The following is a 114,332-nucleotide window of genomic DNA, read 5'->3' on the forward strand; positions in this document are numbered from 1 at the left end:
GGGAACGGCGCGCCGAGATCACGGCGAACTCGGCGCCGACGAAGAAGGCGTTGGCGATCAGCAGCACCACGAGCCAGACGATTCCCGCCCAGTCGCTCATCGCTCACCCCTCTCGTTCTGCCCGCGCGCACGCAGCAGCCGCTGCGGCCCCGTCTCGGCGGGGGGTTCGAGCCCGGTGTCCTCCGGGGGTCGCGGGACGTAGCGCACCCGATCGACCCGCCTACCGTCCATGCGCAGCACGGAGAGCGCTCCGTCCTCGAGCTCGATCTCGTCCCCCGCGACGGGGATCCTCTGCAGGCGGCTCATGATGAGACCCCCCACGGTGTCGTAGACCTCGCCCTCCGGCACCCGGATGCCGGTGCGGTCGAGCAGCTCGTCGGGACGCCAGGCTCCGGGGAACGTCAGGGAGTCCTTGCCCCGCACGAGTCCCGTGCGGCTGCGATCGTGTTCGTCCGAGACCTCGCCGACGATCTCCTCGACGAGATCCTCGAGCGTCACGACGCCGGCGGTGCCGCCGTACTCGTCGACCACGATCGCCAGCTGGTAGCCCCGCGCCCGCAGCTCCGCGATGAGCGCGTCGAGCCGCACCGTCTCCGGCACGCGCAGGGGCTCGCTCGCGAGCGCGGCGGCCGGGACGTCGGCGCGCCTGTCGCGGGGAACGCTCACGGCGGCCTTCAGGTGGACGACGCCGACGATGTCATCGAGCGACTCGCCGAACACGGGAAACCGGCTGTGACCGGTCCGCCGGGCCAGCTGGATGACATCGTCCGCGGAGTCGTCGCGGGCGACGCAGTGCATGCTGGGCCGCGGGGTCATCACATCCGCCGCGCTCAGCCGCGAGAACGTCAGGGTGCGGTTCAGCAGCGACGCGGTGTCCTGCTCCAGGAGGCCGGCGCTCGCGGAGCGCCGCACGAGGGACGACAGCTCATCGGCTGTGCGCGCCCCGGAGAGCTCCTCCTTGGGCTCGACGCCGAGCGAGCGCAGGACGGCGTTGGCCGACCCGTTCAGCACCACGATCGCGGGCCGGAAGACCGTCGTGAAGGCGACCTGGAAGGGCATCACGAGCTTCGCGGTCTGGCGCGGCAGCGCGAGCGCGAAGTTCTTGGGGACGAGCTCGCCGATGATCATCGACAGCATCGTCGCGACGGTGATGGAGACGACAACGGCCAGCGGCGAGACCAGTCCGCCGGGCAGACCCCAGCCGGTCAGCACCGGCCGGAGCAGGTTCGAGAGGGCCGGCTCCATCGTGTAGCCGGTCAGCAGCGTCGTCAGCGTGATGCCGAGCTGGGCGCTGGAGAGGTGCGTCGACGTGATCCGCAGCGCGCCGATCGTCAGCGACAGCCTCGACTCGCCCTTCTCGCGGCGTGCCTCGAGATCGGCACGATCGAGATTGACGAGCGCGAACTCGCTGGCGACGAAGAGTCCGGTGCCGACGATGAGCAGGAGCCCCACGCCCAGCATGAGGTACTCGTACGTCATGCGTCACACCCTCGTTCGAGGGGGTGCGGGCGGTGGGGCGAGGGTCTGCGACTAGGAGGGTCGTCCATTGTGCCGCTCAGTCTATCGGCGGTCTCCCCCGCGCCGCGCGCGTCACCAGCTGACGGGCAGGGCCTTGCCCTCCTCGTACCCCGCCGCGGACTGCAGCCCCACGAGCGCCCTCTCGTGGAACTCCGGCACGTCCGACGCCCCGGCGTAGGTGAAGGAGGAGCGCACGCCGGAGGTGATCATGTCCAGGAGGTCCTCCAGGCCCGGCCGGAGCGGGTCGAGGTAGATCCGCGACGAGGAGATCCCCTCGGCGAAGAGCTCCTTGCGGGCACGCTCATAGGCATCCAGCCGCCCGAACCGCTCCTGCACCGCCTTCGTGGAGGCCATCCCCCACGACTCCTTGTAGGGCCGGCCGTCGGCATCGGTGAGCAGCTCGCCGGGCGCCTCGATCGTGCCGGCGAACCACGACCCGATCATGACGGATGCCGCACCCGCGGCCAGCGCGAGGGCGACGTCTCGCGGGTATCGCACCCCGCCGTCCGCCCACACATGGGCGCCCATCGCGCGGGCCGCCTCCGCCGTCTCCAGGACCGCGGAGAACTGCGGCCGGCCCACGGCCGTCATCATGCGGGTCGTGCACATCGCGCCGGGCCCCACACCGACCTTGAGGATCGTGGCGCCGGCGGTGACGAGGTCGTACACGCCCTCGGCCGTGACGACGTTCCCCGCGACGAGGGGGATGCGCAGGCCGAGGTCGGCGACGGCTCGGAGGGCCTCGAGCATGCCCTCCTGGTGCCCGTGAGCGGTGTCCACGACGAGCACGTCGACTCCGGCGGCGGCCAGCGCGCTCGCCTTGCCCGCCGGATCCCCGTTGATGCCGATCGCGGCGGCCACCGCGAGGCGTCCCGAGCGATCCAGCGAGGGACGGTACAGCGTGCCGCGCAGCGCACTCCGGCGGCTGAGCGTGCCGACGAGATGGCCGTGCTCGGTGACGCACATGATCTCGGCGCCGGCGGCCTCGATCACGTCGAAGGCCGCACGCGGGTCGGACACGTCCTCCGCGTCGAGCGCGGGGACATCGTTGCGTGCCAGGTCGCCCAGGCGCGCATCCGGCAGCGCCGTCGCGAGACGCGACGCGGGGACGACGCCCCGGATGCCGGCCGCGTCGATCCGATCCGCCGGATCCGCGACGACGATGCCGTGACCCGACGTCGGCGGGAGCAGGCGCAGGGCATCCGCGACCGTCGCCTCCGGCGGCAGGACGAGCGGCGTGTCCCATGCGACTGGCTGACGCTTGACCCACCGGATCGCCGCATCGAGCTCCTGCAGCGGCATGTCCTGCGGCAGCACGCCGATCCCGCCGCGCCGCGCCAGCGTCGCAGCCAGCCGCGCGCCGGTCACCGAGTTCATGTTGGCGGAGACCAGCGGGAGGGTCGCGGGGGTGCCGTCCCGGGGGGCGAGGTCGACCTGGAGCCTGCTCGTCACCGCGGAGCGGCGCGGGACGAGGAAGACGTCGGAGTAGGTCAGATCGACCTGCGGGGCAGGTCCGTGAAAGTCCATGTCGTTAACGTATCCGTCGCCCTCCGCGCTCACGCCGACCCGCCGGGCAAACTGGGTTAGGCTTGACAGTCGTGCACGGGCGCCACCGGATGCCCGCGCGAACCAATCTGCACCGATGAAAGTGGGCGATCGAGCCGTGTCGAGCCAGGTGACGGGCGTCGGGACTTCGAGCGAGGGTGAATTCGGGGCCAACGAATGGCTCGTCGACGAACTCTACGAGCAGTTCAAAGCAGACAAGAACTCCGTCGACAAGGCATGGTGGCCGGTCCTCGAGGCCTATCACCCCGTCGACCAGCACGCGGACCCGGCGCCTTCGACGCCCGCGCGTTCCGAGCAGGTCTCGGAGGCTGCGCCGCCCAAGGCGGATGCCCCGGCCGCCGCACGAGGCGAAGGCTTCGGCGAGCCGCGCCCCGTCACCGCCCCCGTGCCCGTGATCGGCGCGCAGCCGGTCGCGCGCACGACGGCGCGGCCCGCGTCGCCGCAGCCGATCCCCGCGCAGGCGCCCGTCTCCACAGCGGGCGGCTCGGACGAGGCGCTCGAGGACGACAAGGTCACGCCCCTGCGGGGAATGCCGAAGACCCTCGCCGCGAACATGGACGAGTCGCTGACCGTCCCCACCGCGACCAGCGTGCGCACCATCCCCGCGAAGCTGATGATCGACAACCGCATCGTCATCAACAACCACATGTCGCGCACGCGGGGCGGCAAGATCAGCTTCACCCACCTCATCGGCTGGGCCATCATCCAGACGCTCAAGGCGTTCCCCAGCCAGAACGTCTTCTACGCCGAGATCGACGGCAAGCCCTCCGTCGTCGCTCCCGCGCACATCAACCTCGGCATCGCGATCGACCTGCCCAAGCCGGACGGCACGCGTGCGCTAATGGTCCCGAGCATCAAGCGCGCCGACACGATGACGTTCGGCGAGTACCTCGCCTCCTACGAGGACCTCGTCGGCCGCGCCCGCGCCGGCAAGCTCTCCGCGGCCGACTTCCAGGGCACGACCATCTCGCTCACCAACCCCGGCGGCATCGGGACGGTGCACTCCGTTCCCCGCCTCATGAAGGGCCAGGGCTGCATCGTCGGCGCCGGTGCCCTGGAGTACCCCGCCGAGTTCCAGGGCGCGAGCGAGAAGACGCTCAGCGAGCTCGCGATCGGCAAGACGATCACGCTCACGAGCACCTACGACCACCGCGTCATCCAGGGTGCCGGGTCGGGCGAGTTCCTCAAGAAGATCCACGAGCTGCTCACGGGGCACCACGGGTTCTACAACGACATCTTCGCGGCCCTGCGCATCCCCTACGCCCCGATCCACTGGGCGAGCGACATCAACGTCGACGTCGCCGAACGGATCGACAAGACGGCTCGCGTGCAGGAGCTCATCAACTCGTTCCGCGTCCGCGGGCACCTCATGGCCGACATCGACCCGCTCGAGTACGTCCAGCGCACCCACCCCGATCTCGAGATCGAGAACCACGGGCTGACGTTCTGGGACCTCGACCGCGAGTTCGTCACGGGCGGCTTCGGCGGCAAGCGCGTCATGAAGCTCCGCGACATCCTCGGCGTCCTGCGGGACTCGTACTGCCGCACCATCGGCCTCGAGTACATGCACATCCAGGACCCGGGTCAGCGCCGCTGGTTCCAGGAGAAGGTCGAGGTGAAGTACACCAAGCCCGGCCACGACGAGCAGCTGCGCATCCTGTCCAAGCTCAACGAGGCCGAGGCGTTCGAGACCTTCCTGCAGACGAAGTACGTCGGGCAGAAGCGGTTCAGCCTCGAGGGCGGCGAAGCGCTCATCCCGCTGCTCGACGAGATCCTCCAGGGCGCCGCCGAGGCCCGGCTCGACGGCGCGGCCATCGGCATGGCGCACCGCGGTCGCCTCAACGTGCTGACGAACATCGCCGGCAAGACGTACGGCCAGGTCTTCCGCGAGTTCGAGGGAAGCGTCGCCCTCGGCAACAAGCGCGGGTCCGGCGACGTGAAGTACCACCTCGGCACCGAGGGGACGTTCGTCGATGACCGCGGCACCGAGCTTCCCGTGTACCTCGCAGCGAACCCCTCCCACCTGGAGACCGTGAACGGCGTGCTCGAGGGCATCGTCCGCGCCAAGCAGGACCGCCGCCCGATCGGGTCGTTCTCGTGGCTGCCGATCCTCGTCCACGGCGACGCGGCCTTCGCCGGTCAGGGCGTCGTCGTCGAGACGCTGCAGATGTCGCAGCTGCGCGCCTACCGCACCGGCGGCACCATCCACGTCGTGGTGAACAACCAGGTGGGCTTCACGACCCTCCCGCAGGACGGCCGCAGTTCGGTGTACGCCACGGATGTCGCGAAGACGATCCAGGCGCCGATCTTCCACGTCAACGGCGATGACCCCGAGGCCGTCGTCCGGGTCGCCCAGCTCGCCTTCGCCTACCGCGAGGAGTTCCACCGCGACGTCGTGATCGACGTGGTGTGCTACCGCCGACGCGGACACAACGAGGGCGACGACCCCTCGATGACGCAGCCGCTGATGACGAATCTCATCGAGGCCAAGCGCTCGGTGCGGCGCCTCTACACCGAGTCGTTGGTGGGTCGCGGCGACATCACCGAGGAGGAGTACGAAAGCGCCAAGCGCGATTTCCAGGACCGCCTCGAGGTCGCGTTCGCCGAGACCCACGCCGCCGAGACGGGCTCGCACGACATCGTCACCGACGGCACCGTGGACGGCGCCGAGGAGGAGCTGAACTGGGGCGAGCTCGAGACGACCGGCGTCTCCGGCGACGTCGTGCGCCTGATCGGCGACGCGTTCGTCAACAAGCCCGAGGGCTTCACGGTGCACCCGAAGATCCAGCAGTTGCTCGACAAGCGCCTCGACATGAGCCGCAAGGGCGGCATCGACTGGGCGTTCGGAGAGCTCCTGGCGTTCGGCTCCCTGCTGCTGGAGGGCACGAACGTCCGCCTGGCGGGACAGGACTCCCGTCGAGGCACGTTCGTGCAGCGCCACTCGGTGCTCCACGATCGCGCCAACGGGCAGGAGTGGATCCCCCTCGCCAACCTCAGCGATCGTCAGGGCCGCTTCTGGGTCTACGACTCCCTGCTGAGCGAGTACGCCGCGATGGCGTTCGAGTACGGCTATTCCGTGGAGCGTCCCGACTCGCTCGTGCTGTGGGAGGCGCAGTTCGGCGACTTCGCCAACGGCGCCCAGTCGGTCATCGACGAGTTCATCTCCTCCGCCGACCAGAAATGGGGCCAGCAGTCGAGCGTCACGCTGCTGCTCCCCCACGGCTACGAGGGTCAGGGCCCCGACCACTCCTCCGCCCGCATCGAGCGCTACCTGCAGATGTGCGCCCAGGACAACATGATCGTCGCCCGGCCGTCCACTCCCGCGTCGTACTTCCATCTGCTGCGTCGTCAGGCCTACGCGCGGCCCCGGCGCCCCCTGGTGGTCTTCACCCCGAAGGCGATGCTGCGGCTGCGCGGCGCGACCAGTCCGGTGGAGGACTTCACGCAGGGACGCTTCGAGCCCGTGCTGGACGACAACCGCCATCCCGACGCTTCGACGGTGAAGAAGGTGCTCCTGCACGCGGGGAAGATCCATTGGGATCTGCGCGGCGAGCTCGACAAGAACCCCGACCCCGCCATCGCCCTGGTGCGCGTGGAGCAGTTCTATCCGGCACCGATCGACGAGCTGAAGGCCGTCATCGACCGCTACCCGAACGCACAGCTCTGCTGGGTGCAGGACGAGCCCGAGAATCAGGGCGCCTGGCCGTTCATCGCGCTCGAGATCGTCCGCCATCTGGGTGGCCGTACGATCCGGCCCATCACGCGCGCCGCGGCCGCCTCGCCCGCCACCGGCTCGCCGAAGGTGCACGCACAGGAGCACGCCGAGCTGATGAAGAAGGCGCTCGCTCCGGCCGAGTGAGCCGGCATGCGAAGAGGGGGGATGCCGCGGCATCCCCCCTCTTCGCTTTCGTCCTCGTCGTCAGTACCAGATGCCCAGCGAGGGAGCGACGGGAGAAGCGAAGGCGCGGTCGAGGGCGGCGACGGTCTCCGGGGAGCCGCCGACCATACCGGCCCACCGCAGCGTCGACAGCCGCACGCCACCGAGGTAGACGGCGCCCAGCGCCCGGACGCTCAGCGTCGCCTGCGGGCTCTCGTCGGTCGGGGTGAGCGTCGCCGATCCCGAGTCGTCGACCGAGAGCCGCCACACGCCGTCGGCGAAGCCGAGCGGGTCCTCCACCGCGATCACCACATCGACGGGCGCGGAGAACGAACGGGCCTGCAGCGCCGTCGGCACATCGAGGATGCGCACCCAGCCGTGATCGCGCACCGTCGCCTCCAGGCCGCGTTCGTCGCGCATCAGCCAGGGCAGCGGCTCATCCACCGACCGAAGACGCGCCCGCACGCGATGGACGAGGTCGTGCTCGACGACGAAGCGCCAGAGCGCCGCGTAGGCCTCACGGGTCTCGGCGAGCAGCACCCGGACGTCCAGGGTGTTGCGTGCGAAGTCGGAGTCGTCCTCCGTGATGCGGTACACCAGGACGCCGCGGTGCTCGCCCTGCGCATCGCTGTAGGCCACGATGCGGATGCGTCCGGCGTGCTCGGTCCCCCGCGCCACGCCCGCGAACTGGCGCCAGCGGCCCTCCCAGCCGTCGACCTCTCCGGGGGTTGCGCGTCGCACCCGCTCGTGGACCTCTCCGAGCACCGCCACGGCGCTCTCGCGGTCGACGTGGTCCAATCGACCGGTCGTCTCCGGCCCGGCCCACCCGGCGCGCCGGGTGTCGATCTCCCAGTTCGCGACCCGGACGGCCGGCGCGAAACCGTAGCGACCGTAGATCGTGGCCTCCGAGACGGTCAGACCGGCCACGGGGATGCCGGCGGCCGCCGCCGTGCGCAGCTCGCCCTCCAGCATCGCTCGGGCGATCCCCTTTCGGCGACGGGTGCCGGAGACGGTGACGCCGCTGATGGCCCAGAACGGGACGGTGCGTGCGCCGGGCACGCTCATCTCGCCGACCCAGGAGTTGATCGTCGCCACGGGCGTCGCGCCCGCGCTCGCCGGGGCGTCGAACACCCCCGTCCACCGTCGGTAGCCGAGCGCCTCGCGGAACTCGGCGATCTCCTCCTCGGTGTTCTCGCCGCCGAGGAAGCCGCGGCTCTCGGCCTCGGTGTACGCGCGGGCGGACGCGGGATCGGTGGAGTCCACGAGCCGGTACTCGAATCCGCGACGCTCGAGCGCGGCGAGCGATTCGGCGTCAAGGGGCAATGTGCGTGCGTCGGGCTGAGGCATCGTTCCAGGCTATCGGGCCGACACCGCCGCCCCCCGCGGCCCCCGAGACCGTGTGATCAGTGGTGCGCCTGCGCGGTGCGCAGACGAGCGAGCACCTGGTCGCGGAGCTGCTCCGGCGCGGTCTCGCGGCACGCCCGCGCCACGACCTCCGTGAGCGTCTTCGCGACGAGCGCCTCGTCGCGGCACGCGGGGCATTTCGCCAGATGCTCGGCGATGTCCGTGTGCTCGGTCTTGCACACCTCGTCGCGCAGGTACTCCTCGAGGTCGCGACGTGCCTTCTCACATCCGCAGTCCGTCATTTTCCGCTCCTGGGGCCGGCGGGGGCGATGCCCCGTTCCTTCGCATAATCGGCGAGCAGGTCACGCAGCATGCGCCTGCCACGATGCAGGCGACTCATGACCGTGCCGATCGGGGTCTTCATGATGTCGGCGATCTCCTGGTAGGCGAACCCCTCGACGTCCGCGAGGTACACCGCGAGGCGGAAGTCCTCGGGGATCGCCTGCAGGGCGTCCTTCACGGCCGACGAGGGCATATGGTCGATCGCCTCCGCCTCCGCCGAGCGGCTGCTCGTCGCGGTGGTCGATTCGGCACCGCCGAGCTGCCAGTCCTCGAGATCGTCGATCGTGCCCTGGTAGGGCTCGCGCTGCTTCTTCCGATACGTGTTGATGTACGTGTTGGTGAGGATGCGGTAGAGCCACGCCTTCAGGTTCGTGCCCTGCTGGAAACTCGCCCACGATCCGAACGCCTTCACGAACGTCTCCTGGACGAGGTCCGCGGCGTCGGCCGGGTTACGCGTCATCCGCATGGCGGCCCCGTAGAGCTGGTCCATGAAGGGAAGCGCCTGCGACTCGAATTGATCGCGGGCGGTGGCGCCCGTCGCGGCGTCCTCGCGGGGCTCGTCGTCCATGACCACCCAGTCTAGGCTGGCGACGTCCTCGCGGCCGCGCTCCAGTGTCTGGATCATGTCGTCCTCTCGTGTGCTCGATAAGGTAGAACCTGATGACACACGACGGATATTCCCCGCACCCCGACCCCGGTGCCGTGGTCGCGCGGGATGCCATCGCCTGGCGTGCGCCGCAGGCGGATGGACCGTTGAGGGCAGAGTTGACGCTTCCCGGCTCGAAGTCGCTGACGGGGCGCGAGCTCGTCCTCGCCGCGCTCGCCGACGGGACGAGCACCCTTGTCGCTCCCCTGCACTCCCAGGACTCCGCGCGGATGATCGACGCGCTCCGCACCCTCGGCGTGACGATCGAGGAGAGCGAGCACACCGGTCCCTACGGGCCGGACCTCGTCGTGACCCCGCCGGCGTCGTTCCGCGGCGGTGCCGAGGTCGACTGCGGGCAGGCGGGCACCGTGATGCGCTTCGTCGCCCCGCTCGCCGGGTTCGCGCGCGGCGACGTGCGGATGACCGCCCACGAGACCGCCCTCCACCGCCCGATGGGCGAGATGATCCACGCGCTGCGCGAGGTCGGAGTGGACGTGGACGACGGCGGCAACTGGTCCCTGCCGTTCACCGTGCGGGGGCACGGACACGTGCGGGGCGGCGAAGTGCATCTCGACGCCTCCCGCTCCAGCCAGTTCGTGTCGGGCCTGCTGCTGTCGGCGGCGCGCTTCGACGTCGGCCTTCACCTGATCCACACGGGTCGGCGCCTGCCGAGCATCCCGCACATCGACATGACGATCGAGTGCCTCGCCCACCGGGGCGTGCGCGTCGAGCGCCCGGCCCCGAACGAATGGGTGGTCGCCGCGGGCCCCCTGCGAGCGAAGGACGTCGCGATCGAGCCCGATCTCTCCAACGCCGCGCCGTTCCTGGCGGCGGCGATGATCGCCGGCGGCACCGTGTCGGTGACGGGGTGGCCGGCCCACTCCACTCAGCCGGGTGCCATGCTCACCGAGATCCTCCACGACGCTGGTGCGCGCCTGCATCGGCGCGGCGGGGTGCTGACGCTCACGGGCTCCGGCGTCCGCGCTTTCGACGTGGACCTCTCCGCCGCCGGCGAGCTCGCGCCGACCATCGTCGGCCTGGCAGCGCTTGCCGACGGCGTCTCGACGATCACGGGAATCGGGCACATCCGCCTGCACGAGACCGATCGCATCCGTGCCCTGGTGGACGGCATCAACGCCCTCGGCGGCGATGCGCAGGAGCTTCCGGACGGCATCCGGGTGACCCCGCGTCCCCTGCACGGCGGCGTGTGGCGCTCTCATCACGACCACCGCATGGCCACGACCGGCGCGCTCATCGGGCTCGCCGTCCCCGACGTCGTCATCGACGACATCGGGGTGACCGCGAAGACCCTTCCCCAGTTCGCACAGCTGTGGCGGCAGATGCTCTCGGAGGGCGCGACCGCATGACCGGGACGGTGCGGGTTCGCGCATGACCGGCGCCGCCTGGTGGGACGACGACGCGGACGACGACGAGCCCGAATACGACGAGGCGGATGTCCGGGTCCGGCCCAATCCGAAGGGCAACCGGCCGCGCACCAAACGACGCCCGAGCCACGACGACGCGGTCATCGGCCGAGTCCTGGGGGTCGATCGCGGGCGCTACGCCGTCCTCCTGCACGAGGACACCGCCGACGAGCGCGAAGTGATCGCCACGCGGGCCCGCGAACTGCGCAAGCAGCCGATCGTCACGGGGGACGCCGCGCGAGTCGTGGGAGACACGACGGGCGACGAGGGCACCCTCGCCCGCATCATCGGGATCGAGGAGCGCAGGACCCTGCTGCGGCGCTCGGCCGACGACACCGACCAGGTCGAACGGGTCATCGTCGCCAACGCCGATCAGATGCTGGTGGTGGTGGCCGCGGCCGACCCCGAACCGCGGGCGCGCCTCGTGGACAGATACCTGGTCGCCGCGCTCGACGCCGGCATCCGGCCGCTCCTCGTCGTCACGAAGACCGACCTCGCCGACCCGACCGACTTCCTGTCCCACTTCGAGGGGCTCGACCTCGAAGTCATCACGAGCGCCCGCGGCGAGATGCCTCTCGAGCGCATCGGTGCCGAGCTCGTGGGTCACTCGACCGTCTTCGTCGGGCACTCGGGCGTCGGCAAGTCCACCCTCGTCAACGCCCTCGTGCCCTCTGCACTGCGGGCCACGGGCCATGTCAACCAGGTGACGGGACGCGGACGCCACACCTCGTCCTCGACGGTGTCCCTGCGCTACACCTCCCCCGCCGGCAACGGCTGGGTCATCGACACCCCGGGCGTGCGCTCGTTCGGGCTCGGCCACATCGACCCGGCGAACATCCTGCGCGCGTTCACAGACCTCGCAGAGCTCGCCGAGCAGTGCCCCCGCGGCTGCACCCACCTCCCCGACGCGCCCGACTGCGCGCTCGTGGAGGCCCTGCACGCCGGCCGTCTGGGGCCGACGGCGGCCGCCCGTCTGGATTCGCTCCAGCGCCTGCTGACGACGTTCGGCACATCGGTCTGAACCGGTCCGTCGCTCGCTAGGCTGACGGGGTGAACAGCGCCAGACTCGAAGCCGGTACGACCGCACCCGATTTCACCCTGATCGACCAGGACGAACGCGAGGTCGCCCTGTCGAGTCTTCGCGGACGCCGCGTCATCCTCTACTTCTATCCCGCCGCGATGACGCCCGGATGCACGACGCAGGCCTGCGACTTCCGCGACAGCCTCTCCTCCCTTCAGGGCGCGGGCTACACGGTGCTCGGCATCTCGCGGGACACACCCGCGAAGCTGCGCGAGTTCCGCGACAACGACGCGCTCACGTTCGATCTCCTGAGCGACCCCGACCACGCCGTCCATGACGCGTACGGCGCCTGGGGCGAGAAGACCAACTACGGCAAGACCGTCGAGGGAGTACTGCGCTCGACGTTCGTCGTCGACGAGGAGGGGACGCTCACGCACGTCCTCTACAACGTCAAGGCCACCGGCCACGTGGCGCGGCTGCGGGCGACGCTCGGCCTGGACGACTGAACGTCACGGGCTGCCGCACCGCCCGCCGTCACTCCTGTGCCGCGTCACCCGATCGCGGGCGGGCGGCGGCACGAGCCGCGGCGATCACGAGGGCGAGCGCGAGGATCGCGGGCGCCGCGAGAACCACCGCCGTGGCGAGGCTGCCGTAGGCCCCCGTCGCGGCCCCGAGTGCGACGGCGAGGATGAGGAGTTGCGCAACGATCGCGCCCGAGCGCGCCCACCCGTGCCGCCCGAGGATCGCGACCGCGAACGCGACGAGCGCCGCCGATCCGGCGGCGGTCATCAGGATCAGTGCCAAGGCGCTGGGGCCGTCCCCCGCGCCCCCGGCCACGAGCGCGGCGATCATCCACACGGCCGTCGCCGCGAGTGCGATGCCCTCGACGGCCACGACGACCGCTGCTGCGACGGTGACGGGGTCCTTGCGCATAGATCGGCTTCCCTCCCACTCACCGGGGAGCAGGTTGTAGGATTCCTCCAGCGCTGACCGGGAACACGCAGCATCCTGCACACAATGGTGACGTCGAACTCTTGATCCCACCGCCGCGCTTGTGGGACGATAGAGGAAGCCATGTGCTCCCACAGCGCCGTGGGGCGAGCAGTCGCTCGCACCTCACCAGGGTACCGGACCCGAATCGAACTCTGAGCACTCGCTCATTCCCCCCACTGCAACAAGGAGCATCTGCATGGATTGGCGCGACAAGGCCGCCTGCCTCACGGTCGACCCGGAACTGTTCTTCCCCGTCGGAAATACCGGACCTGCGGTCGACCAGATCGAAAAGGCGAAGGCCGTCTGCGCCCGATGCACCGTGACCGAGATCTGCCTGCAGTACGCTCTCGAGTCCGGTCAGGACTCGGGCGTGTGGGGCGGACTCTCCGAAGACGAGCGCCGCGCCCTCAAGCGCCGCGCCGCCCGCGCCCGCCGCGCGTCCTGACCTCTCCCGCGCCCCGTCGCCTCAGTGACCCAGAGGCACGGGGCGTGTGTCTGCCCGCGAGCGGTCGATCCACCGGAGTGGGATGTCGATCGTGACCTCGGTTCCGCTGCCGACCAGCGTGTGCCAGTCGATCGTCCCTCCCAGCTCGCCCTGGATGAGGGTGCGCACGATCTGCGTGCCCAGACCGCGACCCACCTGACCCTCGGGAAGGCCCGAGCCGGTGTCCCGGACGCTCACCTTGAGGCGTGACGTGCTGCGCATCGCCTCGATCTCGACCTGACCCTCGCGCCCCGCGAGTCCGTGCTCCACGGCGTTCGTGACGAGCTCGGTCAGGGCGAGGGCCAGCGGCGTCGCATACTCGCTGGGCAGCTCGCCGAACGTGCCGATCGAGCGCGTCTGCGCCCTGGTGCCGGCACCCGCGGCAACCTCGGCCACGAGCTTGAGGACCCGAGCGAACACCTCGTCGAAGTCGACGGACTGGGCGAGCCCCTCGGAGAGGGTGTCGTGCACGACGGCGATCGCGGAGACGCGCCGCATGGCCTGCGTGAGAGCGTCACGCGCCTCCTCGGAATGCGTCCGACGCGCCTGGATCCGCAGCAGCGAGGCCACCGTCTGCAGATTGTTCTTGACGCGGTGGTGGATCTCGCGGATCGTCGCGTCCTTGGTGATCAGCTCCTGCTCCTGGTGCCGGATCTCCGTCACATCGCGGCAGAGGATGATGGCGCCGATCCGCTCGCCGCGGGCCCGCAGCGGGATCGCCCGCAGCGACACGGCCACTCCCCGCGCCTCGATGTCGGAGCGCCACGGGGCGCGGCCGGACACCACGAGCGGGAGCGACTCGTCGATCGTCTGCTTCGTCGGCAGGACCTTCGCGGTCACCTCGCTGAGCGATTCGCCTTCGAGCTCGTCGTCGAATCCCAGGCGCCCCCACGCCGAGAGCGCGTTCGGGCTCGCGAAGGTGGTGATGCCGTTGACGTCGAGGCGGATGAGTCCGTCGGACGCGCGCGGGGCGCCGCGCCGCGGTCCGGTCGGCGCCGAGAGATCGGGGAAGTCCCCCGAGGCGATCATCCCGAAGAGGTCGTCTGCGCAGTCGTTGAACGTGATCTGCTGACGGCTCGGCGCCCGCGCCTCCCCGAGGTTCGTGTGGCGGGTGAGCACCCCCACCACGGTCGGCTCGCTCCCCTCGCGGCGGTCGTCGCGCACGATCGGCACGGCGCGCACCCGCGTGGGGGTCTCCTCGAACCAGTCGGGCGACGCCGAGTCGACGATCGCGGCGGTGCGGAATGCCTCACGCACCTGGGTCGCCCACTGGGGCCGCACCCGGTCGCCGACGATGTCGCGGTAGAAGAGCGTGGCGGCGCCGGACGGTCGGGTGTGGGCGACGGCGACGAACGAGTCGTCGGGCGTAGGGACCCAGACGACGATGTCGGCGAAAGCGAGGTCGGCCAGCAGCTGGCCGTCGCCCGCAAGGCGGTGCAGCCATTCCACGTCGGCATCGCTGGAGAGCGCCTGGGCGTAGACGAGATCGGTGAGCGTCGACACTCCCCCAGCCTAATGGGGGTGCATCGCGTGGCCCGGGGGGCCAGTGTGGTGTCCGAGTCCACCAGCGAGTGAGCACTCCTCCAGCCTGACGCCGTCATGAGGTCTAGGCCTAGATCGTGCCCTCGCTGGTTGGTGAGGAGGCCGTGATGGCTGCTGGGATGACGTGCTTCGAGCACTGAACCATTAGGACGCTGCGAGCTTTCTCCGGGACGAGCAATGATCAGGTTCGCGAAGGGAGCGGGGACGATGTTGTTCCTCGGTGATGACTGGGCGGAAGCCCACCACGACATCGAACTGCAGGACGAGCAGGGCGCAGTGCTGGTTCGGCGTCGACTGCCGGAGGGGGTGACGGGGTTGGCGCGGTTGCACGCGCTGATCGCGGATCATCTCGACGACGCCGACGATCCGAGCGTGGTGTTCGTGGGGATCGAGACGGATCGGGGCGGGTGGGTGCAGGCTCTGATCGCGGCCGGGTACTCGGTGTATCCGATCAACCCGCAGCAGTCGGCCCGGTACCGTCAGCGGCACTCGACGTCGGGCGCGAAGAGCGACCCCGGGGATGCGCACGTGCTCGCGGAGATCGTCCGCACCGACCGTGATCATCACCGGCCCGCGACCGGCGACAGCGACCTCGCCGAGGCCGTGAAGGTGCTGGCGCGGACCCATCAGACGATGATCTGGTCGAAGCAGCGGCAGGCCAATCAGCTGCGGTCGATGCTGCGAGAGTTCTACCCTGCCGCGTTGACCGCGTTCAGCGACGACCTCGCCGGACGAGACGCCCTCGCCGTCCTCGCCGCCGCGCCGACCCCGGCCGCCGGACGGGCACTGACCCGGACCCGGCTGGTCTCAGTGCTGCGCCGGGCGGGACGGCGACGCAACCTCGAACACCGCGCGATCGAGATCCTCACCGCTCTCCGGTCCGAGCAGCTCGAACTGTCCGGACCAGTCGCGGCCGCCTACGGCGCCGGGGTCACCGCGATCGGCGCGAGGGTGCTCGCCGAGTTCGGAGACGACCCCGACCGCTTCGCCGACGCGAAAGCGCGCCGGAACTACGCCGGCACCAGCCCCATCACCCGCGCGTCCGGCACCCGACGGGTCGTGCTCGCCCGCTACGCCCGCAACAGACGCCTCGCAGACACCATGCACCAACAGGCGTTCTGCGCACTCAGCACGTCACCCGGCGCTCGAGCGTTCTACGACGCCCACCGCGCCGCGGGAAACACCCACCACGCTGCGCTACGAGCCCTCTCGAACCGGCTCGTCGGGATCCTCGACGGCTGCCTCCGCCACCACACCCGCTACGACGAAACCATCGCCTGGGCACACCGCCACACCCTCGCCGCTTGACAACCTACGACCCTGGGATATCTAGGCGCACCCGGAGACCGCATCCGCTGCCGCACGGGGCGGCGCCGCTCCCCTACGCCGTGCGCCGGCGGACGCGCCGTGGACCGCGTCCGCTCGCGTGCTCGTCGCGCACGCCCGCCGCGGGCTCGCCGCCGATCTCGGCCATCACGCCCTCGCCGACCAGCCGCCGGACGCCCGTGACGAGCGGGGAGCGCGGCGCGACCTCGGCGAGCGGGCGCGCCTGCAGCACCGCCGCGTCCGTCGCGCGCGGATCCTCGGGAAGGAACCAGACCCGGTCCACCCCCGCGAACCTCGCGAGCGCGCGCCGGACCTGTCCTCGCCCGTCGAAGCCGAGTCCGCCCGGGCGCAGGCGGTTCACGGCGATCAGCACGGGCACGGGTCCCACGACCTGACGCAGGTCCGCGTGTGCGCGCAGGAAACGGGCCACGCCCACCGGTTCGGCGGCGCACACGGCCACGACGACATCGGCCGCGCGCAGCGCCGCCAGCGTCGCGGCGTTGCGGCGGGGTCCCTCGAGGTCCGAGGTGATCTCGTCGTCCTCCTCCAGCGAGGGCGCGACATCCACGACGGTGAACCGCGCCCAGCGCCGGCACTCCTCGAGCGCCGCCGCGACCCGCGAGGCCGACAGCTCCGGCCAGCGAGCGGGCCGATTGATGCCGCACAGCACATCGACCTGCGCGTCGCGGTGCTGCACGGGGATGCTGATGCGTAGAAGCTCTCCCGCATCCAGATCGCCCGCCTCTGCGTGGCGGCAGGCTGCGGCGAAGCCGGGTCCCTCGTCGGGCAGCCCGAGCGCGAGCGCCTGCGAGGGCGCCCGCGTGTCGGCGTCGACGAGCGCCGTCACCCCGGCGCCGCGCGCGAGCTCGAACGAGAGCGCGGCAGCGAGCGTTGAGCGCCCCGGGGCGCCCTCGGGCCCCCACACGACGATCACGGAACCCCGAGGGTCTGAAACGTCGCGCCCCAGGGCGGTCACCGGAGCGAAGAGGGGGTCGGGCGCGAAGCGGCGCACCGCCTGGACGACCGCGTCGGCGTCGCCCGGATCCACCGGCTCGTCGAGCCCGAACGCCGCCGCGAGCCGATCGGCGTCGGCACCGGAGCCGACCGCGACGATCCGGGCTCCGCCCCGATCGCAAAGGGTCACCAGCTCCCGCGTGAGCACGGACCGATGAGCCCACACGATGACGGTGTCGGCGCCCTGAAGCAGCGCCGGGGCGGCCGCACCGCGCGGATCGCCCGGCCCGACGACGGCCCCCGCGGACAGCGCGAGCGGATCGAGCATCGCGACGGCCTCGAGGCCCGCGCGGTGAAGGGCCTCGGCGAGCACGCCGTCGTGCGGTGCGCCGACGGCCACCGCGACGCGAGCGCTCATCCGGGCACGCCCGAGGGCACGACCGACAGCGCAGCGCCGGACGAGACCGCCGCGAGCACGGCCGCGACGTCGGCTCGCGGGATGACCAGTTCGGTGCTGGCGCCCGCAGACGCGAGCACGCCCTGGTCGGCGTCGACCCGCACGACCGTCGCGTCCGGCACGAGGATGGCGGGCGTGCCGAATCCGCCGTCCTCGAGCGGCGGTGCGGACCACAGCTCGACGACGCCGCCCGCACCGACGGATGCGGGCACCTTCGTCGATGTCGTGACGACGACCGAGGCGGTGGCGGATGCCGCGGCATCCGTCACCGCCTCGGTCGCGATCAGCTCGCCCCGCGGAATGGTCCTCGCCGCCACCGCGCCGGGCCCCAGCTCGCCACCCGCGAGGTAGCGGTCCGAAGCGACGCCGAGCGAGACGTCAACGACCCGCAGGTCCGCCTCTGCGATCCGCTCGCCGGCGACGATCGTCCGTGACGCGGCCAGCACCGGAGTCGTCGTCCGCGCCGCGGCGATCGTGGCCCACACCCCCGCCACCGACAGGACCACAAGACCCAGCCCGACGAAGAATCGGGCGTCCGACCAGAAGACGCGTGGCCGGGCGCGCACCGAGTGTTCGGCATCCATTGGCTCCCCCAGAAGCGGTCTCGGGAACCTCTCCCCGCGACCTCCCGCCCCATCGTGGACCATCGCGCGGGAGATCGTTCTGGATTATCCACAGCAAAGCGCGCCCGAGCGTCGTCGGCGGGGGCCATAATGTCAGCATGTCCGAAAGCCCCCCCTTCGGCGTGCGTTACCTCGCCCCCTCCCAGGTGGCCGAGCTCCTCAGCATCTCCGTCGACGAGGTGCTCGACCTCGTCCACGAAGGTCGGCTTCGCGGCGCCCGCCTCGGCTCACCCGCGAAGTGGCGCATCGAGGAGGAGAGCCTGCGGGGGTACATCGACGACCAGGTCGAAGAGGCCCGGCAGATGCATCTGTGGCAGCAGTCGCAGGCCGCGAGCTTCCCCGAGGTGTGGAACCCGGGCGGATCCACCCGCCCCGAGTAGCAGCCGCACCCTCACAGCATGCTCGGAGTGTGCATTCCGCTCCACCGCACGCACGCGACCGACGCGAACGGAAGTACCCGTACGCCCCTCACCTCGCTGGGACGCCGAGGTATCCCGGCATCGTGCAACGCGATGTCCAGATGATCGGCACCGACCCGATCGATCGTTCCGGTCACGACCGTCCCCGCGGCGGTGTCGATGCTCACGCCCAGGCGCCGGCGCGACACGTCGCGCAGCACGAAGCCGAGCGTCAGGCGCTCGGCGACCGGTGAGGGGGCCGGCGATCCAGCTCCCGCTCGCATCGTCTCCACCGGCATCGTCACGGATCGGACCGCCGGCACCGGGATGAGCGCGAAGACACGGGATCCGTCGACGCGGAGAGCGATGAAATCCGCTCCCACCGCGCGGATCTCCCCGCGCACGGTGGTGTCCTCCGTAACCTCGACCGCGACGGACGCCGCCTCGCCGCCGGCCATCGCCCGCAGCCGCTCGCGCAGCGTCAGGCGAGCGACCCGTAGTCGCTCGGCCTCCGCGTCGAGAGCGACGCGCTCGGCCTCCGCGTCCGCGGCGAGCTGGTCCTCGAGGTCCTCGAACAGGCGATCCCAGCGCACACCGCGACTCTAAGGCAGAATCATCGGCCACTCCCGAGTTATCCACAGCAATGACTCGGCCCTCCCGCGGCGGGGCGCCCTATGTTCTACTCGACTCCACCCGGTCCCTTGACAGATTGGCCAGCATGGTCGCGTCCGCTTCCGGCACAGCAGCCGAACCCCGCCACGCCCACATCGCCGACGACTACTTCTCGCGGCAGCGCACGCCCAGCTCGGCGCTGCCGGATCCGGAACCGCTCCTGCTCAATCTCGCCCGCGGCGTGCTGGAGGTGCTCGCCGGGGCGCGGGAAGCGGATCAGTTCGCCCGGTGGCTCGCCGAGGACGCATACCGAAAGCTCGTGATCCGCAGCAACCTCGCCGCCCGCGCCCGCAGCGCGCGGGGTGTGCGCGCTGCGCGGCCGCATCACACGATCCTCGCGCTACGCCAGATGAGTCCCGCCGACGGCGTCGTCGAGGCGGTCGTCGTCATCGCGGGACCGCATCGGACGCGGGCCATCGCCATCCGCCTGGAAGGCATGGACGGCCGCTGGCGCGCCGCCTCGCTCGCGCTGCTCTGACGCGGCACCGCGCCCGCGCGCCTCAGGGGCGGTAGGACGCGAGGAAGTTGCCCAGCCGTTCGATGGCGTCGGCGAGCACGCGGGACTCCGGCAGCGTGACGATGCGCAGGTGATCGGTGGTCGGCCAGTTGAAGCCCGTCCCCTGCACGAGCAGCACACGCTCCGCGACGAGGAAATCGTAGACGAACTTCGCGTCGTCGGGTATCTCGTACACGTCGGGATCCAGTCGCGGGAACGCGTAGAGCGCACCGCGCGGCTTGACGCAGGACACCCCGGGAATCGCCTCCAGGCCCTCCCAGGCGACGTCGCGCTGCTCGTGCAGCCGCCCCGTGGGCGCGATGAGGGAATCGATCGACTGCACACCGGACAGGGCCGCCTGCACGGCGTGCTGCGCGGGGACGTTCGGGCACAGCCGGGTCGACGCGAGCAGATTGATGCCCTCCAGGAAGCCCGCGGCATGCCGCTTCGGGCCCGTGATGACGAGCCACCCGGAACGGTATCCGGCCACACGATAGGTCTTCGACAACCCGTTGAACGTCAGGCACAGCAGATCGGGCGCGACGCTCGCGAGCGGGATGTGCTGGGCGTCGTCGAACAGGATGCGGTCGTAGATCTCATCGGACAGAAGCAGCAGCGAGTGCTCGCGCGCGATCTGGACGATGCCCTCCAGCACCTCACGGGAGTAGACGGCGCCCGTCGGGTTGTTGGGGTTGATCACGACGATCGCTTTCGTGCGCGGGGTGATCTTCGCCCGGATGTCCTCGAGGTCGGGTTGCCACTCGTGCAACTCGTCGCACACGTAGTGGACGGGCGTACCGCCGGCGAGGCTCGTCATGGCGGTCCACAGCGGATAGTCCGGCGCGGGGATCAGCACCTCGTCGCCCTCGTCGAGAAGCGCCTGCATCGTCATCGTGATCAGCTCGGAGACGCCGTTGCCGAGGAAGACGTCGTCGGGGTCGACGCGCGGGAAGCCCGCCTCCTCCTCGTACCGATAGACGACGGCGCGCCGCGCCGACAGGATGCCGCGGCTCTCGCTGTAGCCGTGCGCGGTGGGGATCGCGGCGATCATGTCGCGGACGATCTGGTACGGCGCCTCGAACCCGAAGGTCGCCGGGTTGCCGGTGTTGAGCTTGAGCACCGTGTGCCCCTCGGCCTCGAGCCGTGCGGCCTCGACGAGGGCGTTGCCGCGGATCTCGTAGAGGACGTTCTTCAGCTTCGAGGACTGATCGAGGGGACGGAGGCTGCTCATCGGCTCAGGATACCGGCGGCTGCATGAGTCCACCCGCCGCCGGCTGGCCTGCGCTGTGTCGCCGCTCTACTTCTTCTTCGACGCCGCGCGGCGCTCGGCGCGGTTGCCCGGCGCGGCCCCCGCGCCATCCGTGGGCTGACCGAACGCGCCCCGCGCGGCGGCCGCGGGCGCCGGGGCGTCCTGGCCCTGAGCCCGCGCCGCCGCGGCGCGCTGCAGCTTGGCGGTGGCCGCCTGCTGCACCTGTCCGCGCTCGTTGCGCACCTCGATCTCGCCGGCGTCGTTCGGCGCGGAGAACTCGAGCTTCTGATCGCCGGGGCCCTCGGACAGGCCCTTCGCCTCGACCTCGGCGTGCGCCTGCTCGCCCTCGCCGGCACGACGCACCTCGACCTCGAGGTTGAAGAGGTAGCCGACCGACTCCTCCTTGATCTGCCCCATCATCGACTGGAACATCTGGAAGCCCTCGCGCTGGTACTCGATGAGCGGGTCGCGCTGGGCCATCGCCCGCAGGCCGATGCCGTCCTTCAGGTAGTCCATCTCGTAGAGGTGGTCGCGCCAGCGGCGGTCCAGCACCTGGAGCACGACGCGTCGCTCCAGTTCGCGCATCGCCTCGGCGCCCAGGGTCTCCTCACGGGCGGCGTAGGCGATCTTCGCGTCGGAGACGAGCTCGCGGGTGAGCCCGTCCGTCGTGATGCGGCCCTTGGCACCCGCCTCGGCGACGACCTCCTCGATCGTGACGCCGACGGGGTACATCGTCTTCAGCTCGGTCCACAGCGCGTCGAAATCCCAGCCCTCGCTGTGACCCGACCCCGTGTGCTCCGCGATGACCGCCGTGACGGCGTCCTCGATGAAGTGCTGCACGCGATCGGCGATGTCATCCCCCGCGAGGATGTGGCGCCGGTCGGAGTAGATCGCCTCGCGCTGCCGGTTGAGCACATCGTCGTACTTCAGGACGTTCTTGCGCGTCTCGGCGTTGCGGGACTCGACCTGGGACTGGGCGCTCTTGATCGCGCGGCTCACCATCGAGGACTCGATCGCGACATCGTCGGGGAAATTCGCCCGCGCGAGGATCGCCTCGGCCGCGCCCGACTGGAACAGGCGCATGAGGTCGTCGGTGAGGGACAGGTAGAAGCGGCTCTCGCCGGGATCGCCCTGACGGCCGGATCGGCCGCGGAGCTGGTTGTCGATCCGTCGGGACTCGTGCCGCTCGGTGCCCAGGACGTACAGGCCCCCGACCGCGACGACCTTCTCGGCCTCCTCGGCGACCGTCGCCCGGGTGCCCTCGAACACCTCGTCCCAGGCGGCCTCGTACTCCTCCGGCGTCTCCACGGGGTCGAGTCCGCGCGCCTTCATCTCCTGCACCGCAAGGAACTCGGCGTTTCCGCCCAGCATGATGTCGGTGCCGCGTCCCGCCATGTTCGTCGCCACGGTGACGGCGCCGAGCCGACCGGCGCGGGCGACGATCTCGGCCTCACGGGCGTGGTTCTTGGCGTTGAGTACCTCGTGCTTGATGCCCTTCTTGGCGAGCATGCGGGAGAGGTACTCGCTCTTCTCCACGCTCACCGTCCCGACGAGGACCGGCTGTCCCTCCTCGTGGCGGCGCGCGATGTCCTCCACGACCTGCACGAACTTGGCCTGCTCGTTCTTGTAGACGAGGTCCGGCTGATCCTTGCGCACCATCGGCCGGTTGGTGGGGATCGGGACGACGCCGAGCTTGTAGGTCGACATGAACTCGGCGGCCTCGGTCTCCGCGGTTCCCGTCATGCCCGAGAGCTTGTCGTAGAGGCGGAAGTAGTTCTGCAGCGTGACGGTGGCGAGGGTCTGGTTCTCCGCCTTGACCGGAACCCCCTCCTTCGCCTCGATCGCCTGGTGGATGCCCTCGTTGTAGCGACGCCCGGCGAGGATGCGACCGGTGTGCTCGTCGACGATCATGACCTCGTCGTTGATGACGACGTAGTCGGCGTCGCGCTTGAACAGCGCCGTCGCCTTGATCGAGTTGTTGAGGAACGAGATCAGGGGCGTGTTGGCGGATTCGTACAGATTGTCGATGCCGAGGTAGTCCTCGATCTTCTCGATGCCGGGCTCCAGGACGCCGATCGTGCGCTTCTTCTCATCGACCTCGTAGTCGACTCCGACCTCGAGCGTGCGGGCGATCTTCGCGAATTCGGTGAACCAGCGGTTGGCCTCGCCGGAGGAGGGACCCGAGATGATGAGCGGCGTGCGCGCCTCGTCGATGAGGATCGAGTCGACCTCGTCGACGATCGCGAAGAAGTGTCCGCGCTGGACGAGGTCCTCCTTGCGCCAGGCCATGTTGTCGCGCAGGTAGTCGAAGCCGAACTCGTTGTTCGTGCCGTAGGTGATGTCGGCGGCGTACTGCTCGCGGCGCTGCGCGGGGGTCTGCCCCGCGACGATGACGCCCGTGGTCATGCCGAGCGCACGGAAGACGCGCCCCATCAGCTCGGACTGATACGTCGCGAGGAAGTCGTTGACGGTGATGACGTGCACGCCCTCGCCGGCGATCGCATTCAGATACGCGGGAAGGGTCGCCACGAGGGTCTTGCCCTCACCGGTCTTCATCTCGGCGATGTTGCCGAGATGAAGGGCCGCACCGCCCATGATCTGCACGTCGTACGGGCGCATCCCGAGCGTGCGCTTGGCCGCCTCGCGCACCGCGGCGAAGGCCTCGGGCATCAGCTGATCGAGCGTCTCCCCCGCCGCGTACCGGGCGCGCAGCTCCGCGGTCTCCCCGCGCAGTTCCTCGTCGGTCAGCTGCGCATAGTCCTCCTCGAGGGCGGCCACGGCTTTGACGACCTGCTGGAGCCTCTTGAGCACACGGCCCTCACCGGCACGCAGCAGTTTCTCGAGGGGATTGGCCACGGGGAGATCTCCATCCGTTCGGGCGTCGGCACGGCGAGCCGCCGTGCGACTGGCACATCCCTCTCATGTTACCGACCCGTGACCTGGGATCGCCCTGGATGACGCGGGGGATCTCCGCGGGGTCCGCAACACGCGCGACACGGGGGAGGACGTACAATTCTCTGCGGTCTCGATGAAGGTCATCGGAGCGGGACGGGGCTTGAATGGCGCAGACAGGTCTGCCGACGACGGGCATCACGACGGTATCGGACCGGGGCGTGGCGGATGCCGCGCCGACGACGCTGGTGGGAGGCATCCCCCATCTGGTCGCCGAGACGACACCGGAGCAGGCCCAGACGGACGATCTGCTGCGCGTGGCCGAGATCCTCGATCTCGCCGGAGTGACCCACTGGCTCCTCCGCCGTGCGAACGGCCGGCCCGGCCTCGCGATCGATCGACGCGATCGTGCGCGGGCGTTCGAGGCGCTGACCGCCGCCGCCGCCGCCGAGCCCTGGGCCGCACGGCGCCGAGGGGGCGTCGAACTCCCCCTCCAGGGAGATGCCCGCCGCGCGTTCGGGCACAGGGATGCCGCGACCCTCTACCGCCCGCGGGTGCACCCCAACGGCACCTTCACGCTCGGGCACACCACCGGCATCCGCCTCGAGCTGTGGCGCACGCAGGGCGGGGTGATCACGGCACCGCACGCCAACGCACTCACCCGCCGCATCATCGCGGTCGACGACGTGACCGTGACGAGCGTGCGCCGGTACGGGCGCACCTGGCGCACCCTCGAGGGGATGTTCACCCCCGGTGCGGGTGAGTTCACGGAGGACGTGGACCTCGTCTTCTCCTGGGTCGACGGCTCCTCCAGCGAGTTCCAGCGCGAGCGCGCACGGCGCATGAGCCGCTACGTCGTCGGCGACGGCGACGACCACGCGGCGCGATACCGGCACGTCGACGAGATCCGCTACGCCCTGCGCAGCGTCCACATGTACGCGCCCTGGATCCGCCGCATCTTCATCGCGACCGACAGCCCCGCTCCCTGGTGGCTCGCGGAGCACCCGAAGGTGACGATCGTGCGCAGCGAGGAGTTCTTCAAGGACCCCGGCGCGCTGCCCACGCACAACTCGCACGCCGTCGAGGCGCAGCTGCACCGCATCGAGGGCCTCGCGGAGCACTTCCTCTATGCCAACGACGACATGTTCTTCGGTCGGGCGGTGCGCCCCGAGCTGTTCTTCACGCCGGGCGGCGTGTCCCGCTTCGTCGAGTCCGGCGTGCGCATCGGCGTCGGCGGTCCGGCCCCCCACCGCAGCGGCCACGACAACGCGGCGCGGGTCAACCGCGCCCTACTCGAGGAGCGGTTCGGGCGCACGATCACCCGCGACCTGGAGCACTGTGCCGCGCCGCTTCGGCGCAGCGTCATGTACGAGATGGAGGAGACGTTCGCGGACGACTTCTCCCGCACGGCCGCGGCCACGTTCCGCTCCGCCACGGACATCTCGGTGACGAACTCGCTGTACCACTACTACGCGCTCTGCACGGGCCGGGCGATCGCGACGACGGAGCCGCGCACCAGGTACATCCAGACGACCCTGCAGCCCGGCCTCATCCAGATGCAGAAGCTGCTCGCCCGGCGCGACGTCGACATGTTCTGCCTCAATGACGGGAGCACTCCCGAGGTCGACGAGGATGTCCGCGAGCGGGTGCTCCGCGAGACGCTGGAGGCATACTTCCCGGTGCGCGCGCCGTGGGAGCGTGCCGAGCCCGTCAGCGGACGAGGCGGAGAGGCATCGTCGGGGGCTGCGCCTCTCGCGGTTCCCGGTGCGCTGATTCCGGGATGACGACGCCCGCATCCGCCAGGCGCCGCTCGGTCTCGGTCGCGTCCACGTAGGCCAGCGCGGGGGATTCCGCCACGGGGACGACCGAGTGCACGATCGTCTCGTCGTAGACGTGGACGAGGTTGAAGGACTGCGCGGCATCCCACGGCCGCGTGCCGCCGGCCGGCACGCCGAGATCCTGCGTGTAGCACGTCGCGGAGGCGACGGAGACGGGGATGCCCGCGAAGCTCGCCGAGGTCGAATAGTGCAGGTGGCCGGCGAGGATCGTGCGCACATCACTCCCCCGGAGCACGTGCGCCAGCCGTGGCTGCGCGCGCAACTCGACCGTCACGGCGAGGTCGAGCACGCACGGCACCGGCGGGTGGTGCATCACGAGAACGGTGCCGTGGGGCGCGGGAACGACCAGTTCGAGCGCGAGCCACTCGAGCTGCTCGTCCCGCAGCTCCCCGTGATGGTGCCCGGGCACGGTCGTGTCGAGCACGATGACCCGCAGCCCGTCGATCTCGTGCACCGTGTCGACCGGGGCCGTCGCCGCGGCACCGTCGTCGCAGAGCCTCGCGCGGAACGTCGCGCGGTCGTCATGGTTGCCCATGGCCCAGATGACGGGCGCCTGCAGACGAGCGGCCACGGGCTCGACGATCGCGCGGAGATCGTCGTAGGCGGCCGCCTGGCCGTAGTCGGCGAGGTCGCCGGTGAAGATCAGCGCGTCGGGGCGGGCATCGGATGCCTCGAGCTGCGCGAGCGCCCGCGCGAGCCTGTCCCCGGCATCGATCGTGCCGTAGAGACGGTCGCCGTCGGCGCGGAGATGGGTGTCACTGAGATGCACCAGGCGGTGGCTCGGGCGACCGTATTCCGCGATTCGGATATTGCCGATCGGGTTCGACATGCCCGGAATGTTACCGGCATGTTTCCTACTGCTGGGTAACGACGCGTGAACATTCCCGTCATATTCAGCGACGGGCCGGCGAACTCCCCCGTGGTCAGCGGCCGTTCGCGGGCGCCGCGGAGACGTCGAGCCGCGGGTGCGGGCCCCTCGACGACCAGGCGCTCGCGACGCCCCGCGCCGCATGCTCGGACGCCCGGACGGCGCGTTCGTCCGCCCACGCGTGCCCCGTCGGTCGCGACGATGTAAGGGGCGGCGGTCACTCCCCGAGGTTACGCGCTTGTGCGCATGCTCCTAGAATCGAAGTGCATACCCGGAATCGTTTTTCCGGCACCGACCCGGGAGGCCCGCGCATGTCCGTCAGGCAGAGCCTGCTCGCCATCCTCGACCAGGGCCCCTGCTACGGCTATCAGCTCCGCGCCGAATTCGAGCGCCGCACGGGGTCGGGCCCAGCCCTGAACGTGGGTCAGGTGTACACGACGCTCGAGCGCCTCGAGCGCGACGGGCTCGTCGTCAAGGGCGGCGCCGACGAGCACGGGCACGTCCACTACGAGATCACCCCCGACGGGCGCGAGCAGGCGCGCGCCTGGCTGCGCAGTGCCGACTCCCCGGGGTCCGGCGCCCGCGACGACCTCGCCACTCAGGTCACGCTCGCCGCCACCCTGCCCGGCGCGGACGTGGACACGCTGATCCGCCGCCACCGTGCGCGGCTGATGCGCGACCTCGAGCGGATCGAGCGAGGACTCACCGATGCCGACGACGCCGCAGACATCCCCTCACGACTGTCTGCCTCCCGGCGCGATTCGCGTGCGCGGGCGGATCTGGCGTGGCTCGACAGCGTCGAGGCGCAGCTGACGAAGGGCCCGTATGCGGCCTTCCCCCTGTCCGGCGCATCCGACCGTCCCCGCCGCGGACGTCCCCCCAAGGCTCTGTCCGACGCGGCGAATTAGGATCGAGGGTATGGCCGGATTCTGGGGCAAGAGGAAGCGCGAGCAGCAGGCCGAGCAGGACGCCGCAGACGCGGACCTGGCCCGCCGGGCGGGTGCCGCCCTGGTCGCCGCCGACGAGCGGGTGCGATTGACCGCCGACGAGTTGGACTTCGCGCGCGCCGAGCTCGGCGAAGGCGCCACCGGCGACCTCCGCGCCGCACTCGAGGCGGTGCGCACGCACCTGAGCGAGGCGTTCCACCTGCACCAGCTGAACCACGACGAGATCCCCGACACCCCCGACGAGGTGCGCATGCGCAGCGCACGGATCATCCAGCTGAGCGAGTGGGCCGAGGAGCTGTTGGAGGAGCGCCTGGGCGCACTGTCGGAGACGATCGAGAAGGTGCGGCGCGCTCCCGAGATCCTCGAGCGGGTGCGCCGCGACGCGCGCCGGCTGCGCGAGCGGGTCGAGCCCGCGCGGGACGCCGTCGTCCGGCTCTCGGCTCGCTACTCCGACGCCGCCCTGCGTCAGATCTCCGCGAACCCCGGCGAGGCCGACCAGCTCCTGGCCTTCGCCGAGCACAGCGCCGACGTGTCCACGAGGCGTCGCGAGGCGGGGCAGCGCGAACAGGCGCACGTCGCGCTCGAGGCCGCAACCGAGGCCGTGCGCCGGGCGGAGACGCTGCTGGATGCCGTGGACGGGTGGGAGATCGAGGCGCTGCGCGCCGAGTCCACCCTGGCCGAGGTGATCGACGACTCGCGGGGGGACATCGTCGCCGCGCGCACCGCGCCCCAGACGCCCGCCGTGCAGGCGGCGGTCGGCGCGCTCGAGCGCGCCCTCGGCGCGCTGCCCGCGAGCGGCGCGAAGACCGACCCTTTCGACGACCTCTCCCGGCTGCGGGAAGCGAACGCGGCGCTCGACGCCGCTGTCGACAAGGCACGCGAACGGGCGGCGCGGCCGCTGCCGGACATCGCCCACGTCCGTCACGCGATCGACGACTCCGACAGGCAACTCTCGGTCGCGCGCAGCGTCATCGCGGGCCACCGCGGGTGGATCGGCGCCGACGCCCGCACGCGTCTGGCGGAGGCGGAACGGGTGCGCGCCGACATCGACCGGCTCCCGGACGAAGAGGACTCCCGCGAACCGGCGCTCGCGATGGCGCGCCGCGCCGGTGCGCTCGCGAGCGAGGCGCTCCACCTCGCGCAGCGCGACATCGACTCCTCCCGTCCGGACGGCATGAACGGTCCCGGGGGCTGGGGCGGGGGCCGAGGCGGACGCGGCGGCGGCATGGGGGACATGATGGGCGGCGTGCTGGGCGGACTCGTCATCGGCGGGCTCCTGGGCGACATCTTCGACGGTTGACAGGCCCCCGCCAGCGGCGAACCAGGCGCGCATACGCAGGATGCCGGGGAGCCGACCCGGTCGGCGTCCCCGGCATCCTGCGTGCTCCGGTGTCAGGAGGCGAGGGCCTCCTGCGGGGGCGCGGCGGCCTCGAGGGAGATCACTCCGTAGTCCCAGCCCTTGCGGCGGTAGACGACGCTCGGATGATCCGTGCGCGCATCGATGAAGAGGAAGAAGTCGTGGCCGACGAGCTCCATGCGATCGACGGCCTCCTCGACGGTCATCCATTCTGCGCCGAACTTCTTCACCCGGATGACGACCGGGGTGTAGTCCTCCTCCGGCTCGCCGTCGCCCACGACGGGAACCTCGCCGGTGGCGACGGCGCGGATCATCTCGACCGAGGCGGGCTGCACGTCGATGCCCTCGAGCGACCCGCTCCCCTTCTCGAAGTGGGCGCCGCGCGGGTGGTTGCGCGCGTCGACGCGCTTGTCCTTCGCACGTCGCAGCTGCTCGCAGAGCTTGTCGATCGCGAGATCGAGGGCGACGAACTTGTCGCCGTCGGTGGCCTCGGCGCGGACCACGGGGCCCTTGCCGACGAGCGTGAGTTCGACCGTGTCATCGGGAATGCGCCCATTGCGGTACGCACGGTGCGTCACCTTGACGTCGAGGGACTGCGCACGGGGAGCGAGGTGCTCGATCCGTGCCACCTTCTCCTCGACCACCGACCGGAAACGGTCGCTGACGCCCACACCCACGCCGACGATGTTGGTGTCCATCTTCAGACCTCCTTGCTCGGGGCGATCAGCCCAGACAAGGGCTGACCGCCGGTCGCCGTTGTGCCCACAACCGTAGCCGCACGCTCCACCCGTGTCACGCACGGAATGAGCGCGTGTCGCCCCGATCGGCGCGTCGCCGGGGCGTGGCCGCGATGGTCGCCGCCGCGACCACCTCGCCGCCGGCGGCCGCGACGGCCCGGGCCGCCTCGCGCAGCGTCGCCCCCGTCGTGATCACGTCGTCCACGACGATCACGCGCCGGCCCGCCACGCCCGCGGCCCGCATGCTCAGCGCCTGATTGACGGCGCGCTCGCGGCGGTCGAGGCCGCGCTGGTCGGCGGTCTGACGGGTCAGGCGCAGCAGGCGACGGGGTCTCACGCCCGCCGCGCGCATCACCCGTTCGACGACGCGGTACCCGCGTGTGCGCAGGCTCCGTGCGCGCTCCGGGACGGGGACGGCGACCAGCGCGACGGACCCCTCCCTCTCGCGCGCACAGGCAGACAGTGCGGCGGCCAGCGCCGGTGCCACGATGCGCGCGAGGGCGGGACTGCCGTCCTTGAGGGCGCGGATCACCCGCGCCGCCTCACCGGAGTACTCCAGACCGCTCCAGACGGTCAGGCCGCCCACGTGCGTCGAGCGGGGTGCCGCTGCAAGGCGCGGAGCGCACCCGCCGCACAGGGGGCCGCCGTCGCCCCCGCACCCGGCGCACGCCACGGGGGCAAGGAGGTCGGCGAGGTCGGCCGCCGCGCGTCGGAAGCTGCGCACCGCCTCGTCGAGAGCCCCCATGGGGACAGCGTCGCAGGCGTCGGCCGTCGGGGCCGTCGACCGCAGGCAGCGTCGTGCACGGCGCGACCGGCACCCGCCCGGGGAGGAGCGTCAGCCCGAGCCCATCTGCGACGCCAGCACGGCGACGTCGCCCGTGACGATCTGCCACGCGCTTCCGCGCCGCACATACAGCTCGCCCGAGGCCGTGAGCAGCCGGGCGGAGGTGGAGGTGGCCCCCGCCGCCACCGCGATCGGGTCGCTCGGCGCTGCGAGCACGGTGCCCACACTCCCGACCGTGTGCGAGACGATGGCCGATGTCTGCCCCGCGCCGACGACCACGCCCACCGTCTGCTCATCGAGCCAGGCGATGTCGATCCCGGACGCCTCCAGACGCGTGACCCGGCGGGTCTCGCCGAGCGAGACCGGCCGGCCCTCCGCGTCGCGGACGATGCCGGCCACCACGATCGCGTCGCGGCCGCCCTGGGTCACGATCGCGGCCATCCGTGTGCCGTCCCGCGAGACCTGCAGCGCCTCCACGCGCGTGACGCCGGGGAAGGCCCCGGTGATCTCGACCGGGTCGCCCTCCGCGGGAGCCGCACGCAGGGCCGAGGGCTGATCGCGGGGAACCGTCCAGATGGTGCCCGCCGGATCGATGACGGGGTCGGCCAGCCCCGCGCGCGTGTCGACCGTGGTGATCTCCGCCGCGGCATCCACGCGCACGACCCCGCCCGTCGCCACCGCCACCGCGGCGACGTCCTCGCCGCGGCCCACCGAGATCGCCGTCGCCCCGAGCCCCTCTATCGCGTCGCTGAGCCCGGGGATCGGCTCGAGCTCGTCGTCGGTCACGAATCCGAAACCCGAGGCCGTGAGGGCGAGCGCGCGGGAATCGATCGCCGTGCTCTGCGCCTGGGCGGGCTCGACGGCCAGGGGTGCGCCGTCCACCGCCAGCTCCACCCCCGCGACCCCCGTGCCCATGAGGCTCGCCTGCAGCTGCCGGAGCAGTCGGCCGAGGGTCACGGGGTCGGCCTCGACGGCGTTGCCCGTGAGGTCCACCTGGGCGACGCCCTGCTCGCTCGTGACGCGCGCGATGCCCACCCCCTCGGGCACGGCGGAGACCACCGAGGACGCCAGCCACGGGCTCGGCGAGCCCTCGATGATCGCCTGCGCGATGCGGGTCGCGATGTTGGTGCGAGCCGGGTACCAGCGCACGTCCGGCGCCAGGAAGCTCCAGGTCGGGTCGAAGTACATCACCGAGTAGGGACGGTAGACGGTCTCGAAGGCGTCGGCATCGAGCACGATGCCATCCGGTGCCGCGGTGATGCGCCACTCGCCGTCCTCCTGCTCGGCCAGCTCGTACGACAGGGCCGCCTCGCCCTGCTCGGCCGAATAGTAGGCGCCGCTCGCGTCGACATCCGCCGTCGTGGTGGTCTCCATCTGGATGACGCCGTCGGTCACCACGCTGAAACGGCGGGAGCCCGGCACGTCGACGATGACGCCGGCCTCGGGAGCCCACTCGGTACGGAACTCCGGAGCGAGGAAGAGGCTCGCGGTCGCCCATTCACCCGCGGGGCTGGTGGCGGCCGCGACGAATCCCTCCACGATCTGCTCGGGGCTCGCGCCCGGTTGGGGGCGGTCGGGCTGGAACGAGAAGTCGGGGATCTCGGGGGCGTCACCCGCCACGAGCCCCGGGTACACCGGACCGCTCGTCGGCAGGCCCGAGCACGCCGACAGCACGATCGCACCCACCGCCAGGAGCGCCGCCAGGACGGCCCGCCGTGCGCGGATCATGTGCGCCCCCCTTCCGCGACGTCGATCGGCTGCGTCACTCCGAGGGTGTCGAACGCCGTGCCGTCGTCTTCTCCGTCGAGGCGCAGCGGCGATGCCTCGATCGGAGCGCCCTCCTGGCGGGGAAGCGTGAGCACGAAGTGGGACCCGCGTCCGAGCGAGCTCCAGACCGCGAGGGAGCCGCCGTGAAGGCGCGCGTCGCCGAGCGCGATCGACAGGCCGAGGCCGGTTCCGCCGATCGAGCGCTTGCGGGATGGATCGGCACGCCAGAACCGGTCGAATACGCGCTCCACGTCGGCCGGCGACATCCCCAGCCCGAAGTCCCGCACGCCGATCGCGACCGCCGAGGAGTTGCTGTCGACGGTCACGACGATCGGTCGCCCCTCCCCGTGCTCGATCGCGTTGCCGAGCAGGTTCCGCACGATGCGGCGCACACGGCGGGCATCCATCTCCACCGGGGAGTATCCGCCGGGCGCCACGAGGCGGACGTCGCTGCCGTGCTGGTCGGCGAGCTGCTGCATCGACGCGATGACGTCCTCCGCGAGGTGCGCGAGGCTCGTCGGCTCCCACTCCAGCTGCACCGAGCCCGCGTCGTAGCGGCTGATCTCGAGCAGGTCGGTGAGGAGCGTCTCGAATCGCTGCACCTGGGCGTGCAGCAGTTCCGCTGCGCGGGCCGTCGCGGGGTCGAACGCGTCGCGCTGGTCGTTGATCATGTCGGACGCGAGGCGGATCGTCGTCAGCGGCGTACGCAGCTCGTGCGAGACGTCGGAGACGAAGCGCTGCTGCACGAGGGAGAGATCGGCGAGCTCCCGGATCTGCGTCTGGATGCTGTCGGCCATCGCGTTGAAGGAGCGCCCGAGCGTGGCGAGCTCGTCCTCGCCCCGCACCGGCACGCGCACCGCGAGGTCGCCGGCGGCCAGGCGCGCGCTCGTGTCGGCGGCCTCCGTGATGGGCGTCGACACCGAGCGCAGGACGAACCAGGCGATCGCCCCGATCAGGACGACGAGCCCGAGCCCCACGATCCAGAGCGTCCCCTGCACGAACCCGAGCGTCTGCGAGGCGGCGGCGAGATCGTACGCGAGGTAGAGCTCGTACGCGCCCACGTCGGGGAAGTCGATCTGCTGGCCGACGACGATTCCCGGCACGGTGCGGCCCGCGGCATCCGTCAACGGCACCGACTGCCACCACTGAGTCGTCTCCCCCGCCTGGACGCGCTCGCGCAGGCCCGCCGAGATGAGGGCGGCGGTCAGCCCTCCCGAGCTGACGTTCTGCGGCGCGATCGACGAGGGCGCGGTGTCCACGCGGATGAGCGCGATGCGATCGCTCGCCGACTGCTGCGCGATCTCCCGGAGGCTCTGGGTCATGAGGTTCTGCAGGCGCACCCGATCGCCCTGCGGGACGGCGGCATCGAGCGTCTCCTGGGCGACGGCGCTCGCTCGCTGCGAGCTCGAGAGCACCTGGTTCAGGCGCGACTGGAAGAGGTCGTTCTGGATGGCCAGCGCCATCCACACGCACGCCACCATGATGACCAGCGCCGTCAGCGCGAGGGTGATCAGCAGCGTGCGGAACCGCAGGGACGTGCGCCACAGCGACGTGCTGCCCTCGAGCCACGTGGCGGGATGTCGCCACGAGAACGCGACCGCCGTCCGGGCGGTCCCCGTCGCGGGCGCGGGGTCGGCTCCGCGCTCGCGCACCGACATGGCGTGCCTCAGTCGACGGCGCCGGCGCGGTAGCCCACGCCGCGCACCGTCGTGACGATCCGGGGGTTGTCGGGATCCTGCTCGATCTTCGCCCGCAGCCGCTGCACGTGCACGTTCACGAGGCGGGTGTCGGCCTTGTAGTGGTAGCCCCACACCTGCTCGAGGAGCATCTCGCGCGAGAAGACCTGCTGCGGCTTTGCCGCAAGGGCCACGAGCAGCTCGAACTCCAGCGGGGTCAGGGCGATGATCTCGTCCCCCCGGCGCACCTCGTGCGCGGTGACGTCGACGGTGAGGTCCCCGATGCGCAGCGCCGCCGAGGCGACTTCGGGCGCCGGGCGCAGACGGGTGCGGATGCGGGCGACGAGCTCCTTCGGGTTGAACGGCTTCACGATGTAGTCGTCGGCACCCGATTCCAGGCCGCGCACCACGTCGGCGGTGTCGGTGCGCGCCGTGAGCATGATGATCGGGACCCCCGACTCGGCGCGCACGCGCGTGCAGACCTCGATGCCGTCCATTCCCGGCAGCATGAGGTCGAGCAGGATGAGGTCGGGGCGCTCAGCGCGGAAGGTGTCCACAGCGGCCGCCCCGTCGGCGCAGAAGGCCGGCTCGAAGCCCTCCGTGCGCAGCACGATGCCGATCATCTCGGCCAGAGCGGTGTCATCGTCGACGACCAGGATGCGTGATGTCATGGAACGGCGTTTCGTCCTTCTGCGACCGGGTTGCGCGCACGGGCATGCGTGCGACCAGGTACTCAGAGTAGTCGAGGCCGCCGCGGACGGCTCGAAGCGGTGCGCGCGTCCGGTGGATGCGCTCCGGCCCCACCGCGGTCCCCGCAACGACCTGTGACACGATGGACTCGCGCGCCCGCCCGGGACGGCGGCCGCGCACCCGCGGGGGCGGATGAAGCGGACGGAGGACCCGGTGAGCACGAATCCTACGTGGACGCCCGCCCCCCGGCCCGGCATCATCCCGCTGCACCCGCTCACGTTCGGAGCCATCCTCGGCCGTTCGTTCGCGGCGCTGCGCCACAATCCGCGCGTGCTGCTCGGGTTCGCCCTCGGCGTGCAGGGCCTGGTCTACCTGCTCCTCATCGTCGGGGTCGCCGGCATCGCCTTCCTGAGCTTCTCGCGCCTGGACACGTTGCAGCCGGGCTCCGACGACTTCGACGCCGTGGCGGCGGGCTCCACACTCATGACGGCGCTGTCGGGCCTCGTGCTGGGGCTGCTCGCGATGGCGATGCAGATCGTCGTCCAGGCGGTCGTCGTGAGCGAGGTCGCTCATGCGGTGCTCGCCGAGAAGCTCACGCTCGGCGCGCTGTGGCGTCGCGTGCGCCCCGCGCTCGGGCGGCTGATCGGCTACGCGGCCCTCGTGTTCGTCGCCATCGCACTCTTCGTCACGGCCGTGGGCGCCGCGATCGTCTTCGTCGGCACCGTCGTCGCGCCGGCGCTCGCGGTCGTGCTCACGATCCTCGCGTTCCTTGCCGCCATCCCGCTCTACCTCTGGCTCTCGACGAAGCTGCTCCTCGTTCCGAGCACGCTCATCCTGGAGGGGGCGCGGATCGGCGGCGCCGTCGCCCGATCGTGGCGGCTCGTGCGCGGCCGGTTCTGGCCGGCGCTCGGCATCATCGTCGTCATCGGGCTGCTCTTCGGCACGATCAGCCAGGTCGTCAGCGTCCCGTTCTCGCTCCTCGGCGGCGGGCTCACGACCGTCTTCTCCCCCACGGGCGAGCCGACCACGGGAGCGATCGTGGGCCTGGTCATCACCCTCGGACTCACGTACGTGGTCACGCTGCTGATCCAGGCGGTCGCGGTCGTCGTGCAGGCCACGGCATCCGTGCTCATCTATATCGACTGCCGCATGCGACACGAGGGGCTCGACATCGATCTGCTGGGCTACGTCGAGGCGCGCGATGCCGGCGCGACGCACCTGCCCGACCCCTGGACCGCGCACGTGGGCAGGCCCGCCCCGCCCCGCGCCGCGGCGCCCACGGTTCCCGGCCAGCCCTCGCTCGCATACGCCGGGCCGCCGGCCCCTCCCGCGGTGCCCGCGCCGCCTCGCCCGCCGATGCCGCCCGCCCCGTCCCCGGGTCCCGTCGAACGCCCCGCCCGCTCCGCCACGGACTGGGCGGCACCGGGCGCCGAGGTGGACGGAGCGGACCGGTCGCCGTGACGATGCTGCCCTTCGAGCCGCCGCTGACCCCCGACGGCGACGAGGCCAGGCGCCTCGCCGAGAGCGAGCTCGCCGATCCGGTGTATGCCGCGGCGCAGCCGACGCCGCTCGACCGCATCGCCCAGGCGGCCGGCGATCTCCTCGACTCGCTGTTCGGCTCGGCGGCGCCCCCCGGACTCGGTCCCGCCCTCCTCGTCGCCGCCGCGGTCGTCATCGTCGGACTCGTCGTCGTCGCCTTCGTCGTGTGGGGACGACCACGATCGATCCGCCGCGAGAGCGCCCCGCCCGGTCTGCTGTTCGACGACGACGACGGCAGGGATGCCGCGGCGCTGCGTCGGGATGCCGCGGCGGCCGCCGCCCGCGCGGAGCACGGATCCGCCAGCATCCTCCGCTTCCGCGCCATCGCCCGCGGCCTGCAGGAGCGGGGCGTCGTCGACCTGCCCCCCGGCGCGACCGTGCACGCGTTCGCTCGAGGCGCCGCCACCGCCTTCCCCGCGCACGGCGAGCGCCTCGACGCAGCCGCCGACGAGTTCGACGCCGTCCGCTATCTCGGATCCCCCGGGTCGGCCGAGGGGTACGAGCGGATCGCGGCGCTCGACGACGACCTCGCTGCCGCGCGGCCGGCACGTGCAGAGGGAGCGGGGGCTCGGTGAGCGTCTCTCCCGCGACGGCGACCGCGGCAGCGGCATCCGCCCCGGCGGCGCCCCGGCGGCGCGCATGGGGCTGGGCTGCCATCGCCGGCTTCCTCGTCGTCGTCGGGGCGGCGGGAGCGGCGCTCTCCGGCATCGGCGACTGGGCCCAGCGCGACGCGCTCGACCCCGACGGCGCGGGCCCCGAGGGCACCCGAGCCCTCGCGGAGCTGCTGCGGGAGGGCGGGGTGGAGGTCGCGGTCGTGCGAGAGCGCGCCGCTGCCCTCGACGCGCTGGATGCCCGGCCGTCGACGCTCGTCACCGCCGACTCCCCCCTGCTCTCGGACGACTCGCTCACCGAGCTCTTCTCCGAAGCCACCGACGTCGTGCTGATCGATCCGCGGGCGCGTGCCGTCGACCTCCTGCTCCCCGGCGCGACCGCCGGCGGCTATGGGACCGGCGAACCCGTGGAGCCGGGATGCGCCCTCGGGGATGCGCAACGCTCCGGGGCCGTCGTCCCCGGGCGCCTCCTCACGCCCCCCGCCGGCTCGACGGCGGACGCCTGCTACCCCGACGGCGACGGGTACGGGCTGCTCTCCTCGGCGCGGGGCTCCGGACGCGTCTCGATCCTCGACGCCCGCGGAGTGCTCACGAACGAGGTCCTCGCCGAGGACGGCAATGCAGCGCTCGGCATGAATCTGCTCGGGCGTCTCCCTCACGTCGTCTGGTACGTGCCGGGCGACGGCGACGCGGACTTCTCCCCCGATGCGACACTCGGTGAACTGACCCCGGGATGGGTGACGCCCGTCCTCGCGCTGCTCGCCCTCACGGCGGCGGCCGCGGCCCTCGCCCGCCGGCGGCTGGGCCCCCTCGTCGTCGAGCGGCTGCCGGTCACGGTCCGGCTCACCGAGACGATGGAGGGCCGCGCGCGCCTCTACGCACGGGGACGCGACCACGGCCACGCCGCCGATGCCCTGCGCATGGGCGCGACGACACGCTGGGCGCGCCTGCTCGGCCTGGGCACGGCGGCGGGCGCGCACGACGTCGCGGACGCGGTCGCCGGCATCCTCGGGTTGCCGCGGGAGGGCGTCCGCGGCGTCCTCGTGGACCGCACCCCGCAGACGGATGCCGAGCTCATGCAGATCAGCGACGCGCTGCGCGACATCGAGGCGGCGCTGGAGGCGGCCACCCGCAGCAACGGACACGACACGTGACGAGCGCCCGCACCGGGCAGGAGAAGGAGAACGGGATGACGGACGACGCGCTTCGCGAGGCGATGAACCGGGTTCGCGGCGAGGTCGGCAAGGCAGTCGTGGGCCAGGACGGCGCCGTGACGGGCCTGCTGATCGCCCTGCTGGCCCGGGGGCACGTGCTGCTGGAGGGCGTCCCCGGTGTCGCCAAGACCCTGCTCGTGCGCTCGTTCAGCCAGGCCCTGGGCCTTCGGACGGCGCGCATCCAGTTCACGCCCGACCTGATGCCCGGCGACGTGTCCGGCTCCCTCGTGTACGACGCGCGCTCCGGCGAGTTCGAGTTCCGGGAGGGACCGGTCTTCACGCAGGTGCTGCTGGCCGACGAGATCAACCGGACTCCCCCGAAGACGCAGTCCGCACTGCTCGAGGCGATGGAGGAGCGGCAGGTCTCGGCGGACGGCGTCACGCGACCGCTTCCGGACCCCTTCCTCGTGGCCGCGACGCAGAACCCGATCGAGCACGAGGGCACCTACTCCCTTCCCGAGGCGCAGCTGGACCGCTTCCTCCTCAAGCTCGTCATCGACGTGCCCGGCCGCGATGCCGAGGTCGACGTGCTCCGCCGCCACGCCGGCGGCTTCTCGCCGCGCGATCTCGCCGGGGCGGGCCTCGAGTCCGCCGTGGGGGTCGAGGAGATCCACGCCGCCCAGCGCGCCGCGGCATCCGTCGACGTGTCGGACGACCTGCTCGCCTACGTGGTCGACCTCGCCCGCGCGACGCGCTCCGCACCCTCGGTCCAGCTCGGCGTGAGCCCGCGGGCGTCGACGGCTCTGCTCGCCGCCGCGAAGGCGTGGGGGTGGCTCGGCGGGTACCGCGCGATCACGCCCGACCACGTCCAGACGATGCTCGTGCCGGTGTGGCGTCATCGCTTGCGCCTGCGACCGGAGGCGGAGATCGAGGGCGTCTCGGCGGATGCCGTGCTGCGGTCCGTGCTCGCGCAGACGCGCGTTCCGATCTGACGCGGCGACGATCATGGTGATCACGGGCAGGCTCGCGATGCTGACGGCGCTCGGCGTCGTCCCGATCGTGCTGCTCTCGAGTGCGGCCGGCGGCTCGGCGCCCGTGGCGTGGGCGACGGGCGCCGGATGGCTCGGGCTGTGCGCGGTGCTGGCGGTCGTCGACCGCGTCGCCGCCGCCGACCCGCGGCGCGTCGACGTCGAGCGGGACGTGCCCGCGCGCGCCCGCCTGGGCGAGGCGGTCCCGACGACGCTCCGCCTGCGCAACCGCGGCACGCGACCCCTGCGGGGGGCGCTCCGCGACGCCTGGGAGCCGACCGCGGGCGCCCAACCGACGCGCGCGGGCGTCGAGGTGCCCGCCGGGGAGTCGCGGCGGGTCGCGATCACGCTCATCCCGCGGCGCCGCGGCGAGCGTCGCAGCGACTTCGTCGCCCTCCGCACGCTCGGCCCGCTCGGGCTCGCGGGGCGGCAGCGCGTGCTGCCCGCCCCCGCCCGCATCAGGGTTCTTCCACCTTTCCATTCCCGCCGCCACCTCCCCTCCCGGCTGGCGCGCCTCCGGGAGCTCGATGGGAGCACGAGCGTTCAGGTGCGCGGTCGTGGCACGGAGTTCGACTCGCTGCGCGAGTACGTGCGCGGCGACGACGTGCGCTCGATCGACTGGCGAGCGAGCGCACGCGCGCGCACCACGATGCTCCGCACGTGGCGCCCGGAGAGGGACCGCCACATCGTCATCGTCATCGACACCGGGCGCACCTCCGCCGCCCGGGTCGGCGACGGGACACGCCTGGATGCCGCGATGGAGGCGGCGCTCCTCCTCTCCGCCCTGGCCGATCGCGCCGGAGACCACGTGCACGTCCTGATGTTCGACCGGGTCGTACGCGGGCGGGTGACCGGCAGCCGCGGCGCGGCCCTGCTTCCCGCGCTCGTCGACGCGATGTCCGCCGTGGAGCCGCAGCTGATCGACACCGATTGGGACCAGGTACTCGTACAGGCGGCTCGGCTGACGAACCGGCCCTCGCTCGTCGTGCTGCTCACCGCCGCGGACGCCCCGGCATCCGCTCGCTCGCTGCTGGGCGCCGTGCCGTCGTGGACGGTACGCACCCGTGTGATGATCGGGTCGGTGACGGACGAGAGCCTCGCCGACGTCGCCCGGGACCGCTCTTCCAGCGAGTCGGTGTGGCGTGCGGCCGCCGCGGAGCGGACCCTGCTCGATGCGCGACGGATCGCGGACGCCTTCGCCCGGCTCGGCGCGGACGCCATCGCCGAGGGCCCCGACCGCCTGCCGCCCGCGATCGCTGATCGCTATCTCGAGCTGAAGGCCGCCGGCCGGCTCTGAGTCGCCACGGCGACCCGCTCATTGTTGCGAATCATTCAGATGTAGCTAGACTGACGGGGTGACCATGACACCCCTCGACGACGCCGCGGGCATGCCCGCGGCATTCGAGGCCGCGCCCGAGCTGCGGGCCGCGGGGCTGCGCGTCACGGCCCAGCGCGCCGCGGTGCTCGAGGCCCTGCACGCCTCCCCGCACGCCGCGGTCGATCTGCTGCACGCAGCCGTGCGAGAAAGGGTCCCCGGCATCGCCCTGCAGACCGTGCACGGCGTGGTCAACGACCTTACCGATGCCGGCCTCATCCGGCGCGTGAGCCTGCCCGGCGCGCCGAGCGCCCTGTACGAGCTGCACCACGTCGACGACAACCACCACCACGTGCAGTGCATCTCCTGCGGGCGCGTCGAGGACGTCGAGTGCGCCGTCGGCGCCGCCCCCTGCCTTCACCCCTCCCATGACCACGGCATGCGCGTCCTCGAGGCGAACGTGACGTTCCGAGCCATCTGTGCCGAGTGCGAAAGGAATCAGCAATGACCGATCCGAACTACACCACGAAGGACAACGGCGCCCCCGTCGCGTCCGATGAGTTCTCGCGCACCGTGGGGTCCGACGGACCCACCGTCCTGCACGACCACTACCTCGTCGAGAAGCTCGCGCAGTTCAACCGCGAGCGCGTGCCCGAGCGGGTCGTCCACGCCAAGGGCGGCGGTGCCTTCGGCACCATGACGATCACCGAGGATGTCTCGGAGTTCACCCGCGCCGCGCTCTTCCAGCCCGGCGCCCAGACGCCTCTGCTGCTGCGCTTCTCGTCGGTCGCCGGCGAGCTCGGCTCGCCCGATACGTGGCGGGACGTGCGCGGATTCGCGCTGAAGTTCTACACCTCCGAGGGCAACTACGACCTCGTCGGCAACAACACGCCGATCTTCTTCATCCGCGACGGCATCAAGTTCCCGGACTTCATCCGCTCGCAGAAGCGCCTTCCTCACACGCACCTGCGCGATGCGGACATGCAGTGGGACTTCTGGACGCTCTCCCCCGAGTCGGCGCACCAGGTGACCTACCTGATGGGCGACCGCGGACTTCCCACCTCGTGGCGCCACGTCAACGGGTACGGCTCGCACACCTTCCAATGGATCAACGCCGCGGGTGAGACGTTCTGGGTGAAGTATCACTTCCACTCCCAGCAGGGCGTGCACAACATCACCGCAGAGCAGGCGCAGCAGATCGTCGGCGAGGACACCGACTACTACCTGCGCGACCTCTACGACGCCATCGAGCGGGGCGAGTACCCCAAGTGGGACGTCGCGGTGCAGATCATGACGAACGAGGAGGCGAAGACCTATCGATTCAACCCGTTCGACCTGACGAAGATCTGGCCGCACAAGGACTTCCCGCTGCGCAAGATCGGCGAGTTCGAGCTGAACCGCAACCCGGTGAACTACTTCGCCGAGATCGAGCAGGCGGCCTTCGCGCCGTCGAACTTCGTGCCGGGCATCGACGCCAGCCCCGACAAGATGCTGCTTGCGCGCATCTTCTCCTACGCCGACGCCCACCGCTACCGCATCGGCACGAACTACAACGAGCTGCCGGTCAACCGCCCTCACGCCGAGGTGCACTCGTACGCCAAGGAGGGCGCGATGCGCCACTTCTACTCCGGCGGCGAGCGTCCGGTGTACGCGCCGAACTCCCTCGGAGGACCGCGCGCCGACGCCGTGCGAGCGGGCGAAGGCGGCTGGCAGAACGACGGCGACCTCGTGCGCACGGCCTACACGCTGCGCGCCGAGGACGACGACTTCGGCCAGGCCGGCACGCTGGTGCGCGAGGTCTTCGACGACGAGCAGAAGGCGCGCTTCGTCGAGACCCTCGTCGGTCAGTACGAGTCGCTCACCCGCCCCGAGGTGAAGGAGCGCTTCCTCTGGTACTGGGGTCAGGTCGACCAGGCGACGGCCGACAAGGTCCGCGCACAGGTCGAGGCCAACGCCTCCGCCGACTCCCCCGGCGCCCCCTACAGCAAGGCGCCCGAGGCGGAGCCCGTGAACGCCTGACGTCGATCGACGTCGCGAGGGGCGGTCGGGGTGTTCTCATCCCGACCGCCCCTCGGCGTTTCCGCTTCCGGGCCCCACCCTCTCCTGCGATGATTCGGGAGGCGGGCCGAAGCCGGGCCGGCCGGACGTAAGGAGAGGGCGATGTCCCCTGCGCGCAACGACGACCCGTATCCCGACGCCCCGATCGACCCGACCGAGCTGGCGCACACGCCGGAGGTGGAGCCGGAGGGTCCCTCGACCGGCGCGAAGCTTGCCGCCGAGGGCTTCGGCACGTTCCTCCTCGTCTTCGGCCTGATCGGCACCGCACTCTTCGGCTCGCATCTCGCGAACGAGTCGGGCGCGTTCGTCCCGGGGATCGTCTACGTTGCGGCATCCGTCGCCGTCGGGCTCGCCGTCGTCATGGGCGCCTACGCGTTCGGGCCCATCTCGGGCGGCCACTTCAACCCGGCGGTCACGCTCGGCCTGGCCGCCGCGGGCCGCTTCCCGTGGCGGGAGACCGGACCCTACATCGCGGCGCAGGCGGTCGGCGGCTCGGCCGCCACGACCGCCATCGTGCTCGTGGGCCTGTTCGGCCCGGAGGGGTGGCTCGCCGCCGCCCAGGACGGCGGCTTCGCGAGCAACGGCTGGGGCGTGCTCTCGCCCGGCGGCTTCGGCATGGCCGCGGCCATGGTGATCGAGGTCATCCTGACCTTCCTCTTCCTCCTCGTCATCCTGGGCGTGACGCACTCGACGCGGGGCACGGCCTTCGCGGGAGTGGCGATCGGCCTCTCCCTCACCCTGATCCACCTCGTGAGCATCCCCGTCGACAACACGTCGGTGAACCCCGCGCGTTCGCTCGCGACGGCGATCTACGGCGGCGCCGACGCGCTCGCACAGCTGTGGGTCTTCATCGTGTTCCCGATCGCGGGCGCGCTGCTGGCCGGGTGGTCCTACCGCGCGCTGTTCGACGGCGCGCAGAAGCCGAGGGCGTAGCGCGTCGGGGCTCAGCCCGCCACGAGAGTCGTGGCGCCGCGATCGGCCTCGGCGAGGTCGCCGGTCTCGCCCGCACGGGCCGCCCGGCCGCCGACCCGGATCATGTAGAAGAGGAACGCGCCCAGGGCCGCCGCTCCGATGCCGATCTTGATCGGCCAGGGCCACGGCTGACCCGTGACGAAGCCCTCGATGAGCGCCGAGACCAGCAGCACGAGCACGAGCCCCATCGCCACGGTCGCGAGCGAGCGCCCCGCGTGGGCCAGTGCCTGGCCGCGCGTCCTCGCTCCGGGCACGATCCACGCCCAGAAGATGTGCAGGCCCGCGGCGCCCGCGACGAAGATGCACGTCAGCTCGAGCATCCCGTGCGGCAGGATGTAGAGGACGAACACGTCGCCGCGGTCGAAGGAGAAGAGCACCGCTGCCGCGGTCCCCACCCCGATCGCGTTCTGCATCAGCACCATGACGGGCCAGATGCCGGTGATCCCGAAGAGCACGCACTGCGCGGCGATCCAGGCGTTGTTCGTCCACACCGTGCCAGCGAAGGATGCCGCGGGGTTGTAATACTCGACGAACTCGTTCTCCGCGTAGCGCTCCAGCCCGGCCTCGTCCCCGAGCGTCGCGACGAGCACGGGATCGCCCGAGATCCAGGCGGCCACGAGGGCGACGATGGCCACGAACGCGGCGGCGATGACCAGCGTCGTCCAGCGCAGCCGGTACAGCGCGGCCGGCAGCTGGAGGACGAAGAAGCGGGGAACGGCACGCAGCGGGTTCTCGGCCCCGCGCGTGAGCCGCAGGCGGGCGCCCGCGATGAGGGTGGAGATCACATCCGCCTGGGGCGTGCGGCCCGCCGCGGTCTTCGCCTCGGCGAGATCGGCGGATGCCGCCTGGTAGCGCTCCACCAGTTCGTCCGCCTCCCGGCCGCTCAGGCGACGGCGGCGCTCGAGCTCCCGCAGCCGCTCCCACTCGTGGCGCCGGGCGGTGGTCAGCGCGTCGAGGTCCACGCGCCTAAACTACCCGCATGGCAGGCCCCGCGACGCCCCAGCTCACGCGCGTCCACCAGGACGAGGTGCTCACGGGAGAGGCCGTCGCCCTCGATGTCCAGCCCGCGGGCCTGTTCATGCGGGCCCTGGGGGCCGTCATCGACCTGCTCCTGGGCATCATCCTCCTCATCGTCGTGCTCGTGCTCGGGTACGGGCCCCTCGCCCAGGTCGTCCCTCCCGAGGCGATGGCCATCGTCGTCATCGCATCGGTCGTGGCGATCACGATCATCCTGCCGACGACCGTCGAAACGGCATCTCGGGGGCGCAGTCTCGGGCGCCTCGCCGTCGGCGCGCGCATCGTCCGCGAGGACGGCGGTGCGTCGGGGTTCCGTCAGGCGTTCATCCGGGCGCTCGTGGGCGTCTTCGAGGTGTATCTCACCGTCGGCGTCGTCGCGGTCGTGACGGGCGCCTTCACTCCCCGCGCGCAGCGACTGGGAGATCTGCTCGCCGGCACCTACTCCCAGCGCACGCGGGTCCCCGCCCTGCCCTCCGCCCTTCCCCCCGTGCCGCCCGCGCTCGAGCAGTGGGCCCTCGTCGCCGACGTGGCGCGGCTGCCCGATCGTCTCGCCCGCAGGCTCGCTCAGTTCCTGCGCCAGGTCGACAAGCTCGCACCCGCCGCGCGGGAGCGCATCGCGGGCGAGCTGCTGGCCGATGCATCCGCCTTCGTCTCGCCGCCTCCGCCCGCCGACGCCGTGTCGGCCCTGTTCGCGATCTCGGCACTTCGGCGCGACCGGGAGCTGCGGGCGCTCGAGACGCGCCGTCGGCGGGTCGAGGCCATGGCCCCCTCGCTCACCCACCTCCCGCACGGCTTCCCCGACCGGTAGAGCGGATGCCGCGGCATCCGCCCCCGGTCGGATCGGCTCAGTATCGGTAGTGCTCGAGCTTGTACGGCCCCTCCACGGGGACGCCGATGTAGGCGGCCTGCGAGGGCGTCAGCGTGGTCAGCTCGACGCCCAGCGCGTCGAGGTGCAGGCGCGCGACCTTCTCGTCGAGCAGCTTGGGAAGCGTGTACACGCCGGTGGGGTACTGCGCGGTGCGCGTATAGAGCTCCATCTGGGCGAGAACCTGGTTGGTGAACGACGCGCTCATGACGAAGGAGGGGTGCCCGGTCGCGTTCCCGAGGTTCATGAGCCGGCCCTCGCTGAGCACGAGCACGCTGCGGCCGTTCGGAAGGCGCCACTCGTGCACCTGCGGCTTGATCTCGACCTTCTCGACGCCCTCGATCGCCGCGAGGCCCGCCATGTCGATCTCGTTGTCGAAGTGACCGACGTTGGCGACGATCGCGAGGTGCTTGAGGGCGAGCAGGTGCTCGGTGCGCACGACGTCGGCGTTGCCGGTGCCCGTCACGAGGATGTCCACCTGCGGCGCGACGGTCTCCAGGCGCGCCACCTGGTATCCGTCCATGGCGGCCTGCAGGGCGCAGATCGGGTCGACCTCGCCGACGATCACTCGGGCGCCCTGGCCGCGCAGCGCCTCGGCGGCGCCCTTCCCCACATCCCCGTACCCGGCGACGAACGCCGTCTTTCCGCCCATCAGCACGTCGGTGGCCCGGTTGAGGCCGTCGGGAAGCGAATGGCGGATGCCGTACTTGTTGTCGAACTTGCTCTTCGTGACCGAGTCGTTGACGTTGATCGCCGGGAACAGCAGCTCTCCCGCGGCGGCGAGCTCGTAGAGCCGGTGGACGCCCGTGGTGGTCTCCTCGGTGACCCCGAGCAACCCGTGCGCGAGACGTGTCCAGCGCTGCGGGTCGGCCGCGAGGCTCGCGCGCAGCGTGTCGAGGATGACGTGATACTCGTGCGGGTCGGATGCCGCGGCATCCGGGACCCGGCCGTCCTTCTCGAACTCGACGCCCTTGTGGACGAGCAGCGTGGCGTCTCCGCCGTCGTCGAGGATCAGGTCGGGTCCGTCGAAGCCCTCGCGCGACCAGTCGAAGATGCGGTCGGTGCAGGCCCAGTACTCCTCGAGCGTCTCGCCCTTCCAGGCGAAGACGGGCACGCCCCGGGGGTCGTCGGGGGTTCCCGTCGGTCCGACCACGACGGCGGCGGCGGCCTCGTCCTGGGTGGAGAAGATGTTGCAGCTGGCCCACCGAACGCGGGCGCCGAGCGCGACGAGCGTCTCGATCAGCACGGCCGTCTGCACCGTCATGTGCAGCGAGCCGGCGATCCGGGCCCCGCGGAGGGGCTGGGCCGGACCGAACTCCTCGCGCAGCGCCATGAGGCCCGGCATCTCGTTCTCGGCGAGCCGGATCTGATGACGACCCGCTTCGGCGAGCGAGAGATCGCGCACGTCGAAGTCGAGCGTGGAGGTGGGTACGGCGGCAGGGGCGGCGGTCTGCGTCGGCATCCCGCCATTGTCCCACGCGCCTTCGGCGCGGCGCGCAGCCGGCGGGGTCAGGCCCGCATCGTCTCGTGGCGCACGACGACCCATCCCCTGGGCACCGACATCCGCTCCGTGTGGATCGCGCACAGGTCGTGCGCGTGCGGGTCGCCCGGCGCGCCGAGCGGGCCGAGCGCGGCCATCTGATCGCCGTAGTCGTACGTCAGCGTCGCGACCGCCTCGCGGGCGCAGGCCACCTTGGAGCAGAGTCTTCCGTACATCGCGGGCCAGCCTATCCGGCGGGCGTCCCCGAGGCGCCGCGCCGCGCCCACGGCGCGCTGGTCAGAAGTAGCGGAACCGCTCCGGGCCGAGATCCCACGGGTCGCGATCGAGGTACTCGGCCGCGGCACGGAACACGGTGCCCTCGACGGCCATGCGCCGGTGGAGGTCGTCGTCGCGGTGCAGGTGACCGAGCCGCTCGACGGGGATCCGGTAAAGCACGATCCGGCGCGCGTCCCGGTCGATGTGCCACCGCGGGATGCCGTCCGCGTCGCTCTCGGGCGGCATCGACGCGATCTCGAACGACACGTCGCGCAGATCCGTCCATGCCGACCGCAGGAACTCCGCCGCGGCCCCCACGGCGATGTCGAACCGGTCGAATCGCGTCTCGAGCGGACCTATCGGCGGCCGGACGACGGCGCTGCGACCGACCCGGCCGTGCCGATCGTGCCGGTTCGGGCGACGAGCACCGGGCGTCGCGTGACGGGGAGCCCTGCCGCGCCGAGACACCATGAGACGATCCTACGCGCGGCGGCGCATCGGTCGTGGCGTCCCTGGAGGTCAGGGAACGACGCGAACGGCGGATGCCGCGGACGGTGCCGGCTGCACGCCGTAGCCGGCGAGCGCCGTCGTGGCGGCGTATGACACCGCCGCCACGATGGGAGCGGTCGTCTCGATCCGCCACGTGGTGCCCGCCGGCACCGACAGCGCGCCGGCGTCGCCGGGCCCCAGAGCGAGGGTCTGAGGATCGCCGCCGACGACGGGCGTGAGGGTCACATCGGCCGCCGTCTGGAGTGTCGCGATGTGAATCCGCACGGGCACTCCGTCGGGCGCTTCCGCGACGGCGACGAGCGTCGCACCGTCGATCTGCTCGGGCGCGGGCAGCCAAGAGAAGTCGCGCTGGCCACCGAGCGCGGACGTGGTCCACGCGGACGCCACCACCGGTGCCGACGCATCCACCCGCACCGTGTAGGCGCCGGCGGCGAGGCCCGGAAGCTCGAGCTCGATCGGGATCCCGGCCTGCAGCTGCGCCGGCGCCGGTGCGATCGCGGGAGTGTCGGATCCCTCGGCGAACACCGTCACCGTGGCCGTCGTCGCCTCGCTCGCCGACAGCAGGCGGACACGGGCCGTGACGGAGCCCGCGACAGCGGGGTCGGAGGCGGTCGTGGTCACGACGCCGGGTATGGTCTGGCTCGGGGCGGGCGGCGCGGCGGGGCCGGACACGTCGAGCCCCACCGGCTCGAGCGTGACCGTGCGGCTGGACTGCAGCGAGACCACGACGGGTGCGCCGATCGCCTGGATCCGCAGCACGGGGGCGAGCTCGCCGAGCGCGAGACCCGCGAGGGGCACGGTCACCTGCGTTCGCGCGGCGACGACGACGCCCTCGCCGCCCGGCGGGACCACCGGACCGGACTGCCCGAACACCGTGATGTCGACGGTCGCCGTGACGTCCCCCGGGTTGGCGATGCTCACGAGATCGGCGGCGCCGGTGGACGTGGCACCGGCGGCGAGCCAGCTGTCGAAGCGCGGGGAGGTGCAGGCGGATGCCGCGAAGCCCGACAGGTCGTCCGCCGCGGTGGCTGTCGACTGCGCCGCGGCGAACTCGGCCGCCCGCCCTTCGACGGGGGCTGCGCGCAGGAGCGTGTCCGCGACATCCTCGCCTGTCGCCGACGACCGCAGGCTCTCGGACCGGGGCTCGACGCCGCCACGCGTGACCTGCGCACCCCCCGCGACGGAGAGCTGCCCCGCCTGACCGATCACCCGCCCCGCCGCCAGGAGCGGGCCGGGGCAGACCGCGACGGTGTCGGAGGGGGTCGGGGTCTGCACGAGCGCGACGGCATCGCGCTGCATCGTCGGGATGGGCGCGGGGATCGCCAGGACGACGGCCACCACGAGGGCTACGGCGACGGCGGCGCCCACGATGAGGCGCGTGCCGGTACCGAGGGCCCGAAGGGCGCGTGCGGGGTTCATCGTGCCTCCTCGTCGCGGTCGCGTTCGGGCTCGTCGCGGTCGCGTTCCCCGGCCGACCCGACCGCCTGGTGCGCCCCAGGGCCCGGAGCGGCCTCGGGATTTGGATCGGCGATGAGATCCTCATCGGCCTCGAGATCCTGACCGGCCTCGAGATCCTGATCCGCGACCGTCTCGGATCCGCTTTCGGCTTCCGGGTTCGCCTCAGGCTCGGATCCGGTTTCGGCTTCCGGGTTCGCCTCGGCCTCCGATCCGGTTTCGGCTCCCGGGGTCGTGTCGGCCTCGGATCCGGTTTCGGCTTCCGGGTTCCCCTCGATTTCCGGGCTCGTCTCGGCCTCGGCCTCGGCCTCCGCGGGGGCGTCCCCGGGGGGCGGGATCTCCTCCGAGGTGGACGCCGCTCCCCCGGCGGCGGGCGCGACCGCACGCCGGCGCGGCTCGCCCCGGCGCCGACGCGAACGCTCCGCGCGACGGCGGCTCTCCCCCGGCACCCCCACGAGGCGCGACCTGCTGCGCGCCGCGCGCCGGGACGCCACGGTGGGGAAGGCCAACAGCACGGCGATCGCGACGATTCCGAGCTGGGCGAGAATGATGCCGCGCTGCAGCGCGAGCTCACCGGCCGCGAGGCCTGCCCTGGGTTCGGGATCCCCCGTCACCCGCCACAGCTGGCCGCGGGTGGTGTCGCCGACGGACTCGAGCCCGGCGCGCGCGTCGAGCGATGCCACGGCCTGCAGTCGCAGCGCCGTCGCCGCCTCCGACTGCTCGCCGGGCGTCAGCACCACGAAGCCGATGGCCCGCTCTCGGAGCGACGCTCCCAGATCCGCCGAGCTCGGCGACACCAGGTCGGCCACGAGGGCGGCGGTGTCGCGATCGGAGGCCGTCGGCTGCGTGCGCACCCCCAGCGCGGTGGTCTGCGCCGTGAGCGTCTCGCCCGCGCCCCAGACCACGCGCGAGGCGACCGAGCCGTCGTCGAGGGGCCTCAGCACGATGGTCGCGATGTCCGGGTCGTCACGGCCGACGGCGGCGACGTAGGCGGGGAGCGTGCTCGCGGGACCGTTGGTCAGCGCGGTCTCACCCCGGATCGGCGCCGTCACCTGGGGAACCGCGAAGGCGATGATGCCGAGCAGCACGGCCGCGGCCGCCCAGGGCCGCAGGGCCCGCATGCGCACGGGAAGCGGGGTGTCCAGGGTCAGCAGCGCGGCCCCGCCCACCCCGAGCCACAGCAGGCTGAGCGCCGGCCCGGGCCACAGGGCGATCGGCTCGCCCGCGGAGGTCTGCACCGCGATGCCGACGACGGCGAACGCGGTCGCGAGCCCCAGCACTGCCGTCCCCAGCAGGGCCAGGGCGGCCGCCCATCTCGGCGTGAGCAGCGCGGCGAGCGCGACCACGGCGAGGGGCGCAAGCAGCAGGGCGATCCACGGGGTGGAGCCGGGTGCCAGGCTCGCCCAGCCCGCCAGATCGGGCGCGGGAACGCCGAGCGCGAGCAGGGCACGGGATGCCGCATCCGCGCCCATCGACGAGGAGGTGACCAGGCCGGGGTCGGCGAGCAGACCCCACCAGTCGCCGCCGCGGATGCCGCGCTCCCAGATCAGGGGCCCGAAAAGCGCGATCGCCGGCAGGGGCGTCCAGACGACCCGCAGCGCCCCGCGCCCGCCGGTCGCGATCGCCGCGAGCCACAGCACCGCGAGCGCGGGGGCGAGCGACGGCGCGCACGCGAGCACCGCGGCGAGCAGGAGCGAAGCCGCACCCGTGGATCCCCACGAGCGCTTGGCGACCGAGCCGGCGTAGAACAGCCAGGGCAGGAGCAGGTGCGCCAGCACGGGCGCCGGGCGGCCGTCGGTGAGCGCGACGAGGAACGGCGGCGCGAGCGCCCACAGGCTCGCGCCGACGATGCGCACACCGGCGCGCGGCGAGAGGCGGGTCGCGGCGAACCACCCGCCGAGTGCCGCCGCCGGAATCGCGAGCACCCACAGGATGACGAGCGCCTGCGAGGGGCGCCACGGGGTGAGCGATCCCAGCAGCGCGAGGACGGCGGAGAAGGGGTCGGCGGCCCCCGTCGTGTCGAGGCCGAGACCGCGGCGGCCGTACGCGGCATCCATCCACAGATCGTCGAGGCGGTCGTGCAGCGGAAGCAGTCCGCCGCCGCCGAGGGTCGACCACGCAAGGAGCGAGAAGAACGCGCCGATGCCGACGGCGAAGGCGGCCAGCACGACCCAGGCGCCCCCGCCGGTGAAGAAGTGCAGCTCGCCCCGTCGGTCGACGTCATCGCCCTGCTCGTCGCTGTCGTCGAATCGCCGGACCAGCTCGGCGCGCCGCACCCGCAGGGGCGCGAGCTGGCTCCACGGCACCCGGATGCCGCTGGCACGGCCGGCATCCGTGATCCGGCGCCGCGATCGGGCGATCGCGCCGAGACGCACGAGCACGACCATCGTCGCGCGCCATTCGGCACCCACGAGGCCCGGCTGCTTGCGCAGCAGATGCATGACCGTGCGTCCGAGCGCGAGGGGCAGCAGGGAGAGCCAGATCAGGGGAACCAGGAAGGAGCGCGCGTACGCCAGCCGGCGGTGCAGCTGCGCGACACGGAGGGGCGCCGCGCGTCGACCGCGGCGACGGACGTCGCGCGGGTCGGGAAGCGCGGCTACGCCGTCGCCCGCGACCGCGATCCGCGCGCCCGGGACGAGACCGACACGACCGCCCACGAGCCGGGAGCGCACACCGAGATCGAGTCCCTCGTCGGCGCCCCACAGGGCGGGGTCGAGCCCCCGCAGCAGATCCCACGCCTCCCGGCGCACGAGGAGGCCCCGCACGTCGGCCCCGAGCGCATCCTCGCGGATGTCGTGCTGGCCCTGGTCGAGCTGGCCGTCGACGAGCCCCACCGATCGGCCGAGCCGCGTCATCGACACGCCGAGCGAGACGATGCGGTCGCTCTCATCCCATGCGACGAGCTTCGGGGCGACCATCGACACCGACGGGGCGAGCTCGAGCGCACCCGCCAGGCGGCGAAGCGCCGCGGGGTCGGGCGCGGTGTCCTGCGCGAGGAGCCAGACGGCGTCGGCGCGTCCCAGCCGCACGCTGCCCATGCGCAGCGCCGCGGCGTAGCCGGTGCTGCGGGGCGCCTCGATGACCGCCTCGGCTCCGGCGCGCGCGACGAGCTCGTGCAGGCGCGGGCGCGCTTGACCTATGACGACGACCGTCAGGGCGTCGACGCGCCGCGATTGGGCGGCGAGCGCCTCGATCGTCCGTTCGAGGTGGGCCATCGCCCGATCACCGGCTCCGTCGGAACGCGCGACGAGAAGAGCATGAACACGGGCTGGCATGACGTCGTCAGCCTAGGCGCGTCGCGCCCGCGCCGCGGGCGCACGCGCCGAGCAACCTCAGACCGCGCGTCGCTTCAGCTTGCGACGTTCGCGCTCCGACAGTCCCCCCCAGATACCGAATCGCTCGTCGTTCTGCAGGGCGTAGTCGAGGCACTTCCCCCGTACCTCGCACGACGTGCAGATGCGCTTGGCGTCGCGCGTCGAGCCGCCCTTCTCCGGAAAGAATGCTTCCGGATCCGTCTGCGCACACAGCGCATCCGTCTGCCATGACAAAGGATCTTCGCCGTCAACCGGTCGTCGAACCCCCGGGACCCCCAGCTTCACCGGGTCGACGAACCAATTGTCGGGTACACCGGAACGGAATTCCGAGCCCGCCATATCGTCTCCCACCTATAGCCCCCCGCGCGCTCGCGCAGTGCACCAATTACACCCGTGTAATTCCCCTCAGGTCAAGCGCGGAATCGTAAACCCTCAATCGAGGGATGAACCTTCGCGACGCGCCGGGCGAAGATCACGATCCGATGAGGGCTCCCGGCTGCGCCAGGAAGACCTCTCCCGCCCCACCCACGAGCACGCTCCCCTCGTCGGGTGTGACGAAGAGCGCCCTCCCGGGCGCGAGGGTGCGCGCGTGCTCCGTCCCGGTGGCGGCGCCGCCGACCCGCGGCGCTCCCGCGGTCGCGAGGGCGATGGCGGGGCCCGCGAGCGCGATGCGCGCATCCGCCCCGGCCGTCGCCCGCACCCTGGTGAGGGAGAAGTCGGACACCGGCGCCTCGAACACGTCGACCCCCGCGGCACGAGCCTGCGCAACGAGCAGCGGTGCGGGCGCCGGGGAGGCGTCGAGGATCTCCACGAGCTCCGGCACGTCGATGTGCTTGGGCGTCAGCCCGCCGCGCAGGACGTTGTCGCTCGCGGCCATCAGCTCGACGCCGAGGCCCGAGAGATACGCGTGGGGCACCCCGGCGGGGACGAAGATCGCCTCGCCGCGGGAGAGCACGACGCGGTTGAGCAGCAAGGCGACGCCGACCCCCGGATCGCCCGGGTAGGCCTGCTCGAGGCGCGCCAGCGCGGCGACGTCGTCGGCGAAGGGCCCCCCGTCGGTCTCCGCGACGGCGCGCGAGACCTCGGCGGCGAGCTCGGAGGCATCGCCCGACAGGAGGTCGCGCACGGCCTCGCGGAGCGTCGAGGCGGGGTCCCCCGTGAGGAGGCGGGAGCGCAGGCTCGCGATCTCCGGAGCGGCCCCGGCCAGCGACGACAGGAGCGAGTCCAGATCGGCGACGGAACGGAAGCCCGCGAGCGCCTCGAAGGTGTCGCTGAGCGCGACGATGACCTCCGGCTTGTGGTTGGCGTCGCGGTAGTTGCGGTGCGCGGCATCCCGCGGGATGCCCGTCGCCTCCTCCCGCGCGAAGCCCCTCCGCGCCTGCTCGAGCGACGGGTGCGCCTGGATCGACAGCGGCGAGCCGGCCGCCAGGAGCTTCAGCAGGTAGGGCAGCGGCCCGTCCACGCCGTGCTCCGCGCCGTGCGCGGCGATCCACGCATCGAGCGTCGACCCGTCCTCGAGCTCCGCGGGATCGCCCGCGTGGTCGCCGAACCACACCTCGGCCTCGGGAGCGCCGGAGGGCTCCCGCCCCTCGAGTGCGGCGATCGCATCGGTGGAGCCCCAGGCGTAGGCGCGGGGCGTGTTCGACAGCGGCACCAGCATGCCTCCAGCCTACGGGGCGGCGTGTCCGGCATCCCGGTCCTCGCGCCCCGGCACGGGTACCCTGAAGTCACCATGGCCGTGCACACGCGACACCCCGCCGGGGCTCCTCCCTCGGCGCCGTCGCGCGAGTCGACCGGGCACCTCCTGCTGCGGGGCTACGCCGTGCTGCTGCTGTTCATCGCTCTCGCGACGAGCTTCTGGTTCAACCTCCTGGGCGCCGCGGGGCTCGGCGTGCTCGTCGGCGTCACGACGATCGTCAGCATCGTGCTCTGGGCCGTGCTGCGTCCGCCCATCGTGTGGCGCCTGCTCCCCTGGCTGCCGCTCACGTACGTCGTGTGGGCCGCGGCATCCGTGCTGTGGTCGGCGTGGCCCGACGCGACCGCCCTCACATGGGCGCTCCTCGCCGCGACGACCGTGCAGGCGCTGTTCCTCGCCAGCGTGCTGACGTGGCGGGAGCTGGTCGCCGCGATCTCCTCCGCGCTGACGTGGATCGTGGGGCTCTCCCTGGCGTTCGAGCTCTGGGTGTCCCTCGTCGTGCACGGGCCCGTGCTTCCGAACTTCCTCCTCTGGGACGGCGAGCTGGTCACCGAGCTGTACTGGTCGCGCGACAACCTCTTCGACGGGGGCCGGATCCAGGGCATCGTGGGCAACGCGCATCTGCTTGCGGTCGCCTGCCTGCTGGCTCTCATCGTGTACGCCATCCGCATCGCGAGCAGCCCCCAGCGCCGAGCCTGGTTCATCGGGTGGAGCGTGGTATCGGCGTTCCTGCTCTGGCGCTCGAGCTCGGGCACCGTATGGCTCGCGCTGGCGGCCGTGGCGCTCGTGCTGGCGACGATGCTGCTCATGCGCACGACACGGGCGCCCGGCGAGCGCACGAAGTACTACGTCGCCTACGCCGGCCTCGGCATCCTCGGGGGGATCGTCCTGTGGCTCTGGCGCGACGATCTGCTGGAGTTCCTGGGCAAGTCGAGCGACCTCACCGGCCGAGGGGGCATCTGGCAGGCGGTGGCGGAGCGCGCCGCGGAGCACCCGTGGCTCGGCTGGGGGTTCTCGACGCCGTGGCTTCCGTGGGTGCCCGAGTTCGACGGGTGGATCATCGTCAACGACCTCACGGTCTTCCACGCGCACAACGTGTGGCTGGATGCCTGGATGCAGCTGGGCATCGTCGGCGTCGCCCTCCTCGGCCTGTCGTACCTGGCCGTCATCTGGCGCGCCTGGTTCTTCGCGATCGACCGGCCGCGCTGGGATCTCCGCGCCGATCGCCCGTACCAGGCCCTCACCCTGCTGCCGACCCTCGTCATGACGGTGCTGCTCGTCCAGGGGCTCGCCGAGTCCCGCCCGCTGGGCGAATGGGGGTGGCTGTTCCTCGTGCTCTTCGCGCACAAGCTCGCGCAGTCCCCGCACGTCGGCGAGGGGCCCGCCGAGCAGAGCCTCGCGATCGAGCGCGGCGAGGCCCTGCGGCGGATGCCGCGATGACGGATGCCGCGGGCTACGGCTCGCACCCGCTGCGGACCTGGGTGAGCGAGACGCTCGACTCCGCGGTGTTCGCCCGCGCGTTCACGCTCGCCGCCTTCGGCGCGGTGCTCTCCTCCTTCGCGATCCAGCGCCTGTCGGGCGGCGTCGTCTACGCCACGATCGTCGCGGGGCTGTGCCTGGTCGGCGCCGCGATCCTCGTGCGTCGCCGCCGCGAGGTGAACCTCGTCCGGCTCCTTCCGTCGACGCTCGTGCTCTTCGTCGCGTGGCTGCTCGTCACGACCGTGTGGAGCTCCGACCGCGGGGAGACGCTCTCGGGATGGGGGCACACCGCGGCGCTCGCGTTCCTCGGGATCGTCGTCGGTCACGTCCGGGACACTCTGCAGACCGCACGCGCGCTCGGCGACGTGCTGCGGGTGCTGCTGGCGACCTCGCTCGGGGTGGAGGTGCTCTCCGGCATCCTGCTCGACATGCCGTTCCGGTTCCTCGGGGTCGCGGGCAACATCGCACTCGGCGGACCCGTGCAGGGAGTCTTCGGCACGCGCAACATGCTCGGCTTCATCGCCGTGATAGCCCTCATCACCTTCGTCGTCGAGTGGCGCACGACGTCCGTACGGCGCGGCGTGGCGATCTTCTCCATCTCCCTCGCGGCGCTCATGGCACTTCTCTCGGCCTCCCCCACGGTGTTCGTGCTCGCGCTCGCGGTTGCGGCCGCGACCGGTGCGCTCGACCTCATCCGCCGCACCCCGGAGCCCCGTCGTCGTCCCCTCCAGGCCACCCTCGCGGGAGTCGTGGTGGTCGGTCTCACGATCGCCTACGCGTTCCGGCACCTGATCATCGGCCTGCTCAACGCGGGTTCCGACTTCGCGACCCGCGCCGAGCTGTGGGACACGATCCTCGTCTACGTGCGCGTGCGCCCGGTCCAGGGCTGGGGCTGGTTCGGCCCCTGGCCGGTGCAGGAGTTCCCCTTCGTCTCGATCAACATCATCACGACCGATCGCCACGCGTCGGCCCTCAACGCCTACTTCGACGTCCTCCTGCAGGCCGGCTGGGTGGGGCTTCTGCTGTTCCTCGTGATGTGCGGGATCGCGCTCGTGCGTTCGTGGCTCGTCGCGAGCGCCCGCCGCTCCGTCGTGTACGCCTGGACCCCGCTCGTGCTGGTCACGCTGCTGGTCGACTCCGCCTTCGAGAGCTTCACGCTCTCCGGGTTCGGGTGGATGCTGCTGACCGTGTGCCTCGTGCGCGCGGGGCTCTCGCGCTCGTGGCGCGAGCGCATGCGCAGCGCCGAAGAGGCGGAGGGCTCGGGAGAGCTTCCGCACGACGCGCGTGGGTGATCCGCGCGGCGGATCCGGCGGGCCCGGCGCTTCCCCAGGAGTCGCCACGGTCTCCGGGGTAGGCTTCCTTCTCGGCTCGACGCCTCGCGCCCGCCGACCCCCTTCGGAGATGCCCCTGTGACACACGTCCTCCAGAACGTCGTCTTCCCCCTCGAACGCGACCCCGATCTGCTCCCCCTCTACGCCGACCCCGAGACCTGGTCGGTCATCGACGAGGAGCCCGTCCGCGTGTCCAGCGTCGCTCACCTCGGCAACGTGCTGGGGCGATCGAGCGCCCGCATCGTCGCCGGCCGCCGCGTGTCGTTCGGCACGTACTTCAACGCCTTCCCGGCGTCGTACTGGCAGCACTGGACGGGTGTGCGCGAGGTGCGGCTCACGGTGCGCACCGACGGGCCCGCGACGATCCTCGTCTACCGCTCGAACGGCGGCGGCACCAAGCAGCGGCTCGAGACGCGTGAGGTCACCGGCAGCGCCGAGACCTCGGTCGACGTCGCTCTGACGCAGTACAGCGACGGCGGCTGGATCTGGTTCGACATCGTCGCCGACGAGGCGGCGGTGACCTTCCAGGGCGCGGAGTGGACCACCGAGCAGGAGCCCGTGCGCTCGGGGCGCGCCTCCCTCGGCATCACGACCTTCAACAAGCCCGATTACTGCGTGTCCACTCTCACGGATCTGGCCGACGCGCCCGGGGCCCTCGAGGTGATCGACCGCATCTACCTCATCGACCAGGGCACGCAGCTCGTCGCCGACGAGCCGGGCTTCACGGAGGTCGCCGAACGCCTGGGCGAACGGCTCCGGGTCATCCGCCAGCCGAACCTCGGCGGATCGGGCGGGTTCGCGCGCGCGATGCTCGAGACCCTCGACGCCGGAGAGAGCGACTTCGTGCAGCTGCTCGACGACGACGTGCGCATCGAGCCGGAGTCGATCCGGCGGTCGGTGACCTTCGGTCGCTACACGAGCATCCCGACGATCGTCGGCGCGCACATGTTCGATCTGCTCGACCGGCCGCGCCTCCACGCGTGGGCGGAGGTCGTCGACGAGACGCCCTTCATGTGGCGCAACCTCTTCCAGGAGAAGATGCCGCACGACTTCTCCGTCGCGAACCTGCGCCAGTCGCCTCTCCTGCACATGCGCCTCGACGCCGACTACAACGGCTGGTGGATGTGCCTCATCCCCACGCAGATCCTGCGCGAGGTGGGGCTGTCGCTTCCCGCCTTCATCAAGTGGGACGACGCGGAGTACTGCCTGCGCGCGCGAGAGGCGGGCTACCCGACGGTGTCGCTGCCCGGCGTCGCGCTGTGGCACGTGTCGTGGGTCGGCAAGGACGACTCGATCGACTGGCAGGCCTACTTCCACGCCCGCAACCGCATCGTCGCGGCGCTCCTGCACTCGAACGCACCCGCGGGCGGCACGCTCCCCCGCCACAGCCGCAGGGTCGACCTCAAGCACCTCATGATGATGCAGTACTACCCGGTCGCGCTGCGGCACCGTGCCCTGCGAGACCTGATGCAGGGCCCCGCGCACATGTGGCGCACGCTGGCGACCGCGATGCCCGCGGCACGGGAGCTCGCGGCCGACTTCCCGGAGACGGTCGTGCACCGCGACACGGGTGTGCCGATGCGTTCGCGGCGCGGGCGGCAGGTGTTCAAGAAGCTCCGGTTCAACGTCTACGACAACCCGACCGGCATCCGGCTCCGCTTGTTCACCGCCCGGACCCTCGTCGCGCACTGGTTCCACGGCCCCCAAGCCGAGAACCTCGCGCAGCCGGAGGCCGAGTTCGGAAAGCTCGATGCGCACTGGTGGCGCATTCCGCGTTACGACAGCGCGATCGTGAGCGCCGCCGACGGGTCCGGGAAGAACATCTACACGCGCGACCGCGCGAAGTATCGCCGGATGCTGACGGATTCGGTCCGACTTCACCGCTCGCTCGTGCGACGCTGGCCGCAGCTTCAGCGCGAGTACCGCGCCGCCCTGCCCGACCTCGTCTCGACCGAGGCGTGGCGCCGCCGTTTCGAGGAGGCCGCGTGACATCGCCGGAGACCACACCCCAGAGCCGCACCGGCTCCGCGTTCGATCCGGCCTCGGCGACCATCGCGATCGTGACGTACAACCGCTCGGGCCTGCTCTCCCGGCTCCTCGAGTCGATCGCCTCGATGGACCCGCAGCCCGGCCACGTCGTCGTGATCGACAACGCATCGGTGGATGACACGACGGACGTCGTCGAGTCCTTCCGCGACCGGCTCGGAACGGAGCTCGTCTACCGCCGCCTCGACACCAACACCGGCGGATCGGGCGGGTTCAGCGAGGGCATGCGCACGGCGTACGACCTGGGGTCGACGTGGATCTGGCTCATGGACGACGACGTCGAGGTCATCCCCGATGGTCTCGCGCGGATGGGAGCCTGGGCCCCGCGCTTCAAGAGCGTCCAGGGGCGCCGTTACGACTACGACGGCAGCGAGTTCTACTGGCAGTACCGCCTGTCGATCCCCCTCGGCATCCCGATCCCCTTCGCCCCCGCGGATTTCGACGAACGGGGCTACCGCGAGATGAACTCGGGATGCTTCGAGGGCATGTTCATCCACCGCGACATCGTCGAGAAGATCGGCCTCCCGGACCCTCGCTTCTTCATCTACTGGGACGACTCGGTGTACGGCTGGCTCGCCTCGCAGCACACCACCTCGGTGATCGTGAACGAGTTCGTCCTCAAGCGCACGCGCGAGATCAAGCAGTGGGACATGGGCATCCGTCATCTCAACGCCTCGAGCAACGCGTACCGGTACTACATCATGCGCAACCGCGGGCACATGAAGCACTACTTCCAGACCCACGGCGCGTACCGGCCGGTGAGGTTCGCGGCAGGTACGGCTCTGACCTTCGCGAAGGAGCTCATCCGGCTGTTCTTCGTCGAGCGCACGGTGCGCGGCACGAGCAACCTCTTCCGAGGGATGCGCGACGGGCTCCGCCTCGCGCGTGACCGCTCGTGGTCGCCGATGCCGCCGCTCACGCCTCGAGGCTGAGCGCCAGCGCCGCGCCCTCTTCCTGCCCGCGAGACGGACGGAGTCCCCCGCGGCGAGTGACCGTGGGGTTCAGCGCGGCGGGGCGCCGGCAGCAGGAACCCGAAAAGCGGTCGATTCGTAGACCCAGGTCGACGACCAGTTCTGGCGAACGTAGTCGCTTTCGCCGGGGCTCGCGGTGTAGAAGTGATGCCGAACGGTCGGGCCCCAGAAGCGTGCGACGGGCACGGTCTGCGGCACAGTCGATTCGGACGGATAGACGTAATAGGCCACACCCTCGTACGACCAGACGTCCGGCCACCTCCGGATCACTTCGTCTCGCTCGCCCGCATGAGCCGTGTAGAAATGGCCGGCGTACTCCGCGCTCCAGAACCGGAAGAGAGGAACGGTCCCGGGCACCTGAGTCGTGAACGCTGTATAGGCAGAACCCTCGTAGTTCCAGACATCGGCCCACCGCTCCCGGATCATGTCGCGCTCGGCTGCGCTGGCTGTGTAGAAGTGGCCGCGATACGCGGGGCTGTAGAAGCGGAAGATCGGCACCTCGGCGGCCACACCGACCGCTCGCGGGTAGCTGGCGAAGTTCTGCGTGTAGTACGGGCGTCCGCTCGAAGAGACCGCATAGCCGATGCCGAGATGCGTCGCATCTGCACGCAGGATGTTCGCCCGATGTCCCTCGGAATTCATCCATCCATCGACGACAGACTCGACCGAATATCCCATCGCGACATTCTCGGAGGCTGCAGTCCATCCGACCGGGTACCGCGACTGATAGCCCGTGCAGTGAGCCATGGCGTCGTTCGCAGCCTGCGTCTGCGAACACGACTGCGCCACCTCGTTCAGCACCTCATGAGCCGACACCGGAGCCAACCCCGCCGCGGATCGCGCTTCGTTGGTCTCCGCGAGAATGTACCGGCGCGCCGCTTCCTCGCCTAAGACGACTTGCGCCCGCGCGACCGCCGGGCCCGCGGTGGAGACGGAGGGGGAAGCGTGGGCCTGGTGCGGAAGACTGATCGCACAGATCAAGAAGACCATCACGCCGAGAGTGGAGTGCCTGCCACGGAGCACGAGAACCTCACTTGAATACCCCGCCGCTCCCCAGCGCAACGGATATTACGGCAACGCCTCTCGAGCACCGAATCGGATCTCTGCGTGCCCTGCATCGCCGGAGCGAATCCCGCAAGAGGCCCCACCCCGTCGCGCCCAGACACCGCTGCCGACCTCGTCGGCGGGCCGATCGCAGCTAGGGACTGCTGTGGTCGGAGTTGTACCGCGCCAGCACCTCGTCGATCGGCGCGTCCATCGCGAGGTGATGCTTGCTGAGGTACAGACCACGGGTGCAGAAGCGCCGCAGGTCGCGCTCGTTGTGAGAGACGAAGAAGAGCGTGCGCCCGTCGGCCAGCAGCTCGTCGATGCGCGTGTAGCACTTCTCGCGGAAGGCCTTGTCCCCCACGGCGAGCACCTCATCGACGAGGAGGATCGGCTCCTCGAGCTGTGAGACGACGCTGAATGCGAGCCGCACCTTCATCCCGTTGGACAGGTGCTTGTACGGAGTGTCGACGAAGTCCTCGAGCTCCGCGAAGTCGATCATCCCGTCGAAGCGGCGATCCACCTCGGCGCGATTCATCCCGTGGAGTCCCGCCGTGAGCTTCACGTTCTCCCGTACCGTCAGGTCGCCGACGAACCCACCGGTGATCTCGATGAGCGGGGCCACTCCCCCATTGACCCGCACATGGCCCTCGTCGGGGAGCATCACCCCCGCGACGAGTTTGAGAAGAGTGGACTTGCCCTGGCCGTTGCGCCCCACGACGCCGATCGATTCCCCGGGTTGCACGTCGAAGGAGACGTCGCGGAGTGCCCAGAACTCTCCCGGGCGCGCTCGCCTCGACGAGTCGGAAAAGAGGTCCTTGAAGCTGCGCCGCCCGCGCCTGTTCCGTCGGAAGCGGACGCCGAGGTCGCGGACCTCGATCGCGGGGGGTGCCATCACAGCTCCTTCAGCACGGGTCGCTCGAGCGCCCGGAAGACCACGAGCCCGAGGAGGAGGAACAAGATGCTCATCGCCGCGCCGACCGCGACGGCGAACGTGTCCCACTGGTCGGGGAAGAACGCGGCGCGGTAGAGGATGAAGATCCCGGAGAGCGGATTGAAGGCTGCCAGCTGGGGGAAGATGCCCGGCAGGTCCCCGACGCTGTAGATGATGGGTGACGCGTAGAAGAGCGCGCGGAGGATCAGCTTCGTCGTGCGCTCCAGGTCGGAATAGAGCACGCAGAGCGGCGCCACGATCAGCCCGAGCCCGACGAGCAGCGAGACCTGCAGGGCGACCGCGAGGGGGAAGAGCAGGATGCCCCACCCGACCGCAGCGCCGGACACGATCGCGAAGATCGCGAGCACCGGCAGCGAGAACAGGAACTCGATGCCCTTGCTCAACACGATGCGGCCGACCCAGATCGATCGCGGGATCGCTGTCGAGCGCACGAGCTTGGCATCCTTGTTGAACGCCCGAGTGAAGTCGCCGACGGCGGTGTTGAACCATACCCAGGGCAGCAGCGCGGTGATGAGGAAGACGATGTACGGGTCCTCGCCGACGGAGCGCTGGAACACCTGGGTGAAGACGAACCAGTAGATCGCGCTCATGACGAGCGGGTCGAGGATCGACCAGAGATACCCCAGCGCACTCGTGGCGTATCGCACCTTCAGATCGCGCGCGGAGAGCAGCCACAGCGCGTGGAGGTAGCGCCGCGGCGATCCCGGGGCTCCGACGGCGGTGGTCACCGGATGAGTCTATGGCCGCCCGCGATCCCTATGAGCCTCACGCCAGTGCGGCTCGGATCCGATCGATCTGCCCGCGATCGGTGGGCGCAACGGCGTAGAGACCCACACGGACGAAGTCATCGATCGTGATCCCGTAGGGCGCCACCGAGTCCAGATAGGTGAGGAAGTCGTCCTCAGAGGCGAACTCGTACACGCGGACTTCGCTGCCCTCGAGAAGTCCCACACCCCACTGGGCGATGTATTCGGCGTCGCCCTCGAAGCGGAAGTCCGTCAGTCCGAGCGTGGCGACGATCCGTTCGATCTCGCTGTCGGGGGTGGGAGAAGCCGTCGGCGTCGGCGAAGCGGACCCCGACGGGGTGGCCGGTGCACCCGGCTGAGACGGCGCCGCCGAGTCCGACGGAGACCCCGTCACGCCCGGCGAGGCGGCCGGATCGGGTGTGCACGACGCGAGGACGACGACGAGCACCACGGCGGCGAAGGGAAAGATACGTCGGGACACAGCGACACCCTACGCGGGGAGGGCGCCTGTGCTCGCTCACCACGCCTGCAAGGCGACACCCCGATGGCCCCGCTCGTACGATGTGATCCAGACCGCTTTCGAGGAAGGTGTCACAGGATGACAGATGAACTCACCGACACTGATCGAGAGCACCTGCGCACTGCGATCCGCGTCGCCGACCAGTCGCGGAAAGACGGAGCGCACCCTTTCGGGGCGATCGTCGTCGACGCGGTCGGCCGAACCGTCGCGTCCTTCGGTAACAACTCCTTATCGCCACATGGTGACCCCACTCAGCACGCCGAGATGCGGGCGGTCGCCGCGGCGTCGCGGTCACTCGGCGCCGCGGGTATGGCGGGCTCGACGCTCTTCACCAGCGCGGAGCCGTGCGTCATGTGCGCCGGCGCCGCGTACTGGAGCGGCATCGACCGCGTCGTCTACGCCCTCTCGGAACGGCGACTGCTCGAGCTGACCGGCGCGCATCCCGAGAACCCCACGTTCTCGCTCCCCTGCCGCGAGGTGTTCGCCCGGGGACAGCGCGAGATCGCCGTGGTCGGTCCGGTCCTCGAAGACGAGGCCGCGGCCGCTCATCGCGGCTTCTGGCGGTAACCGTACGCCTGCGTGGGGTTGAATCGTTCCGTGCTCCTGTTCCGACGGCCATCGCGCCGCTCCCTCGTCTTCGTCGTCGAACCGCGCTTCGCGGAATCGGGGACATCCGTCATGCGCGGGCAGCAACTTTCCGAGATCGCACAGTCGTCGGGTCTGTCGTCCCGGACGATCTCCTGTGCGCCGGTCGACCCGAGCATCAGGCGCAGTGACATCTTCCTCACGAAGGGTGTGATGAAGACGGGTGACCTCGACCTTTGGAAGCGCTGGCGACGACAAGGCAACAGGCTCTTCCTCGACCCGGTCGACGAGGGGATCAATGACGCGCTCATAGACGCAGTCGACGTCGTCGTGGCCGCGTCGATGAGCGCCTACGACGCCTATCGCACCGAGTTTCCCCGAGCAGACATCCGGCTGCTGAATCACCATGTAGATCCGCGCGTCGCGGAGGCGCTTCAGCGCCACAGCGACAAGCCACTGCAGACGGGCATCGGCTACTTCGGGGAACCCGTCAACACCGTCCGCACAGATCGAATCGCGGATCACGTGACCTTCGTTCCCGTGAGCACCGCTCGGCAGGACACCGGGTGGTTGGAATCGATCGCGGCCTTCGACATGCACTACGCGATACGCAGGCCTCGCGCGCTCGACCACCACAAGCCCTTCCTGAAGGGATTCACCGCTGCGGCCTGCGGCGCCAACATCCTCATCCAGCGCGGCCAACCCGAGGCGGCCCGATGGCTCCCACCCGAATATCCGTTCTGGGTCGAGACCGATCCGGACGAGGCGGCGATCCTGCGAGCCATCGAGCAGGCCGAGGCGTCGCGTGGGGGTCCCGAATGGCGCGCCGGCCTCGACGCGATGCGGTCGATCGCCTCCCGCACCTCCCCCGCGGCCATCGGGTCGGAACTCGAAGCGCTCTTCAGCTAGGTCGTTGCCGGGTACCCCGCTGCAGGCGCATCCCGACCGCCCGGACAAGCGCTCGCGCGGAGGAGGAGATGCCCGTCGAACGCGCCAGCTCGACCTCCCTCTCCCAGACCTGACGCCGCAGCGCGTCAATCTGAGCTTCGAGTCTCGAGCGCTCCGCGACTCCCTCAGAGATCTCGTTGGTGAGCTGCTCGACCCGGTGACGAAGGGTGTTCACCGTGTCGGCATCGAGCTCCTCCAGCGCGAGCTCGAGCTCCTCGATCCGCGCGCGCGCTCTTCTGAGGTCGGCGATGAGCGGACCACTCGGCAGCGCGGGTGCTTTACCCCGCTCGACCTTTCTCCCCGCGATGACCGGCCATTCGTGATACACGGAGTCGAAGTTGTCGACCTCGAGCGTGCGAAGCGCGACGTCCTCCTCCAGGAGGCCGACGAGCAGCGACAGCTGGTCGCGTCGGGAGTATCGAAGAACGTGGTCGAACCACGTACGCATGGCTCTGTCCACGGACTCCGACCGACGGCGGACGATCATCCCTCCCCAGCGGGGCCTCATCGCCAGGACATCGGGGTATGAGACGGCGTAGTCGTTGAGCTGTTCGTAGACCCGGAAGCGGTCGTCGTAGTTGAGCCGGATGACCTCGTCGAACTCCGCCAGCACCGATTCGCGGAAGCTGTGAGCCGCCATCGCCACGTCGACGCCGTCCTCGAGCCAGTCCTCGATGATCTTCTCGGGCGTTGCCCGGAGCTTCACGGAGGCGTCTATGCAGAGGGTCGCATCGTATTCGCGCAAGAGCTCGTGCCCCAGGATCTTGTAGACCCGGGAACTGCGGTGGATATCCTGCGGGTACCGCGGAGAGACGAGGTGGGTGCGCCACGTCTCCGACCGAACGTCCGCGTCGTCGGTGAAGCAGATGAAATCCGCCTCGCTACCGGCGGCGACGTCCTGCTCGAGCAGGTCATCGTACCCCCCGAGGAGTGTTGTGTAGACGCACACCTTCATGACGTTCGCGTTCCCGTCCCTCTCCGAGGTCGGGCGCCACGGAGTCGTCCTCCACACTATCCGCGGACCCTTGCCCGCGGCGACGACGCAACACGAGGGGTAGGCTTTTCCGGTCCAGAAGGGAACGCATGACAGCTCTCGTCACCGGCGCGGCCGGCTTCATCGGTAGCACGCTGGTCCGGTCGCTGACGAGCCGAGGCATCACGGTAAGAGGGGTCGACAACTTCGACAGCTACTACGACCCGAGCCTCAAGGAGCGGAACGCGGCTTCGCTCGGGCACCCCGACTTCACGCTGGTGCGAGCCGATCTGAGCAAGGACCGTCTGGAGGACGTGCTGGAGGGGGTGAGCGTCATCTACCATCTGGCCGGGCGACCCGGGGTGCGAGGATCCTGGGGGCGGGACTTCGACTTCTACACGGCAGCGAACATCACGGCGACACAACGGCTCCTCGAGTACGCGACCGCATCGGCACGCCCACCCCGTATCGTCTACGCATCCTCATCCTCCGTGTACGGCGACGCCGAGATCTACCCGACCCACGAGACGGCTCGCCCGAGCCCGCGCAGCCCATACGGGGTGACGAAACTGGCGGGGGAACACCTGTGCTCGCTGTACGCGGCAAACTTCGGCGTTCCCACCGTGGCTCTGAGGTTCTTCACCGTGTATGGTCCACGACAGCGGCCCGACATGGCCTTCACGCGCTTCCTCCGCGCCGCGTTGACCCGGGAACCCGTCCCCCTCTACGGCAGCGGCGAGCAGGTGCGCGACTTCACCTATGTCGGAGACATCGTCCGTGCAATCGCCGCCGCGGGCGAGGCAGATGTCCCCGCGGGAAGCGTTCTGAATGTCTCGGGCGGCGGGAGCCACTCCGTCAACGAGGTTCTCGACGTCATCGAGCGTCTGGTCGGCACGAACGTCCCCGTTGACCGAAGGGCACGGGCGGACGGGGATGTGATGCGCACGGGAGCGGATACCCGGTCGATCACGGAACTGCTCGGCTGGAGACCGAGGGTCTCCCTCGAGGACGGCCTGGCAGCGCAGCTTGCCTGGGTCCGCGAGGCGGTATCGAACGGATCCCTCGCGGCCGTGTGAGTCCGTGTCGTCAGCCGTCGACACGGATGTTGACGGCGGCGTGCACGGTCCCGGTCTGAGCGAAATCGAGGGGCACGAAGAAGGTCGCTCCCTGCCACATGACGTCCAAAGGAGCACCTTCGGCGTCACTCACCTCTGCGTTGATGAAGTACTGACCGCCCGCCAGCCTCAGATCGGGGATCTCGTAGTCGACGACATGCGGACCGCTTGCTGCATGCCCGTGCGCGTGCTCCTGGCGGCGGGTTCCGGTGCCGAAAACCTGCTGGCCTTGAGGTGTATCGATGCTGATGCTGGTGTTCCAGGAGTCCAGAGGACGCACGTGCTCAAGCCGCAAGCGCACGGTCACCCTGTCGCCGGGGCTGATGGTGCGGACAGCCTTGCCTTCACCATCCAGGAGTTCGATCCCCACGAGCGAGGATTCTGCGGCAAGGGGCTCGTCGTGGTGCGCGTCCTCCTCCGCACGCTTCCGCTTGCCCTCGAGGATCTCACGGTGGACCTTCGTCGCCTCGGCCGCCGACCCCTCGTAGACGAGGACACCGTTGCTGAGCACGACCCCACGATCGCACACCTCCATGACCTGCGCCGCGGAGTGAGAGACGAGGATGATCGTTCGACCCTCCGCCTGGAACTGGCGGATCTTGTCCATGCACTTGCGCTGGAAGGCCTCATCTCCGACCGCCAGCACCTCGTCGACGAGAAGTAGGTCCGGGTCGGTGTGAACCGCCACGGCGAAAGCGAGCCGCACGTACATGCCGGACGAGTAGAACTTCACCTGCGTGTCGATGAAGTCGCCGATCTCGGCGAACGCGACGATGTCGTCGAATCGCGCGTCCGTCTCCTCCTTGGACAGGCCCAGGATCGACGCGTTGAGATAGACGTTGTCCCGCCCGGAGAGATCGGGATGGAACCCGGCCCCGAGCTCGAGTAGCGCCGCCATGCGACCTCTTCGCTGGACGGTACCGGAGGTGGCGTCGATGATCCCGCCGATCACCTTGAGCAAGGTGCTCTTGCCCGAGCCGTTCGGGCCGAGGAGGCCGATCGACGACCCGGCGGGGATGCGGAGGGAGACATCCTTGAGGGACTCGAACTCCTCACGATGCGCCCTCCCGCGGCGCCCCATGGTGACCATGCGCTCCTTCAAGGAATTGTCGCGCCGGATCACGAACTTCTTGTGCACGCGATCGACCACCACCACATCGGGTGCGTCGGCGAAATCGGACGAATCGTTCATCTCAAAGCTCCTGCGCGAAGTTTCCCTGCAGCCTCGAAAACAGTCTCTGTCCGAGCCACAGAAGAAGAATCCCGACCAGCAGCGCGATCCCCATCCGCATCGCGAGGTCCGGTGGGTAGTCGGCGGGGGTTCCGGCGATCCAGAACGCTTTGTGGAATCCGAGGACGGCGAGCGTGAGCGGGCTGTTGGTGTACACCTCTAGGAGCCAGGCCGGGAGTCCGAACTGGTCGAAGACCGTGTTCACCATGGTCCACCCGTAGACGATCGGCGAAGACCACATCGCGAGCATGAGAAGCACCTGCGTGAGGTACTGCACGTCGCGCAGATACACGTTCAGCGCAGAGAGCGCGAGGCCGATCGCCGCGCCGTACACGATGATCAAGAGGACGGACGGCACGAAGTAGACGAGGCCGAGGCTGATCGGCGCGGCCCCCAGGACGATGCAGGCAAGGATGAGGACGCCCAGCTGCACGGTGAAGGTGAACATCGCGGCTCCGAGAGCGGAGAGCGGGAAGATCTCGCGCGGGACGTAGACCTTCTTCACCAGCCCCGCGTTGGCCACGATGGAGCCCGTGGACCCTGTGAGCGCCTCGCTGAAGAGCGCGTAGATGGTGAGCCCGGAGAAAATGTAGATGGCGAAGTCGGGGATGCCGCGTGCCGCACCCAGGAACTGTCCCATCACGACGTAGTACACCGTGAGCTGGACGATCGGGTTGATGAGCGTCCACAGCAGGCCGAGGACGCTGTCCTTGTAGCGCGCCTTGATGTCGCGACGGACAAGCAGGCCGAGTAGGTGACGATGCCCGACGATGGCGCGCACCGACGGCCAGAACCGAGCGGCGGACGCCACTTGAGTCAACGGCTCTTGAGCCAGTCGCGCGAGGCGCAGTCGGGCGCTGTCATTCACGCTGCGGGGTCCATTCCGTCATTGCCAGGAGAAGCAGAGAACAACCTACCGGCGCGCACCTGGGCGTCCGCCGAGGCGCGCGCTCAGGCGAGCTGGTTGTTCCACATCGACAGCGCGGCACCGATCGCCATGTGCATGTCGAGGTACTGGTAGGTGCCGAGGCGTCCGCCGAACTGCACGTCCTTCTCCCCCTTCGCCAGGTCGCGGTAGGCCAGCAGGCCCGCGCGGTCCTGCGGAGTGTTGACAGGGTAGTACGGCTCGTCGTCTCGCGTGGCGAAGCGGGAGTATTCACGCATGATGACGGTCCGGTCGGCGGGATAGCGATCGGCGCGCTCCGGATGGAAGTGCTTGAACTCATGGACGCGCGTATACGGCACGCCGGCATCGGCGTAGTTCATGACGCTCGTGCCCTGATAGTCGCCGACGTCGAGCACCTCTTCCTCGAAGTCGAGGGTGCGCCACGACAGAGCGCCCTCGGCGTAGTCGAAGTAACGATCCACGGGTCCGGTGTAGACGATGGGCACCTGCCCGACCGTCGCCGCCTTGTTGAGCGGCTGGGCGGTGTCGAAGAAGTCGGTGTCGAGCTTCACGTCGATGTTCGGGTGGTCGGCCATCCGCTCCAGCCATGCGGTGTATCCGTCCGTGGGCAGACCCTCCCACGTGTCGTTGAAGTAACGGTTGTCGTAGGTGTAACGCACGGGCAGCCGGCTGATCACCTCGGCCGGCAGGTCCTTCGGGTCGGTCTGCCACTGCTTGGCGGTGTAGTCGCGGATGAACGCCTCGTAGAGGGGGCGGCCGATCAGCGCGATCGCCTTCTCCTCGAGGTTCGCGGCATCCTTCGCGTCGAACTCCCCGGCCAGCTCGTGAACGAGGGCGCGCGCCTCGGTCGGCGAGTACGCCGCCTGGAAGAACTGGTTGATCGTGCCGAGGTTGATCGGGAGCGGATACACGACGCCGTTGTGGTTCGTGTACACGCGGTGCACGTAATCGGTGAAGGTCGTGAAGCGGTTGACGTACTCCCACACCGTGGGGTTCGACGTGTGGAAGAGATGGGCGCCGTAGCGATGCACCTCGATCCCGGTCTGCTCTTCGTCTTCGCTGTAGGCGTTCCCGCCGATGTGGTGGCGACGGTCGATGACCGTGACCTTTCGGCCGGATGCCGCGGCCCGCTCGGCGATGGTGAGGCCGAAGAATCCGGAGCCGACGATGAGAAGATCCATAGCGGTGTCGCTCCTTGAATTCACGAGACGTGGGACGCGGCGCCGTTCATGAACGCCCCCCTCACCCTACCGAGCGCGCGTTGCGGGCTTCTCAGCAGGGCTCGGATACGATGTCAGATTGCTACTGAGGACGACGGACGGGACGCACATGGTCGGGGCATGGTGGGATGCTGTGCCCGCTTTCCTCATCGCGGTGGGCATCCTCGTCGTCCCCGGTGCAGCCGTCGTGGCGGCGGGCTGGGGCGTTCGACGCGTCGGTCCGCTCCTGTTCGCCCCCGCCCTGTCCGTGTCGATCGTCGGCGCGTCCGCGGTGCTCGCCCCGTTGGTGGGCCTTCGCTGGGGACTGCTGCCCGTCGCGGTGGTGGCAGCGGTCGCCGTCGGGATCGCGGGGGCCATCCGACTCATCCGCGAACCCCAGAGGCCCTCAGCCGACCGGACCGCCCTGCGCGTCACGGCGGCGATCGTCGCCCTGGTCGCCTGCGCCGTCATCGGCATCCAGTTCGCCACCGCCTTCGGCGCGCCCGATACGATCGCTCAGCGTTTCGACAACATCGTTCACTTGAATACCGTGCGGTACGCGATCGAGACCGCGAACGCTTCCCCCTTCTCCATCGGCGCGACCTCCGACATCCCGTTCTACCCGAGCGGTTGGCACGCGCCGGCCGCACTGACCGCGGCTCTGTCCGGGGCCTCCGTCCCGATCGTTGTGAACGCGGTGAACCTGGCGATCGTGGCCGTCCTGTGGCCCACGGGCAATCTCGCCCTCGCCGCGCAGCTCTTCCCCGGACGGCGGATCGCGCTCGTCGCCGCGGGCATGCTCGCCACCGGTTTCGGAGCCTTTCCCGCGCTCTTCTACAACTGGGGGGTGCTCTACCCGAACGCCCTCGGCTACGCCCTGATCCCCGCAGCCCTCGCGTCGCTGGTCCTCCTCCGCCACGTCTCAGGTGGCCGGCAGCGTGTCCTGGCGGCGCTGTTGCTGGCGGCCATGATGGTCGGTGTCTTCCTCGCACACCCCAACGCCTTCGTCGCCACCTTCGCTTTCGCCGGCGCGTATCTCGTCGCCGATTTCGTCGTCGTGGCCGTCCGCCGCCGCACCCGGCTCGCGATCGCGCTCGCCGCGGCCGCCCCCGTCATCCTGCTCGCCGCGGGCGCCGCACTGTGGCGCGTCGCCACCACCAACGCCGCGGTATGGGGGTGGACGCCGTGGGAGAGCACGTCCTCGGCCCTCTACCACGCCCTCACGGTGACCCCACGCGGGTACGTGCCGACGGCCGTCATCGCCGTGAGCCTCCTCCTGGGGTTCGTCGCCCTCGTACGGCGCCCACAGCGGATCCCGCTTGCCATGCCGTTCGCCGTCGCGACCCTGCTTTACGTGTTGGCAGCGGGAACGTCGGTCGACAACCCGCTGCGCGCGGTCCTCACCGACCCGTGGTACAGCGACCCGAACAGGCTCGCGGCACTCCTCCCCATAGCGGCCATCCCGATCGCCACGCTCGGCATCACGGATCTGGCCTCGGCCATCCCCCGGTGGACCCGGACGTGGTGGGTGAGCGCGCAGGCCTCTCGCAGGCCGACGGCGTGGGCCAACGCAGGCCTCGTGGCGGCCGGCGCCGTGCTGGCGAGCGCCGCTCTCGGCCCCAACGTGTCGATGGCCCTGGCACAAGTGCACGAGGCTCATCAGTACCGGGACGACGCCCTCCTCCTCACGGCCGAGGAACGCGCCGTGCTCGAGCGTCTCAGCACATACGCCGAACCGGAATCCCTCATCATCGCCAGCCCGCGCACCGGAGCGAACCTCGCCTACGCCTTCACCGGCATACCCGTCACGGAGCCGCACATCTTCGGCCTCCCGGACGGGGACGAGACCTTCCTCGCGCAGAACCTCTCGCGCATCGACGCCGATCCGGCCGTCTGCGCAGCCGTGAGCCGCGTCGGCGTGGACTATGTCGTGGACTTCGGAAGCCGGGATGTCATGGGCACGACCGACCCGGCCGGTCACGGGGGCATTGTGAACCTCGACGAGGGGCAGCACCTCACACTGGTCGATGCAGAGGGACCCGACGCTCGTGTCTTCCGGATCCGAGGATGCTGACGGTGTCCCCCTTGAGCATCGCCATCGCGTACGACTGCCTCTTCCCCGCCACCACCGGAGGCGGGGAGCGGCAGTACCGTGCGTTCGCCGAGGACCTCGTCCGCCGCGGTCATCGTGTCACCTACCTCACTGCCGATTGGGGGTCCGCGGCCGACGATGCTTCCTTCGACGTGGAGAAGGTGTGCGGACGACTTCGTCTCTACGATGAGCGCGGCGTGCGCCGCACTGCCGCCGCCCTCTCGTACGCCTTCGGGCTCTACCGCAGGCTGAGGCGCGACCGTGACCGCTTCAACGCGGTCATCGTGAGCGGGCTGCCCGTCTTCAACGTGTTCGCCGCCCGGATGGCTCTGCGCGGATCCACCACCCGGGTCCTCATCGACTACCTGGAGGTCTGGGGTCGCGCTCAGTGGCAGGAGTACGCGGGCCCGCTGACCGGAACCGTCGGGTGGGTCCTCCAGCGGACCGCGATCGCACTCACACCCGTCGCCACGTGTCACTCGCAGCTCTCCGCGCGGCGACTGCGCGCCGAACGCCTGCGTGGGGAGCTGCTCGTCAGCCCCGGGCTCATCGACAGGGCGCTCGAGGTGACCCCGCGACTCGAACGGACCGACCCGCCCTTCGCCCTCTACGTCGGCCGCCACATTCCCGACAAGCGTGTCGAGCACATCCCCGCCGCCGTGGCAGCGGCGCGACAGAGCGTTCCCGGTCTTCACCTCGTGATCCTCGGTGAGGGGTCGTCCACCCCCGCCGTCCGTCGCGCCATCGATTCCGCAGCGTCCGAGGAATGGACGGACATGCCGGGATTCGTATCGGAGCGGGAACTCCACGACCTCCTCGCCCGCGCAGCATGTCTCGTGCATCCGTCCCGCCGGGAAGGCTACGGCCTCGTCGTCGTCGAGGCCGCCGCCCACGGCACGCCGTCCGTCCTCGTGGCGGACGAGGGCAATGCCGCCACGGAGCTCATCGAACCCGGGGTGAACGGCTACATCGCGGCATCGGTCGAACCGGGTACCCTCGGGGAGGCGATCGTCCGCGCCGTGCGGCAGGGCGACGAGCTCCGGCGCACCACCCGCGCCTGGTACGAAGAGGCCGTGGAAGACCGAACGATCGCGCGCACGGTCGACGCGATCCTCGACGCGATACAACGACCCCATACATCACGCCGGCGCGCGCGCCGCGCAGGAAAGGACCCCGATGGACGGTCTTCCTGAACGGAACTCTCTCGAACTGACCATCCTGATGCCGTGCCTCAACGAGGCGGAGACCCTCGAGGTGTGCATCCGGAAGGCACAGGGATTCCTGGAGCGCACAGGCATCGCCGGTGAGGTCCTCGTCTCCGACAACGGCAGCACCGACGGCTCGCAGCACATCGCGCGTCGTCTGGGCGCCCGTGTCGTACCAGCCAGTCGTCGCGGGTACGGCGCCGCGCTCATCGAGGGCGTCGAGCAGGCCCGCGGCCGCTACATCATCATGGGCGACGCCGACGACAGCTACGACTTCACCTCCCTCGAGCCGTTCGTCGACCGGCTCCGCGGCGGCGCCGACCTCGTGATGGGCAACCGCTTCCGCGGCGGCATCGCAGACGGAGCCATGCCTCCCCTTCACAAGTACCTCGGAAATCCCGTGCTCTCGGGAATCGGCCAGCTCTTCTTCCGTCCGAACATCGGCGACTTCCACTGCGGCCTGCGCGGGTTCAATCGCGACCGCATCGCGGCGCTCGACCTGCAGACGACCGGCATGGAGTTCGCCTCCGAGATGGTCGTCAAGGCGTCGCTCTCCCGCTACCGCATCGAGGAAGTGCCGACGACGCTGAAGAAGGACGGACGCTCTCGACCCCCGCATCTGCGCAGCTGGCACGACGGATGGCGACACCTCCGTTTCCTCCTGCTCTTCTCGCCGCGCTGGCTCTTCATCTACCCCGGTCTCGTCGCCTTCCTCCTCGGAGCCCTGGCCGTCGGCATCCTGGCGGTCGGCCCGGTGCGGATCGGCGACATCGGCTTCGACGTGACGACGATGGTCTACGCGACGGCGCTGTGCGTCATCGGATATCAATCGCTGCTGTTCGCCTGGTTGACCAAGCTCTACGCCACGCAGGAGGCCTTCCTACCCGCGAGCCCCCGCTACCGGTCGATCATCTCGAGGTGGTCGTCGGAGCGCGGCCTGTTGGTCGGTCTCGCGCTCTTCGTCGCGGGCATCCTCGTCGGGATCGTGCAGGTCATCCGCTGGGGCGGCCTGGACTTCGGGGCGCAGGACGCCGCCGAAGTCGTACGGATCGCGCTCCCCAGCGCACTCGGACTCATGCTCGGGTTCCAGACGATCATGATGAGCTTCTTCGCCGGTGTGCTGACGATCCCGCGACGCGAGTCGCCGCCCGAAGCCATCATCGAGTCCTGAGCCCGTGCGGATCGTCGTAGACCTTCTCGGTTACACGGGCGGGCGAGGGGGGACGGAGACCTACGCCCGCGAGCTTCTGCGCCGCCTGCCCGATCGCGTTCCCGAGGCCGATTGGGTTGCGCTCGCCAATGACGTCGGGGCGGAACGCGTGGAGGCCTTCTTCCCCGGGACCGTGCGTGTCTCACGGTCTGTGAGGGACGGAAAGGTCGGCTGGGCGGCCGGCGAGGTCTTCCTGGCGGAACGCACGGCGCGGCGGGTCGGAGGCGACCTGCTGTGGACCCCTCAGAACTTCGGACCCGTCGTGCGGGGGATGCCCCGCGTCGCCACCATCCACGATGTCATCTACGACGAGGTGCGCGGCGCCGCCGCGGAGCGGATCTCCCGCGGGGTCACGTCATGGCTCATGGGAAGATCGGCCCGCACCGCCGACGCGGTCATCACCATCTCGCAGGCCGCACGCCGGTCGATCATCGAGCGTCTGAAGGTCGACCCGAGCCGGATCCGGGTCGTGCACAACGGCGCCAGCGCGCCCCCGCTGCAACCCGGCCCCGACGCGCCGAGCGCGTGGGAGATCCCGGGCCGCCGCTCGGTCGTGCTGAGCGTCGGAAACCGCATGCCCCACAAGAACTTCGACGGTCTGCTCCGAGCCATCGCCGCGATCGACCCTTCGCGGCGCCCGTACACGGTGATCCCCGGCGCGGACCCGAGCAGCGACCCCCTTCGCCCGCTGATCGAGACTCTCGGCCTGCAGGCCGATGTGCTCCTGCCCGGCTGGGTGTCGGACGCGGAGCTGGAGGCCCTGTATGCCGTGGCGGACGTATACGTCTGCCCGTCCCTGGCGGAAGGCTTCGGACTCCCGATCATCGATGCGATGGCACGGGGCTGCCGCGTCGTGGCTCATGACATCCCTGTTCTGCGCGAAGTCGGCGGGGACGTCGCGACGTACGCGGATGCCCGACGGCCCTCCGCGCTGGCCGAAGCGATCCTCGGCGCGACCGGCACCCCACCGTCCGTCGCGGAGAGGAGCCGCGCAGCGGCGCACGCAGCGACGTTCAGCTGGGACAGCGCCGCCGCGGAGACGGCCGAGGTCCTCACCGAGACGTGCACGAGTGCGCGCCGATGAACCCTCCCCCTCCCCTGTGGCGACGGCTTGCCGGCTTCACAATGCTGCCGGCGATCGCCGCGGTGTCGCCCCTCCTGGTTCTCCCCGCCGTCTCACGAAGTGCCGGCCCCGACGGGTGGGCGAGCGCGATCGCCGGCGAGGCGGTCGGAACGTTCGCGGCCATCGCCGTCGCCTACGGGTGGACCACGATAGGTCCCGCACTTGTCGCGATCGCGCCGGATGACCCTGCTCGCGGCACGCTCTACCGAGAGGCGCTGGTCGTACGCCTCCTGACCGCCCTCGTCGTCCTTCCCCTCATGGCCGTGGTCTGTGTGCTGGTCGCATCGCCGGGGTGGGAGCTGCTGGCCGTCCTGATGGGTCTGCAAGGCGCCCTCATCGCACTTTCGTTCACGTGGTTCGCCGTCGGCATCGGTTCGCCCGGAGCGATCGCCGGGTTCGATGCGCTGCCGCGTCTCGGCGTCGCGATCATCGCAGCGATCGCGATCGCGGCGCAGGGGCCGGTCGAGCTCTACCCCGTGGCGGGGATCGTCGTCACCGTCGCGGGGACGGCCCTGTATACGCGACGCATTCTCCGCGACTACCGCGGACGGTGGCCCGCTGCCTCGCGCATCCCCTCGCTCTTCCGCACCGGCGCGCCCGTGGCGCTCAACGATGCCGCGCTCGGCGCCTATTCAGCGGTCCCCACTCCGCTGGTGAACGTTCTCTCGCCGGGGGTCGCCGCCGCCGGCTTCGCCTCCGCCGACAAGTTGCTCAAGCTCGGCACGTTCCTGCCCTACACACTTGCGAACGCTCTGCAGAGCTGGAGCGCCGAAGTGAGCGGCCCCGCCCGTGCCCGGCGCCTGAAGATCGCGCTGTCGGCCCATGGGGCATTCGGGCTGGCCGGATGGATCGTGCTCGGCGCGGCGGGGGCCGCCGTGAGCGGTCTCCTCTTCGGCGAGCAGGCGGCAGCCTCCACCGACGTCGTCGTCGTGCTGGGCTTCGCCTTCGCGCTGTTCTCGCTGCGTACCTCGATGACGCGCCACGTGCTCTTCCCCGCGGGCGGGGCGCGTACGGTGATGACAGCCACGCTGGTGGGTACGGTCATCGGTGTGCCGGCGATGGTCATCCTGACCATGACCGTAGGTCCCCTGGGCGCCGCGGTCGGCTACGCATTAACAGAACTCATCTCGACGGCTCTGCTGGCGTACCCCACGGCCGTGCACGTACGCCGCACGGAGAAGGAAGGACAGGAGAAGACGTGACCCCGCCTCAGGGCTTGCCCATCTCATTCGTCGTCACGACCCTCGGCCGAGTGGACTCACTCGAGCGTCTGATGCTCTCCCTGGCACCGCAGATGGGCCCCGACGATCAGTTGATCATCGTTGCCCAGGCACACCTGCCCGATGTCGAGGCGCTCGTCGAATCCCGCCGCAACCTCTTTCCCCGTGACATCATCCTCGGGGAGTCCGCCCGGGGTGCGTCCCGAGGGCGGAACGTGGGCGTCGCGATGGCTGATGCCGACCGCGACCGCCTCTTGATGTTCCCGAACGACACGTCGCACTTTCCGGACGGCGCCGTCGAGACGATCCGGCAGGCGATGGGAACCGCGGGGGCGGGCGCCGTGACGGTACGCACTGCCGGCGGCGATCGCTTCTCCCTCCCGTCGCCCTCGGCACCCCTGGACTCGCGATCCGTCTGGCGGGTGATCGAGATGGGCCTGATCGTGCGCCTGTCGGTGTTCGCGAACGCCGGAGGGTTCGATGAGCAGCTCGGTACCGGCGCCGTGACGCCGTGGCAGGCGGGAGAAGTGACCGACCTCCTCATGCGCATGCTGCGATCGGATCCGGGTCTCGAACGGTCGTTCGTGTGGATTCCCGCCGAGCGTGCATATGTCGGCGGAATCGAGGAGACCCGCGGACTCACCGGCACCGAACGCCGTCGAAAGCTGCGCGCCTACGGCCGCGGCGTCGGCCGGGTGTTCAGCATCCACCCATTCCCCGTCTGGCATCGGGTTCGGTTTCTCGTGGCGGGACTGGTCATCGGCATGCTGCGACGCGACGAGTACGCGCTCGGAGACGGGTTCACGGCGTTCGCGGGCCGGCTCGAGGGCTTGTCAGGGCGAGTCGTCGGCGGTCCTCGGACGGCGGTGACCCGGTGACGGGACGCGACACGCTCCGAGATGCCGTCGTCGCGGCACGATCGACGCTGAGAAGAGCGCGCAATCACGCACTCACACGTCCTCTCGTCGAAGCACTCGACCGGTTCTGGTGGGCCCGGACCATCCGACGCTCGCACCTCGTCGACCTCGACGTCGCGCGGATGCAGGGAGGCTACCGCTCACGAAGAGCCGCCGTTCGAGCCTACGTACGCGGCGGATTCCGCCGCGGCATGGTCATCAACCCCCTTCTGTCCGAGGAGCTCGTAGCGGGCCAGTTCTCAGACGTCGGGCGCGTTCCCGCACTCTATGCGTACCTGGTGAACGACGCCACGCGAATCCGGCTCAGCGTGAGCTGGTCGCCCGACCGCGGCGTGCGGGAGGAGGACCCGGGATCATCTCCTGCCCGGCCGCTGGAAGAGGCATGGCGCGAGGGGCGTTCGGGCGGGCGGATGGCGCTCGGCACGGACGGTCTCCGGAGGGACATCCCCTGGAGCGACATACTCCTCGCGGCGCGCGCGGCGGCCGACCGCCGCCGGTTCGTGCAGTTGCAGTCGGCCGGGGACGCACCGTTCACCCTCGTGTTCGAGGTCGGGGACCGCGAAGACGACCTCGCTTACATGCTCGATCAGGTCGTCACTCTCGTGGCCGACACAAGCGCCCGGGTCATCTTCGCGCACCGCGGCACCTCCTTCTCGGCCTGGCTGGACACGACGCTGCTGGCGCTCTGGCTTCCCGGTGTCGAGGTGGTTCGATGGGATCCAGATGTGGTCGACGAGGCTCGAACCTACGCCCCGGTCGTCGTGCGCGGGGCGGGCGCGGAGGTGACGGCAGCTGATCTCGGCGCGCTCGCGGACGCCGCCCACACCAGGGAATGCGCACCCCTGTGGCTTGCTCCCGATGGGACCATCGTCTCGGCGGGCGTTGTCTTCGACGGCGGCGAGCGGGTCCACCTGCTCGCCGGACACCCTTCGGAGGATGCGTCCGTCCTACCGGAGTCGACCGAGGTCGCTCAGATCGTCGGCACCACCTACGGGGCGCCGCGCACGGGTCATGTCGGGTCAGCGCCCACGACGCTGACACGCGTCCGGGTGTTCGCCCCCGGGCAGCCACCCGCCGAAGCCCCACCCGGCCGCCACCCGACGGGGCCGGATGTTCGCTCGCTGCTCGCTCCCGCCTTCGTCCTCGGCCGACGAGGACAAGCGGGCCCCGCGCTCATCCGAACCTCGTCTGAGCACACCTTGGCGGATGGGACGGTCGTACCGCGCTTGCGCTGGGCCATCAAGACCGCCGCACCGGCGGGGCGAAACGCCGAGTACTGGGGAGACACTCACTTCGCGAGAGGAATCGCCGCGGCGCTCAGACGACTGGGGCAGGAGGTCGTCGTGGACTCGTACGCCGCTCGGGCGCGGCGCAGTGCGTACCTGGACGACGTCGAACTCGCCCTGCGCGGCCCGGAGCCCTTCGACGCACCCCGCGCACCTCACTCCATACTGTGGATCATCAGCCACCCGGACGAGGTGACCCACCAGGAGGTCGCGGCCTTCGACCATGTCTTCGCGGCATCGCATTCGTGGGCGGAGTCGGCGACGCGCAGCTTCGGTCGGCGGATCGAACCGCTGCTCCAGTGCACGGACCCGCGGCGGTTCGCACCGTCGGGAATCGCGCGCACCTCGGAGATCGTCTTCGTCGGAACGGCGCGGGGAATCATCCGCCCCTCCGTCGTCGAGCCGATCCGTGCCGGGATTCCCGTCTCGGTCTATGGGCCCGACTGGACCGGGTACATCCCCGCCGCCAACGTCCGGTCTCGCAGCATCCCGAACGATCTGCTGCCCCGCGTATACGAGTCGGCCGGAGTCGTGTTGAACGATCACTGGCCGGCGATGAAGCGTGCCGGATTCGTATCGAACCGTCTCTTCGATGTCGTTGCGGCGGGCGGACGAGCGGTGAGCGACGAGGTCGCCGGAATCACAGACCTCTTCGGGGGTGCGGTCGTGACCTATCAGCGGATACCGGAGCTCCTGAGCATCCTGCGGGAGGATCTCTCCACGGTCTTCCCGAATGCGGAGCGCTTGGCCGCGATCAGCGAGAGCATCCGTCGAGACCACAGCTTCGACGCGCGGGCGTCCGAGATGCTCTCCCGGGTTCTCGAACGCTGAAGGCGCCCTCAGCGCCGATGGAACCAGGTCCGTGGGTGGCGAAGTCGCCAGAATGCGCTGCGCACGCGTTCCGTACGGTCGTATATCGACAACAGGCGAACTTCCTCGTCCGGCCGGTGGAGACGCGCGTAGATACCGATGAAATCGCGGGTCGTTCCGTACTCGAAGTCGCCCGCGCGCTTGAGGAACTCGATCTGATGCATCGTCGATTCGGGCATGGTCGCCGACATCTGGTCGACGTTGTAATCCAGGGCCGTGTAGCTCGCGGCGACGTAGTCCGCACAGGCGATCGTGCGGGAATGGAAGCCCCGTTCGCCCGCAGCGTAGACCGGGAGCCGTTCCAGCACATGGGCCAGTCCACCGTCGACGTATGCCTCGGCTCCTCCGAACTTCTCGTACGTCCACCCCGCGTCGACGAGCAATGCAAGCGCTTCGGGGCGTGCGAAGAACATCGATCCGTAGGGAGCCAGCGGGCTCACCTCGTCGAGCGGCACGGCGATCCCCAGCCCGGCGGCGAGTTCCTCGACGCCGGGCCGGTTCTGCCACCACGCGTGACCCAGAGTCGGATGTCCGAGGTGCACCATCGGGGGGAAGGCCAGGCCGAGTCCCGGCTCCCTCTGGAACAGTGCGAGCGCGTTGGCGACATAGTTCGCGCTGTGCAGCAGGTTCTCGAACTGCTGGCGCTTGAAGTGCCGCCCGACGGCGAACCCGTCCTGAGGGGTCTTCTTGCTGTGGACCTTCAGAACGACGTCATAGTCGCCGCTCGTCAGGATGTCGCGACAGCCGATGTAGAAGGCCGCCTGATCCCTGCCGTTGTTCGACTCCACGACTCGGACCTCGGCGGCGCCTGGCAGCGAGCGCTCGTTCAAGATTCGCCTGATCGCAGTGGCGCGCTCCTCATCGGGCGTCGTGATGACCAGGTCGTAGCTTCCCGGCAGGAACCCGACGCGCTCGAGGATCTCTTCGGTCATGTCGACGTAGAAGACGTGGGCGAGGACCACCACACGCAGGGCTCGTTCTGGATCGTACGTGGAATCGGCATCGCTGAGCACATCGAAGAGAGCCGCGTCGGCATTGAGCGTCCGCGGCTCGACGTTCCGAGCGAGGTCCTGGTAGATCAACTCCATGGGGTAGCCGTATCGCTCGGCCGCCTGCAGGGTCCACTTGCCTACGACGGCGAGGCGGTCCATGAACGGCGGCCATTGGAAGAACGGCCGGCGCTTCAGTGTCGGGCATCCGGCATCCAGAAGCTGTTCGGCATAGAGGACGGCGTGGTTCTCGATCTTGTCGGTGAGCGTAGGGAAGGCCACTTCGCCCGAGAAGCCGAGCTCGACGAACCGCTCCGTGAAGACCGCCTCATGCTTGGCCACGGCGTCGGCGTACGTGGTCAGCGGAGGAAGCTCACGCCAGTACTGCTCCCATTCGGGAGAGAGGAACATGTCCTTGCGGACGGCCATCCAATAGGACTGCAGGTGGTAGGCAAGGTAGTCCGAGTCGGTGAACGGGTTGGGCTCCACGCGTAGGTGGTCCGTCATCCCCCAGAAATGCAGCGGTCTCTTGTCCATCCGCTCGAAGAGGGGGCCGAACGGTCGCACCGGGCCGAACCACGTGTCGTTCGCGAGGACGACCTCGTCGAAATCCGCGATCCTCGGTCCGAGAAGATCGAGCCCGTGCTTGTACCCCCAGATGTCGTAGCCGACGTTCTCCCGTTCGCTGAGGATGTCCGAGACCGTTTCGAGCGTGCGACGACCCCGGTCGGTCAGGTTCCCATTGACGACGACGATGATGTGGTCGCAATGTTCGCGAAGCTTTTCGAGCGCGTAGGGGATGTATGCCTCCACGTCGCCTCGGGTGTCGTACACGACATACACGAGGGCGCGGCGCCCCCCTGCCGGGTACGGCCGGCTCGGGCGCTGGTGGGAAGTGACCAGTTCAGCGGTCTTCACGGCTCTCGGTCCTCACTCGTCTTGCACGGACCACGCTCGCGCGGACGCCCCGCCGGGCCGTCGCGACGAGCGGGAAGATGCGCAGCCCGACTCGGTAGAGCGGCGCCGTTCGGCGCGCAATACGAGGATGATTCAGGCGTAGGTACATGCGCGTCAGCGCGACCACTCCCCCGTACCCCGTCCACCCGGCCCGGTGGAGGAGCTGAATCTGCTCGACGGGCCAGCCACGCGTGGTCGAGAGCAGCTGGTCCGCCTTGTACTCCAGGGCCGAGTATGAGATCGAAGCATGCTCCGACGTCAGGATCGTCCGCATGTGGTAGCCGTCCTGGGCAGCGGCGAGGGGCAACAGCCGCTCCTGCAGACGCCCGAGTCGCTCTCCCATTCCACGGCGGTCGTAATCTCGATGCGACCACGTATGCGAGGCCAATCGGCGCAGCGCATCCGGTCGCGCGATCCACATGCCTCCGTACGGCGCAAGAGGAGAGACTCGGTCGAGCGGGACGGTGATGCCCAGCTTCGCTGCAAGGGTCGCCGCCTGATCGCGCAGGCCCGCCCACCCCTTGCCCATCGTCCCGTAGCCGATATGCATCATCGGGGGGAACACGGCACCGAGCTGGGGCTCGTCTCGGAACAGGTCGATCGCGTTGCGCACATAACCCTCCGTCTCGAGCAGATTCTCCAGCTGATACCGGCGGAAGTACCTCAGCGCGTTCATGGTCTTGTGGGGAGCGGCACGGGCGTGGACCTTCAGGAGCAGGTCGTACTCTCCTCCGAGCACGATGTCGCGGCAGCCCACGAACAGGTCGCTCATGTCCCGGCCCGGGCTGTTCGCCGTCACCCGCACCTCGAGCCTGCGCAACCGAGGGCTTTCCCTGGCTTCGATCAGCCGCTGGAGGCGCGCCGCATCGAGCCCGTTCCCCGTGGTGACCACCAGGTCGTAGCCGGGGGGCAGATTGTCCACCTTCCCGAACAGATCCTCCGCGCCGGGGAGGTCTGAGACATGAGCCAGGACCACGATCCGCAGCGCCGATTCCGACTGCTTCTGCCCGGCTGAATCCGGGAGCACCTCGAGCATCCCACCGACGGTGTTCAACGCCTTTGGCGGGACGCTGCCGACGAGCCCGTCCCAGATGAAGTCGCTCGGATAACCGGCGGCCTCGGCCGCGGCGACGATCTCCCGGCCGACGACGGCGAACCGATCGAGGTAGGGCGGATAGAGGCGAAACGGCAACCGGGACAGCAGCGGACAGCCCGCCTCGAGGAGCGCGTCCGGCACGAAGACACTCGGATCGGCATGAATGCGGTCCCCGATGTCGAACGCGATCCCCACGGACCGCCCCGACTCGGACAGACGTTCGTAAAGCTCCCGCTCGCGCTCGGTCGGGGGGACGCCGTCTGCTGCCCAAAAGCGCTCCCACAGCGGCGACCGCACCACATCCGTACGGACACTCGTCCAGAGCCACGGCGCGTCGGGGCGGGGGAAGCCCTCGTCCGCGAACTCCTCCGGCGGCGTGGATCCCATGCGCACCATCTGCCAACTGTCGTGCCCTCGCGCGGTCATACGATCGATCGTCGCCCCGAGGTCGCCCGCCGGGCCGAACCAGGAATCGCCGGTGAGCACGACTTCGTCATAGCCCGACAGATCCGTGATTCGTGCGACCATCGCACCATAATCGGCCGCCGACTCCGTCGACGGCCGCTGCACGACGGAGTCAGCCAACGAGGCCAACGCCTCTCGAACCTCGCCGGGAGTCTCATCCGCAACGAAGACCCACACTCTCGCCGACGACGACAACGCCTGCAGAGCGGTGACGACGTATCGGGGTAGCCGCGACAGAACCCCTTCGACCGAGTACAGAACGATGCGCTCGTGGGGGCGACTCACGGGGCTCGTTGTCATTCCCTGCGAACTCCGATCACGACCTCGTCCGGCCCTCACCGGACGTTCAACTCTACCCCGCGGTCACCGCGTGCCCTGCTGAAGCGCCTTCAGGAGGTAGGCACCATAGCCGCTCTTGCTTAGTTCAGCCGCGCGGGCCCGAAGTTCGTCGTCCGTCAGGAAGCCGAGGCGCCAGGCGACCTCTTCGGGACACCCGATCGACAGTCCCTGACGCTTCTCGACGGTGCGGATGAAGTCGGTGGCTTCCGCCAGCGAGTCGAATGTGCCCGTGTCGAGCCATGCCGTACCCCGCGGAAGGATCTCGACCTTGAGGGTGCCGCGGTCGAGGTACGCCTTGTTCACATCGGTGATCTCGAGCTCGCCGCGCGGCGACGGTCGGAGGTTCTTCGCGATTTCCACGACATCGTTGTCGTAGAAGTAGAGCCCCGGCACCGCGTAGTTGCTCTTGGGCTGCGCGGGCTTCTCCTCGAGGGAGACGACGCGACCGTCGTCGGCGAACTCGACGACCCCGTACGCCATGGGGTCATCGACCCAGTACCCGAAGACGACACCACCCTCGAGCGTGCTGTATTGGCGGAGTCGGGTGCCCATCCCCTGCCCGTAGAAGATGTTGTCCCCCAGCACGAGCGCGACGGAGTCGTTGCCGATGTGCGACTCGCCCAGGATGAACGCCTGCGCGAGCCCGTCCGGAGACGGCTGCGACACATAGCTGATGGATACCCCGAACCGCGATCCATCACCCAGGAGCCGCTGGAACTGCTCCGCATCCTGCGGTGTCGTGATCACCAGGATGTCTTGAATTCCCGCCAGTATCAGCGTGGAGAGCGGGTAGTAGATCATGGGCTTGTCATAAACGGGCACCAACTGCTTGGAGATGCCCTGGGTGATGGGGTGAAGCCGGGAGCCCGTGCCGCCGGCGAGGATGATGCCACGCATGACGACAAGTTTCGACCATACGCAGCCCCCGGCAAAACGCTCGCAGGGGAGATCGGGCGACGGCCGATAATCTGGAGCAATGTCAAAGCTTCTCGTGACCGGCGGTGCCGGATTCATCGGATCGAATTTCGTGCACCACGTGGTATCCCACACCGACCACCACGTCACGGTCCTCGACAAGCTGACTTACGCCGGCAACCGCGAGTCTCTCGCCGGTCTTCCGCAGTCGCGCGTTCGCTTCGTGCAGGGCGACATCGCCGACCCGGCGGTCGTCGGCGAACTGATGGCATCGGTGGATGCCGTTGTCCACTACGCGGCCGAGTCCCACAACGACAACTCTCTGGACGACCCTCGTCCTTTCCTTGATACCAACATCATCGGCACGTACACCCTTCTCGAGGCTGCGCGCCGTCATGGCACTCGCTTCCACCACATCTCAACGGACGAGGTGTACGGCGATCTGGAACTCGACGATCCGTCCCGATTCACCGAGACGACGCCGTACAACCCCTCGTCCCCTTACTCGTCGACGAAGGCGGGGAGTGATCTCCTCGTCCGCGCGTGGGTGCGCTCGTTCGGTGTACGGGCCACCATCTCGAACTGCTCGAACAATTACGGTCCTTACCAGCACGTCGAGAAGTTCATCCCGCGTCAGATCACGAACGTCATCCGCGGCATCCGCCCCAAGCTCTACGGAAAGGGCGAGAACGTTCGCGACTGGATCCACGCCGACGATCACTCCTCCGCGGTGTTGACCATCCTCGAGAAGGGCACGATCGGCGACACCTACCTGATCGGTGCGGACGGAGAGAAGAACAACAAGGACGTGGTCGAGCTGATCCTCGGTCTCATGGGCGAGCCGACGGACGCGTACGACCACGTGACCGACCGGGCCGGGCACGATCTGCGGTATGCCATCGACTCGAGCAAGCTGCGCGGTGAGCTGGGGTGGCAGCCCCAGTATCGCGACTTCGAAGAGGGGCTCGCCGCGACGATCGACTGGTATCGCGACAACGAGCCGTGGTGGGCGGGCGCGAAGGACGCCACCGAGGCCTTTTACACGGCGAAGGGTCAGTGAACGTGGCCGAATACGGGAAACCGCTGCAGCGCACGGAAACCCCCATCCCCGGCCTCACGGTCTGGGACATTCCGGTCCACGGCGACAACCGCGGCTGGTTCAAGGAGAACTGGCAGCGCGAGAAGATGGTCGCCGCCGGGCTGCCGGATTTCGCTCCCGTCCAGAACAACGTGTCCTTCAACGAAAGCGTGGGAACGACGCGAGGACTGCACGCCGAGCCGTGGGACAAGTGGGTATCCGTCGCGACCGGTCGTGTCTTCGGCGCATGGGTTGATCTCCGCGAGGGCCCGAATTTCGGCACGAGCTTCACGGTCGAGATCGATCCGTCGGTCGCCGTCTTCGTACCGCGCGGTGTCGCCAACGGCTTCCAGACGCTCGAGCCGAACACGGCGTACAGCTATCTCGTGAACGACCACTGGTCTCCCGACGCGTCGTACGCGTTCGTAAACGTCGACGACCCCGCCGCCGCCATCGAGTGGCCGATCCCGCTGTCGGATGCGATCCTCTCCGAGAAGGACCGCGATCACCCAGCGCTCGATGCGGCCCTGAGTGTGCAGCCGAAGCGGATGCTCGTCGTCGGGGCGGGCGGGCAGCTGGGCCAAGCGCTGCGGGAGGCGTACCGGGGCGACGACACGGTCGAGTTCGCAGAGCGGGAGGAGCTGCCACTGGATGCGGCGTCGTTGTGGTCGGCTCGCCGATGGAACGACTACTCCACCATCGTCAATGCCGCGGCCTACACGGCCGTCGACGCGGCGGAGAGCGCCGACGGCCGCGCCCAGGCATGGGCGACAAACGCCTCGGCGGTGGCTGAGCTGGCACGCATCGCGCAGGCTCACGCGATCACGCTCGTCCATGTATCCAGCGACTACGTCTTCGACGGCTCGTCGACGCGACCCTACCGAGAGGACGATCAGCTCAGCCCGCTCGGCGTCTATGGTCAGAGCAAGGCGGCCGGAGACATCGCCTGCCGCCTCGCGGAACGCCACTACATCGTCCGCACCTCGTGGGTGATCGGGTCGGGCCGCAACTTCGTCTCGACGATGCGGTCGCTCGCGGAGAAGGGCGTCGACCCGCGCGTCGTCGACGACCAGCTCGGACGACTGACATTCACCACCGAGATCGCCCGCGGCATCCGGCACCTGCTCGAGGTGGGTGCGCCGTTCGGCACGTACAACCTGACAGGCGCAGGACCGGTGCGGAGCTGGGCTGACATCGCCCGCGAGGTCTTCGCAGCGACCGGCCACTCCCCCGATCGCATCACGGGCGTCAGCACCGCCGACTACTTCGCTTCGGCGACGGCACCTGTGGCCCCCCGCCCCTCGAACAGCACGCTGGACACGAGCAAGATCGAGGCCACGGGTTTCGTCCCCGCCGACGCGCTCGAGAGCCTGCACGCCTACCTGCGCAGCCGGTGAGCGTTCCTCTTCCGCCCGATGACGGGTCTGCGTCCGCACGACGTCGCGGCCTCGGCCGCGTGCTCGGCCTCTGGTCGCTCGGTCCCGTCCGCTATCTCGTCGTCGGAGTGGGCGCGTTCCTCATCGACATCGGTCTCCTCTTCGTGCTCTACGAGCTCGTGGGGATCCCGTTGGCCGTGAGTACCCCTGTCGCGTTCCTCCTGAGCTTCGCGATCACCTTCCTGATGCAGCGTGCGTTCGCCTTCGAGTCGGGCGGTCGCCTGGTGTCCAGTGCGGTTCGATACGGCTTGCTGGTCGCGGCGAACACTGTCGCGACGACGCTCATCGTGACCGCCGGCGCCGCGTGGGGCCTGCCGTGGGAGTTCGCCAAGATGATCGCGGTGGCATCGACGACGGTGTGGAACTACTTCGCCTACCGCTACTGGATCTTCCGCCCGTCCTCGGCGTCCTGATCGCCCTGATCCGTCGGACGATCGGATGCCGCCGGGAGCTGGGAGATCACGGCATCGAGATCCGCGCGGAGAATGGCGGTCTCCTCCGCCAACCGCCGGATCTCGTCCTCGGCCCGTGAGAGCTCCCAGGAGAGGTGGAGCGCGACGCCCACGAGAAGGACGATCGCCATCGCGAAGAGGAGGTTTGCGGGAACCTGCACGCCGAGGAGGCGTGTCATTCCCACGAGCAGGCCGGGGAAGAGCGAGATCACGAGCAACGAGATCCCGATGACCAACCAGAGTGTGGCGTACTTCTCGCGGAGCTGGCGTCGAAGCAGCAGCACGACGATGAACGCCAGGACGAGGATGGCGAAACTGATACCTGCGGCGACGATCATGCGGGCGAATCCTCCGCTCGGCGACGGCCACGCATGAGCGCCAGGCCTAGGGCGAAGGTCGACCGCAGAAGATAGAGCGCCGCACCGAAGGGATTCTGGCTCGGTCTTCCGAAGGCCCGCGGTCTCATGGCGACCGGAACCTGCGTCACCGTGAGTCCGGAGTGCAACGCGCTCACAAGAGAGTCGACGGTGTCTCCCAGGTATTCGGCCGGGTAATAGTGGACGTACTGAGCGATCGCTCGGGCATTGGCCGCACGAAAACCGCTCGTCACATCCGTCAGACGTGTCTTGGCGATGCGGGATAGGACAGACGCGAGAAGCTTCATGGCCCACCTCCGCGGACCCGTGGCGACGTACTCGCCCACCTCTGCGAACCGCGCGCCGATGGAGATGTCCGCGACCTCGAGCCCCGCCAGCACGGCATCGATGTCCTGCGGGTTGTGTTGGCCGTCTGCATCGACCTGGATCGCCTGAGAATATCCGTGACGCTGCGCGAAGGTGAAACCCGTGCGCATCGCTCCGCCAACACCCATGTTGAACGGCAGGATCAGCACGCGGGCGCCAGCGGCCCGTGCGATGGCAGCCGTGTCATCCGTCGAGCCGTCGTCGACCACAAGAACGTCATACCCCGGTGAGTGCCCGAGGATCTCGCGCACCGTATTGCCGACGTTCTGCGCTTCGTTCCACGCGGGCACGATGACGAGCGTCCGCGGAACGGCGGTCATCGGTCAACCCCTTGGGCTTGCTCTTCTGGGACGGTGACGGCTCCCGAAGTGGTTTCGCCGACGCGGCCCACCTGCCACGCCAAGAACATGAGCAAGGCGCCCGCGCACACCGAACCGACGATCCACACGGCGAGGGGCGAGGCGACGCCCGACCACCACCACTCGGCGTCCGCTCCCGGGTCGACCGCCGCGTCGTCTAGACCGGTCGTGTAACGGCGAATGTTGATGTGCAAGGAAACTGCGGTGGCGACAGTGAGTAGTGCCGCCGCGAGATATGCTCGCCCCCCGGCCCACCACTCGGAAGATCGCGCCGTAGCGGCGCTGACGCCGAGAAGGATGATCAGCAGGGGCAGAATATACCGCGGTTGCACCTGCAGACCGACAACGGCGTTGGTTTGAGCGAGCAGCACGAAGGGAACGACCACGAGGGCAGCGCCTGCGAATGCGGTCGCAAGTCCGCGGCGCAGCCTTAGCCCCCTGATGGCGAGGAAGACAGCAGCGCCCATGACGACGGTTGTCGAGACCCAGACGACAGAGGGCATGGGTGTGTCCAACCACCCGAGCCCCCAGCCCCCGATGGCACCGACCCAGAGCGACGGCAACTCGAGCAGGTTGCTCACGTGCTGCGCGGCCGTCAGCGGTGGATCCTCGTTCTGAAGACCATTCACCACGGATGCACTCTGATCCGCTCCCAGGTAGAAGAGCAGTGAGATGACCACGATGACGAGACTCGTCGCCGCAGGGGCGAGCCAGCGGACGCCTCGTCGCCACCCAAGGATCGCCGCGAGCATGACCGCAAAGACAGCGAATGCCGCAGCATCCGCACGCGCACCAGCACCCATCGTCGCTGCGACCAGGCTGACCCCCAGGAGGGCCCAACGCCGACGCGGCGAGGATCCGTACGACGCGGTCAGGGTCGCCCACAACGTTGCGGCAGACAGAAGCGCCCATGAAGACGGATTGGTTGAACCGAGCAGAAACAACCCGAGGGGCACCAAAGAGGCGGCGAGGGAAACCGCGAAGGCCGTCCTGAGCCGTTGTGGCAGCAACCAGAAGGTGGTTGTCACTAAGGCGACGGCGATCAACCCATTGATCGCGCGCATCACGAGCACCGATGTCGCCACGTCGGGAGTGGAGAAAGCTGAGAAAAACGCGTAGAAGACCGGTGGATAGACCCCGGTCGCATCCACCCGCTCCGTACGCTGAAGACCTTCACCGAGGTCGACGCATGCACCGCTCTGGTCCACGAGGTAGGTGTAACAACGCGCGCTCGAGATGGCCGACGGCACCTCTCGCGAGGCATCGCTGTTCGTGCCCTCGCACAGGCCCTCCCGCTCGCCCTGCGCGCACCAGATGGAAGCGAGATGGAAATCGTCGTCCGGACTGGACCCTACCGGGGACGATAGGGCCCACGCGAGAATAACGCCGAACAAGAGCGCCGGCGGGACCAAGAGCTTCAAGAGGCGCGAGCGATTGATCAATCTTGGCACTCGCCAAGGCTACCGCGGCGCCGTGAGCTGTCCCGTCTGCCCATCAAGGTACGACGACGCTCGTGCACGAGATCAAGGCGTTGGGGCCCCACGCGTCGTTGATTCCGTACACGCAGACACGCTTCGTGCCGGAGCTCCCAGCGGGGAGCGTGATGTCGAAGCCTCGGGGCAGGCTCGGCCCCCCGAACGCCGCATTGACATCGGCCCGCCAGATAGTGGTGTCGGTCGCCTGACCGGCGTCGTCGACGTATACGTGCACCGGGGTCGTCTTCGCTGCGTCTCGATCCATGACCCAGCCAGAGACGCGGATTCCCTCGGGCCGCAGAGCAACCATCTCCACGTTGCCGAACGGCGCGGCGGATCTCGGGCGTTCGTACACGATGGTCTTGCAGCCCAAGACGGTGTTCAATCCACCAACCGAGTCGATGGCATAGACACAGACCGAGTGCTGCCCGTCCGGGATGTCGCTGACGAGCGTGTAGCCGTGGGGTTGCCCGTAACTCGCGTACACGCGTCCCACGTCCGGTCGGCGCTGGTCCGCGCGAAGCGCGGTTCCCACGCCGTTCACGTATACGTGCACACTGATGGAGTCGGCGGTATCAGGATCGATAGCCCATCCGGAAACAGTCAGCTTTCCGTCCTTGGCGGAGATCGCATCGACCGCGCCGAACGGCGCGCGCCCCTTCTCCGGCAGCGGCTGGACCGTGACGTCTCGGCAACCCAGGTTGGTGTTCACTCCGCCAGCGGAATCGATGCCATATGCGCACACCCGGTGCGGCCCGGGAGTCGCGCCGAGCACGATGTCGAAGCCCCGGTTGCCCCCGTGTCGCGGGAAGAGCGTCGCCAGGTCACGTCTGGGCGAGGTTGCGACCATGCTGTAGCCCAAGTCGTCCACATAAAGATGAACGATGCCCGGGTTCGTCGTGTCCGGATCCAAGGACCAGCCCGAAACTCTCACGCCGCCTTCCACGGGCACGACGGCATCCAGCGACCCCAGCGGAGGGCCGGTGACCGGGGTACTCATCGAGCACGACAACAAGGTGTTCTGCCCCACACCGACGTTGATGCCGTACACGCACACGTTGACCTGTTCGCCGGGATTCGCCGGCACTCTCACATCGAACCCGTGAGCCGCCCCCACATTGGGAAACGCTGCAGCCACATCCGGTCTGTCGAGAGATGCGATGAAGGGGATCCCCGCGCTGCCGACATAGACGTGCACCTGAATCGATGCCTTCGTGTCGGGGTCCGCGGCCCAGCCCACTACGCGGAAGCCGCCGGCGATGGGCTCGACGACTTCGACGTTGCCGAAAGGCCAGCCCGCGCGGCTCGAGGCGCCGAACCAGTCCGTGTAGAAGTTCACGAAGTTCCGGTTGCCGTAACTCGAGCAGGAGTCGCCGATGCCGTATCCGGCCGCGAGAGCCGCAGCGTTCGGCTGGTACGGCGTGTAGTTGTAGAGCGCAGCCGTAGCATAGTTGGACACGTTGAGGTTCGTGCCTCCGCACGACGTCGACGGATGGTAGCCGATGAAGTGCACTCCCGGCTGACGCGCGAATCGACCTGCCGAGTAGTTCTTGAGCGATGTGGTCCCGGCGAGGATCTGCGGCCCGATCCCGGAATAGGCGGGATCGCACGGTGCGGTGTCGGGGCAGTTCGCGCCCATCGCGAAGTTGAGATTGCGCTCCGTCGGAGTGCGGCCCGTCACGAGGCTCTGCTCCTTCTCCAGCGTCACGATGATCACCTTGGCGGAGATCCCGCACGCCACCTGCACCCGGTAGATCAATTCAGAGATCCGCATCGTGCCGCCCTCGATGGCGTTGCACACGACGTTGCCCGTGCGATGCGAGACGACCGCCGCTCGCGAGGAGATGCTCGCCGTTCCCGTGTTGATGCACCGGGTGTTGGTGCACCGGTTCCTGTCGTCGAGGAACCGCTGGATCTCTGCCGCCGTCATCGCCGCGCCGTCGTAGAAGAGCGCGTCATCGATGAGGTTCTCGGGGTTGAAGCCCGCGAGCGTCGCCGGCTTGATCTGAGTGTCGGCGCTCGCCGCCGCGAGCGCATCCGCGCCGGAGGGCGCCGCGACGGCGGCGGGCACGATCCCGCCGGCGGTGAGGACGAATGCGACGACGGCTGCGAGAACGATCCTCAGCCCGTCGACGGACCCGCGCGGACGGGGAAGGGCAGGTCGGCGCATGGGTCCATTGTTACTGAAGTGCACCCGATTTGCCGCATGTTATTTCGACGGCGTCAGCGATGGCGTCGCGCGAGGCGGCGGATCCTTCGCCAGATCGGATGCGATTCGTGCACGCCCCTCACGATTTCGGCCCCCAGGTCGCCGAATCGCGCCATCAGACGGCGCTCCGCATCCCGGTGGAGTCGGGCGATATACAGCGGCAGGCCGGGACCGTTCGCCTCCACCCAGCGCCGCAGTTCGCGATCCCGAACCTCCAGGTCGTCGCGATCGTGTTGGGAGGCGAGCTCGAACATGCTGTTGCCGGCCGCCCCCTTCGCGTCAGGTCGCTGGGTCCAGTAGGCCAGCGGAGTTCCGCCGAGGAACGCGATCGGGTATCGGGCCGCCACCCTGAGGTAGAACTCCCAGTCCTCCACGGCGTCGAGCGTCTCGTCGTAGAAGCCGACATCGTCGTGCAGGCTTCGGCGGTACAGGAAGGAGATCGGCACCGCCCTGTTGACCTCGAGGAGGCTCGTGAAGGTGACTCCCGTCATTCCCTCCCAGAAGGGAGCGCGGCCGGTCTCCGTCCAGCCATCGCCGTCCTGCCGCTCGTACACGATCTCCGTCGCGACCATCACTCCCGCGTCCTCGGGAGACGCGTCGAGCACGGCCGACGTCTTGGCCAGAAAGTCCGGATGCCAGAGATCGTCGTCGTCGTGGAGAACGACGTACTCGCCGGCAGCCGCCCGTATCCCAGCGTTCGCGGCGGCGCACCGCCCGCCCCGGCCGGGTGGCTCGATCACCGCCGCACTGACTCCCGAGTCCGAGAGAGCGACATCGACCATGGAACGGTCGCCGTCGTTGACGACGATGATCTCGAGATCGTCGAGTCGTTGCCGCGCGATATCCGCGAGCGCACGGCGGAGAAAATACGGTCGATCCTTGGTTCTGACGACGACCGACACCTTCGGGGGCATAAGAGAGAGCCTAGGGCGCACTCACAGTTCGGCGTGGAGCTGCCACACCCGATCGGCGGAATCCCGCCACGAGAACGCCCGCGCTCGGTCCCCCGACAGCACCCGCGAGCGCCGCGCCGAGGCCTCGTCCTCCCTCACCGACGCGATCGCGTCGACCACCGCTGCGGAGTCGTCGGCGTCGACGACGACGCCCGCGTCGGCGAGCACCTCGATGTTCTGCGGTGACCGCGCCGCGACGATGGGAACACCGGCCCGGAGAGCGTCGAGCATCCGCCACGGATACGCGTAGCCCGCCGCGGGGTCGACGAAGACGGATGCCGCGGCGAGCGCCTCGGCCCGCGGGCCCTCGTCCGCCGGGGCGATCTCCCGGAACCGGTGCTCCGGAAGGCCGGCCGCGGAGGCGAGCTCGCGAACGGCCGCATCGTCGCCGCGCACGAGCGCGACGACCTCCGCGTCGACCACTTCAGAGAGCGCGGCGAACATGCGCGAGAGCTCCTCGGCCGACGCCCGCTCGGCGTCCAGGAGGATCGCGCGACCGTCCCCTACCTCGTGCGCCCGCTCGGCCGCCACCGCCCCCGTCGACGCGCCGGCGATCACGCGCACGCGGTCGCCCAGCTTCGTCCGCTCCCCCAGCACGTCCGCCATCGCGTGCGTGGGAACCACGACGGCGTCGGCGTGGCGCTGCGCGCGCTTGATCATCGTCTTCTGCCACGCGAGCGCCTGCTTCGACAGCCGCTGCGGGGCGGTCAGCGCGTCGAGGTCCCACAGGGTCACGACGGTCTGGTCGTTATCGTGCACCCGATCGTGGCGCACGAGGGGCGCGAGCAGGGAGGACGAGTGGATCATCCCCCCACCGATGCCGGGGATCATCCCCAGCGCGCACGCCGCCACGAACTGCGCGCGCTTGAGCGGAAGGCGGTGCACGCGGGCGATCCCCGGCACGGATGCCGCGGCCTCCGCGCCGTCGGCCGACACGATCGCCTCGACCTCGCAGCCGCGTGGCGCGGCCACGGCGAGCTCCCGCGCGAGAGCGAGGCTCGCGGCATCCGGATCGGAGGGAGGTACGGCGTGATCGAGCACGACGCGCAGAGTCGCGGTCATGATTCCAGGCTAGTCGGCCGCACCTCTGCGACCGAGGGCGGCACGGCGCGGGCGCCGCAGGGCTCAGCCGCCTCACAGCTTCACGCGCGGGGCATGTCACGAACGCCGGATCGTGCCCTAGACTTCACGAGTCAGCTGGGGTAGTTGACAAAACTGGGGAAGTCGGTCCGTACGCCTGGGGAGGGCGCGGACCGTTCACGCGGAGCATTGCGACCGGGGGGTCGCCGCCAGCCGCGGCTTCGCATGAATCTCTTTGGGGGGAGAAAACCATGCTCAAGAGAGCAACTGCCGTGTGCATCGCCGCCGGTATCCTGGCCTTCGCGCCGACCGCCGCGCACGCCGAGACCGGCGAATACGCCCAACCGTCCGGCGTCACGATCGAATCGCCGATCATCGAGCCGTGCGAGACGGCGACCGTGGTCTTCGGCGCCCGCTACTGGGGGTCCGGAGAGCGGATCTCCGTCACGGCCCAGGGCGCCCGCGCCGGCGCGGCATCCTTCGATCCCGCCGTGAACGCGGCCGAGGACGGCAGCCTCGTCGCCGCCTTCTCGCCGCCGAGCGACGGCGTCGGTGTTTACCAGCTCACCTTCGCGGGGGCGTCGGGCAGCTACACCGCGACGGTGTCGGTGACCGACCCGGTTCTGTGCGAGGTCGACCCCGGCGTCGCCCTGGCAAGCACCGGCGGAGGTGTCGAGTCGTGGCTCATCGCCGGCGGGGCGGGTCTCGTCGCGATCGGCTCCGGCGCCGTCATCGTGGCGTCGCGGCGTCGTGCGACCGGCTCCTGACGGGTCGCGCGCGGCGATGATGACGCACCGACGATCGACGGCGACGACCGACGCCCGGAGCACGCGAAGGTCTCGTCGTGCGCTCTGGATCACGCTCGCGGTGGTCGTGGTCCTGCTCCTCGCCGCGGCGGCGTGGCTGGCCTTCCGCGCCCTCGCGGCGCGGGATGCGCTGGCCGCGACCGCCGATGAGGCCGCCCTGCTCCAGCAGAGCGTCCTCGCGGGCGAGCATGACGACCTGGATGCCCGTGCGCGGTCCATCTCCGCCCACGCCTCGGACGCGGCCCGCGCAACCGGCGACCCCGTGTGGCGCGCGGCCGAGATCCTGCCGTGGGTCGGGGCGAACCTGCGGGCGGTGAGGGACATCAGCGAGATCGCCGACGAGCTCGCCCGAAACGGAGTCCCCCCGCTGCTCGACGCGGCGGATGCCGTGGACCTGGACTCGCTCGGGGTGACCGGCAACACCGTCGATCTCGCTCCGCTCGACGCGGCGCGACCCGCGCTGGAGTCGGCGGTCGGGGTCTTCTCCGCCGCCGCGGAGCGCGCAGGAGCCATCGACACCGGTTGGACGCTCCCGATCATCACCGACGCGGTCGACGAGGTGCGACAGACCCTCGAACCGGCGGCGTCCACCGTCGACGGCCTCGCACGCGCCGCCTCGCTCCTGCCGAGCATGCTCGGCGCCGACGGCCCGCGCGACTACCTCCTGCTCATGCAGAACAACGCCGAGGTGCGCTCCTCCGGCGGCATCCCCGGCGCGTTCGCGGTCCTGCACGCCGAGGACGGCGCGATCAGTCTCACCGGCCAGGCGTCCACCGCCGATTTCCGCAAGTTCGACGAGCCGATCGCCGAGCTGGATGCCGCGACCGTCGCGCTCTTCGACGAACAGCCCGGCCAGTACGTGCAGCACGCGCTGCAGATACCGGACTTCCCGAAGGCCGCGGCGCTGGCCGCGGAGTTCTGGGCCCAGACGATGGGAAGCCGGGTCGACGGCGTGCTCGCGGTCGACACCGTGACGATCGCCGACCTGCTCCGCGCCACGGGCCCGGTGTCCGCGGGGGAGTACGAGCTCACGCCGGACGACGCCGTGGACATCCTGCTCTCGCGGGTGTACGCCGATGAGCCCTCCCCCATCCAGCTGGACGCCTTCTTCGCCGGAGCGTCGAGCGCGGTGTTCGAGGCCGTCACCGACGGGCGCGCGAGCCCTGCCGCTCTCGTCGAAGCGCTCGCCGCCGCCGGCGACGACGGCCGGATCCGGATGTGGAGCGCCGATCCGTCGGAGCAGGAGCGTCTCGCCGAGACGACCCTGGCCGGCGCACTGCCGATCGACGGTGCGGAGGAGGTCTTCGCGGGAGTCTTCTTCAACGACAGCACGGGCGGCAAGATGAACTACTACACCGCCGCCGACATCACCGGGACACTCGCGTCGTGCGGCGACGAGAGCCGCGCGAGCGTCGACGTCGTCTGGACCAACACGCTCGACCCCGAGCAGGCGGAGTCGCTTCCGCACTATGTCACGGGCAACGGATCGTCGAAGGTCGACCCGGGGCAGGTGCGCACCCGCATCGCGGTCTACGGCCCGCAGGGCTGGACCGCGAGCCGCTCCACGCTCGACGGCGCCGCCGCGCCCGGACAGGCCACGATCGACCAGGGCCGACCCGTCATCCAGTACGAGATGACCCTGTCGCCGGGCGAGTCGACGACCGTCTCCGTCGACTTCGCGGGTGCCGCGGACGAGGCGCAGCTGGGCCTCGTCTCGACGCCGCTGATCCGCGATCCGAACGTGCGGCTGACCACGACGGGATGCGAATGATCGTGCCCCTCGCGGTGGCGCCGGGTCGGCCCTATAGTGAGAACGTTGCTTGGGGCAACATCGCCGTCGTGGGGACGGCGAACACTACCGTGATTTTCTGGGGGAGATCGCATGCTTAAGAAGTCTGTCCTTGCCGTCCTGGCCGCATCCGCTCTCTTTCTCGGAGGAGCGAGCGCCGCGAACGCACAGCCCGATCTGGGCGACTATCCCGACGATGTGAGCGTCACGGTCTTCCCGACGGTGATCCGCCCGCTCGAGACGTCGACCATCACCTTCTCCGAGGACTACTTCGAGCCCGGAGAGATCGTCGCCATCGACGTGGCCGGCGAGAGCGGGGCCGAGGCGGGGCTGGCCGCCATCGCACCGGCGGCGCGCTCCACGCTGACGACCTCGAAGGCCGCCAGCTCGGACGGCAGCCTCGTCGCCGTGTTCACGGCGCCCGCCGACGGCGACGGAACCTACGACGTCTCCTTCAGCGGCAGCCGCGACTACACCGCGGTGATCACCGTCGTCCCGTTCGGCGTCGCCCTTCCGAGCGACGTCAGCGTCGGAGACTCGTCGCTGGCCAACACGGGCGGCGGTGTCTCACCCGTCGCAATCTGGGCGGGCCTCGGAGCGCTCGGCCTCGGCGTCGTCGCCCTCGTCGCGAGCATCCTTCGCCGCCGCCGCGCCTGACTCACCGGTCACAGCAGCGAATGCCCGCCCGGAGCACTCCCGGGCGGGCATTCGCGTATTCGGCGACGGGGACGGGCTGCGGCCCGTGGACCGCTCACTCGCTGGGCGAGGGCGACGGCGGGTGCAGCGCCTGCTGCACGAGCTCGCGGATGTATGCGAAGTCAGGCTCCTCGGGATCGACGCCGCCCTCCGGCGTGAGCTCGATCGACGTCATCGGCAGATCCTTCGTCTTCATCGCGAGCTCGACGAAGTACGGCAGCATCGTCTCGGGGATGTCGGTTTCGACGATGTCCTCTCCCGCCGCCGCGATCCCCTGGAAACGCTGCAGCACGTTCGCCGGGGTGAACTGGCGCAGGATCGCCTCCTGCAGCTGACGCTGCCGCTTCATGCGGTCCCAGTCGCTCGTGGTGTAGCGCGACCGCGCGTACCACTGGGCGGTGTCGCCGTCCATCACCTGGGTGCCGGGCTCGATCCACCCGATCGCCCAGTCGTCCGCCGGCTGGCCGGGGTATGAGGGGCCGCCGCCCTCCGGCAGGCGCTGGTCGACCGTGATCTCCACACCGCCCAGGGCGTCGATGAGCGAGGCGAAGCCGTTCATGTCGATGAACACGTAATAGGGGATCTCGATGCCGAGCGTTCCGGCCGCGGCATCCTTCACCGCCTCGATCGCCGGCGTGGAACTGACGGCCGCCGCGCCGGGATAGAGCGTCGCGCCGTCGCGCAGGACGCCGACCTCGGTGAAGATCTCGTTCACCGCGCAGTGGGCGGTGCCGCACTCGGGCCCGCCGTAGCCGTCGGGGAACAGGTCTTGCATGGGCCCCTCGGAGAACGGCACGCTGACCATGTCGCGGGGTATGCCCGTGATGGTCGCGGCGCCCGACTCGGCGTTGATGGAGACCACGGAAATGCTGTCGGGACGCATCGAGTCCCGGCCCTCGCCGCTGTCGGCGCCGAGGAGCAGGATGTTGTAGTAGCCGTCGGAGGGCGGCACGGCGGCGCCGCCGGAACCGAAGATCGAGCCGATCGTGCCACGCGCGGTGCCGACGGCGGTGGCGGCGTACACCGCGCCGCCCGAGACCACCAGCAGCGCGGCGAGGGCTGCGGCGGGGATCGCCACGCGTGCCCCCGGACGCAGCTTGACCAGCCGCACCAGGCGCAGGGTGTCGAACGTGAGCACGATCCAGAGGATCGCGTAGAAGACGAGGATCGCCTGGACGGCCAGCAGGGCGAACCAGTTGGTCGTGACGACGTAGATGGCGAACGGCCACAGCAGGAAGACGACGGCGCCCACGACGGCGAGCGCCCACAGCGCGAGGGTCGCCCCGAGACCGAACCGGCCGAGCCGGCGGCTTCCGGCGAGCACCTGCGCGGACCCCGGGATGAAGAGGTTGCAGGCGACGAGCCACCAGGCGCGGCGGCGCATCGCGTCACGATCGCCGCTCTGCGGGTACCGGAGGGGCTTCTCGTTGACGGCCGGCGGCACGATCCGCGCGGCCGCGGGGCGTGCGGCCGCGGCGACGCTCACAGGCTCTCCTTGAGGCGGCGGTTCTTCTCCCCCACCTGCTCCTCCAGCTGACGGGCGTAGGCCTCGACACGGTCGGCGACGGCGGCGTCGGATACCCCGAGGATGCGCGCGGCGAGCAGACCGGCGTTCTTCGCGCCGCCGATCGACACGGTCGCTACGGGGATGCCGGCCGGCATCTGGACGATGCTCAGCAGCGAGTCCATGCCGTCGAGGGTGGCGAGGGGCACGGGGACGCCGATGACGGGCAGCGCGGTCAAGGACGCGAGCATGCCCGGCAGGTGCGCGGCGCCGCCGGCCCCGGCGATGATGACCTTGAGGCCGCGAGCGCGCGCCTCGCGCCCGTACGCCATGAGCTTCTCGGGGGTGCGGTGCGCCGAGACGACCTCGACCTCGTGGGGGATGAGGAAGTCGGTGAGCGCCTGCGATGCATCGCTCATCACACGCCAGTCGGAGTCGGAGCCCATGACGACGCCGACCTCGGGCGCCTCGGAAGAATGCAGCGGCCGGGTCACCCGTCCAGGCTAGGGCTTCCGGCTGCGAGAACGCCGTTGCGGCGCGCGTCCGAGAGTCAACCCGATGGGGGTCAGTCGAACTGCGCGGCCACCGCTCGCGCGTCGTAGCAGACCTCGTCGAGGTCGGAGCCGACGGCGGTGACGTGCCCGACCTTGCGTCCGGGTCGCGGATCCTTGCCGTAGGTGTGCACCTTCGCGCCCGCGTGCTCCGCCAGGGCTGCCGGGAGACGGTCGGCCATCGTGCCCTCCGTGGGCCCGCCGAGGATGTTGACCATCACGGCCCACGGCTGTCGCGGCGAGGGATCTCCGAGTGGCAGGCCCAGAACGGCACGCAGGTGCTGCTCGAACTGTCCGGTCACCGCGCCGTCCTGCGACCAGTGACCGCTGTTGTGCGGGCGCATGGCGAGCTCGTTGACGAGCAGGCGCTCGTCCTCCGTCTCGAAGAGCTCCACCGCGAGCATGCCCGTCACCCCGAGACCGTGGGCGATCGCCAGGCCGATCTCGCGCGCGACGACCTCCAGGCGAGCGGCCGTATGGGGCGCCGGAGCGATCACCTCCGCGCAGACCCCGTCGCGCTGCACGGTCTCCACGACGGCGTACGAGGCCACATCCCCCGCAGGGGTGCGCGCCACCTGCTGCGCGAGCTCCCGCCGGAACGCGACCAACTCCTCCACGAGCAGTGCGTCGCCCGCCCCGGCTTCGGCGAGCGCGCGGATCCAGTCCTCCGCCTCCTCGGCGGAGCGGACGACGCGCACCCCCTTGCCGTCGTAGCCGCCGCGCGGGGTCTTCACGACCGCCCGGCCGTCGTGCGCGTCGAGGAAGGCCTGCAGCCCCGCCGCGTCGGTCACCGCGGCCCAGTCGGGCTGCGGCATCCCGAGCTCGGCGAGCCGGGCGCGCATCAGCAGCTTGTCCTGGGCGAACTGGAGGGCATCGGGGCCCGGATGCACCGCGACCCCCGCATCGACCAGCGCGCGCAGCACCGGCTGCGGCACGTGCTCGTGGTCGAAGGTGATGACATCCACGTCGCGCGCGAACGCCCGCACCGTGTCGATGTCGCGGTAGTCGCCCACCGCGGTCGCCGCCAGCGCCGCGGACATGCCGGGCTGCTCGGCGAGAACCCGCAGGTCGAGCCCGAGCTCGACCGCGGGTGCGATCATCATGCGGGCCAGCTGCCCACCGCCGACGACACCGATGCGCACAGACATCCGACTCCCTTCGCCGCCTCCATCATGGCATCCGCGGCCGCGCGACACCGCGGCGTCAGAGCAGCGGGTCGGGAGGCCGCGGCGGGATGACGGCATCGGCGCCCGGCTGCGCATCGCGGTGGGCGAGGATCTGGCTGACCTCCACCTGGTCGGCGAGGGTCTCGTGCAGCAGGGCGGCGTCGGGCACGTCCACGAGCCGCAGCGGCTGGTCGATGCCGTTGCTGAGAACCACCGTCCCGGCGCCGAACAGGCGCTGGATCGGACCCCGTCGCACCGAGATCGTGTAGCCCCGCGCGTGCGCGAACTCCCGCGTCCGTCGAGCGAGCAGCCCCGAGCGGGCGATGACGCGACGCGTCGTGATCACGTAGCTGCGACTGAGCCAGACGAGCCACGGCAGCACGACGAGCAGCAGCACCACGATGCCGGCGACGGCCAGCAGCATCCAGTCCTCCAGCGGAGCGGGCAGGTTGTCGTAGAACCATCCCGTCGCTCCCGCCACGGCGATGAGCACGAGCGCCGACCACGTGAGCCTGCGGGCCGAACCGTGCACCTTGACCACCAGCCGCTCCGGCGCGGCGACACCCGGCGGCGGCGTCGCCAGACGGTTGCCGAGCGTCGTGGGCTGTGTCATGCGCCCATTCTGCCCGTGGGTAGCGGGGAGCGGCTCATCCCACGCGGGGCGTGTGACCGTGGATGACGGGGTATGGCGCGTTCCGGGCCGGCATCGGATCGCTCAGCGCACGTGGACGACGTCTCCCGCGACGAGCGAGGTCGTGCCCACGTCGGTCCGCACGAGCAGGCCGCCCTCGGCGCCGATGCCCACGGCCTCCCCGATCACCTCGCGGGCTTCCGGGAGGATCACGCGCACGGCGCGTCCGACCGTGTCGCAGAGGGACTCGATCTCGGCGTGGATGCCGGCGACGACCGCGTCGCCCGCGGCTCGCACGAGCGCGTCGATGTGCTCGCGGAGGGCGTCGACGTAATCGGCCAGCAGCGCATCGGCATCGGCCGTGATCCCGAGCGCCGCGAAAGACGTCGCCGTCTCGATGGGAAGCTCCTCGACCGACATGCGCGTGTTGATCCCGGCTCCCACGACGATGCGGTGCATGCCGCCGACCCCCTCGGCGAGGATGCCGCTGATCTTGCGTCCGTCGACGAGAACGTCGTTAGGCCACTTCAGGCGAGCCGTGTGCACGCCCGCCAGCTGCGGCGCGATGGCGCGGGTCAGGGCCGCACCCGCCGCGAGCGGGATCCACCCGCGCGCGCTCGGCGGGACGCCCGATGCGTCGATCACGATGGATGCCGCGAGGGCCGTCCCGGGCGGCGCCGTCCAGACACGACCGAGCCTGCCCCGGCCGGCGGACTGGTCGTCCGTGACGAGCATCGACAGGTGGGGCCACTCCCCCGGGTCGGCGGATGCCGCGGCCACGAGGTCCGCGTTGGTCGACCCCGTGCGCGGTGTGCACTCGAGGCGGGGCACGAGCGCGGCCGTGCGCGGGAGATCTGCGGCGGTCAGCGGCATCCGCCCACCCTACCGGCGCGAGGCCGTTTCATCCGGAGGAGGACCGCACCCCGGGGAAGGTCCTCCGGGCGCAGACACCTCACCACGCTGAAGGTCACGGCGCCTGAGCAGATGCACAGCACATCACGCCTGTCGTTGTCGCTCTCCTCCAAGCGATCGGGCGCGGCACCCCCGGATAGAGTGAAGTCCGTGACTGAGCAGCCCGACCTGACCACCGCAGGGAAGATCGCCGATCTGCGCGCCCGCTACGACAAAGCGGTCGTCGCCGCCGAGCAGAAGGCGCGCGAGAAGCAGCACGCGAAGGACAAGCTGACGGCCCGCGAGCGCATCGAGCTGCTGGTCGACAAGGGCAGCTTCGTCGAGTTCGACGAATACGTGCGGCATCGCACGACCGCGTTCGGGATGGACAAGGCGCGCCCGTACGGCGACTCCGTCGTCACGGGCACCGGCACGATCCACGGCCGCACCGTCGCCGTCTACGCGCAGGACTTCTCCACCTTCGGCGGCTCGCTCGGCGAGGTCGCCGGCGACAAGATCATCAAGATCATGGAGTTCGCCCTGCGCGGGGGCATGCCCGTCATCGGAGTCCTCGACTCCGGCGGCGCACGCATCCAGGAGGGCGTGGTCGCGCTCGGCAAGTACGGCGAGATCTTCCGCCTGAACACCGCGGCATCCGGCGTCATCCCCCAGATCTCGATCATCATGGGGCCCGCCGCGGGAGGGGCGGTCTACTCCCCGGCCCTCACCGACTTCGTCGTCATGGTCGACAAGACGAGCCAGATGTTCGTCACCGGCCCCGACGTCATCAAGACCGTCACCGGCGAGGACGTCGGCATGGAGGAGCTGGGCGGCGCCCACACCCACAACACGCGCTCGGGCGTCGCGCATTACCTCGCCGACGACGAGGACGACGCGATCGACTACGTCCGGACGCTCCTGGGCTTCCTGCCCGACAACAACATGGCGGAGCTGCCGACCTACGAGTCCGGGTTCGAGTTCGAGACGACGGATGCCGATCGGGCACTGAACGCCGTGATCCCCGACTCGCCGAACCAGCCCTACGACATCCACCAGGTCATCGAGCGGCTCGTCGACGACGGCGAATTCCTCGAGGTGCAGCCGCTGTTCGCGCCGAACATCGTGATCGGATTCGGCCGCGTCGAGGGGCGATCGGTCGGAATCATCGCGAACCAGCCGTCGCAGATGGCGGGCACCCTCAACATCGACGCCGGCGAGAAGGCCAGCCGCTTCGTGCGGTTCTGCGACGCGTTCTCGATCCCGATCCTCACCCTCGTCGACGTTCCGGGCTACCTGCCCGGGACCGACCAGGAGTGGACCGGCGTTATCCGTCGCGGCGCCAAGCTCCTGTACGCCTACGCCGAGGCGACCGTTCCGCTCGTCACCGTCATCCTGCGCAAGGCCTACGGCGGCGCCTACATCGTGATGGGCTCGAAGCAGCTGGGCGCCGATGTGAACCTCGCGTGGCCGACGGCGGAGATCGCCGTGATGGGAGGCCAGGGCGCCGTCAACATCCTGTACCGCGGCGAGATCAAGCGCGCCGAGGCCGCCGGCGAGGACGTCGCCGCCGTGCGCACGCGCCTGGCGAACGAATACACGTACAACGTGGCCTCTCCCTTCCTCGCGGCAGAGCGCGGTGAGCTCGACGGGATCATCGAGCCCGCCGCGACCCGGGTCGCGATCGCGAAGGCGTTCCGCGCCCTGCGGAACAAGCGCGCGAGCCTGCCCCCCAAAAAGCACGGGAACATCCCGCTGTGAGCGGCGACGCCGCCCCGGAGGACCGACCCGCACCCTCGATCGAGGTGCGTCGGGGCACCCCCACGGTCGACGAACTCGCCGCTCTCATAGCGGTGGTCTCGGAGGCCTACGCCGCCGAGGCCAGCTCTGCGACGGCGCCGGAGGAGACCCGTCCCTCGGCCTGGGCACGCAGCGCGCGGGGCCTGCGGCGCCCCCTGGACCGCGGTGCGGGCTGGGCCGGATTCGCCGGCTGAGACCGGCCGGAACGCCTCCCCGCGTCGTCGGCGGCCGAAACAATGGATGCCGCGACGCACCGCCGTGCCACCTGTCCCCCAAAGTACCTACAGACGGCGCCGGGGGGCCGACGCATACTTGTAGAGCGTGACGCGATCATGCGTAGGGTTGCGACCCCCGACTTTCGGGACAGCGGCCTCGCGGACGGTTTTCGGGTAACCTGTCCGCAACCTGGAGAGGGGCGGGCGGCTTCGCCGCCCCTCTCCTTCTTCATCCGAACGCGTCGCTCCGGTTCGTCCCCCCGCCGGAGCGGCGCGTCGGGGTGTCCGCCTACCGGCCCGGATGCCTGATCTCGCGCCACAGGTCGACCGCGTCGTCACCCGACTCGTCGACGAGGAGTCGGCCGACGACCGTCACCGCGATCTGCGCATCCGGCGAGGTCCTGATGATGATGCGGTTCGAGGTCGAGCCCCGCAGGGTGTCGGCGAGTTCCTGCCTGATCGCACGGAGCGCATCGTCCGTGACACCCTCGAGGCCACCCTCGTCGAACACGCTCACCTGGGCACCGCGGCGCCGGGCAGCGTCGATCTCGGCTCGCACGGCGTCGTCGAGAAGCCGCGGACCGCGCAGTTCGTCGCGCAGTCGAGCCTCGGCGATCGCCGCTTCCCGCCTCTCGTCGTCGGAGAGGACGCCGTGCATCGCGATGACCCGTGTGAGGATCGGTCCGCCCACCGCGAGCGCCCGCTGCACCTGCACGCGCCGCTCCCGCTCGCGTCCCTCCTGCGCCGCCTCCCACGAGGACGTGACGGCCTGGAGCTCGGCGAGCTGGTCGGCGTCCCGTTCCGCCCGATCGATGAGGAAGACCAGGAGGTGCGCGACCCCGATCCACACGATGGAGCCGACGAGCCCCTGCCCGAGGGCATCGAGCGGTCCGAGCCACACCATCGCCCCGACCGAGAGCAGGACCGCGCCGATCCACGCGGTCGCGGTGCGCCGCCGCACCATGACGACGACCATGAGAGCCCCGAGCCCCCCGACGTACCATGTGCCGTAGGTCGCCGTGCGGGCGCCCGCGTCGCCGAGGGCGAGCCCGGTGGCCGTGGGAACCACGCCGGCGACCACGAGCGCGAGGATCGCCGCCCACCATGGCATGGGCTCCGCCCGGCGCGGCTCGCCGGGGGGCGTGCGCGGAGTGACTGCGACGCAGACCGCAGTGGTGACGAGATACAGCGAGATGGCCGCGATCAGCAGCCACGGCCGATCCGGCATCTCCGGCGTCCAGATGATGCCCCTCGCCGCCTGGTAGGCGGCGAAGGCGAGAGCGAGAACGGATAGCACGGCGCGGACGGTCACGACGCCTCCTGCCGCCACGTCAGCGTGACGATGGTCCCGCGCGGCGAGGACTCGATACGGGCGGTGCCGCCCACGGCTGCGACACGGGCGAGGATGGAGGCGCTGATACCCAGCCGGTCGTCGGGGACCGCGTCGATGTCGAACCCTGTGCCCGTGTCGGAGACGACGATCTCCACTCCCGGCATTTCGGGCGCGAGCGACTCGGGCCGCCGCACGAGCGCGGTGAGGCCCTTCCCTTCGGCGTGCTGAACGGCGTTCGCCGCGGCCTGCGCGCTCGCGCGGACGAAGGCCGCGCCCACCGCACCGGGGATGGACGGCTCGTCGCCGTCGCCCTCCACGCGCACGATGAGCCGCACCCCCATGTCCGCCATGGAGACCTGGATGCCGCGGGCCAGCCCTGCGAAGCTCTGGGTCTGGGCGGCGGCTTCGGCCTCGGGGGAATCCACTTCCGCCAGCCCCTCCAGCGCCTCTCTCGCCATCGACACGGCGAGGGAGCGCGCCCGCGGCCCGTCGGCCCGCTCCGCGGCGATGAGCGCCGCGAGCACGCTGTCGTGCATGAGGGCGGACACCGCGACCCGCTCCTCCTGCGCCGCCTCCGCCGCGGCGGCCTTGGCGTAGCCCTCGACGGTGCGCGCCCGCTCGCGGTCCACGCCGGAGGCCATGCGCCGGAAGATCGTCACGAGCGTGAGCAGGAGCACGCCGAGGATCAGCGAATAGGGCACTTCGAACAGCAGCGCTATCCAGAAATCGGGGGCGAAGTCGCCCTGCACGATGCGAACCACGCCGTAGAGCAGGGGCGTCGCGATCGTCCAGCCGATCTGCAGCGCCGGCGGAAAGGCGATGACCGCCGCGATCGTCGCGACGTTGATGAGATACCACGGCCACGGTTCGGGGGTGGGGCCGATGGGCACCCCCGCGGTCGCGATCGGCCACACCGCGAGGAGCCCGACGAAGAGGATCGCGAACGCGCCGGCGACGACCCGGGCGGTGCGCTCGAACATGCACGCGACGACCATCACCGCGAGCGACCCGAACGTGATGACCAGCAGGGGGATCTTCCACCCCGGTCGCAGCCCGCCGTCGTTCGAGATGGCGAGGATCAGCGACTGGATGCCGAGGGCCAGGCTCGCGACCGCCACGGCGATCCCGGTGATCCGTTCGATCCGCCGCCGCGTGAACGTCCCCTGCCACGCTGCCGCGAAGCGGCCCTGGGGGATGTGCCCCCAGGCGCGGTCCGTCGGGGGAGCACCGGCGTCAATCGACACCGGAGCCCTCCTCCGAGGGCTGGACGAGTCCGTCCTCCATCGCCCGGCGCAGCAGATCCACCTTCGTCGGGGCGGGGCGGCCGACCTCGACGTACTTGACCCGCACGCGGGTGATGTTCTCCTTGGCCGTGGAGTAGGCGACCCCCAGCCGGTCGGCGACGACCTTCAGCGGCAGCCCCGCGGCGTACAGGCGGAGCACCTCCCGCTCCCTCGCCGACAGCTGCGCGTCGCCGAACGCACGATCGCCCTCGATGGCGCTCGCCCATTCGACGTTGTCGAGGCTCTCGCCGCGCGCGACCGTGCCGATCGCATCCATCACGCCGCCGGTGGGCGAGCTCTTGCTCACGACCCCCGCCGCCCCGGCCATGAGGGCCTCGCGTACGGCCGCCGGCCGGTCGGCCACGGAGTGGATGATGACGCTCGACCCGTCGGAGACCACGCGCGTCACGTTCTGGGTCACGGTGGAACCGTCGCCGAGGCTCAGATCCAGCACGACCACATCGGCGGGAGCCGAGCGCTCGCGATACCGCCACTGCAGGTAGTCGTCCACGGTGGCCCCGGAGAAGACGAGGTCGTGGCCGACGCGCGCCAGCGCGGCCTCCAGTCCCAGGCGCACGGATTCGTGATCATCGATCAGTGCGACCCTCGTCATGCGACCAGACTAACGGGCCGGGCGAGGCCCGCCACGGTCGGGCCGTCAGCGTCGCCGCTGCAGCACCGCGAGCGCCTCGACGTGGTGCGAGTTGGGGAAGAGGTCGAAGGCCCTCACGCTCGTGGGCTCGTAGCCGTGCAGCCCGAAGGTGCGCATATCGCGCGCGAGCGCGACGGGGTCGCACGCCACGTAGACGACGGTGCGCGGCTCCCGGGCGGCGATCGCCTCCACGACCGCCGTGCCGGCGCCTGCCCGCGGCGGGTCGAGGAGGACCGTCGCGGCTTGGCGCTCGGCCCGTGGAGCGGGTTCCGCGCCCGCCAGATACCGATCCACCCGCGCCGTGACGGCCTCGACGCCGGCGGCGTCGGCGAGGTTGCGGACGGCGTGCGAGGTGGCGCGCGGGGCCGACTCGACGGTGACGACGCGTGTGCCTGGGCCCCCGACATCCGCCATGACGCCGGCGAAGAGCCCCACTCCCCCGTACAGGTCGAGGTTGGCAGCCTGCGGCTCGAAGGAGGCGCCGCGCAACGCCTCCGCCACGGCGCCCGCGAGCGTGCGGGCCGCACCGCGGTGCACCTGCCAGAAGCCGCCCGCGTCGAGGGCGAAGGATCGGCCCGCCGCCTCCTCCACGACGATCTCGCTCCCCGCGTCATCCGTGCCGCGTCGTGGGGAGTGCCGCGACCTGCCCGGCCGGTCGGGCCGCGGGACGATCCGGACACGGCCGTCTCCGGGCTGCACGAGGTCCACGCGGCCCGGCGCGGCAGGCCCGAGCGCGGCCGCCGCGGCGGCGATCTCGGGCGTCGCGAGGGGATGGGTCGCCACGGGGATGACCCGGTGGCTGCGCGCCGCGACGGGGCCTATGGCGCCTCCGGCGTCGACGTGGAGGCTGAGCCGCGTCCGCCACCCCCGCCCGTCGGCGTCCTCGCCGCTCACCGGCTCCACCTCGACATCCCACCCGACGCCGCCGAACCTCTGGAGCGCATCGCGCAGCACGTCGGCCTTCAGCGCACGCTGCCGCCCGAGCGTGATGTGCCCGAAGTCCGCGCCGCCCGGGCGGTCGCGAGGATCGCGGGCCAGGTCCGCCTCCGGCCATACGTGCCGCGCCCGCCGGTCGGGGGAGGCCTCGAGCACCTCGAGGGTGTCGGCGCGCCAGAACGACGCCTTGGAGGCATCCGCCACCCGCGCCCTCACACGCTCGCCCGGGATCGCGTCGGAGACGAAGACAACCCGCCCGTCGTGGCGCGCGACGACGATCCCTCCGTGCGCGACGTCGGTGATCTCGAGCTCGAGGACGGCTGGCTCTTCCACGCGTCGAGCATTCCACAGCCCGGCTACGGTAGCCCCATGCGTCTCTGCCTCGCCTCCACCTCGCCCGCACGCCTCATGCTGCTGCGCCAGGCCGGCATCGAGCCCCTCACGATGGCTCCCGACGTCGACGAGGAGTCGGTCATCGCCGCCGTGGAGGCGGCCGAGTCCCGCATCCTCGAGCCCGCCGAGCACGTTCTGCTACTGGCACGGCGCAAGGCGGCGGATGTCGCGGCGCGCCTCGCCGAGGAGGACCCCTCCTTCGACGGCCTCGTCGTCGGGGGCGACTCGATGTTCGAGCTCGACGGCGAGGTGCTCGGAAAGCCGCACACCCCCGCGAACGCCCGCGCCCGATGGGAGGGCATGCGCGGACGCACCGGCGTGCTGCACTCGGGGCACTCCGTCTTCCGCATCTCCCCCGGCGCCGGCGCGCGCGAGGAGCACGCCGTCGCCGAGGCATCGGTAACCTTCGCCGACGACGTCACGGACGACGAGATCGCCGCCTATGTCGCGACCGGTGAACCCCTGAACGTCGCGGGTGCGTTCACCGTCGACAGCCTCGGGAGCGCGTTCATCACGAGGGTGGAGGGAGACCCCTCCACGGTGGTCGGGATGTCGCTGTCCACGCTGCGGAGGCTGGTGCGCGAGCTGGGAGTGGACTGGACCCGCCTGTGGCGGGACTTGTAGGGATCTCCCCACGCCTCCGGGAGTGTTTTGTGGGAGTGGCGCAAAGGAGGCGCCCCGCGCGTCGGTAGGCTGACACTCATGCCTCAGATCGGCAAGGTCCTCATCGCCAACCGCGGCGAGATCGCCGTCCGTATCATCCGAGCCACCCGCGACAGCGGAATCGCCTCGGTTGCCGTCTACGCCGACCAGGATCGGGATGCGCTGCACGCGCGGCTCGCCGACGAGGCGTACGCCCTCGGGGGTGCCACCAGCGCCGAGACGTACCTCTCGATCGAGAAGATCCTCTCCGTCGCGAGACGCTCCGGCGCCGATGCGGTGCACCCCGGCTACGGCTTCCTCGCCGAGAACGCCGCGTTCGCGCGCGCCGTGATCGAGGCGGGCCTGACATGGATCGGCCCCTCGCCCGACGCCATCGACGCGCTGGGCGACAAGGTCACCGCGCGCCACGTCGCCGAGAAGGTGGGGGCACCCCTCGCGCCCGGGACCCCCGGCCCCGTGGACTCGGCCGACGAGGTCGTCGCCTTCGCCCGCGAGTACGGCCTGCCGATCGCGATCAAGGCCGCCTACGGCGGCGGCGGACGCGGCCTCAAGGTCGCGCGGGAGTTCGACGAGATCGCCGAGATGTTCGAGTCGGCGACGCGCGAGGCGGTTACGGCCTTCGGGCGCGGCGAGTGCTTCGTCGAGAAGTACCTCGACAAGCCGCGCCACGTCGAGACGCAGTGCCTCGCGGATGCCGCGGGCAATGTGGTCGTCGTCTCCACCCGCGACTGCTCGCTGCAGCGCCGCCACCAGAAGCTCGTCGAAGAGGCGCCCGCCCCCTTCCTCACCGAGGAGCAGACGCGCGTGCTCTACGACGCGTCGAAGGCGATCCTCCGCGAGGTCGGCTACGTCGGGGCGGGGACCTGCGAGTTCCTCATCGGCGCCGACGGCACGATCTCCTTCCTCGAGGTCAACACCCGCCTGCAGGTCGAGCACCCCGTCTCGGAGGAGGTCACAGGACTCGACCTCGTCCGCGAGCAGTTCCGGCTCGCCGAGGGCGGGCTGCTGGACTACGACGACCCCGAGGTGACGGGCCACTCCATCGAGTTCCGCATCAACGGGGAGGACCCGGGCCGCGGCTTCCTGCCCCAGCCCGGCCCGATCCACGTCTTCAAGACGTTCGGCGGCCCCGGCATCCGCCTCGACTCCGGTGTCACGGCCGGCGACAGCGTCAGCGGGGCCTTCGACTCGCTGCTGGCGAAGATCATCGTGACCGGCCGCGACCGCGCCGAGGCGCTCAGCCGCGCGCGGCGCGCCCTCGACGAGTTCGAGGTCGCCGGCATGCCCACCGTGCTGCCGTTCCACCGCAAGGTCGTGCGCGACCCCGCCTTCACCGCCGAGGACGGTCGGTTCGGCGTGTACACGCGCTGGATCGAGACCGAGTTCGACAACGACATCCCGCCGTGGGACGGCGAGCTCGGCGACACGGCCCCCGACCAGGGCCGCCACACCGTCGTCGTCGAGGTCGGCGGCAAACGCCTCGAGGTGAGCCTGCCCGACCGGGTCGCGCAGCCCGTCGGGACGGCCGGCCGGCCCGCGGCTGTGCCGCCGTCACGGCGCAGCCACGCGACGAGCGTCGTGGCCGGGGCATCCGGCGACGCCGTGCGCTCCCCCATGCAGGCGACGATCGTCAAGATCGCCGTCGCGGAGGGTCAGCAGGTCGTCAAGGGCGACCTCGTCGTCGTGCTCGAGGCCATGAAGATGGAGCAGCCGATCCAGGCCCACAAGGACGGCACGATCGGCGCGATCGACGCGAGCCCCGGCACGACCGTGTCGGCCGGCCACCAGCTTCTGACGATCTCCTGACGCACGGCCGTCCCGAGCGGACGCCAGGCCCGCGGATGCCGCGGGTCAGTACTGCTCGTGGTCGCGGTCGACGATGTGCATCGCGCGCGCGGCATCCGTGATGCTGCCCGTCAGGGAGGGATAGACGGCGAAGGCGCGCGAGAGCTGGTCGACGCTCAGGCGCCGGTCGACGGCGACGGCGATCGGGTAGATCAGCTCGGAGGCCTTCGGGCCGACGATCACGCCGCCGATGACGGTGCCCGAACCCTTGCGGGCCATGATCTTCACGAACCCGTCCTTGATGCCCATCATCTTCGCGCGCGGGTTGGCCGACAGCGGCAGCTTGTGCACGACGCCCTCGATGCGGCCCGCGACGATATCGGCCTCCGACCAGCCGACCGTGGCGATCTCGGGGGCGGTGAAGATGTTCGCGGCGATGCGGCGGCGCTCGACGGGGATGACGACATCCCCGAGCGCGTGGAAGACCGCCGTGCGGCCCTGCATCGAGGCGACCGAGGCGAGCGGCACGAACGTCGTGCAGTCGCCGGCGGCGTAGATGTTCGGCACTGACGTGCGCGCGACGCGGTTGACGCGGATGTGACCGGAGTCGGTGAGCTGGACCCCCGCCTGCTCCAGCCCGATCCCCGCCGTGTTGGGGATGGATCCGACCGCCATGAGGCAGTGGCTGCCCTCGATGCGGCGGCCGTCGGCGAGCGCCACGACGACGCCGTCCCCCTCGCGGGTCACCGACTCGGCCCGGGCCTTCGACAGCAGCGTCATCCCGCCGCGCTTGAACACGTTCTCGAGCACGGCCGCGGCATCCGCGTCCTCCCCGGGGAGGACCTGATCGCGACTCGAGACGAGCGTGACCTTCGCACCCAGGTTCATATACGCGGAAGCGAACTCGGCTCCCGTCACACCCGATCCCACGACGATGAGGTGCTCAGGCAACGAGGGCATGTCGTACAGCTGGGTCCACGTGAGGATGCGCTCGCCGTCGGGCATGGCGTTCGGGAGCTCGCGCGGCGACGCCCCGACCGTCACCACGAAGGTGTCGGCCTCGACGCGGTCGAAGTCGGTGCCTCCCGGACCGGTGGACACGATGACCGCATCGCGGCCCTCGAGGCGTCCGTGGCCGGAGATGATGCGCACGCCCGCGTCAGCGAGGCTCTGACGCATGTCCTCGGACTGCTGCCGAGCCAGCGCCAGGAGCCGCTTGTTGATGGCGGAGAGATTGATGGCGACCTCGGGCCGGCTCGCCTTCCCGTCGCCGCCGCGCGTGTAGAACTGCACGCCGAGGTCGCTCGCCTCCTTGATCGCCGACGCGGCATCCGCCGTCGCGATCAGGGTCTTCGACGGCACGACGTCGGTGATCACGGCGGACCCGCCGACGCCCGCGCGCTCGATGAGCGTCACCTCCGCCCCCAGCTGCGCCCCGGCGAGCGCCGCTTCGTACCCGCCCGGCCCCCCGCCGATGATCGCGATCCGCTGTGTCGTCTCGAACTCACCCGGCATGCACCCCATTGTGTCATCCGACACACGGGGCACCGTGCGGCGTGGCTGGCCGGTGGCTCCCGCTGTTCCTAAAGTGGACCCATGCCAGAGCACATCATCAATCCGCTGGATGACCCGACCGCCGACCCCTTCGAGGTCGCCGGACGCGCGGCGGACGACATCGCGCGCCTGACGGGCGTGGAGCAGCACGACATCGCGCTCACGCTCGGGTCGGGCTGGGGGAAGGCCGCAGAGCTCATCGGCGAGACCGTGGCCCAGTTCCCCGCCACCGAGGTGACCGGCTTCTCGCGCCCCGCGCTGGAGGGGCACGGGGGGACGCTCCGAAGCGTCGTCACCCCGCGCGGCAAGCGCGTGCTCGTGATCGGCGCGCGCACCCACTACTACGAGGGCCACGGCGTGCGTCGCGTCGTGCACAGCGTGCGCGCGGCGGCGGCGACCGGCGCGCGCACCATGGTGCTCACCAACGGCGCCGGAGGCATCAAGGGCGCCTGGAAGCCGGGACAGCCCGTGCTGATCAGCGACCACATCAACCTCACCGCGGCGTCCCCGCTCGAGGGTGCGACGTTCATCGACCTGACCGACCTCTACGCGCAGCGCCTGCGCGACCTGGCGCGCACGATCGACCCCTCCCTCGACGAAGGCGTGTACTGCCAGTTCCGCGGACCCCAGTACGAGACCCCGGCCGAGGTGCGTATGGCGAAGGCGATCGGCGGGCACATCGTGGGGATGTCGACGGCGCTCGAGGCGATCGCGGCACGGCAGTCCGACATGGAGGTGCTGGGCTTCTCGCTGATCACGAACATGGCCGCCGGCATCCAGAGCACGCCCCTGAGCCACCAGGAGGTCATCGAGGCCGGCCGCGAGGCGGAGCCGGTGATCTCGTCCCTCCTGGCCCGTGTGATCGGGGCGATGTGAACGGGGCGGATGCCGCGGCACCCCTCGCGGCCGCGCGCGACTGGCTCGCGCAGGATCCCGACCCGCAGACCCGCGCGGAGCTGGAGGCGCTCATCGCCTCCGCCGACGCGGGTGACGCCGCGGCATCCGCGGACCTCGCCGACCGGTTCGGCGCGCGTCTGGCGTTCGGGACGGCGGGCCTGAGGGGGGCGCTGGGGGCGGGCAGCAACCGGATGAACCGCGTCCTCGTCGCGCAGGCCGCCGCGGGGCTGGCCGCCTATCTGCGCGAGCGTGCCGACGACGGCGCGGCGCCCTCCGTCGTCATCGGCTACGACGGGCGACGCAACTCCGACGTCTTCGCCCGCGACTCGGCGGAGATCTTCGCCGGCGCGGGGCTGCGCGCCATCCTCCTGCCCCGCCTGCTCCCGACGCCGGTGCTCGCCTTCGCGGTGCGCCACCTTGGCGCCGATGCCGGCGTGATGGTCACCGCGAGCCACAATCCCCCGGAGGACAACGGATACAAGGTCTACCTCGG

100 protein-coding genes (2 of these 100 cut by a window edge) are annotated in these 114,332 nt (G+C 70.4%); 46 read left to right on the forward strand and 54 right to left on the reverse strand.

Annotated elements, in window-relative coordinates:
* The 3 genes from RYJ27_RS08515 to guaB1 all read right to left on the reverse strand — a co-directional run.
* Positions 1–100, reverse strand: partial view of a hemolysin family protein gene (locus tag RYJ27_RS08515; RefSeq protein ID WP_330169896.1) — the 5' end (the start) only. Its footprint begins 947 nt before the window's first position; the window shows 100 of its 1,047 coding nt (coding positions 1–100); the start codon lies at positions 98–100; its stop codon lies beyond the left edge, outside the window.
* Complete coding sequence (locus RYJ27_RS08520; RefSeq protein ID WP_330169897.1) at positions 97–1,479, reverse strand: hemolysin family protein; 1,383 nt, start codon at positions 1,477–1,479, stop codon at positions 97–99. Before RYJ27_RS08520 ends, RYJ27_RS08515 begins: the two co-directional genes overlap by 4 nt.
* 111 nt (positions 1,480–1,590) lie before the next feature.
* Positions 1,591–3,045, reverse strand: a complete 1,455-nt coding sequence (gene guaB1, locus RYJ27_RS08525; RefSeq protein WP_330169898.1) for a GMP reductase — start codon at positions 3,043–3,045, stop codon at positions 1,591–1,593.
* A gap of 136 nt (positions 3,046–3,181) precedes the next feature.
* Between guaB1 and RYJ27_RS08530 the strand changes: the two genes are divergently transcribed.
* The gene (locus RYJ27_RS08530) at positions 3,182–6,943 is read left to right on the forward strand and encodes a multifunctional oxoglutarate decarboxylase/oxoglutarate dehydrogenase thiamine pyrophosphate-binding subunit/dihydrolipoyllysine-residue succinyltransferase subunit (protein WP_330172030.1); all 3,762 of its coding nucleotides are present in this window, start codon (positions 3,182–3,184) and stop codon (positions 6,941–6,943) included.
* A gap of 60 nt (positions 6,944–7,003) precedes the next feature.
* Here the strand turns inward: RYJ27_RS08530 and RYJ27_RS08535 are convergent, their stop codons facing one another.
* Genes RYJ27_RS08535 through RYJ27_RS08545 form a run of 3 tightly spaced genes read right to left on the reverse strand, consistent with a single transcriptional unit; the run spans position 7,004 to position 9,272 of the window.
* Positions 7,004–8,308, reverse strand: a complete 1,305-nt coding sequence (locus RYJ27_RS08535; protein WP_330169899.1) for a GNAT family N-acetyltransferase — start codon at positions 8,306–8,308, stop codon at positions 7,004–7,006.
* A 56-nt stretch (positions 8,309–8,364) separates the two neighbouring features.
* Entirely contained in the window at positions 8,365–8,607 is a 243-nt protein-coding gene (locus RYJ27_RS08540) for an anti-sigma factor family protein (protein WP_330169900.1), read from the reverse strand.
* Complete coding sequence (locus RYJ27_RS08545) at positions 8,604–9,272, reverse strand: sigma-70 family RNA polymerase sigma factor (protein WP_422732825.1); 669 nt, start codon at positions 9,270–9,272, stop codon at positions 8,604–8,606. Before RYJ27_RS08545 ends, RYJ27_RS08540 begins: the two co-directional genes overlap by 4 nt.
* Before the next feature lie 35 nt (positions 9,273–9,307).
* Between RYJ27_RS08545 and aroA the strand changes: the two genes are divergently transcribed.
* From aroA to bcp, 3 genes are read left to right on the forward strand one after another with little or no spacing between them, the layout of a single operon-like run.
* On the forward strand, positions 9,308–10,660 hold the full coding sequence (aroA, locus tag RYJ27_RS08550) for a 3-phosphoshikimate 1-carboxyvinyltransferase (RefSeq protein ID WP_330169901.1): 1,353 nt from the start codon (positions 9,308–9,310) through the stop codon (positions 10,658–10,660).
* A 22-nt stretch (positions 10,661–10,682) separates the two neighbouring features.
* Positions 10,683–11,738, forward strand: a complete 1,056-nt coding sequence (gene rsgA / locus RYJ27_RS08555; RefSeq protein WP_330169902.1) for a ribosome small subunit-dependent GTPase A — start codon at positions 10,683–10,685, stop codon at positions 11,736–11,738.
* A gap of 29 nt (positions 11,739–11,767) precedes the next feature.
* Positions 11,768–12,244: a thioredoxin-dependent thiol peroxidase gene (gene bcp, locus RYJ27_RS08560; protein ID WP_330169903.1), complete on the forward strand. Its 477-nt coding sequence runs from the start codon at positions 11,768–11,770 to the stop codon at positions 12,242–12,244.
* Positions 12,245–12,272: 28 nt separating this feature from the next.
* On the opposite strand, the gene RYJ27_RS08565 is transcribed toward bcp, so the two are convergent.
* Positions 12,273–12,671, reverse strand: a complete 399-nt coding sequence (locus RYJ27_RS08565) for a histidine kinase (protein ID WP_330169904.1) — start codon at positions 12,669–12,671, stop codon at positions 12,273–12,275.
* 256 nt (positions 12,672–12,927) lie between these two features.
* On the opposite strand from RYJ27_RS08565, the gene RYJ27_RS08570 reads away from it, so the two are divergent.
* Positions 12,928–13,176, forward strand: coding sequence for a WhiB family transcriptional regulator (locus RYJ27_RS08570; RefSeq protein ID WP_036295594.1), 249 nt, complete (start codon positions 12,928–12,930; stop codon positions 13,174–13,176).
* 21 nt (positions 13,177–13,197) lie between these two features.
* On the opposite strand, the gene RYJ27_RS08575 is transcribed toward RYJ27_RS08570, so the two are convergent.
* Positions 13,198–14,718: a sensor histidine kinase gene (locus tag RYJ27_RS08575; RefSeq protein WP_330169905.1), complete on the reverse strand. Its 1,521-nt coding sequence runs from the start codon at positions 14,716–14,718 to the stop codon at positions 13,198–13,200.
* 246 nt (positions 14,719–14,964) lie between these two features.
* On the opposite strand from RYJ27_RS08575, the gene RYJ27_RS08580 reads away from it, so the two are divergent.
* On the forward strand, positions 14,965–16,065 hold the full coding sequence (locus RYJ27_RS08580; protein ID WP_330172032.1) for an IS110 family transposase: 1,101 nt from the start codon (positions 14,965–14,967) through the stop codon (positions 16,063–16,065).
* A 73-nt stretch (positions 16,066–16,138) separates the two neighbouring features.
* Here the strand turns inward: RYJ27_RS08580 and RYJ27_RS08585 are convergent, their stop codons facing one another.
* Together RYJ27_RS08585 and RYJ27_RS08590 are read right to left on the reverse strand one after the other, a co-directional pair.
* Complete coding sequence (locus RYJ27_RS08585; protein ID WP_330169906.1) at positions 16,139–17,455, reverse strand: CpaE/TadZ family protein; 1,317 nt, start codon at positions 17,453–17,455, stop codon at positions 16,139–16,141.
* Complete coding sequence (locus RYJ27_RS08590) at positions 17,452–18,078, reverse strand: SAF domain-containing protein (RefSeq protein WP_330169907.1); 627 nt, start codon at positions 18,076–18,078, stop codon at positions 17,452–17,454. The genes RYJ27_RS08585 and RYJ27_RS08590 overlap by 4 nt, the downstream gene beginning before the upstream one ends.
* Positions 18,079–18,215: 137 nt before the next feature.
* Here RYJ27_RS08590 and RYJ27_RS08595 point away from each other — a divergent pair, with 137 nt between their 5' ends.
* Positions 18,216–18,497 (forward strand): helix-turn-helix domain-containing protein, encoded by a 282-nt coding sequence (locus tag RYJ27_RS08595; RefSeq protein ID WP_330169908.1) that lies wholly within the window; start codon positions 18,216–18,218, stop codon positions 18,495–18,497.
* 11 nt (positions 18,498–18,508) lie between these two features.
* Here the strand turns inward: RYJ27_RS08595 and RYJ27_RS08600 are convergent, their stop codons facing one another.
* Entirely contained in the window at positions 18,509–19,108 is a 600-nt protein-coding gene (locus tag RYJ27_RS08600) for a hypothetical protein (protein WP_330169909.1), read from the reverse strand.
* 125 nt (positions 19,109–19,233) lie between these two features.
* Between RYJ27_RS08600 and RYJ27_RS08605 the strand changes: the two genes are divergently transcribed.
* Positions 19,234–19,665 carry an Rv3235 family protein gene (locus RYJ27_RS08605; protein WP_330169910.1) on the forward strand — a complete coding sequence of 144 codons (432 nt, stop codon included), beginning with the start codon at positions 19,234–19,236 and terminating at the stop codon, positions 19,663–19,665.
* Positions 19,666–19,687: 22 nt separating this feature from the next.
* On the opposite strand, the gene RYJ27_RS08610 is transcribed toward RYJ27_RS08605, so the two are convergent.
* On the reverse strand, positions 19,688–20,914 hold the full coding sequence (locus RYJ27_RS08610; protein WP_330169911.1) for a pyridoxal phosphate-dependent aminotransferase: 1,227 nt from the start codon (positions 20,912–20,914) through the stop codon (positions 19,688–19,690).
* A gap of 66 nt (positions 20,915–20,980) precedes the next feature.
* Positions 20,981–23,788, reverse strand: coding sequence for a preprotein translocase subunit SecA (gene secA, locus RYJ27_RS08615; protein WP_330169912.1), 2,808 nt, complete (start codon positions 23,786–23,788; stop codon positions 20,981–20,983).
* A gap of 203 nt (positions 23,789–23,991) precedes the next feature.
* On the opposite strand from secA, the gene RYJ27_RS08620 reads away from it, so the two are divergent.
* Positions 23,992–25,608 carry a stealth family protein gene (locus tag RYJ27_RS08620; protein ID WP_330169913.1) on the forward strand — a complete coding sequence of 539 codons (1,617 nt, stop codon included), beginning with the start codon at positions 23,992–23,994 and terminating at the stop codon, positions 25,606–25,608.
* Here the strand turns inward: RYJ27_RS08620 and RYJ27_RS08625 are convergent.
* Positions 25,535–26,491 (reverse strand): phosphodiesterase, encoded by a 957-nt coding sequence (locus RYJ27_RS08625; RefSeq protein WP_330169914.1) that lies wholly within the window; start codon positions 26,489–26,491, stop codon positions 25,535–25,537. The two genes, RYJ27_RS08620 and RYJ27_RS08625, sit on opposite strands and share 74 nt — an antisense overlap.
* Positions 26,492–26,841: 350 nt before the next feature.
* On the opposite strand from RYJ27_RS08625, the gene RYJ27_RS08630 reads away from it, so the two are divergent.
* On the forward strand, positions 26,842–27,438 hold the full coding sequence (locus tag RYJ27_RS08630) for a PadR family transcriptional regulator (RefSeq protein WP_330169915.1): 597 nt from the start codon (positions 26,842–26,844) through the stop codon (positions 27,436–27,438).
* 10 nt (positions 27,439–27,448) lie between these two features.
* Positions 27,449–28,777, forward strand: coding sequence for a coiled-coil domain-containing protein (locus RYJ27_RS08635; protein WP_330169916.1), 1,329 nt, complete (start codon positions 27,449–27,451; stop codon positions 28,775–28,777).
* Between the two features lie 92 nt (positions 28,778–28,869).
* On the opposite strand, the gene hpf is transcribed toward RYJ27_RS08635, so the two are convergent.
* From hpf to mtrA, 5 genes are all read right to left on the reverse strand, one after another.
* Positions 28,870–29,532: a ribosome hibernation-promoting factor, HPF/YfiA family gene (gene hpf, locus RYJ27_RS08640; RefSeq protein WP_330169917.1), complete on the reverse strand. Its 663-nt coding sequence runs from the start codon at positions 29,530–29,532 to the stop codon at positions 28,870–28,872.
* A gap of 94 nt (positions 29,533–29,626) precedes the next feature.
* Complete coding sequence (locus RYJ27_RS08645; RefSeq protein WP_330169918.1) at positions 29,627–30,316, reverse strand: ComF family protein; 690 nt, start codon at positions 30,314–30,316, stop codon at positions 29,627–29,629.
* A 90-nt stretch (positions 30,317–30,406) separates the two neighbouring features.
* On the reverse strand, positions 30,407–32,083 hold the full coding sequence (locus RYJ27_RS08650; protein WP_330169919.1) for an LpqB family beta-propeller domain-containing protein: 1,677 nt from the start codon (positions 32,081–32,083) through the stop codon (positions 30,407–30,409).
* Positions 32,080–33,780, reverse strand: a complete 1,701-nt coding sequence (gene mtrB / locus RYJ27_RS08655) for an MtrAB system histidine kinase MtrB (protein WP_330169920.1) — start codon at positions 33,778–33,780, stop codon at positions 32,080–32,082. Before mtrB ends, RYJ27_RS08650 begins: the two co-directional genes overlap by 4 nt.
* A gap of 8 nt (positions 33,781–33,788) precedes the next feature.
* On the reverse strand, positions 33,789–34,469 hold the full coding sequence (gene mtrA, locus RYJ27_RS08660; protein ID WP_330169921.1) for an MtrAB system response regulator MtrA: 681 nt from the start codon (positions 34,467–34,469) through the stop codon (positions 33,789–33,791).
* A gap of 232 nt (positions 34,470–34,701) precedes the next feature.
* Here mtrA and RYJ27_RS08665 point away from each other — a divergent pair, with 232 nt between their 5' ends.
* The 8 genes from RYJ27_RS08665 to RYJ27_RS08700 all read left to right on the forward strand — a co-directional run bounded on the left by RYJ27_RS08665 (position 34,702) and on the right by RYJ27_RS08700 (position 43,126).
* Positions 34,702–35,949 carry a glycerophosphoryl diester phosphodiesterase membrane domain-containing protein gene (locus RYJ27_RS08665; protein WP_330169922.1) on the forward strand — a complete coding sequence of 416 codons (1,248 nt, stop codon included), beginning with the start codon at positions 34,702–34,704 and terminating at the stop codon, positions 35,947–35,949.
* On the forward strand, positions 35,946–36,602 hold the full coding sequence (locus tag RYJ27_RS08670; protein ID WP_330169923.1) for a DUF4129 domain-containing protein: 657 nt from the start codon (positions 35,946–35,948) through the stop codon (positions 36,600–36,602). The genes RYJ27_RS08665 and RYJ27_RS08670 overlap by 4 nt, the downstream gene beginning before the upstream one ends.
* Entirely contained in the window at positions 36,599–37,792 is a 1,194-nt protein-coding gene (locus RYJ27_RS08675) for a DUF4350 domain-containing protein (RefSeq protein ID WP_330169924.1), read from the forward strand. Before RYJ27_RS08670 ends, RYJ27_RS08675 begins: the two co-directional genes overlap by 4 nt.
* 35 nt (positions 37,793–37,827) lie before the next feature.
* Complete coding sequence (locus RYJ27_RS08680; RefSeq protein ID WP_330169925.1) at positions 37,828–38,784, forward strand: AAA family ATPase; 957 nt, start codon at positions 37,828–37,830, stop codon at positions 38,782–38,784.
* A gap of 13 nt (positions 38,785–38,797) precedes the next feature.
* Complete coding sequence (locus RYJ27_RS08685) at positions 38,798–40,117, forward strand: DUF58 domain-containing protein (protein WP_330169926.1); 1,320 nt, start codon at positions 38,798–38,800, stop codon at positions 40,115–40,117.
* Between the two features lie 64 nt (positions 40,118–40,181).
* Entirely contained in the window at positions 40,182–40,643 is a 462-nt protein-coding gene (locus tag RYJ27_RS08690) for a Fur family transcriptional regulator (RefSeq protein ID WP_330172033.1), read from the forward strand.
* Positions 40,640–42,154: a catalase gene (locus RYJ27_RS08695; RefSeq protein WP_330169927.1), complete on the forward strand. Its 1,515-nt coding sequence runs from the start codon at positions 40,640–40,642 to the stop codon at positions 42,152–42,154. The genes RYJ27_RS08690 and RYJ27_RS08695 overlap by 4 nt, the downstream gene beginning before the upstream one ends.
* A gap of 141 nt (positions 42,155–42,295) precedes the next feature.
* Positions 42,296–43,126 carry an aquaporin gene (locus tag RYJ27_RS08700; RefSeq protein WP_330169928.1) on the forward strand — a complete coding sequence of 277 codons (831 nt, stop codon included), beginning with the start codon at positions 42,296–42,298 and terminating at the stop codon, positions 43,124–43,126.
* Positions 43,127–43,137: 11 nt separating this feature from the next.
* Here RYJ27_RS08700 and RYJ27_RS08705 read toward each other — a convergent pair whose 3' ends face one another.
* Positions 43,138–44,127 carry a stage II sporulation protein M gene (locus RYJ27_RS08705; protein ID WP_330169929.1) on the reverse strand — a complete coding sequence of 330 codons (990 nt, stop codon included), beginning with the start codon at positions 44,125–44,127 and terminating at the stop codon, positions 43,138–43,140.
* Positions 44,128–44,144: 17 nt separating this feature from the next.
* On the opposite strand from RYJ27_RS08705, the gene RYJ27_RS08710 reads away from it, so the two are divergent.
* Complete coding sequence (locus RYJ27_RS08710) at positions 44,145–44,990, forward strand: RDD family protein (RefSeq protein ID WP_330169930.1); 846 nt, start codon at positions 44,145–44,147, stop codon at positions 44,988–44,990.
* A gap of 37 nt (positions 44,991–45,027) precedes the next feature.
* Here the strand turns inward: RYJ27_RS08710 and ahcY are convergent, their stop codons facing one another.
* The 7 genes from ahcY to manA all read right to left on the reverse strand — a co-directional run bounded on the left by ahcY (position 45,028) and on the right by manA (position 53,742).
* A complete protein-coding gene (gene ahcY / locus RYJ27_RS08715) occupies positions 45,028–46,509 on the reverse strand; it encodes an adenosylhomocysteinase (RefSeq protein WP_330169931.1) in 1,482 nt (493 codons plus the stop codon).
* Positions 46,510–46,556: 47 nt separating this feature from the next.
* The gene (locus tag RYJ27_RS08720; RefSeq protein ID WP_330169932.1) at positions 46,557–46,763 is read right to left on the reverse strand and encodes a DUF3499 family protein; all 207 of its coding nucleotides are present in this window, start codon (positions 46,761–46,763) and stop codon (positions 46,557–46,559) included.
* Between the two features lie 61 nt (positions 46,764–46,824).
* Positions 46,825–47,274 carry a hypothetical protein gene (locus tag RYJ27_RS08725; protein WP_330169933.1) on the reverse strand — a complete coding sequence of 150 codons (450 nt, stop codon included), beginning with the start codon at positions 47,272–47,274 and terminating at the stop codon, positions 46,825–46,827.
* 48 nt (positions 47,275–47,322) lie between these two features.
* A complete protein-coding gene (locus RYJ27_RS08730; protein ID WP_330169934.1) occupies positions 47,323–48,732 on the reverse strand; it encodes a DUF5719 family protein in 1,410 nt (469 codons plus the stop codon).
* Positions 48,729–52,043 carry a glycosyltransferase gene (locus RYJ27_RS08735; protein WP_330169935.1) on the reverse strand — a complete coding sequence of 1,105 codons (3,315 nt, stop codon included), beginning with the start codon at positions 52,041–52,043 and terminating at the stop codon, positions 48,729–48,731. The genes RYJ27_RS08730 and RYJ27_RS08735 overlap by 4 nt, the downstream gene beginning before the upstream one ends.
* Before the next feature lie 57 nt (positions 52,044–52,100).
* Positions 52,101–52,421 (reverse strand): WhiB family transcriptional regulator, encoded by a 321-nt coding sequence (locus RYJ27_RS08740; protein WP_330169936.1) that lies wholly within the window; start codon positions 52,419–52,421, stop codon positions 52,101–52,103.
* A gap of 133 nt (positions 52,422–52,554) precedes the next feature.
* Positions 52,555–53,742 (reverse strand): mannose-6-phosphate isomerase, class I, encoded by a 1,188-nt coding sequence (gene manA, locus RYJ27_RS08745; protein ID WP_330169937.1) that lies wholly within the window; start codon positions 53,740–53,742, stop codon positions 52,555–52,557.
* Between the two features lie 72 nt (positions 53,743–53,814).
* Here manA and RYJ27_RS08750 point away from each other — a divergent pair, with 72 nt between their 5' ends.
* The 4 genes from RYJ27_RS08750 (at position 53,815) to RYJ27_RS08765 (ending at position 59,566) form a co-directional block, all read left to right on the forward strand.
* On the forward strand, positions 53,815–55,218 hold the full coding sequence (locus RYJ27_RS08750) for an O-antigen ligase family protein (RefSeq protein WP_330169938.1): 1,404 nt from the start codon (positions 53,815–53,817) through the stop codon (positions 55,216–55,218).
* A complete protein-coding gene (locus RYJ27_RS08755) occupies positions 55,215–56,549 on the forward strand; it encodes an O-antigen ligase family protein (protein WP_330169939.1) in 1,335 nt (444 codons plus the stop codon). Before RYJ27_RS08750 ends, RYJ27_RS08755 begins: the two co-directional genes overlap by 4 nt.
* 117 nt (positions 56,550–56,666) lie before the next feature.
* Positions 56,667–58,577, forward strand: a complete 1,911-nt coding sequence (locus RYJ27_RS08760) for a glycosyltransferase (protein ID WP_330169940.1) — start codon at positions 56,667–56,669, stop codon at positions 58,575–58,577.
* Entirely contained in the window at positions 58,574–59,566 is a 993-nt protein-coding gene (locus RYJ27_RS08765) for a glycosyltransferase family 2 protein (protein WP_330169941.1), read from the forward strand. Before RYJ27_RS08760 ends, RYJ27_RS08765 begins: the two co-directional genes overlap by 4 nt.
* Before the next feature lie 69 nt (positions 59,567–59,635).
* Here the strand turns inward: RYJ27_RS08765 and RYJ27_RS08770 are convergent, their stop codons facing one another.
* From RYJ27_RS08770 to RYJ27_RS08785, 4 genes are all read right to left on the reverse strand, one after another.
* Entirely contained in the window at positions 59,636–60,595 is a 960-nt protein-coding gene (locus tag RYJ27_RS08770; protein ID WP_330172034.1) for a CAP domain-containing protein, read from the reverse strand.
* A 208-nt stretch (positions 60,596–60,803) separates the two neighbouring features.
* Positions 60,804–61,544, reverse strand: a complete 741-nt coding sequence (locus RYJ27_RS08775) for an ABC transporter ATP-binding protein (RefSeq protein WP_330169942.1) — start codon at positions 61,542–61,544, stop codon at positions 60,804–60,806.
* A complete protein-coding gene (locus tag RYJ27_RS08780) occupies positions 61,544–62,332 on the reverse strand; it encodes an ABC transporter permease (protein WP_330169943.1) in 789 nt (262 codons plus the stop codon). The genes RYJ27_RS08775 and RYJ27_RS08780 overlap by 1 nt, the downstream gene beginning before the upstream one ends.
* 37 nt (positions 62,333–62,369) lie before the next feature.
* Positions 62,370–62,831: a hypothetical protein gene (locus tag RYJ27_RS08785; protein WP_330169944.1), complete on the reverse strand. Its 462-nt coding sequence runs from the start codon at positions 62,829–62,831 to the stop codon at positions 62,370–62,372.
* 117 nt (positions 62,832–62,948) lie between these two features.
* Here RYJ27_RS08785 and RYJ27_RS08790 point away from each other — a divergent pair, with 117 nt between their 5' ends.
* Positions 62,949–63,437, forward strand: coding sequence for a nucleoside deaminase (locus RYJ27_RS08790; protein ID WP_330169945.1), 489 nt, complete (start codon positions 62,949–62,951; stop codon positions 63,435–63,437).
* Between the two features lie 30 nt (positions 63,438–63,467).
* Positions 63,468–64,364, forward strand: a complete 897-nt coding sequence (locus RYJ27_RS08795; protein ID WP_330169946.1) for a hypothetical protein — start codon at positions 63,468–63,470, stop codon at positions 64,362–64,364.
* Here the strand turns inward: RYJ27_RS08795 and RYJ27_RS08800 are convergent.
* Positions 64,357–65,358 carry a glycosyltransferase domain-containing protein gene (locus RYJ27_RS08800; RefSeq protein WP_330169947.1) on the reverse strand — a complete coding sequence of 334 codons (1,002 nt, stop codon included), beginning with the start codon at positions 65,356–65,358 and terminating at the stop codon, positions 64,357–64,359. The genes RYJ27_RS08795 and RYJ27_RS08800 overlap by 8 nt on opposite strands.
* 128 nt (positions 65,359–65,486) lie before the next feature.
* Here RYJ27_RS08800 and RYJ27_RS08805 point away from each other — a divergent pair, with 128 nt between their 5' ends.
* Positions 65,487–66,452, forward strand: a complete 966-nt coding sequence (locus RYJ27_RS08805) for an NAD-dependent epimerase/dehydratase family protein (protein ID WP_330169948.1) — start codon at positions 65,487–65,489, stop codon at positions 66,450–66,452.
* Between the two features lie 10 nt (positions 66,453–66,462).
* On the opposite strand, the gene RYJ27_RS08810 is transcribed toward RYJ27_RS08805, so the two are convergent.
* The 3 genes from RYJ27_RS08810 to glf all read right to left on the reverse strand — a co-directional run bounded on the left by RYJ27_RS08810 (position 66,463) and on the right by glf (position 69,810).
* Positions 66,463–67,683, reverse strand: a complete 1,221-nt coding sequence (locus tag RYJ27_RS08810; protein WP_330169949.1) for an ABC transporter ATP-binding protein — start codon at positions 67,681–67,683, stop codon at positions 66,463–66,465.
* Between the two features lies 1 nt (position 67,684).
* On the reverse strand, positions 67,685–68,590 hold the full coding sequence (locus tag RYJ27_RS08815; protein ID WP_330169950.1) for an ABC transporter permease: 906 nt from the start codon (positions 68,588–68,590) through the stop codon (positions 67,685–67,687).
* Positions 68,591–68,673: 83 nt separating this feature from the next.
* Positions 68,674–69,810 (reverse strand): UDP-galactopyranose mutase, encoded by a 1,137-nt coding sequence (gene glf, locus RYJ27_RS08820; protein WP_330169951.1) that lies wholly within the window; start codon positions 69,808–69,810, stop codon positions 68,674–68,676.
* A gap of 148 nt (positions 69,811–69,958) precedes the next feature.
* Here glf and RYJ27_RS08825 point away from each other — a divergent pair, with 148 nt between their 5' ends.
* From RYJ27_RS08825 to RYJ27_RS08855, 7 genes are read left to right on the forward strand one after another with little or no spacing between them, the layout of a single operon-like run.
* On the forward strand, positions 69,959–71,902 hold the full coding sequence (locus RYJ27_RS08825) for a DUF6541 family protein (RefSeq protein ID WP_330169952.1): 1,944 nt from the start codon (positions 69,959–69,961) through the stop codon (positions 71,900–71,902).
* 2 nt (positions 71,903–71,904) lie between these two features.
* Positions 71,905–73,113 carry a glycosyltransferase family 4 protein gene (locus RYJ27_RS08830; RefSeq protein WP_330169953.1) on the forward strand — a complete coding sequence of 403 codons (1,209 nt, stop codon included), beginning with the start codon at positions 71,905–71,907 and terminating at the stop codon, positions 73,111–73,113.
* The gene (locus RYJ27_RS08835; protein WP_330169954.1) at positions 73,097–74,296 is read left to right on the forward strand and encodes a glycosyltransferase family 2 protein; all 1,200 of its coding nucleotides are present in this window, start codon (positions 73,097–73,099) and stop codon (positions 74,294–74,296) included. Before RYJ27_RS08830 ends, RYJ27_RS08835 begins: the two co-directional genes overlap by 17 nt.
* A 4-nt stretch (positions 74,297–74,300) precedes the next feature.
* Complete coding sequence (locus RYJ27_RS08840) at positions 74,301–75,419, forward strand: glycosyltransferase family 4 protein (protein ID WP_330169955.1); 1,119 nt, start codon at positions 74,301–74,303, stop codon at positions 75,417–75,419.
* Complete coding sequence (locus tag RYJ27_RS08845; RefSeq protein WP_330169956.1) at positions 75,416–76,660, forward strand: lipopolysaccharide biosynthesis protein; 1,245 nt, start codon at positions 75,416–75,418, stop codon at positions 76,658–76,660. Before RYJ27_RS08840 ends, RYJ27_RS08845 begins: the two co-directional genes overlap by 4 nt.
* Positions 76,661–76,674: 14 nt before the next feature.
* The gene (locus tag RYJ27_RS08850) at positions 76,675–77,556 is read left to right on the forward strand and encodes a glycosyltransferase family 2 protein (protein WP_330169957.1); all 882 of its coding nucleotides are present in this window, start codon (positions 76,675–76,677) and stop codon (positions 77,554–77,556) included.
* The gene (locus RYJ27_RS08855; RefSeq protein ID WP_330169958.1) at positions 77,553–79,712 is read left to right on the forward strand and encodes a glycosyltransferase family protein; all 2,160 of its coding nucleotides are present in this window, start codon (positions 77,553–77,555) and stop codon (positions 79,710–79,712) included. Before RYJ27_RS08850 ends, RYJ27_RS08855 begins: the two co-directional genes overlap by 4 nt.
* Before the next feature lie 8 nt (positions 79,713–79,720).
* Here the strand turns inward: RYJ27_RS08855 and RYJ27_RS08860 are convergent, their stop codons facing one another.
* The 3 genes from RYJ27_RS08860 to rfbA all read right to left on the reverse strand — a co-directional run bounded on the left by RYJ27_RS08860 (position 79,721) and on the right by rfbA (position 84,494).
* The gene (locus RYJ27_RS08860; RefSeq protein ID WP_330169959.1) at positions 79,721–81,658 is read right to left on the reverse strand and encodes a rhamnan synthesis F family protein; all 1,938 of its coding nucleotides are present in this window, start codon (positions 81,656–81,658) and stop codon (positions 79,721–79,723) included.
* Entirely contained in the window at positions 81,645–83,543 is a 1,899-nt protein-coding gene (locus RYJ27_RS08865; RefSeq protein WP_330169960.1) for a rhamnan synthesis F family protein, read from the reverse strand. Before RYJ27_RS08865 ends, RYJ27_RS08860 begins: the two co-directional genes overlap by 14 nt.
* Positions 83,544–83,621: 78 nt before the next feature.
* Complete coding sequence (rfbA, locus tag RYJ27_RS08870; protein WP_330169961.1) at positions 83,622–84,494, reverse strand: glucose-1-phosphate thymidylyltransferase RfbA; 873 nt, start codon at positions 84,492–84,494, stop codon at positions 83,622–83,624.
* A gap of 79 nt (positions 84,495–84,573) precedes the next feature.
* On the opposite strand from rfbA, the gene rfbB reads away from it, so the two are divergent.
* The 3 genes from rfbB to RYJ27_RS08885 are packed head-to-tail and all read left to right on the forward strand — an operon-like array spanning position 84,574 to position 87,439.
* Complete coding sequence (gene rfbB, locus RYJ27_RS08875; protein ID WP_330169962.1) at positions 84,574–85,572, forward strand: dTDP-glucose 4,6-dehydratase; 999 nt, start codon at positions 84,574–84,576, stop codon at positions 85,570–85,572.
* On the forward strand, positions 85,569–86,987 hold the full coding sequence (locus RYJ27_RS08880) for a bifunctional dTDP-4-dehydrorhamnose 3,5-epimerase family protein/NAD(P)-dependent oxidoreductase (protein WP_330169963.1): 1,419 nt from the start codon (positions 85,569–85,571) through the stop codon (positions 86,985–86,987). Before rfbB ends, RYJ27_RS08880 begins: the two co-directional genes overlap by 4 nt.
* Positions 86,984–87,439 carry a GtrA family protein gene (locus RYJ27_RS08885; RefSeq protein WP_330169964.1) on the forward strand — a complete coding sequence of 152 codons (456 nt, stop codon included), beginning with the start codon at positions 86,984–86,986 and terminating at the stop codon, positions 87,437–87,439. Before RYJ27_RS08880 ends, RYJ27_RS08885 begins: the two co-directional genes overlap by 4 nt.
* On the opposite strand, the gene RYJ27_RS08890 is transcribed toward RYJ27_RS08885, so the two are convergent.
* Genes RYJ27_RS08890 through RYJ27_RS08915 form a run of 6 tightly spaced genes read right to left on the reverse strand, consistent with a single transcriptional unit; the run spans position 87,406 to position 94,279 of the window.
* Positions 87,406–87,816, reverse strand: coding sequence for a DUF2304 domain-containing protein (locus RYJ27_RS08890; RefSeq protein WP_330169965.1), 411 nt, complete (start codon positions 87,814–87,816; stop codon positions 87,406–87,408). The genes RYJ27_RS08885 and RYJ27_RS08890 overlap by 34 nt on opposite strands.
* On the reverse strand, positions 87,813–88,541 hold the full coding sequence (locus RYJ27_RS08895) for a glycosyltransferase family 2 protein (protein ID WP_330169966.1): 729 nt from the start codon (positions 88,539–88,541) through the stop codon (positions 87,813–87,815). Before RYJ27_RS08895 ends, RYJ27_RS08890 begins: the two co-directional genes overlap by 4 nt.
* Positions 88,538–90,031, reverse strand: a complete 1,494-nt coding sequence (locus RYJ27_RS08900; RefSeq protein WP_330169967.1) for a DUF2142 domain-containing protein — start codon at positions 90,029–90,031, stop codon at positions 88,538–88,540. Before RYJ27_RS08900 ends, RYJ27_RS08895 begins: the two co-directional genes overlap by 4 nt.
* Positions 90,032–90,074: 43 nt before the next feature.
* The gene (locus tag RYJ27_RS08905; protein WP_330169968.1) at positions 90,075–92,225 is read right to left on the reverse strand and encodes a hypothetical protein; all 2,151 of its coding nucleotides are present in this window, start codon (positions 92,223–92,225) and stop codon (positions 90,075–90,077) included.
* A 53-nt stretch (positions 92,226–92,278) separates the two neighbouring features.
* Positions 92,279–93,178 (reverse strand): glycosyltransferase family 2 protein, encoded by a 900-nt coding sequence (locus tag RYJ27_RS08910; RefSeq protein ID WP_330169969.1) that lies wholly within the window; start codon positions 93,176–93,178, stop codon positions 92,279–92,281.
* Positions 93,179–93,199: 21 nt separating this feature from the next.
* Positions 93,200–94,279, reverse strand: coding sequence for a glycosyltransferase (locus RYJ27_RS08915; RefSeq protein ID WP_330169970.1), 1,080 nt, complete (start codon positions 94,277–94,279; stop codon positions 93,200–93,202).
* Positions 94,280–94,548: 269 nt separating this feature from the next.
* On the opposite strand from RYJ27_RS08915, the gene RYJ27_RS08920 reads away from it, so the two are divergent.
* From RYJ27_RS08920 to RYJ27_RS08930, 3 genes are all read left to right on the forward strand, one after another.
* Positions 94,549–95,064 carry a hypothetical protein gene (locus tag RYJ27_RS08920; protein ID WP_330169971.1) on the forward strand — a complete coding sequence of 172 codons (516 nt, stop codon included), beginning with the start codon at positions 94,549–94,551 and terminating at the stop codon, positions 95,062–95,064.
* Between the two features lie 16 nt (positions 95,065–95,080).
* Positions 95,081–96,874, forward strand: coding sequence for a DUF4012 domain-containing protein (locus RYJ27_RS08925; RefSeq protein ID WP_330169972.1), 1,794 nt, complete (start codon positions 95,081–95,083; stop codon positions 96,872–96,874).
* 111 nt (positions 96,875–96,985) lie between these two features.
* Positions 96,986–97,549 (forward strand): hypothetical protein, encoded by a 564-nt coding sequence (locus RYJ27_RS08930; protein WP_330169973.1) that lies wholly within the window; start codon positions 96,986–96,988, stop codon positions 97,547–97,549.
* 94 nt (positions 97,550–97,643) lie between these two features.
* Here RYJ27_RS08930 and RYJ27_RS08935 read toward each other — a convergent pair whose 3' ends face one another.
* The 5 genes from RYJ27_RS08935 to RYJ27_RS08955 all read right to left on the reverse strand — a co-directional run bounded on the left by RYJ27_RS08935 (position 97,644) and on the right by RYJ27_RS08955 (position 102,313).
* The gene (locus RYJ27_RS08935; RefSeq protein WP_422732826.1) at positions 97,644–99,074 is read right to left on the reverse strand and encodes an LCP family protein; all 1,431 of its coding nucleotides are present in this window, start codon (positions 99,072–99,074) and stop codon (positions 97,644–97,646) included.
* Positions 99,071–99,586 carry a 5-(carboxyamino)imidazole ribonucleotide mutase gene (purE, locus tag RYJ27_RS08940; protein WP_330169974.1) on the reverse strand — a complete coding sequence of 172 codons (516 nt, stop codon included), beginning with the start codon at positions 99,584–99,586 and terminating at the stop codon, positions 99,071–99,073. Before purE ends, RYJ27_RS08935 begins: the two co-directional genes overlap by 4 nt.
* A gap of 71 nt (positions 99,587–99,657) precedes the next feature.
* Positions 99,658–100,791 carry a 5-(carboxyamino)imidazole ribonucleotide synthase gene (locus RYJ27_RS08945; protein WP_330169975.1) on the reverse strand — a complete coding sequence of 378 codons (1,134 nt, stop codon included), beginning with the start codon at positions 100,789–100,791 and terminating at the stop codon, positions 99,658–99,660.
* Between the two features lie 55 nt (positions 100,792–100,846).
* Positions 100,847–101,422 (reverse strand): PH domain-containing protein, encoded by a 576-nt coding sequence (locus RYJ27_RS08950; protein ID WP_330169976.1) that lies wholly within the window; start codon positions 101,420–101,422, stop codon positions 100,847–100,849.
* A 102-nt stretch (positions 101,423–101,524) separates the two neighbouring features.
* Positions 101,525–102,313 (reverse strand): biotin--[acetyl-CoA-carboxylase] ligase, encoded by a 789-nt coding sequence (locus tag RYJ27_RS08955; RefSeq protein WP_330169977.1) that lies wholly within the window; start codon positions 102,311–102,313, stop codon positions 101,525–101,527.
* A 189-nt stretch (positions 102,314–102,502) separates the two neighbouring features.
* Between RYJ27_RS08955 and RYJ27_RS08960 the strand changes: the two genes are divergently transcribed.
* Both RYJ27_RS08960 and RYJ27_RS08965 read left to right on the forward strand, forming a co-directional pair.
* Complete coding sequence (locus RYJ27_RS08960) at positions 102,503–104,089, forward strand: acyl-CoA carboxylase subunit beta (protein ID WP_422732827.1); 1,587 nt, start codon at positions 102,503–102,505, stop codon at positions 104,087–104,089.
* Positions 104,086–104,322 carry an acyl-CoA carboxylase subunit epsilon gene (locus tag RYJ27_RS08965; protein ID WP_330169979.1) on the forward strand — a complete coding sequence of 79 codons (237 nt, stop codon included), beginning with the start codon at positions 104,086–104,088 and terminating at the stop codon, positions 104,320–104,322. The genes RYJ27_RS08960 and RYJ27_RS08965 overlap by 4 nt, the downstream gene beginning before the upstream one ends.
* 310 nt (positions 104,323–104,632) lie before the next feature.
* On the opposite strand, the gene RYJ27_RS08970 is transcribed toward RYJ27_RS08965, so the two are convergent.
* Genes RYJ27_RS08970 through RYJ27_RS08985 form a run of 4 tightly spaced genes read right to left on the reverse strand, consistent with a single transcriptional unit; the run spans position 104,633 to position 108,880 of the window.
* Positions 104,633–105,655 carry a hypothetical protein gene (locus tag RYJ27_RS08970; RefSeq protein WP_330169980.1) on the reverse strand — a complete coding sequence of 341 codons (1,023 nt, stop codon included), beginning with the start codon at positions 105,653–105,655 and terminating at the stop codon, positions 104,633–104,635.
* Positions 105,652–106,920, reverse strand: a complete 1,269-nt coding sequence (locus tag RYJ27_RS08975; RefSeq protein ID WP_330169981.1) for a sensor histidine kinase — start codon at positions 106,918–106,920, stop codon at positions 105,652–105,654. Before RYJ27_RS08975 ends, RYJ27_RS08970 begins: the two co-directional genes overlap by 4 nt.
* Positions 106,910–107,572 carry a response regulator transcription factor gene (locus tag RYJ27_RS08980; RefSeq protein ID WP_330169982.1) on the reverse strand — a complete coding sequence of 221 codons (663 nt, stop codon included), beginning with the start codon at positions 107,570–107,572 and terminating at the stop codon, positions 106,910–106,912. Before RYJ27_RS08980 ends, RYJ27_RS08975 begins: the two co-directional genes overlap by 11 nt.
* A 45-nt stretch (positions 107,573–107,617) precedes the next feature.
* On the reverse strand, positions 107,618–108,880 hold the full coding sequence (locus RYJ27_RS08985; protein ID WP_330169983.1) for a class I SAM-dependent RNA methyltransferase: 1,263 nt from the start codon (positions 108,878–108,880) through the stop codon (positions 107,618–107,620).
* Positions 108,881–108,916: 36 nt separating this feature from the next.
* Here RYJ27_RS08985 and RYJ27_RS08990 point away from each other — a divergent pair, with 36 nt between their 5' ends.
* Both RYJ27_RS08990 and RYJ27_RS08995 read left to right on the forward strand, forming a co-directional pair.
* Positions 108,917–109,564 (forward strand): Maf family protein, encoded by a 648-nt coding sequence (locus RYJ27_RS08990; RefSeq protein WP_330172036.1) that lies wholly within the window; start codon positions 108,917–108,919, stop codon positions 109,562–109,564.
* Between the two features lie 78 nt (positions 109,565–109,642).
* Entirely contained in the window at positions 109,643–111,409 is a 1,767-nt protein-coding gene (locus RYJ27_RS08995; RefSeq protein WP_330169984.1) for an acetyl/propionyl/methylcrotonyl-CoA carboxylase subunit alpha, read from the forward strand.
* Positions 111,410–111,454: 45 nt separating this feature from the next.
* Here the strand turns inward: RYJ27_RS08995 and RYJ27_RS09000 are convergent, their stop codons facing one another.
* Positions 111,455–112,903, reverse strand: coding sequence for an NAD(P)H-quinone dehydrogenase (locus RYJ27_RS09000; protein ID WP_330169985.1), 1,449 nt, complete (start codon positions 112,901–112,903; stop codon positions 111,455–111,457).
* 81 nt (positions 112,904–112,984) lie between these two features.
* Here RYJ27_RS09000 and RYJ27_RS09005 point away from each other — a divergent pair, with 81 nt between their 5' ends.
* Both RYJ27_RS09005 and RYJ27_RS09010 read left to right on the forward strand, forming a co-directional pair.
* Positions 112,985–113,818, forward strand: a complete 834-nt coding sequence (locus RYJ27_RS09005; RefSeq protein ID WP_330169986.1) for a purine-nucleoside phosphorylase — start codon at positions 112,985–112,987, stop codon at positions 113,816–113,818.
* Positions 113,815–114,332, forward strand: the start of a protein-coding gene (locus RYJ27_RS09010; RefSeq protein ID WP_330169987.1) for a phospho-sugar mutase. 1,165 nt of this gene lie beyond the right edge of the window; only the first 518 of its 1,683 coding nucleotides appear in the window; the start codon lies at positions 113,815–113,817; its stop codon lies beyond the right edge, outside the window. Before RYJ27_RS09005 ends, RYJ27_RS09010 begins: the two co-directional genes overlap by 4 nt.

The organism is Microbacterium limosum (assembly GCF_036324365.1).
GTDB lineage: Bacteria > Actinomycetota > Actinomycetes > Actinomycetales > Microbacteriaceae > Microbacterium > Microbacterium limosum.

What these genes read in the sequence shown, in the direction of transcription:
- RYJ27_RS08520 (WP_330169897.1), bottom strand. Translation starts at nt 1,479, where the DNA reads ATGACGTACGAGTACCTCATGCTGGGCGTGGGGCTCCTGCTCATCGTC.
- guaB1 (WP_330169898.1), bottom strand. Translation starts at nt 3,045, where the DNA reads ATGGACTTTCACGGACCTGCCCCGCAGGTCGATCTGACCTACTCCGAC.
- RYJ27_RS08535 (WP_330169899.1), bottom strand. Translation starts at nt 8,308, where the DNA reads ATGCCTCAGCCCGACGCACGCACATTGCCCCTTGACGCCGAATCGCTC.
- RYJ27_RS08540 (WP_330169900.1), bottom strand. Translation starts at nt 8,607, where the DNA reads ATGACGGACTGCGGATGTGAGAAGGCACGTCGCGACCTCGAGGAGTAC.
- RYJ27_RS08545 (WP_422732825.1), bottom strand. Translation starts at nt 9,272, where the DNA reads ATGATCCAGACACTGGAGCGCGGCCGCGAGGACGTCGCCAGCCTAGAC.
- aroA (WP_330169901.1), top strand. Translation starts at nt 9,308, where the DNA reads ATGACACACGACGGATATTCCCCGCACCCCGACCCCGGTGCCGTGGTC.
- rsgA (WP_330169902.1), top strand. Translation starts at nt 10,683, where the DNA reads ATGACCGGCGCCGCCTGGTGGGACGACGACGCGGACGACGACGAGCCC.
- RYJ27_RS08565 (WP_330169904.1), bottom strand. Translation starts at nt 12,671, where the DNA reads ATGCGCAAGGACCCCGTCACCGTCGCAGCAGCGGTCGTCGTGGCCGTC.
- RYJ27_RS08570 (WP_036295594.1), top strand. Translation starts at nt 12,928, where the DNA reads ATGGATTGGCGCGACAAGGCCGCCTGCCTCACGGTCGACCCGGAACTG.
- RYJ27_RS08580 (WP_330172032.1), top strand. Translation starts at nt 14,965, where the DNA reads ATGTTGTTCCTCGGTGATGACTGGGCGGAAGCCCACCACGACATCGAA.
- RYJ27_RS08585 (WP_330169906.1), bottom strand. Translation starts at nt 17,455, where the DNA reads ATGAGCGCTCGCGTCGCGGTGGCCGTCGGCGCACCGCACGACGGCGTG.
- RYJ27_RS08590 (WP_330169907.1), bottom strand. Translation starts at nt 18,078, where the DNA reads ATGGATGCCGAACACTCGGTGCGCGCCCGGCCACGCGTCTTCTGGTCG.
- RYJ27_RS08595 (WP_330169908.1), top strand. Translation starts at nt 18,216, where the DNA reads ATGTCCGAAAGCCCCCCCTTCGGCGTGCGTTACCTCGCCCCCTCCCAG.
- RYJ27_RS08605 (WP_330169910.1), top strand. Translation starts at nt 19,234, where the DNA reads ATGGTCGCGTCCGCTTCCGGCACAGCAGCCGAACCCCGCCACGCCCAC.
- RYJ27_RS08610 (WP_330169911.1), bottom strand. Translation starts at nt 20,914, where the DNA reads ATGAGCAGCCTCCGTCCCCTCGATCAGTCCTCGAAGCTGAAGAACGTC.
- RYJ27_RS08620 (WP_330169913.1), top strand. Translation starts at nt 23,992, where the DNA reads ATGGCGCAGACAGGTCTGCCGACGACGGGCATCACGACGGTATCGGAC.
- RYJ27_RS08625 (WP_330169914.1), bottom strand. Translation starts at nt 26,491, where the DNA reads ATGTCGAACCCGATCGGCAATATCCGAATCGCGGAATACGGTCGCCCG.
- RYJ27_RS08630 (WP_330169915.1), top strand. Translation starts at nt 26,842, where the DNA reads ATGTCCGTCAGGCAGAGCCTGCTCGCCATCCTCGACCAGGGCCCCTGC.
- RYJ27_RS08635 (WP_330169916.1), top strand. Translation starts at nt 27,449, where the DNA reads ATGGCCGGATTCTGGGGCAAGAGGAAGCGCGAGCAGCAGGCCGAGCAG.
- hpf (WP_330169917.1), bottom strand. Translation starts at nt 29,532, where the DNA reads ATGGACACCAACATCGTCGGCGTGGGTGTGGGCGTCAGCGACCGTTTC.
- RYJ27_RS08645 (WP_330169918.1), bottom strand. Translation starts at nt 30,316, where the DNA reads ATGGGGGCTCTCGACGAGGCGGTGCGCAGCTTCCGACGCGCGGCGGCC.
- RYJ27_RS08650 (WP_330169919.1), bottom strand. Translation starts at nt 32,083, where the DNA reads ATGATCCGCGCACGGCGGGCCGTCCTGGCGGCGCTCCTGGCGGTGGGT.
- mtrB (WP_330169920.1), bottom strand. Translation starts at nt 33,780, where the DNA reads ATGTCGGTGCGCGAGCGCGGAGCCGACCCCGCGCCCGCGACGGGGACC.
- mtrA (WP_330169921.1), bottom strand. Translation starts at nt 34,469, where the DNA reads ATGACATCACGCATCCTGGTCGTCGACGATGACACCGCTCTGGCCGAG.
- RYJ27_RS08680 (WP_330169925.1), top strand. Translation starts at nt 37,828, where the DNA reads ATGACGGACGACGCGCTTCGCGAGGCGATGAACCGGGTTCGCGGCGAG.
- RYJ27_RS08685 (WP_330169926.1), top strand. Translation starts at nt 38,798, where the DNA reads ATGGTGATCACGGGCAGGCTCGCGATGCTGACGGCGCTCGGCGTCGTC.
- RYJ27_RS08690 (WP_330172033.1), top strand. Translation starts at nt 40,182, where the DNA reads ATGACACCCCTCGACGACGCCGCGGGCATGCCCGCGGCATTCGAGGCC.
- RYJ27_RS08695 (WP_330169927.1), top strand. Translation starts at nt 40,640, where the DNA reads ATGACCGATCCGAACTACACCACGAAGGACAACGGCGCCCCCGTCGCG.
- RYJ27_RS08700 (WP_330169928.1), top strand. Translation starts at nt 42,296, where the DNA reads ATGTCCCCTGCGCGCAACGACGACCCGTATCCCGACGCCCCGATCGAC.
- RYJ27_RS08710 (WP_330169930.1), top strand. Translation starts at nt 44,145, where the DNA reads ATGGCAGGCCCCGCGACGCCCCAGCTCACGCGCGTCCACCAGGACGAG.
- ahcY (WP_330169931.1), bottom strand. Translation starts at nt 46,509, where the DNA reads ATGCCGACGCAGACCGCCGCCCCTGCCGCCGTACCCACCTCCACGCTC.
- RYJ27_RS08720 (WP_330169932.1), bottom strand. Translation starts at nt 46,763, where the DNA reads ATGTACGGAAGACTCTGCTCCAAGGTGGCCTGCGCCCGCGAGGCGGTC.
- RYJ27_RS08725 (WP_330169933.1), bottom strand. Translation starts at nt 47,274, where the DNA reads ATGGTGTCTCGGCGCGGCAGGGCTCCCCGTCACGCGACGCCCGGTGCT.
- RYJ27_RS08730 (WP_330169934.1), bottom strand. Translation starts at nt 48,732, where the DNA reads ATGAACCCCGCACGCGCCCTTCGGGCCCTCGGTACCGGCACGCGCCTC.
- RYJ27_RS08735 (WP_330169935.1), bottom strand. Translation starts at nt 52,043, where the DNA reads ATGCCAGCCCGTGTTCATGCTCTTCTCGTCGCGCGTTCCGACGGAGCC.
- RYJ27_RS08740 (WP_330169936.1), bottom strand. Translation starts at nt 52,421, where the DNA reads ATGGCGGGCTCGGAATTCCGTTCCGGTGTACCCGACAATTGGTTCGTC.
- manA (WP_330169937.1), bottom strand. Translation starts at nt 53,742, where the DNA reads ATGCTGGTGCCGCTGTCGAACACGCCCCGCGCCTACGCCTGGGGCTCC.
- RYJ27_RS08750 (WP_330169938.1), top strand. Translation starts at nt 53,815, where the DNA reads ATGGCCGTGCACACGCGACACCCCGCCGGGGCTCCTCCCTCGGCGCCG.
- RYJ27_RS08755 (WP_330169939.1), top strand. Translation starts at nt 55,215, where the DNA reads ATGACGGATGCCGCGGGCTACGGCTCGCACCCGCTGCGGACCTGGGTG.
- RYJ27_RS08770 (WP_330172034.1), bottom strand. Translation starts at nt 60,595, where the DNA reads ATGGTCTTCTTGATCTGTGCGATCAGTCTTCCGCACCAGGCCCACGCT.
- RYJ27_RS08775 (WP_330169942.1), bottom strand. Translation starts at nt 61,544, where the DNA reads ATGGCACCCCCCGCGATCGAGGTCCGCGACCTCGGCGTCCGCTTCCGA.
- RYJ27_RS08790 (WP_330169945.1), top strand. Translation starts at nt 62,949, where the DNA reads ATGACAGATGAACTCACCGACACTGATCGAGAGCACCTGCGCACTGCG.
- RYJ27_RS08800 (WP_330169947.1), bottom strand. Translation starts at nt 65,358, where the DNA reads ATGAAGGTGTGCGTCTACACAACACTCCTCGGGGGGTACGATGACCTG.
- RYJ27_RS08805 (WP_330169948.1), top strand. Translation starts at nt 65,487, where the DNA reads ATGACAGCTCTCGTCACCGGCGCGGCCGGCTTCATCGGTAGCACGCTG.
- RYJ27_RS08810 (WP_330169949.1), bottom strand. Translation starts at nt 67,683, where the DNA reads ATGAACGATTCGTCCGATTTCGCCGACGCACCCGATGTGGTGGTGGTC.
- glf (WP_330169951.1), bottom strand. Translation starts at nt 69,810, where the DNA reads ATGGATCTTCTCATCGTCGGCTCCGGATTCTTCGGCCTCACCATCGCC.
- RYJ27_RS08825 (WP_330169952.1), top strand. Translation starts at nt 69,959, where the DNA reads ATGGTCGGGGCATGGTGGGATGCTGTGCCCGCTTTCCTCATCGCGGTG.
- RYJ27_RS08835 (WP_330169954.1), top strand. Translation starts at nt 73,097, where the DNA reads ATGGACGGTCTTCCTGAACGGAACTCTCTCGAACTGACCATCCTGATG.
- RYJ27_RS08845 (WP_330169956.1), top strand. Translation starts at nt 75,416, where the DNA reads ATGAACCCTCCCCCTCCCCTGTGGCGACGGCTTGCCGGCTTCACAATG.
- rfbA (WP_330169961.1), bottom strand. Translation starts at nt 84,494, where the DNA reads ATGCGTGGCATCATCCTCGCCGGCGGCACGGGCTCCCGGCTTCACCCC.
- rfbB (WP_330169962.1), top strand. Translation starts at nt 84,574, where the DNA reads ATGTCAAAGCTTCTCGTGACCGGCGGTGCCGGATTCATCGGATCGAAT.
- RYJ27_RS08890 (WP_330169965.1), bottom strand. Translation starts at nt 87,816, where the DNA reads ATGATCGTCGCCGCAGGTATCAGTTTCGCCATCCTCGTCCTGGCGTTC.
- RYJ27_RS08895 (WP_330169966.1), bottom strand. Translation starts at nt 88,541, where the DNA reads ATGACCGCCGTTCCGCGGACGCTCGTCATCGTGCCCGCGTGGAACGAA.
- RYJ27_RS08905 (WP_330169968.1), bottom strand. Translation starts at nt 92,225, where the DNA reads ATGCGCCGACCTGCCCTTCCCCGTCCGCGCGGGTCCGTCGACGGGCTG.
- RYJ27_RS08910 (WP_330169969.1), bottom strand. Translation starts at nt 93,178, where the DNA reads ATGCCCCCGAAGGTGTCGGTCGTCGTCAGAACCAAGGATCGACCGTAT.
- RYJ27_RS08915 (WP_330169970.1), bottom strand. Translation starts at nt 94,279, where the DNA reads ATGACCGCGACTCTGCGCGTCGTGCTCGATCACGCCGTACCTCCCTCC.
- RYJ27_RS08920 (WP_330169971.1), top strand. Translation starts at nt 94,549, where the DNA reads ATGCTCAAGAGAGCAACTGCCGTGTGCATCGCCGCCGGTATCCTGGCC.
- RYJ27_RS08925 (WP_330169972.1), top strand. Translation starts at nt 95,081, where the DNA reads ATGATGACGCACCGACGATCGACGGCGACGACCGACGCCCGGAGCACG.
- RYJ27_RS08930 (WP_330169973.1), top strand. Translation starts at nt 96,986, where the DNA reads ATGCTTAAGAAGTCTGTCCTTGCCGTCCTGGCCGCATCCGCTCTCTTT.
- RYJ27_RS08945 (WP_330169975.1), bottom strand. Translation starts at nt 100,791, where the DNA reads ATGTCTGTGCGCATCGGTGTCGTCGGCGGTGGGCAGCTGGCCCGCATG.
- RYJ27_RS08950 (WP_330169976.1), bottom strand. Translation starts at nt 101,422, where the DNA reads ATGACACAGCCCACGACGCTCGGCAACCGTCTGGCGACGCCGCCGCCG.
- RYJ27_RS08955 (WP_330169977.1), bottom strand. Translation starts at nt 102,313, where the DNA reads ATGCCGCTGACCGCCGCAGATCTCCCGCGCACGGCCGCGCTCGTGCCC.
- RYJ27_RS08980 (WP_330169982.1), bottom strand. Translation starts at nt 107,572, where the DNA reads ATGACGAGGGTCGCACTGATCGATGATCACGAATCCGTGCGCCTGGGA.
- RYJ27_RS08990 (WP_330172036.1), top strand. Translation starts at nt 108,917, where the DNA reads ATGCGTCTCTGCCTCGCCTCCACCTCGCCCGCACGCCTCATGCTGCTG.
- RYJ27_RS08995 (WP_330169984.1), top strand. Translation starts at nt 109,643, where the DNA reads ATGCCTCAGATCGGCAAGGTCCTCATCGCCAACCGCGGCGAGATCGCC.
- RYJ27_RS09000 (WP_330169985.1), bottom strand. Translation starts at nt 112,903, where the DNA reads ATGCCGGGTGAGTTCGAGACGACACAGCGGATCGCGATCATCGGCGGG.
- RYJ27_RS09005 (WP_330169986.1), top strand. Translation starts at nt 112,985, where the DNA reads ATGCCAGAGCACATCATCAATCCGCTGGATGACCCGACCGCCGACCCC.